The following is a 98,739-nucleotide window of genomic DNA, read 5'->3' as shown; positions in this document are numbered from 1 at the left end:
AAGTATTCGCGCTTTCGGGCACCCCTCACCGCTCTCACCTGCGCATTCAGCTCAGCGGCAACGCCAAAATGCCTACCAACTGCGGAAGTCCGGTCTTACCCTCCGGAATCGGCCCAAGTGCTAATCGGAGCGCACGGTAGGCGACCCCTCGGGACCTTCGTCCATCCCAATTGAGGGCCTTCGCCTCCCAGGATGACGCTGCATCGCACCACATACCAACCGCGGTGACAGCGGATGGTGGTGGCGATCCTGAAGACGGAGAAGGGCTTTAGTACCTACGCGTGCCCTCACCGCCGCAGCGTGCCGATCGCCTGATTCGAACCCTGAATCCTCCAAAGCGCCCATCCATCAATCTGTTCCGAATCCACATCCCCGTAGAACCCGAACAGCGCAACAGCGGCTTCATCCGGGTCGGCGAACTCGTGCCGCCCTCTGATTTCCGAGTCGAGAGTCACCTTCCATGTCCGCGTATCGAGCCCAGCCAGCGGCATGTGACCGCCCTCGCACTCGATGAAGATACGCACGGTGCTGCCGACCGACGCGTGACGGTTGCTATGGGACGACCCTTGGCCATCCTTCCTCGGGAGCGTGAAATGCCGGAGACCCGCGCGTTCATTCCTGATAACAGGGGACTTGGACCAGTTTGACGATGAGCGCTTCCCGCCCAAACCCTTCTCGAAGTCGATGGGCTCATCGCTTGTCATGGGTGCCAACTCAAGCGCGAGAATCGCTTCGTCGCCACGATGCGCAACCTCGTCGGGATCGCAATTCAACACGGCTGCAATGGCTGTCGCCTCGAGAGGTTCCTCGCCGTCCAAACCGAATCGATGCACCACGATCTGCGCGTCGAGCGGGTCTAGGTCGACCAATGCGACGAGGATCGTGTCAAGTTCGTCGGCTCGCCCGTACCTGGTCGCCGCCGCTACGGCGTCGCGAACGACGGCCGACTGTCGGTGCACCGATTCCGCCCGTTCGGCGACACGGCTCACCGCCTCAGACGTGAGGGTTCGGACTTCGTCGGACATGGGACCGGCATCGGCCGCGACGGGAAGCCAAACATCCAAGAGTTCAGCCACTTTCGTCGCTTCGATTCGTGGATAGTGCTGCGCGATGTCGGTCAACTGCTCGAGGAATGTGCCGTGCGCACCGCACTCCGGATCCTCGGAGCTGCCTTCGGCAAACATGACGATGAAGACCGCAGCCCGACCATCCGCCTTTGGACGGATGACTCGGCCCATGCGCTGAATCATTTGCCGCCGGGACTTACTGGCGGCCACGACGATGCCGAGATCGGCCTCCGGCACATCAATGCCCTCGTCGAGGACACGCGGCGCAGCAAGCGCGGAGACCGCGCCGCGCTTGAACGAGTTGAGCAAGTCGATCCGCTCGGTTCGGGTCAGGTCGCTCGTGTAGGGCGCAGCCGCAATGCCTTGGTCGCGCAGTACATCCGCAGCAGATGCGGCCGCAGACTTGGTCTCGGCGAAGACCAGAGTCCGCCCAGATCTGTTCAGCGCCTGCGCGATCGTCGCCAGCGCCGCATCCTTACCCTTGACTGTCGCGAGCAATTCGCGCCGCTCCGCGAAGGCCTTCAGATAGCGGCGTGCCGATCGAGCGGAAGAGTCACCGTAGTCATCGCCGGCGAGTAACTGCACATCCTGGAGGAACACGCCAAACGGCTCCCCCCGGCACCCATGCTGCTCGATGAGGGCGAATCGCTCGGCGCGCGCCATCTCGTCGAGATTCTCGTACCGCACACGTTCGTTGGGCAAGAACGGAACCGGGACCAAGGCGACGTTGACCGGCGCGAGGATGCCGTCTTCATAGCCACGTTGATAGGTGCAACCGACGATGGTGTTCTCGAAGAAGGGTTTGAGGACTCGCTCGATTCCGTCATCGGATCTCTCCAAGGTGGCGGTGAGACCGAGCCGAATCTCGAAGACGTCGGACAGCACCTTCGAGAAGCTGTCCGCGCCGTAGCGGTGCACTTCGTCGGCGATCAGCAGAGCGCCGTCGTGGGGTCGTTTCACGGTGGGCCCGATCGAGGACTGCACCGTCGAGATCAGAACATCGCACTCGCGGAACGTATCTCGGAAGCCGTCACCACGTCGACCCACACGGCCACCGATACCTGCGGTGCGCAAACGATCAAACCATTGCCGCAGAAGGTCTCTCGACGGCACCACGACGAGCACCTGTCGGCCCTCGCGCACCGCCTCCTTCGCAGCTGCGATGCCGACTTCGGTCTTCCCGGATCCGGTGACCGCCTCGACGACCGCACGGCGGCCTGTTCGGTGCCACTCGTCGAGCGCTTCGCGTTGCCACGCACGGAGTTCCGTCATGCGTCTGCCCCACCCGTCCGAATCCATTTAGCCATTTCGCCCGTCGTCGTACGACGCAACTGCCCGGCCGCCACAAGTTCGTTGAGATGCTCCCGCGCCTCGGGTTCATCAAGTTTGGAGATGTGCATCGCACGCTCAATGGTCATCGGCACCGTCGGCCACGAACCCGCGATCAGCAGGCGCTTGATGGTCTCGGTGCGTCCGTCCGGCTGGATGGGCTCCACGTCGGGTTCGACGGCAACGCTCGGCCGGTCATCAACGACATCCGGGATAACCACAACGGGATCGATCACACCCTCGGGCTCATCCGGCCGTTGTACGACGTCCCTCACCCGATCGACGGGCACATCAACGATCGGCGACCGCTCATCGACAACGGGCTCGACATCGACCTGGTCGATCACCACAACGGGACTCTCGCCGCCACCCGGCTTGATATCCAAACGGTCCAGCTCGACCCACAGCGACGCCATCGCTTCGATCGCATCGGTGTAGTACTCCGACTCCCGAACACGCCAGAAGGTCCAGCCGCAGCGTCGCAGCTCGACTTCGCGCTCCAGGTCGGCGCGCACTTGTTCCGGAGTCGAGTGGAAGGCGTCGCCGTCGCACTCGACCGCCAGTCGCGACGAGCTTCCCGTGACGACCAGATCGATACGTCTGTTGTTCACCGGGACTTGCGGATTCACGTGATATCCGCGTGCGACGATCTCGTTGAACACCCTTTGCTCGAAGAGGCTGTCAAAGCGGCTGTCCCGCACATCGTTGGATACATTCTCGGGCATCGGATCCGCGGTCACACTGCCCTGAGTCGTCGTGTGCTCGAGCAACGACTTGCGAAGGTCGCCAGTGCGCAGGAGATCGGTCGTCACCGAATGGAAGAGCCACATCTGGTCCTTCGCGCGCGACGCTCCGACGTTGAAACGCTGCTCGAACTCGGTGCGGGTCAGAGACTGGAAGTTCTGTTCTGGTGCAACGACCAACGATAGGAACACCACGTCCCGTTCGTCGCCCTGGAAATCGGGTGGCGTACCGATGCGGAATCGGCGTTCTTCCCACTCCTCCTCGGAGATCAGCCCACGCAACGCGTTGTGGATGGCCGTGACCTGAGACTGTCCTTGGAGGACAACGACACCCATGGTCTTCCCATCGTAGGCGGGATCGGCGAGGCACGCCTGCACCTGCTTCGCAAGAGCCTGTGCCTCGGCCCGGTTGGCGAGGGTAGCGTTCTTACCGATGACGGTCGCCCCGGGAACGTAGGTCGCCCGCAAGGGTGGCAGGCGATCGGAACCGAACTGTCGAACCGGTACCAACGGTGCATCACGGTAGAACTGGTTGCTCGACCAACTGATGATCTCGGGCATCGACCGGAAATGTTCGCGTAGTCGGACGACCTGGCCGAAACGTGACCGCAGGAGCGAGAACAGGCTCGAGCGCGGTGTGAATGTGTTGCGCACATGGCTTGGCAGGTCAGGGAGGTAGGCATCGAGTCGTGCGAATACGTCGTCGAGGCTGCCGAGCGCTACTTCGCTTGGGGTGCACTGCTTGTCGTCGCCGACGACGATGACGCGCGGCGCGAGCCACAGTAGGTAGAGGTTGGTGATGTCGACCTGGCTCGCTTCGTCGACGATGACGACGTCGAACGCCCCCTGCTGCGGCGGGATCGATGCCAGCACCTGTTGGGTGGGCATCACCCATGCGGGCACGGCGCTTTGCGCTTCTCGCATGGCTCCCCGCGCGGATTGCCGGAATCGTTCGGCGTGTTTGCCGGTGCCTTTGCCGACGCTCCTGATGTGGTCGCGGTAGGACTGCAGTGCGGTGACTTCGCTGGCGGTCATGCGTTGCAGGCAGCTCATCCAGGCCCGCTCGGCGGCCAGTCGTGCGGTGAGTGTCGCGATGTCGGTGGTGGCAGCGTCGAGCTCCTGATTCAACTTCTGTTCCCGACCGGGCATCCGCTGCTGGGTGATCCAGTCGCTTGCGCGGCGCCATTGCCAGGCATCGGCAAGCTGACTGACCCGCGAGTCCCACAGTGTGGCATCCGAGTTCGCGATGATCTCGTCGCGCAATGCCGGTCCGGCCGCGCCAACACGGTCCGCGAGCGCGGTGAACTCCTCGAGTTCCTTTTTCTGTTGCTGAGCGCGGGCGTACCGCTGGATGGCGTGATCGAAATCGGAGGCCAGCGCCCTCTGAATGCCGGCAATCAGTTCGTGCACTTCCGGCGCGGCGGCAGGCCCGAACGTGGTGTCGAGCGTCGAGACGATGGTGGTCAGCTCGTCCCGTGCTGCCCGTCGCTGCATCTCCAGCATGATTCCCGCTGCGGCGGTTGACACGCTTGACGCGTCCTCAAGGCTGGAGATCTGGATCGACCGGCGCGTGAGATCGGTGAGTGTCTGCTGCAAGGTGGCGCGCACGGCAAGCAGCGCCTCGACGTCGGCGATGTGGGTACAGGTGTGACGGAGAGCATTGACTTCCGCGGATCGGGTTGGCTCAGTGGGCAGTTCAACGCCGACATCGGCGAGGATCTGCCGAGCAGACTCGACCGCGTCGAGGGCTGCCAGGTGTGCGACGACCGTTTCCAGATCAGCGGCGTTGGCCACCGGTTCGCCGTCGACGACGAGCTGAAGCTCTAACCCGTCGAACGCCTTTTGCTCATCGGTTCGGCGGAAGCGTCCGCGTCGCCATTCGGCACCCGATTGCAAACGTGCAAGCCATGTTTCGATTGTCCGCAGGGAACCCCGTGACACTGTGGGTGCGTCGACGCGCGCGACTCCAACCTGCCGGTCGGCGGTGATCGCAGCGTCGCGGTAATGGTCGAGGTCGGCCACTCGTTCCCAGAGGTGATCAACCGACCCGGACAACACTCGGTCTGCCAGTTGTTGCAGCGGCTGCGGCAACGCGCGAACGCTGCTGACACGAACCTGCAGCTCCTCGCACAACTGTTGCACCCGCTGGGCGGTTGCCGCGTCGGCGGTGTCGGTCAGGGCAACGAGCTCGGCCGATCGCGGAGACCCGGCCGGTGCCGGGCGATTCACCGCGTCGAACAGTCCCAAGACGTGCGGGCGGGGCGGCAAGACTTGATCGAGAGCGGGCAGATGATGCTGGTTTCGGGTCTGATGTTCCGGAGTCTGGGCTCGCGCAAGCTGCAGTAGACCTGCGAATTTCGCTGCGGTAATGGGTGATTCGGCCGAATACAGTGGGCCCGGCAGCCAGGACAGGTTGTCTCGCCGGGACTGCAGGTCACGCACGATGGTCGCCAGCGTTCCCCGGTAACCGATCGCAATTTCGGGGTGCTGATAGGTCTCTGATTCACGCAGTGCCCGAATGGATTCGAGAATTTCGGCGCGACGTGCGCGCGCCTGGTCCCGCTTGTCGGCGAGATCGGCGATCTTCTGTCGCGCGATTTCGGGCACAAACGACGTTTTGCGTTCCGCGATCGTCGCCACGCTGCGATTGAGCTCTTGCGAGCCGCCGCCCGAGAGGTCGGTGATCGAGACGCACAGCTCTTGCATGTCCTCGGGCAGCTTGTCCCGGAGCACTTGCAGCGCTTGTGACTTCTCACTCGTGACGAGCACGCGTTGTCCCCGGGCGAGCAAAGCCGACACCAGATTGGCGATGGTATGCGTCTTGCCTGTGCCGGGCGGACCTTCGACGACGACCCCACTGTCGCCGCCGAGACGCTCGATGATCGTCGCTTGCTCGCTGTTGGCCGGCAACGGGAAGAGAGGGTCCTCCGCGAGCTCGCGGGGCGCGGTAGCGCCGGTCGACTCCAACCAGTGGACCCGCTCCTCGGCCTCGATGGACGTGACCAATTGAGCCAGACCGAGCGGGGTTTTCTCACCCACGTTGGCGGCCTGCGTGATCATCTGGTCGTAGTACTCGACCAATGCGAACGCTCCGCGTCGTCGGAGCACGAGTGCGGGTGACACGTCGAGGGCGACGTCGTTCAGTGCGGACGGCGGTTCCAGCGTCTCGTCGACGGTCACCTGCGCGTTCAGGGTGCGTGTCACCCAGTTCTTGAGGAAGACCGCGATGGACGGGTCGACCGGCGAATGGTGGTCCTTCAACTGCTTGGCCAGCACGACGCTGCCCGACTGATCGAACACGTCGACGCCGGTCAGGAGCTGAGTGTCTTCGAGTCGACATGCAGACAGCTCGACCAAGTTGACCAGCAGGTCGCCGGTCTCCTCGTCGCGCTCGATGGTCGCCTCCTGCGTGACCAGGTGAGTGTTCACGCGGTTTCCGCCGGTCAGCCGGGGAGGCAAGGACAGCAGGCCCGATGCGACGACGAGTTCCACCGATTCGGGACGTGCCTTGATCTCGCGCATCATGTCGCTGAGCGATTGATAGAGCTCAGCTCCAGGACGCCGCTGCCGGTCGGTTTCGGCCCATAGCGTCCACGCCGAGTGCCAGCGGGAGTAGCCGGTGCGAGCTCGGTCGATGGCCGCGTGATCGACGTCCTGCTCTGGCTCGGGCTCACGGAACTGTGGTCCCGTGGATTCGCTGCGGTCCAGGTCAGCGGAGCCGGCGACCCACGGCGCTATGTCCGCCGGGATCTCCGGCGGCTCGTCGAGCGCGATCCGCGGGGCCCGAAGCAGCGTCTCGCCGGCGCTCGCGGCCGTATCGATCTGGAAGGGCACTGCGGACGGGAACAGCCACTGCACCTGCTCATGCCTGTCGACGTCGAGGACGGGCTTTGTGCGTGCCTTGACGATCTCCCGAAGAAACTCCATCAACCTGCCGACACGGTCCTGCAGGACTGCGTCATTCTCGGGATTACCCACGTACCAACCCGTCACTCACGCCGCGCTGCCGCGGAATCCAACAAATCAGGCATACGGTAACCGCAACCTCCGACAGTCGCGCGGGCGACTACTCGCTAGCAACTGTGTAGTAGGTCACGTCTATGCGCGCACCATAGTTGAGATTCGCAATTACCGCTCGGGGTGCGAACCCTCTGATTGCGAGCACAGGGCGGGCGAACCAACTGCGCGCGGACGAACCTAATCGATTCCGGCGCGGGATGCCCTGGGTGCGCGGCGACAACGGGCACAAACCTGGTCGTACCCCTCTCCTATCCTGAATGTGTCAGGTGGTCCACCCGCTCGCGGTGACTCAGCCCGCGTCCGTAGGAACCACCATCCCGCACGCTCCCACCGTCGCCGTGACGGTGTTCGAACGCGCCAACAGAAGGGAGAAGTCATGTCCGACTTCGACTTTGATGCCTTCGTCGCCGAGGGGTGGCTCCGGTTGCGCGAGGACCCTGCGTCTGTCCGACCTGGAACTCGACGACCCCCTCTTCGTGATGCCAAGGCCGAACGCCGACGACGACAGCGAACCGTTCGCACTGCGCTTCGGCCCCGCGGCCGAGGGCATCCGCTGCACCGTCGCCTGCGACGCCCGCGACGGTGGGTGGGAACTCCGGCAACTCAGCTGGCGTCAGCTTCGCGAAGGCCGCTTCATCGCGGAAGATTAGCCCGAACGATTCGATCGACCAGGTCAGCGGCTTGCTGTGGGTCCTCGTGCTCCCACACTCGGATCACTGTCCATCCTGCATCCTCGAGTGCCCGATCCGTCTCATGATCACGCTTGCGGTTCGCCCGCACCTTCTCGGCCCAGTACTCCGGATTCGTTCTGCTAACCGTGTGGTGCTCGGGACACCCATGCCAGAAGCACCCATCGACGAACACCGCGACCTTCGAACGTGGGAAGACAAGATCGGCTCGCCGACGCAGGCCTTTGAGCGGCGCACGGTCGACGAAGTAGCGAAGACCACGCGCGTGGATCTCGGACCGAAGGCGCAGCTCCGGCTTGGTGTCCCGACCTCGATTGGCTGCCATCGACCTGCGCACGGCTTCGGACGAAGCCCACGACTCACCCACACGATTGAGACTACTCACGCAGCGAGGTCGATCGGGTTCCCGGCCGGTCAGCTTCCCAGTCCCCTCTGGCGCGAGCGAGCCGAGGTAGGTTTCTGGCATGGACAATGCGGAACTAGATGAGCTATACGACGACTTCGTGAGTCGCCTGGACAGCAAGACTCCCGCAGAGGTCATGCGCATCCTTCGCAGGTACGGGGCGAGTGAAGACAGACTCGCGCAGATCCAGGACAGATATGAAGCCGAAATGGCGAGCATCAAGGAGCGAAGCATCGCAAAGGAGGTCGTGAACTCCGGTCGTACGACCTGGTATACCGGTCCTCGCGAAGGGGACCTCTACTGGCCCACCATCAGGCGTCGCCTTGAAGAAAAGGGGTGGTCTGGCCCGTCGATCGCAGCATTAGACAGCTCATCGACCCAGATCATGAGCCGTCTCGACCACCCGAAGACACCGGAATTTCGATCCAGAGGGCTGGTCGTCGGTCATGTTCAGTCCGGTAAGACCACCAGTTTCACCGCTGTTATGGCGAAGGCCGCAGACCGCAACTACAAGTTCTTCATCGTCCTCGCCGGCATCCACAACAGTCTCCGCAGGCAGACGCAACTGCGGTTGGAACACGAGCTAGCATCCCAGCATCCCGAAGACTGGTTTACGCTCACCACCCCTGACGACGACTTCCTGAAGCCGGCAGCCAATGCAGTCACATACTTCGCTGGCCCGGACAGGCAGAAGATCCTGTGCGTCGTCAAAAAGAATGGGACCGTGCTTACCAAGCTCGAAAAGTGGCTCGACGATGCCTCCGAGCACCTCAAGACCTGCGCAACACTCATCATCGACGACGAAGCGGATCAGGCTTCAGTGGCTACTCCCAAGATCAATCCCCTGATCCTCCAAATCATGGACAAACTACCTCGATCGGTTTATCTCGCCTACACCGCGACTCCTTTCGCTAATCTGCTCATCAATCCCGCGAACACCAACGACTTGTACCCACGGGATTTCATCATCAGCCTCCCCAGTCCGAAGCCTCCATATTTCGGCACCGAAGTTCTGTTCGGGCGTGACCCTATCGACGCGGACGACTCCAAGCAGATCGACGACGGCTACGACATGATCCGCGAGATCCCGGAAGACGAGGTTCACAACGTACGGCCGCTATCCAAGGCGGACTACGAAGGGTTTCAACCATCTATTACCGGCCAGTTGAGAGAGTCCATCCTCTACTTCTGGCTTGCCACAGCAGCCCGAAGAATACGCGATATCGGAAATGAACACTCGACGATGCTTATACACACGAGTGTTCGGACCGAGATCCACAACAGCTTCAAACGGCCGATAGAGAGTTTCACCGATCGCATCGAGGAGCAGATCCGCTCGCAAGATCAGTCATTGATCAGTGAATTGGAGATGCTGTGGAACCGTGAGGCCTCCACTGTCCCGGCAAGGGAGTTCAATCGCACTACCATTCCGTTCACGAAGGTATTGGCTGCCCTACCCCAGGTGCTGGGAGACTGCCGAGTGATCCTGGACAACGCCTCGAGCACCGACCGACTTGACTACGAAGGCGCCCCTGTCACCGCAATAGCGGTGGGAGGTAACACACTCTCGCGAGGTCTGACGCTAGAGGGACTGATAGTCAGCTACTTCGTTCGAGCGGTGTCCGCCTACGACACCCTCCTCCAGATGGGCCGATGGTTCGGCTATCGAGAGGGCTACGAGGATCTTCCGCGCGTGTGGCTAACAGACGAGTTGCGTGACTGGTTCCGACATCTCGCAACCGTCGAAGCAGAGATCCGCCGCGATGTTGAGAACTACATGTCGGACGACCTTCATCCGCTAAACTTCGCGGTGCGGATCCGACAACACTCGGCACTCCGCGTCACCGCTGCGGCAAAAATGACCGACGCCGTATCTGCCACGACAGCATTCGGCGGACGTCGCATCCAGACCCATTTCTTCGAAATCGGCGCCGACAATGTCCGTACCAACCAGGCTGCGTTCACCGACCTGGTGCAAGAGATCATCAGATCCGACATCGAAATCGATCACGTGAAGCCAGCGGACCCATACATCTGGCGTGGTGTCGATTTCACGTTGGTGACGAAATTCCTCGGTCGCTATTCTTTCCATCCCGATGCGTACGAGTCCAACGACAACGTGCTACTGGGCTATATTCGCAAGCAGGTTGAAAAGGGCACTCTCAAAGAATGGAACGTCGTCCTGACCAATAACCGTGGTGCTCCGTCGGAGTACCGGGTTCCGAATTCTGATGTCGTAGTCGGTACCGCGGTCCGATCGCGTCTGAAAAAGAGTGATGTGGTCGATATCAAGACGTTGATGAGCCGCAAAGACGCAGCTCTGGACCTCGCTGATGCCGACACGCGAATAGTCGGATTGGACGAGAACGGCATCCGCGACTTGCGTAGTAGCAAGGCACCCGGTGTCGGGCTGCTGGTCCTCTATGTCATCGATAAGGACTCGACGCCCAGCGAGGCCAGAGCAGAGAAGTCGCGCGAACCTCTCGGTGCGCCAGACCATTTGATCGGTGTCGGCGTGGTGTTCCCGCCGGTGGACGGTCAGGACTCGACAGTCGAATACGTCAGTGCTGACCTCTCCGGAGTTGAGTTGGAAGAACTCGACCCTGATTCCGTAGAAGCCAGCGCCTAGATGCCCAAGAACATCGACATCACCTGGTCGCAGCTCGCGTCCGAACCGCCCTCTGCGGAAACCAGACTCCGCACCCGCGACCTCGACGTCGTGACGGTATCGGGACCAATCACCGCCGCTGTAGACATCGACGGTCATCGGCATCTGCTGATTCCGCTGGCGCACAACCAACGCCACCGAACTGGGATCGACGGCGCAAACCTCAGAGTCGGTGAGATCGCTCTCGAGGATTCTGATCGCTACCAGCGGTTCGCTGACATCCAGTGTGTCAACCGGCGTCTGGATGACCTCTTCTCGGAACTCTGTTCGGACGTACTGGACGCGATCGGTGACAGCACAGGCGCGCCACTCGCCGCCACCAACCAAGTTCTCGCAGATTGGCGAGCACTCTTCGCACCACCCGAAAAGCGTTTGTCGGACGCTGAAATCGCCGGGCTCTTCGGAGAGTTGCTAACACTGCGAGATCTTCTCAGGCACAGTCCATCTGCCTTTATCGCATGGCGGGGGCCCACCGGACACCGGCACGATTTTGCGGCAGGCCGTCGGGCGATCGAGGTTAAAACATCGCTGCTCAAGGATGATCGCTCTGTGCGAATCCATGGGCTCGGGCAGCTCGAACCCCCAGACAACGGCGAGCTCCACATGCGGTTCGTGAGGCTCGCCGGCGACCCTGGTGCGCAGTCGCTCGCCGAGCTGGTCGCGGATGTCTTGGCCGATTCGGACGACCGGCAATCCGTAATCGCCTTGCTCGCTCAGGCCGGATACTCGGTTGGCAATGACAGCGAGCATGCGGATCGCCGATTCGCGGTCGTCGAGGACCACTACTTCCATGTCGATCACCGATTTCCCCGTTTGGTATCCGACGACTTACATGAGGATGCACGCGGTTCCGTCCATGATGTGGACTACTCCATCGATCTACCTACCCCCGAACACGCAGCAGATGCCAACGTCGACACCATCCTCGCCGAACTCGTTGCGGAGGTCTTGAGTTGAGCATCGGTTGGCACTCCCAGAAGTTCCCACCAAGCGGCGCCTCGACCGGAGAAGGAATTCGAAATCAGCTCGGTCGACCGCCCATGAACCTACTCACGATTCTGGTTCGCGAGGCTGCGCAGAACAGTTGGGACGCGGGTCTACATCGTGGCCCGCTCGCATTCGATATCGATCTCACCACACTCCCCCCCGACATCGTGCCCCGCTGGCGTGACACGTTGAGCCCAGGCGCACCTGACAACAGAGCGGTTCCCTTGCGCGAGTCGCTCCGCGGGCGAGTCAACATCTTGACAGTGTCGGATCGAGGTACCGGCGGACTCGGCGGACCGACACGCGCCGACAACGCCATCGTCGAGGACAACGACTTCGTCGCCTTCATCCGCAATGTCGGAGAACCCCGCGACACGGCACTGGGTGGCGGCACATACGGCTTCGGCAAAGGGATCTTCTATCTATTGTCGCGCTGCGGAACCGTCCTCATCTACACACGCTGCCGCAACGGCAAATCCCTCGAGTCTCGTCTGATCGCCTGCACGCTGTGGGACAGCTACACAGTCGGCGAGGGTGAGAGCGGCGATCGCTTTACCGGCCGACATTGGTGGGGTGACACGTCGAGCGAAATCGTCGAGCCGATCCTCAACGAGGAGGCTGACCGTATAGCACGAAGATTGGGGCTCCCCAGCTTCCAAGGTAACGACACCGGGACCACGATCAGCATCGTCGATCCCATTCTCGACTTCGACTTCGCTGCGGACGATGAACAGGAGGAGGCTGCCGTCGACTGGATGCGCAAGGCGGTCATGTGGCATTTGTGGCCGAAGATCATTCCGACGAACGATGGCAAGGCAGCTCCTATGACTATCACGGTCTGTCGAAACGGCGCCCCCGTCGAGATACCGGACCCGGAAAAGACGACGCCGCTCAATCGATTCGTCCGTGCCTATCGCGAGCTCGCGAAACCCGAAGCAAAGGAGATCTCGGCGAAGCGGCCGCCGAAGTTCCTCGGAGTCGCCGCTTTCGCCCGCGAGTACACGCCGCCGTTCCCCGAAGACCGCGTCGCCGAAGAATGTGGGTTCTCCACGACATCGCATCACGTGTGCTTGATGCGCAGTCCGGAACTTGTGGTGAAGTACCTCGCCGGCCCCAAGCCCGGCGTCACCTTCATCTCGTACGCCGGCGTGTTCCGCGCCGACGACGGCGTGGATGATGCCTTCGCGAAGTCCGAACCACCCACGCATGACGATTGGGTGTCTTCCCAGCTCGAGATGCCGTCGCGCACGTATATCAACGTCGCGCTCCGCATTCTCAAAGAGTTGGCGAGAGAACAGACGCAGGTTGCTGGCGCCGAAGCAGGCAGCACAGCCGAAAACGTTCCGTTGGGCATGGCGAGCCGAAGATTCTCAGCGTTGATAACGGCGGGAGCATCCCTCACCCGTGGCGAAAGCCAAAACGGCACGGCTGGCAAGTCATCACAATCATCTGCGGGCGGACGAACACGCGGGGGCTCCCGGGGAAAGCACGACGCCACCCGAAAGCCTCGACTCACATACCTCGGTGATCCGTACTTCGAAGAAGTGCGAGACGACTGGTTGATTGCACAGGATTTCAGAGTCGATGCCAGCAGAGAGGTCGACGTCGTTCCAGAAGTGCATGTGATCGTGCCCGGCGCACGAGGGCGCGAACGTGAGGCTCCAGTCAACGCGAAACAGCCGGAGGTGATCGGCTGGTCACGTCAGGACGGAACAGAGTTCGCAGCGTTGCCGAATCTGCGGCACTCAGGCGATGGAGGTTCCTGGAGGATTCTGGTCAAGCCCGCCCCAGATACCGGTACCCAGATCGAGCTCGCCGCTCGAACCGTGGAGTCGTCGTGAGAACCCCCGTCTATCCCTACCGGCTGTCCCACACGGACGCAGTCGAACCTGCAGACTGGCGAGTCTTGATCAACGACCTGGAGTTCGAGGCTCCCGATCATATTCCCGGATGGGACTACAACACCGACCTGACGGTGCGGCGCTCGGTTCGAGTCGACACCGACCGAGTACGTTCGAGTGCTGGACTGCCTCCCGGCACCCCTATCTCGCTGGCTGTGGTTTGGGAATCGAGCGGGTCAAGGCAACAGATGCGCTGCGCGCACGAACTACTCCCCGCGTCCGGTCCGTTGTCACTCGAACTGACTGGATTCCTCCGCGGAGCAGATCTGGGTGGGGTAATCACCCTGAGCACATTCGTCCTGCTTGCGGAAGAGATCTCTGTCAGTAGTCCCTTTACAGCACATCTTTCAGGATCCGAACTGTGGCGAGACGGTTTCGATATACGCCTCGAGGATGAGCGCGATCTCTTTCCCATTGCCATCGTCGACTTCGCTATTGCGGGTTTTCCCGAACAGGCCGGTTGGTACCTCGAAATCAGCGGTGGTCCGGACGCTCCAGCCGCTGGGGCGTTGTTGCTGTGTGTCAACAAGGCGAACAAGGCTGCTGCACAGGCATTCACAAACCTCCTTAACCCCACGCCTGTCGACCTGGCGATCACGTCGTCGGCGTACTCCGACGTGACGCGAACGCTCATCGAGTACGCCCTGATCCTCGATGACTTCGATGACAGCACGGAATTCTCCGACGACAGTCTCGGGGCCGTTATGCAGGGAATTTTCCGGCGATTCTTCGAGGGCCGGACTGTCGAAGACGTCCGGCGCATGCACATGAGCGATCCGACGGGCTTCGCGAGTGAAGTCCAAGCAGTCACCGCGCTATATCAGGAGCTAAATTGAGCCGCCTTTATCCCCGCCTGCTCCATAAGGTCGCCGCGGCGCGCTTCGCAGAGTTCGCCTCCTTAGAGTTGCCCGAACTCACAAGGCGTGCAGGAACTTCAGACGAAGGTCAGATATTCACAGCGACAGGGGGAAGCCGGATCTCTGCTGGTGAACTCGGCATCCACCGTGAGCAGATCCTCGATATCGCGAGCAGTGTCGGATTTCCGGATTCGAGCGTGTCCCGCGCAGGTGGCGCCGAGTTCGACACGCGTGTAGCCCGCTATCTTCACGAGAACTGCAACATGGTTCCAGCAGAGGCTGCGTCAGCAGACGTGTGGTCCTTCTGGGCAGTGGTGCTGTTACCCGACGTCGCATATTGGCGGTTCCCCGAGCCTGGTCCCGACCGCATCATTCCCGGTGACCTGACCCGTCACACCTTTGGAAGGCTCTGGTGGCGAGCACAACTCATCCATGAGGCTGGCCAGGCGGACTCCTACGAGTACCTATCCCGCATCGGCGGTGAGTCGTTCGGCCAGATCTACGAGCGACGTACCTCCCTCGGTGCCAGCCCGACCGTGGTTCGGTCGATCATCCGGGTGTGGGATTCGCTCGGCGGCGCAGACCGCCACCGTGAGGAGTTCCGCGACTCACTCAAGCGCCTCCTGCGACTCGGCCTCTTCGTTCGTTTTCCAGCGCTTAGCACGGATCAGCTGGACGCCATGGTGCGCAACGCCGCTCAAGAATCGCTTGATGCGCGTTCAGCGGCCTATCGCGGCCCGACCACACGGTGACGCGGGAGACCCTTACCTGGAATCACGCAACGGACAGTCTGGATGTGTCTGTGCCTGGATTCAGGCTTTGGCTTGTCTTCGCGCGAAGTGCGGATTCCTGCATACGTTGCACCTCAACGTGATCAGGCATCCGCCACTGAGCAAGCTTGCGCTCGAACAGCTTCTCCGAGATCTCGAGGCCCAGTGCGGCCGCTAGAACGTGGGCACCCATTCGCGGCGGCACGGCATTCCCGATCTGTAGACCCTTATCTGCTGCTCGCCAAGGGAAGTCGATTGGAAACGTCTGCAGTCGCCCGGCTTCGCAAGGGGTGAATCGCCGCTCCGCACCGTCCTCGAATACCATGCGATTTCGGAATACCTTGCCCGTCACGGTAAATGCCGGGCGATCGTGACCCCGGCGACCGCGGTTTGCAGGATCGCCACCATTCCCATAGTTCGAAATCACGCTGAAGGGTTGTTCGATTCCCAGCGCACGACCCATTCCTTCCCAAGGGAGCCCCGACGTCCCCTTCTTGAACCGGGCTGGTTCTCCGGCTGCTGTTCGAACGTAACCCCGGTGCGTCGGCTTCGGCAGAAGGACATCTTGGCTGTCAAGCCCTCGCCGTGCAACCAGAATCGCCCGCCTCCGAGTTTGCGGGACTCCATACATCTCGGACCAGAGCACACCGACATCGACTCCGTATCCGTGCTCTTCGAGCACCCCCTGCACCGCACGCCAGACCGGCTCAACCGTTCTGACTTGCTCCAGCACGACTGCCTCGAACGGCTGGCCAGCCTGGTCAGCCCTTAGTACCCAGATCAATGGTTCGAGGACCAGTCGTGTTCGTGGGTCCTCGAACGCCGCGAGTTCTTCTTCCACGTCCTCGAGTTGACCCGTACCCAGCTTTCGCACCAGCGCCAGGACCGTATCCAGCGTGCGTCTCCCGTGGCCCTTTCCCGCAACCGTGAAGGTCTGACAAGGCGGTCCTGCGACCAAGACGTTGGCTGCAGGAAACATGGTCGGGCTCCAGTCACGTACATCCGCATGAATAGTGGCGAGACCGGCCGCTCGTCGTGTGGCCACCGCAGCGGGGTCGAACTCAACCCCGATCGACTGGACTCCGAGCCAGTGGGCTGCCACATCGAACCCCCCGGGACCTGCGAAGAGGTCCACTATTACCGGCTTCTCATTCAACTGCGGCAACAACTCGCCGACCCCTTCCCGCATACGACTGAGCGTAGCCGGCAGGAACGACACCACAAACGGGTACCTACAGCGTGTCCAACATCCGGTCTCAAATCAGCGCCGCCTGCACCACGAGTGTGAATCATCCTCGGTTTGATGCACGCCTCCTTTTCTGGGGAAGGTGCAGCATGCCGAGTAGGTACGATCTGGACTCGGGCAAGGTGGTCCGGCTTTAGTATCACTGTCGAGCAAGCGGTCTCGCGGATGCATTCGCGAAGGAGCTCAACTCCATTACGCGGGCGTCCTGATCAACTCTCGCGGCCTCCGCCCAGCGATCTCAACGCATCCTCCAGCGGCGAGAGCATCTGACCGACAGCACCGTCTGGACGAAGCAGGCCACGAGCCCGTTTCGTTACTGCTCGTTCGTCCGGACTGAGCATCCCGGCAAACCGCTCGTCCAGCAACCATGACGCGTCGGATGCCGCGAACGCCGCGACCGCGTCGAGGAAGATCTCCATACGACGGATCCGACTCCACTCACTGGCGCCTTCGCACACGAACCAGCCGAACTGGTTGGTCCACAGGTTCTTTCGTGCCGACGAGCCGGACACGTCTACGAATGTTCCCTGCAGCGACTCGCCGCCATTGAGGCGAAGGTACTCATCCACCTCCATGGCCAGGCGGATGACGTTGTCGTCGGCCAGCGAAGCACCCACGATGAGGAGATGCTTGGTCATCAGAGTGGCCTGCAGTAGCGACCCGGCAGGTCTCGAGCGCGCGTCGAACAAGACGAAGTCGCGGCGGGTGAGCACGATGCTCTCCGGTCTATCGAGGTCTCCGTGCAGTTTGAGCAGCCAGGGCCGACCGACCTCGACCGCCTGCCATGGAAGCACCGTCGGCGCTGGGCGCCCGGTGGCGGACACCGCACGTTCGAACAGCCCGTCGTAATTCGTGCTGATGGACTCGCGGCAACCCAATCCCGCGAGCAACCCGTGCGCGAGCGCAACCTTGGTCGGTGCCCCGATGACCTCGGCGACAACGTCATTGAGCACTTCCGGTTCCACGGCTTGCTTGAGGAGTTCGGCTTTGTCGAGGCCACTGAGATCGGCCCAGCTCTCGATACCGGTATCGCAGCGCTCGGCGATCTGCTCCAGCAGCCGATTCCAACTCGGCAGTCCCGCAGCCATACTCACGCCGGCGCCCAGAAACAACGCGAGATGACCGTGGCGTGCCAACTCGCCCAACCGCCGCGCCTCCGCCAATTCCCGTTCCGACAACGACCAGGTCGCCGGTGTGCCGTCGGCGACGACTCGGCGCCGATGCTGCGCAGCGCTGAACAGTGACCGATCCGGCGTCACCAGGACGATGTCGAGACCGTGATCGACTGCAAGACGCCGCAGTGCCTCCAAGAGCACGTCGAGGACAGCGCCACGATCGGCTCCCTGGCCTTCCCCACCGATGCCGAGAACCGGCAGGGCCACCCGAGGAAGCACCCGGGAGTCCGGTGCCGGCAGCTCAGCGCCAACGATTTCGGCGAAGACATCGTCGATGCGGCGGACGAGGTCGTCGCCGCTGACCATTCCCGTGTCGAAGACGTTGAGGAACCACACGTTGTCGCGGGTCTGGCTACGCCCGTATTCCTGCGGCCAGACTGAGGGCTTGGCGGCTGATCGTGGGCCGGTGACAGGCCGCCAATACCGCCGGACCCGGAAAGCCGAGTCTGTCGGGATGACAAATGCATCGACGTCGAAGTTCTCGATCAGCCCGTGGATGACGAAGAGGTGGCCCGGCTCGGTAGGCTCAACCTTCTTGGCACCGCCGGGCTTTGATTGCCGCGTTCGTTGCTGCTGCAGATCGAACAGCGCGAACTCGAGGACATCGGCGCCGCCCAACTCGTCCGCCCACTCGTCGGCGGCCGCCACGTACCGTCCATAGTCGTCGTGGCGCACGTACCTGGGCCTCAACGGCATGTCCGCGCTGACCACGTCGTGGAAGGCGACTCGGACGAGCTCGTCAAGGATCAGTGGCCGGGGTCGATGCGCTGTCGTGTATCCGGCAAAGTAGAGCAACTTTGTCCCGAACGACATGTTCAGTCCGCGGATTCGATGAGTCCGGAAGAGTGCCCGCCACCCGGCATTGGCACCTTCGGTCCGGGCTGCGTTCACGATCCCCACGATGTTTGCGGCTGCAGTCGGTTGACGAAGGATGGCTGCGGTTCGTGCCGGGCCGTATCCGACCCGCCCGTATCCCCACACCATCGACAGCAGGAACACCGCGACCGGGTCGATGTCCGCTCGGTCGTGGATGAACGCGCGTTTGATGCCGCCGTTCTCGACGACGTGGGCGCACAACTCGTCGAAGACGGCCTCGTGCCCGGCGAACAGCGCTTCCCACCGTTCGGGATCACACTCGATGACCTGGGCATCCACGTCGGCTTTGGAATACCGTCTGAGCGCTTCCGGGATCGGTGTCACAGGACCTCCTGGTGGGTTGGCATCCGCTGTCCCACGATTTCATATCTCGACCACTGGCAGCTGCCACCACCCGGCCAAAACGAAGCTCGACGGCCGAATGCGGAGAACAGAGATCTCCCGCGCAGCGGACCTACCCACAGCTACCGTGAAACCCGTGCCATCCCGATATCCACTGAACCAAGGCCAGATCATCACCAACGACGACGGTCGTCGCTACCGGATCGACGAGTATCTCGGGGGTGGCGGCTTCGGCACAGTGTTCACGGCACAGCAGTTGTCCAAGAACGGTCGGCGCGAGATTCGCACTGTGTGTGTGAAAGTCTGTTCCTCCGCTGCGGATTGGCACGGGGAAGCACATTTCGGCAATCTGCTCGCCGGCCATTCCGAGGTGGTCGAGATGCTGGACGCATTCGCAGTCGGCAGTACGCCGAAGAGCAAGATCCGGTACGTACTCGTGTCGGAATACCTGAGGGAAGGCACCGTTGCCGAATTGATCGACGATCCAGAATGGAGCGGATGGTCTCCTACTGTCGTCCATCGGGAACTCTCACGGCTTCTTCGGCTACTCGCCATCATGCATGCGGCAGGTATTACCCATCGGGACATCAAGCCGGACAACGTCTTTCTTCGAGATGGTCACCTTGTCCTCGGTGACTTCGGAATTTCCAAACAGACGCTCAACCCGCGACGATCCCCAATCGACGCTTACACACCGATGTATTCACCGACCGACATCGAGCAACGCCTGCACTGGGGCAGCTGGATCGACGTCTACCAGGTCGGACTCCTCGCGGGAGCGCTGCTCACCGGCACCGACTGGTACAACGCAGACATCGGGCACATCCGCTCGCTGGAGGCGCCGGAGGAGTTGAAATGCTGGATCTGGCACGCGACGGCACGTAAAGGACTGAAGTATGTCGATGGGACCCAGGCTCATTCGGCCCTGACCGGACTCGGCAAGATCGATATGCGGAGCACTCGCGGCCCGGCGACGCTGCACGGCCACCACGTGGTGGTCACCGGACGGTTCGATACCGGCACCCAGCAGGAAATGAGCCGACTCATCACCGAAGCAGGAGCGACCATTCAGGCAGCGGTCAACAATGACACCTCGGTGGTCGTTCGCGCCCCGCAGATAGCCAACACCGTCGGAAACTCCGAGGGCCGAAAACTTTACGCGGCACGGGAGCGCAAACGCCGCGGACAGCGGATCCACATCATCACCGAGAACCGGCTGCGAGCACTGTTGGAGGCGGACCTGCACGCCGTCGGCGGGTGAGGTTGGTCGGCCGCATACGACCCCCGTCCGGCTCGTCTACAGGCACTCGTCGCACACGCCTGTTGCAGGGAGCACCGTGAAGTGGACTGCGCAGACTCTTGGTAGTTCGTCGGCCCTGGATTGCCGGTTCTTCCGCTCGCGCGCAGCACTCGCCCGTGGCGTCAGCGTCGGCTCGCCACCACCTGGTGGGAGGTTGGCGCCGAAATAGCGGTAGCACTCGAGTCGCATCCTCGCCGCATGGTCATCGAGTTGATCGTCGTCCAGCGAGGAGGTTTCGCCACCGGCGATGGCGGAATGACGGTAGCCGTCCCCAACTGTTCCGTCTTCCTTCACGCAGAGCGCACCGAGCTGCAGAATCTGCTCCTGCTCGCAGTGCGTGATGACCCCCGCCAACACGCCACCGATCCAGTTTGGCAGGAGTGCATCGTGTTTGACGCCTGACTGCGTTTGGACAAAGTCGGCGAGCTGCTTATACGTGACAACTCCGTTGTACTTCTTCGCCGTGCTCGTCAGCAGATCCACTGCGCACGGCACCCACGCGTCGATGGCGTCGTTCATCGACACAGACTGCCCGTCAAGGGTGTAAGGCATCGGCCAACTCCTTTCAATCGCCAGACTTCTCAGACGACTTCCGGTTGAGGCTGCCGCTCCAACTCGGCGAACTTGCTCTTCATCGTCTCGTTGCGCCGGGTCAGTTTCGTGATGGTGAGAGCTGTCGCCTTGTCGTTGGCGAGGCGAAGGCTTCTCTCCGACCCGCGCAGTGCGGCCTTCACTTTCTCCAGCCTACTTATCGCGGCGTCGATCTCGCCGATGGCAGTCTCGAACTTACGCTTGGCGAGGTCAAAGTCCTTGCCGAACTTCGACTTGAACACCTCGAGTTCGGTCTCGAAGTTGGTGATGTCGATGTTCTGCTTCCTCACCTGCACGAGTTCGGTCTTGACCACGATGGTCTCCTGGGCCGCGTTACGCAGCAGGGCGATGATCGCAAGGAAGAACTGTGGGCGAACGACGAACATCTTCGGGTACTCGTATGACACGTCGGTGATACCCGTGTACAACTCGGAGTCCGCTTCGAGCATCGACACGAGCACCCCGTATTCACAGCCCTTCTCGCGACGATCCTTGTCGAGCTTGGCAAAGAAATCGAAGTTCTTCTGCTTGGTCGATGACACGTCGGCCTCGTTCTTCATCTCGAACATGATCGAGATGTACTCGACACCGTCGTCGCTGAAGTCTCGGAAGATGTAGTCGCCCTTTGTCCCTCCGGAAGCGTCGTTATCCTTGCCGAACTGAGCGTTCGGGAATGCAAGGGACCGAACCCCGTTGAACTCCGTCTCGCAGTGCTGTTCGAGGGTTTCGCCGAGAAGCTTGACCGACAGCTTCGCCTTCATGTCCTTGAGGCGATCGATGAGGTCATCCTTGAGCGCGATCTCCTTGGAGTAGGAATCCTTGAGTGCCGCCTCGGAGACCTTCTGTTCGGCCTCCTGCAGGGCGAGACTGTTCACAGCCTGGTCGAGTTTGTGTTGCACATCAGAGACTGCCTGTGCGAGGGCGAATTCTTGCGTCGTGTTGACTCTTTCGAGTTCGGCCGTCAGTCGCTGGATCTCCGCGTCCTGCTTCGCCACGGCCTGCTGGGCGTGCTGGGCGACCTTGGCCTCGGCGATCTCTATCTCGGTCTTCTTGGCCTTGTCTGCTTCGGCAAGGCGCGCGTGGAGTTCCTTCTCGAACTCCGCAGTTCGCACCTGCTGCAGGAGGCCGGCGTACTCTGCCTCGCTGACGGTGAATGCTGTCCCGCAGTGCGGGCACTCGATCTCGTTCATGACTGTTCTCCTTCTCGTATCGAGAACGTCCGACGAGGATTTCCGACTTCTGCCCAGCAGTGGTGAAGCAGTAGGAAACCGCTCGCTCTGTGCTGCAGTTGCCGGGTGGCCATTGCTTGGCGACGACGCCGCCTTACGTTCTCGCTCTCGATCGCTCGCGATGAGTTATCCGTAGCATTTGTCGTAGTTACGCATGGATTCATTACAGCAACCCATCGCACGTTCAACCTGGCCGCTTGCGGTTCACCAATGCAGCTGTCGCTGCAATTACATTGCACAACAGCTACTTTGGAATAGTACGAAGGCACGGATCGGTTCTTGACGCCATTTCGTGGGGACCTTCGTCCCAGCCAAATCGAGTACCTTCGTCGCGATCGTGGCCACCAATTCCCTCATGGCGGCTGTGGACGGCCCCGGAACTCTCGGCAGCGGGATTCTCTCGCCGGCTGCGGCGGCGCCCGCGGTCGCTCGGTGGAAGGTGCAACGCTCGACGACGCGGCCTCTCGCCTGGTGCTATCGCAGCTTCGCGCGAGCCTTGACCAGCCGCTCTGCAATCGATGGCGATGACTTCCCGGACGGACAGGCCCGCTGGAACCTATCGAGGATGCTGACTTCCGCTGCGATGCTTCCTGTCTGGCGGTAGATGATCGCAGCTTGTTCCGTATACCAAGGTGGCGGTGCGTATTCGTGGTACCGCGCATCGCGTTCGGCAGTATCGACGCATTCGAGAATCAGCTCGAGCGCCTCCTCATACCGCTTCGAGCGTTTGAGCGCTTTGATTGGTTCAACCCATTCGGTGAAATCCTTGCCTCTGACCAGGCGTCGCCGTTGGTCCTCGGCTTCCTCTCCGCCCGCAGCCAGTCGACTCTCCCTGAGCAGGGCCTGTTCCTTGGCGGTCTGACGGTCCCGTGCAGCCGACTCTGTTTCGTCTTCGTTGGCGATCGCAGATTCGTAGGGACCAAGTGTGATTCGAGCTTGTGCTCGTGCGTTGTCGGGCATATACACGCGGCACTGTATCGCGCAATCGAACCCGACGTACTCGTCGCGCCGAATGACATCTCGGACGATGTCTGAGTCCAGCGCGCCGACGAAACCCATAAGCTCTCCGTCGATATAGGTGGCGATGACGCCGCGTCCTCGCGGTGAGTGAGGGTTCTCGCGGACGACCGCCGTGGTGTGCATAGCTTGACCGTCGGGGACGTGAGCTCTCTGGAGGAGCGCGGCGATTGTGTCGGTGAAATCCCCTTCATACGCGAGCTCTGCTGGGTCAGGGAGCGTGACTTCTACCGTTGGCAGCGCATCTGCCAGTATTGCGTCGGCCTGGTGTTCCCGAACAGCAGGCTTTCGCGGAATGTCCTGTGCGGGCACCTCGTGCCCGGCCAGCTCTCGCGCTCTGCGTAACCGCGCTTGCAGACCTTTGGTGCCCGCGTGATCAGGGTCGGCCCGGAGGTAGCGTTCGATCACCGCAACCTCGGCGTCGTAGTCCTTGAGCGAGCGGTATACGATCGCGGCCTGTTCGGTGGGCCACGCGGTTGGCCGCGTGAACGTGACCGCTGCACCGCGTTCGGCGGCGCAGATGCATTCGTTGAGGAGTGCCTGCGCGCGGTCGAAGTCGCCGTCCGTGCGCGCCTGGGCGATGTCGGGCCGAAGGGTCTCGAAGTCGCGTCCGTTTACGAGTCTTGCCGCGTCGGCAGCAGCGATTTGGCGCAGCAGACTTTCATCGGTTAGCCGCTCGGTGCGATCGGGGCTGAACCTTCCTGGCCACTGTGGTTGGTCGACATAGCTCCACTCGGGCTCGTGTTCTTCGCTGGGTTCCAGCGTCACTCGCGCCGACCATTTACCATGTTCAAAGATCGCCCAGACGCGGGCTGCGACGATGACGTGCGTATGAGACTTGTTGGCGCGGATCACTTTCGGTTGCACTTCGGGTGCCATCTCAGCCGGCACGTGACCGACGACGAGACCGCCGATGTGGACTGCAACCGCATGCCTGTCGTAAGGATTCTTCGGTTCCGGGACGAGTTCGGCATCTCGCCAGATGAGTCCGCCCAGTGGCTTGGCCGCTGTTCGAAACAGTCGAGCAAATGACTCTTGATGGTAGCTTTCGCCGGCGATCTCGACATCGGTGACGAGCGGCGTCGACGAGGGTGTTCGTGATGTCGACGCCCGAACCGGGTGAGAGCCGACCGCTGGTGTCGGTGTCGGTGTCGTCGAAGCCTGCGGACGTTGAGCACGATTGATCTCCGCCACGTGCTGCAACCAGTCTCGGAGCTGTTCAAACTGGACCTGCGTCTTGCGGGTGAACACGACAGTCGTCGGGTCACCAGCAGCCGCTTTGGCCGGGGCAATGCCGGCGACAACAACCTGCAGGTAGCCGTTCACCAACAGAGTGGCCGGCTTGAAGTTCACTCCGATGACCGACGGGAGTGCAATTCGCGCCCCGGTACCGAACGCTGCGCCGACGGCCGCACCATTGACCTTCGTGATCGATGACGCGTCCACTTCAAATCGTGCGCCGTGACCGTTATAGCTTGTGCAACGATCCGAACTCTGTGCGATATTCACGATCAACTCACTTTCCAAGACCCGAGCACCAAGACCATGGTCGGCGCACACTCACCATGCGATCACCACCGCATTGTTGCCACCCACGTACCGCATCCCGACGGTCGATCCACCGCTGGAGAAGGTGATCGTGATCGAGTCACCGCTCATCGTGTAGTTCTGTCCGGTCACCGGGCTGTAGGCCGTGATGACCGACGAGCCAGTACTGCGGTACGCCGAGCCGACGTTGTCGGCGAACGCGCACGAGGTGACGCTGGTCGCCACACCCACTCGCCCCGACGGGCACACGGTGAACAGCTCCCCACCGCTGGAGACCGTGGTGTTGGGCTCACCCTGGTCGGCCGGGACCGGCGCTGCCGGCTGCTGCGCCGGTGCGGGAGCCGGGACTGTTTCGGTCTTGGTCTGCGCGGGCGTCTGGGTCTGTGTCACCGTCACCGGCGGTGTCGTCGTGGATGCCGCAGGCGTGGCCGGGCCCCGGGTGAGCAGCCATACGCCGCCGCCAACCACCAGTAGCACCAACAAGACAACGACCACCGACGCCAGGGCAATCAGGGCTGTGTTGCCTCCACGCGGCGGTTGCGGGGGCAGGGGTGGGGGCTGCTGAGCCGGGTAGCTCTGCCACTGGTTCGGGTCGATGGGTGCGGTCGGGTAGGTCATCGGTCGTTCTTCTCGTTGTGGTCCATCAAGTCGGTGCATCCGCTGATCGCCGTCGAGACACGATCCGCAAGAACTTCATCGTCGTAACCCAGTCATTTGTTAGCCTGATCCGCGGTTTCGAGTGCGCGATGGAGTGCCACCACTCAACTCTGGGTCGGCGCGAATCGTGCTGTCTACGTTCATATCTGGATCGAGCAGGTAAACCGAGGCGGGCACCGCGGCTGCCGCACAGGGACCTTCAGCACTCGAAATTGAGTACCTTTGACCCCATTGGCTGTCTCGCGGAAGCCCGGTCACGATGCGGGTATGCCGACGCCGCCGGCCGACTAGACCTAATCACCCACGTCGGCTTTGGAATTCCGGCTGTGCGCTTCTGGCATCGTTGTCGTAGGACCTCCTCGTGGTTGGCGCCCCGACCCTCGCCATCTGTTGCAACACAGGGATAGTCAAAGAAGCATCTTCCGAATGCCCTGCTCCCCAGGCGCAGTGCTCGCCACCTGGACCGGGATGCCCCGAACACAAGCCCGATCACCCGTCGCGGAGGGCTGCCGCCAGCGCCGGAACGTCAGTGGTCGCCGCAGTCCAGAGCAACTCTGGTTGGACTCGGTGATAGGCGTGCACCAGCACGTTTCGAAGGCCGATGAAACCAGACCAATCGACATCCGGCAGCGTTGCGCGGAATTCGTCGGTGAGCACACGACACGCCTCGCCAATGATCTCGACCAGCCGTTCGGTAACCAAACGCAGATCCTCGTCGCATTGCCAGTCCTCGAACGACATGCTGAGCCGACGAGCAAGCCCGTCGGGATATCGGCAACGCGCGCGTCGTCGCCTCGGGTCATAGGGGGACCGATTCGGCGAGAATGCGCCTATCGCGCGGCAGCAACCCGCCCTCGGCGACCACATCGACAGCCGTTCCCAACCGTTCGCGCAGTTCGTCGATGAGGTGCACCTGGTCGAGCAACGACCGGCCTTCCTCGAATGTGACCAACAAATCGATGTCCGACCCCTCGTGCTGCTCACCGCGTGCGACGGAACCGAAGACACGGACGTCGTGAGCCCCCCACCGAGCTGCCACACGCAACACCTCGTCACGTCGCGCACGCAGCGCGGCGAGGTCGAAAGGGCGCCGATCACGGCTGGTCGCGGTCACCACCACATTGTGGCCCATCCGGCGGCGAGTGGTCGCGGCGAGTGGTCGACTGGTGCCCGAAGTTCTGCCGTTGCGCCGGCCGAGTCGGCGATGCACGAAGGCCAGATCATCACCAGTGACGACGGTCGAAGACGTTGCGTCGCCACAGCTCGTCCCCCGCCACGAAACAGTCACGGCGTCCGCCTGTGTACAGATCTGCTGGAGACGCGCGCCAGCTAGACTCACCTCCGTGCCCGCCGGACCCGACCCGATGACCCTGGGTCAACGTCTGGTCACCGTCCTCGAGGATGGCCGTCGCACCGCAACTTACAAACTCGCGACGATGGTCGCGCTGCTCGACCTTGCCGTCGAGCATGTCCCCGACGACCCGACCGCCGCTGTCGACATCAATCTGGACGACCTCGCTCACCGCGTGATGGATCTGTACTGGCGGCAGTTGCGGCCGCTGCAGGACGTCGACGGCGACCACGTCCTGCGGCAAACCACCCAGCCCTCGGGCAAGATCTTCACCGCGGTCACCACGTTGCGCACCGCCACCATAACCTCTCGCTCCCGCGAGATCCCCATCGAATCGGCCGCGATCCACGCATCGGCGATCTACGCGTCAAGCCGAGTTACGGTGAAACGCAGCCTCGTTGAGATGCCACTGAAGCGGCTGCAACAGGTCGGCACCGGACCCTACGACTGCTTCCTCTACGACGACAGCTGGATGGGTCGGGATTCGTTGCGGGCCATCAACGATCACGGCAACCGTCTCACCCTGTTTCCCGGCATCTGCCACACCCTCGCCCAACTCGCCCCGCTGGTGAAACCGGCGTTTCAGCTGGCCTGGGTCGACGACGTCCGTCGGATGAACAAGCTGCTCCTCGACACCGGACCTGATCTGGCACATCATCTGTTCGGTGCCGACCGCATCTCGCTGGCGAAGCCGGCAGAGGTACTCGCCGAGCAGTTCGGTACCCAATGTTTCTACTGCTCAAGCCGTTTGCCACGCTCGCGGCACGTCGACCATGTCCTGCCCTGGTCGCGTGTCGGCATCGACGGCCTGAGCAACCTGGTCCTCTCGTGCGCCGAGTGCAACGGCAACAAGTCCGACCTGCTCCCCGACCCGCAACTCGTGCTGCGTGCGCTCGACCGCGGCCACACCGTCCTCGACGACCTCGCAGCTTCCATCAACTGGCCCAGCCAGTACCAGCGGGTCGCGTCGGTCGCCCACGGCATCTACTCGACGCAACCGGAGTCGACGCCGATGTGGTTGGGGCGGAAACAGATTCGACCGTTCGAACGAACCGACATCAGCTGGCCGACGGTGGCGTGGTGAGCTTGGACGCTGAGCGTCAGAGTCCTACGCGGATCCCGGGTCGTCCATCCCGGCGTGCACCAGAACATCGAGCCGGACGGATGCGCCGATCGGGACATCGTTGGGCTGAACGACGGTGAGCATGGCGTTGATCTCCGCCGGAGTTGTGGGCCGAGCCTGCGCGTGCCACGTCTGGAGTTGATCAATGGTGGACAGCAGGGTGTTGAAATCGAGATTGTAGGGTCGGTGCATCAACCGGCGAGCACGCGACGACTCGCCGTCGCGGGTCAGTCGGATGGCTGGAACACCATTGCTGAGTACCTCGAAATCGACCGCTGCCGAACCGAATTCGTAGTGCGAACCATCGCCGAGACCGACGCCATCACCGCGGAGCAGCAGCGGGCCACGTTCCCGGTGACTGACGACGGCGAGGACCGGCACGAGGCCCAGACCCAGGACCGCCGGGATCACCAATCGCCAGGCCTGCCAGTACCCCAGGGCGACGGCGGCGATCATCCCGACCGACATGATCCCGCCATCACCGCGATGATGATCACCGGATTCCGATAGGCCGGCTGACGGTACACCGCGACCCCGCGTTGCTGACGGATCACCTTCTTCGGCCGGCCTGGGCGAGGCGTGACGCTTATCCAATCCATTGCCGCACACCGGTGTTACGGCCATCGTCACTCAGCATCCACCCGACATGCTTGGGGGTCCGCAGCACCAGCGACCGGTCTTCGATCCGCAGCTCGGGCACGGTCCGTTCGATCACCGTCTCCACGTGATGGATGTCCTGCAACGACCGCAGCCACATCGCCATGACGATGGTGTAGGGCCCCAGGCTGCGGGCCAGCAGCCGAAGGTCTTGCAGCGTACTGAGTTTCGCGATGGCGTTGTCGACGCTGCGCGCCGTCGTGGAGATGAAGAACCAGGCGTAGGCGGGTCGCCCGGAATAGGCGCGCGCAACCTCCGTGCGCACCGTGACCCGGTTGGACGCGAGTAACTCATACAGTGCGGCGCGAGCACGGTCGACCGGCATCCCGGTGCGCTTGGCCACCTCGCCCGGTCCGGCACGTCCGTCGGCGATCAGCGCACCGAGCGTCGCCTGCTGTTCGTCCGCGGTGACGGCGGCCTTACGGACAATCGGACGTAGCCGCGCCACCTCACCCAGCTGAGCGGTCTCGTCCGACGACAGCGACCGCAACTCCCACCCACGGGCATCGCGGACGACGTCGCTGAGGATGTGGGTGCGCATGGACCGCACGTCGTGCAGGGCGGTCATCCCGGTGAACACATAGTCGGCCAACGCCTCCTCGTCGACCGCGTTCACCGTCGCGACGATGTCGCGGCCACCGGTCGTCAAGTCGATCGTCATCGTGTGCGGGTCGCGCGCCATGATCTGCGCGATCTCCAGCGAACGACCGGGCGGGCAGTCGATCTCGATGATCGCGATCCGCTGATCGGTCGGGTAGGCCGCCACCCACGCCAGCCCCGCGTCGTGCAGCTTCTTCCATCGTCGGGACACCGTCACCGGGTCCAGCCCGAGCACTCGTCCGAGATCCGTCCACGACGCCCGCGGAGCGATCTGCAGGGCGTGGATCAGCCGCAGATCGTCGTCGCCGAGAGTTCCCGGGGTTTCCTGCTTCCTGCTCATACGCTGCCATTCTCCCCTGATCTCGGAGCACCGTACCCGAATTTGACGCGAATGCTGCGTCCAGCGGGGTCGAACCGCCCGCGATCCGGACCATTGAGCTCACACCAACGCTGTTGCCCCCATCACCAGCTCGTACCCACCAGGAGTCCCTCCCCATGACTACTCTCAACCGCGTGACGCATCCCCGGAGCGCCACCCCACGACATCCGGTCACCCGGGCCGTCTGGACGGCAGCCGTTCTCGCGCTGGTCGTCAGTTCGATCGCGCAGGCCATCGGCCCCGCGAAGATCCACCTCGGCCCCGCCGAGCTCGCCATCTTCCCGATGGTGTGGGCGCTGATCGCCGCCGGCCTCATCTCCGCGCAGAAGATCCGCCCGATCGGCCCCGCGGTCCAGCACGCGGCCGACGGCATCATGGCGGTCGGCGTCATCTTCCTCTGCGCCCGCCTCGCCTTCACGGTCGGCCCGAACGTCAGGGTGCTGTTCGACGCCGGACCGGCGCTGCTGCTGCAGGAGTTCGGCCATCTGCTGGGCACGGTGGTGCTCGCCCTGCCGATCGCGGTACTGCTGCGCATGGGCCGGGCGACCGTGGGCGCGACGTTCTCCGTCGACCGTGAACCCTCCCTGGGCATCGTCTCGGAGCGCTACGGCGCCGAGTCCGACGAATACCGTGGCGTGCTCTCGATGTACGTCTTCGGCACCCTGTTCGGGGCGATCGTCGTCACCTTCCTCGCCTCGCTGCTCACCTCGTTCAGGTTCTTCGATCCGCTGGCGCTGGCCATGGGTTCCGGCGTCGGCTCCGGATCGATGATGGCCGCCGCGGCCGGGGTGATCGCCGACGCCCATCCCGAACAGTCCTCACAGATCCTCGCGATGGCGAGCACCTCGAACCTCATAACCGGCATGCTCGGCACCTACGTGGGCGTGTGGATCGCCCTGCCGCTCGCAGACTTCCTGTACCGCAAGATGACCCGCACCCCGAAGCCGGCCCGTGCCGTCGACGCCGCGACCACCACTGAACTCGACGCCACCACTCCCGCTGCCGACGAAGTCGTCGCCGACACCCACCCGTCGGTCCCGCTCGGCATCGGCACCGCCATCTTCGTCGTGGTGTCCACCGTCGTCGCCGCCATCGCCGCCAAGGGTTTCTCCTGGCACCTGATCGCCGGCATGGCCATCGTCACCGCCGTCGCCTTCGGCGGGTTCGCCGGCAACCGGTTGGTGCGCAAGGTCCCAACCGTCATCTGGGCCACCGCCATCGGCACCGCGTTGTCGCTGCCCTGGTCGCCGGTCGCCGACGTCCTCGGCAAGCAGGTCGCCAGCATCGACTTCCTCTCCATGTGCGCGGTGGTCCTGACCTTCGCCGGACTCGGCCTGGGCAAGAGCCTCCCGCAACTGCGCATGGTCGGCTGGCGCATCGTGCCGGTCGGACTGGTCGCCCTCGTCGGCTCGTTCGTACTGTCCACCGTGATCGCCGAGTTCACCCTCGGCATGTGGTCCTGACACCGACAACCGCCCTCCTACCGTTTGAGACAAGGACATCACCATGACCGACATCCTCGACATCCCCGCCACCACCTCGGCCACCGAGCTCCGTGACACCGTCGCCAAAGTGATTGCTGCACAATCTGATCAGCTGCTCAACGTCAGCCACGACATCCACGCCCACCCCGAGCTCGCCTTCGAGGAGACCCGGGCCGCCGAACTGCTGGCCCGGGTCCTCGAGACGGAAGGGTTCTCGGTCACGCGCGGCGCCTACGGCATCGCCACCTCGGTGGAGGCGGTCTACGGGTCCGGCGACTTCCGGGTCGTGCTGTGCGCCGAGTACGACGCGCTGCCCGAGATCGGCCACGCCTGCGGTCACAACGCGATCGCCGCGATCTCCCTCGGTTCGGCACTCGCGCTGCGGGAGGTCGCCGACGAGCTGAACCTGCAGGTGGTTCTGCTGGGCACACCGGCCGAAGAGCACGGCGGCGGGAAGTGCAAACTGCTGCGCAACGGGGCCTTCGAAGACGCCACCATGGCGTCGATGGTGCACGGCGGCTCGGGCGAGCTCGAGATGAGCGCCGCCCAGGTCCGGATGCAGTGCGTCGACCGCTTCGACATCACCTTCACCGGCCGCGAGGCGCACGCCGCGGCCGCACCCCACGAGGGCATCAATGCCGGCTCGGCCGCCACCCTCGCGCAGGTCGCCGTCGGCATGTTGCGACAACACCTGCGCGACGGTGTGCGCCTGTCGGTCATCACCACCGACGCCGGCACGGTCACCAACATCGTGCCCGGCCGCGCCCAGCTGTCGGTGGAGGTCCGCTCCGCCGAACTCGACGACATGCTGTCGGTCAAGCGTCGCGTGCTGTCATGCATGGAAGGTGCGGCCATCGCCACCGGTTGTCAATGGTCGTCGCGTCGTGCCGAACCGCGCTACCTGGGCGTGACGCCCGACGGCGCCCTCGCGTCCCTGTGGGACGCCAACCTGGGTGCGGTCGGCCGGGAGATCGATCCCGCACTCGCCGGCACCAGCGGTTCCACCGACATGGGCAATGTGTCGCAACTGATCCCGAGCCTGCACCCGATGATCACCTTCCAGGGCAGCACGGCTCCGGCACACACCGTCGAGTTCGCCCGCGATGCGGCGAGTCCCGCCGCCGACGACGCGATCCTCGACGCCGCGACCGTGCAGGCGTGGACCGTCGTCGATGCGGCCGCCGACCCCGAGATCCGGGCATCGCTGCTGCGTCGCGTGGCCGAGCGGCCGGCCGGTGCCACGATGATCGACCAGGATCTCGACTGATGACCGCGCCGGTTCTGCCCTTCACCACCGCCGGGACATCCTCCCGGCGGTGGCCGGCGCCGACGACCAGTCTGTTCGAGCTGTTCTCCATCGGACTGGGGCCGTCGAGTTCGCACACCGTCGGTCCGATGCGCGCGGCGGCCATGTTCGTCGACGAGGCGCAGGCAGTGCTGGCCGAGCCGGGGCCGGTCGAGTTGTCGGTCGATCTGTACGGCTCGCTGGCGGCCACCGGCCGCGGCCATGGCACCTTCGATGCGGTGCTACTCGGCCTCGAGGGCAACGACCCGGCGACCATCGACCCCGACTACGCCCGGGCGCGGTCCGCCGAGATCGCGGCCGGCGATCCGCTGCGACTCCGTACGGGTCACGAAATCTACTTCCGTGCAAGCGATATCGCGTTGCATCCGCGTGTGGTGCTGGATCGGCACACGAACGGGATGCGGCTGATGCTGACCGTCGGCGCCTCGACCCACGAGGCCACCTACTACTCGGTGGGTGGCGGGTTTGTGGAACGTGAAGGTGCGCAGACCGATTCGCGTCCGGCGGCACCCGTGTTCGCCGATGCCGACGACCTGCTCGCCCTGTGCGCGCGGGAACACGTGACGATCGCCGAGGTGGTGTGGGGTACCGAATGCGCGATGCGGCCGGCCGCCGAGGTTCGGTCCGGCCTGTTGATGATCTGGGAGGCAATGGAATCGTCGATCCGCAACGGCCTCAACGCCGACGAAGATCTGTTGCCGGGTGGTCTCGGCGTATGGCGCCGGGCACCCGGCCTGTATCGTCAGCTGCTCGCCGACCACACCCCCGACGCGATGGACTCGCTGTCGGTGGCGGCGATTGCCATCAACGAAGAGAACGCCGCCGGCAACCGCGTGGTCACCGCCCCGACCAACGGCGCGGCCGGCATCGTTCCCGCGGTGCTGTATCACCTGCTGCACACCATGTTCGGGCACGACGACCCCGGCCGCCGTGAGCAGGCGATCATCACCTACCTGTGCACCGCGGCAGCGGTCGCCATCCTGGTCAAGCAGGGTGCCTCGATCTCCGGCGCCGAGATGGGCTGCCAGGGCGAGGTGGGTTCCGCATGCGCCATGGCCGCCGCGGGCGCCGCCGCGATCATGGGTGGCACCCCGGCACAGGTGGAGAACGCCGCCGAGATCGGCATCGAGCACAACCTCGGCCTGACGTGCGACCCGATCGGGGGTTTGGTGCAGATCCCGTGCATCGAACGCAACGCGATCGCCTCGGTAAAGGCCGTGAGCGCCGCCCGCATGGCGCTGCGGGGCAACGGTGTTCACCGGGTGTCGCTTGATCAGGCGATCGCCACCATGCGCCAGACCGGACTGGACATGTCGTCGAAGTACAAGGAAACCAGCCTCGGCGGATTGGCGGTGAACGTGCCGGAGTGCTGAATGGGATCGCCGACGTTCGATGTAGCCCGACAGAAACAGTTGAGCCGAACGTCCAGATGTGCTGGGCCGAACGTCACCTCAGGCAGCGAGTCGTTCAAGTCGGGATTCACGATAGTACATAATTGCGGTGAGCCTTGATGAGATAGCAGCGGAAGCAGAGTACGAGCATGACCACCGACACGGTGATGAATCCCGACCACACCATCACCTGCAAGGGTCAGAACTGCACCGCAGTGCTCGACCCCGTCGCGCGGACGGTCACACTCACCCACCATGGATTGCTGGCGGGAAAGGCCAAGCGCAAGGCATCGCCGTGGATCATCCCGCTCGACACCATCACCGACGTGGAGTTCAAGGAGCCAAAAGGCCTCAGCGCCGGCTGGATTCGCTTCGTGCTGGCCGATCGGGCCGGCTACACGCAACGGCCCACCGACGATCTCAGCGGGTTCTTCGCCGGAACCGACGACGTGGTGCCGTTCGTGGAGGCGGTCAACGCCGCGCGCGCAACCACGCCGGCCGCGAGCGCAGCAACCACCAAATCGCGACTGCGTCGCTGGGCCGGTAAGGCCTCCGGAAGTCGCACACAAACCACCATGGATGTGCAGGCGCGTCCCGAGCCCGGATGGAGTCTCGATCCCGCAGGATCGGGCCGGTTGCGGTGGTGGGATGGTCAGCGGTGGACCGACAACTACCATTCGCCCGGCACCCCCGCGACACCTGTACGCACCCATGGCGGCAGCGCCAAGTGGAAGGTCGGCGGCGGGATCGCAGCGGCGATTCTCTTGGTCGCCGTCATCGCCGCCGCGGCTGGGACCGAGGACGACACGTCGACGAAAACTGCTGCACCGCAATCGACATCGACCACCTCCACCACGAGCGAACCGACACCGACCACATTCGCCGCGACCACTCCGCTCGACACCGCAGCCGCCACCGCCGCAATGACCAAGCTCGACACCCTGGCCGTCAAGGGCCGGGCCCCCAAAACCGGCTACGACCGTGACCAGTTCGGCCAGGCCTGGTCCGACGACGTCACCGTCGCCAGCGGCCACAACGGGTGCGACACCCGCAACGATCTCCTGAAGTCCCTCGACGACATCGTCATCGAACCGGGAACGCAGGACTGTGTCGTGCTGTCGGGGATGCTGAATGACCCGTACACCGCCCGGGTCATTGCGTTCACCCGTGGTTCCTCGACGTCGTCGGCGGTGCAGATCGATCACGTCGTCGCCCTCGAGGACGCATGGCAGAAGGGCGCCCAGCAGTTGAGCGCCGACGAGCGCCGGGACTTCGCGAACGATCCGCGCAACCTGCAGCCCACCGACGGGCCGACGAACAGCCAGAAGGGCGCCGGCGACGCCGCCACCTGGCTGCCACCCAACAAGGCCTATCGATGCACCTACGTGTCCCGGCAGATCGATGTCAAGGCGGAGTACCGCCTGTGGGTCACCGCGGCCGAGAAGTCGGCCATGCAGCGGGTGCTCTCTGCCTGCGGCGCAACGGTTCCCACCACCGAAACAACCTTCGAGGCGACGACCGAAACCAGCGTCGACACCGAACCGGGCAATGAGGTTCCGGCGGTCCCCACCGAACCGACCACCCCGGCCTACGTGGCGCCCGCCCCGACCACACCCGACAGCAGCGTCTACTACAAGAACTGCGCGGCCGCCCGAGCCGCCGGCGCCGCACCGGTCTACCGCGGACAGCCCGGTCACGGCTCACACCTCGACCGGGACGGCGACGGCGTCGGATGTGAGAGCTGACGACTGGTTGTCGGTGCCCGACGCTACAGTCGCGGCCAACAGACAGTCGCCCTACCGAAAGACCACGATGCCCACGAACTCCGTCCCGATGACCGACCACCTGGTCGCCATGTCGGCGGCCGGTGCGCGCAACGGCCTGCGCCCCGCCACCGACGACGCGGAGCTACGGTCGCTGCTGAGCACCTGCACACCAGAACTCGCCCGGGATGCGTTCCTGCGTTTCACCGCATCGAACCGATCGGTCCCCGCCGAGCCGGCTCCGGCCCGGGCGCCGGGCCTGTGGGGATGGTGCAAGCGACACAAGATCCTCGCGGTCATCTGCGCCTTCTTCGGCTGGGTGTTCGCGACCGCCATCACCGCCGGCAACGCCGGTTTCGGACTCCTGCTGTTCGCCGCCATCTGCGGAGCCATCTTCTGGTACCAGGGGCGCCGCGGCCGGACGCCGACGAAGCGTCCGAGCACCGTCCCCGCCACCAACCCGTGGCCGTTCGGCGCCGAGCGAACCTCGAGCCACGGTGAACTCGCCGGTGAATCCACCCTGCTGCGACCCGAAGCCGAACTCGTGGGCATCGCCGTCCTGATCGTCGAAACGATCAAGGCATCTCCGGTCGTCCGCAGTACCGTGATCAACACCGGTGATCTGCTCGCACAAGTCGACCAGTCCCTATCCACCATCAGCCACCAGTGCTACCGCGTGTGGTGGGTGCGCTCGACCATCGAGTACCCGGAGTCTGACTCCGACGTCGGCCGCGCGCTGGCCGCCGCGATCGACCAGCGACTGGTGCGGGTGCAGGAGAACTGGCGGGAGCTTCTCGACCACGTCGCACAGCTCGCCGAGCTCGCCGCGAACTTCGACTCGTACGCCAAGGTCCTGCGCGACTACGAACGCCACCAGCGGCTGATGGCCGACAGCACCGTCGGCGGCCCGTCGGCGGCCGATCCGCGATGGGACCACCTCGAGGGAATGCAGGCGAACCTGTCGGCGCAGATCGGATTCATCAACGACACCGCGCGTCGGGTGAGTAGCGCAGACCTCGGGTAACACCTGCGACCAGAACCTCACCCCATCGTCGCAGCCGTCGAGAATGCCCGGCACGACCATGCCCCGCGGGTCCTCATCGCGCTTGCTCGGAACCGTCCATGAGCGAGGACAAGCACGGTCCGCAGACGATATGGGAGTGATCGGCGCAGGCGCGTCGAGACCACCGCTGGCTACCCATCAGTCAACCGAGTGTTGTTGTGCTGCCGCTTCGACCACGGCATTGAGCGTGCCGATGAGCCGCATGTCCTCGACGGTGCGGGCGCGGGTGTCGAGCAGTTCGTCGGTGCACACGAGGTAGGCGAGGCAGCGGGCGCGGCTGATGGCGACGTTGAGCCTGTTGCGGGAGAACAGGAAGTCCACCCCGCGGGTAAGGTCCTCGCCGCTGGAGGTGGCCATGCTGAAGAACACCGCGGCGGCCTCGCGGCCCTGGAACTTGTCGACCGTGCCGACCGGCACGTCGGCGAGGGCCGGATCCTGTGCGAGCCGTGCGCGGATGGTGTTGACCTGATCGTTGAACGGGGCGACGACCATGAAATCGGTTGCCTGCAAGGGCCTTGTGTCGCCATTGTGGTTGGTCCAGTCGGTACCGATCAGCGTCGACAGTTCGACGGCGATCAACTCGGCTTCCTCCACCGACGAGGTGCGGTTGCCCTCGTGCTCGGCGCGCAGCCATCGCAGACCGGTTCCGGCGACGGTCGACTGACGCGCACAATCCACGTAGCTGATCAGCCGACCGTCGTAGATCTGCTCGGAAATGAATCCCGCCAGCGCGGGGTGCATGCGTCGGGTCTGCTGCAGGAAGACACCGCGGTCCGGCTGCAGGGTGACGTCGTCGCCGACGATGTGCTCGAGCACGCTGCACCCGGCGATACCGGGATGGTTGGCCTGGGCGACCTGCGGTAGCTGCAACGGATCGCCGAGCAACACGAGGCTGTGCGCGGCGGTGGATGCGGCCAGCGCATCGGCCAAGGCCAGCTGGCCGGCCTCGTCGACGAGCAGGACATCGACTTGGGCGTCGCGCATCACCGGGTTGGAGAACAGCCAGGTGGTACCGGCGACAACGTTGAACTCGTCGCGGGCGCACTTCGGATTGCCCCCATACGTCACCTCAGGCAGCTGCCGCACCGAGCTGGCCCCGGAATTACACACGGCATGCAGCAGATCGAGCTCACCGCTCTCCCGGAACGCCTCGACCACCCCCTCGAGCACGTTGCCGATCGCTTGGTGACTGACCGCGGTGATGCCGACCCGTTTGCCCGCGCGCACCAGTGCCCGGACCAGCCGGGCGGCGCGGTAGGTCTTGCCGGTTCCGGGCGGGCCCTGTACCGCCACACAGCTGTGGTCGAGTTGGGTGACCCAGGCGGTCATGTCGTCCAGGTCGTCGGCGAACACACCGTCGGCGGGGCCGGCCCCGGTGAATCTCGGCAGGTCACGACGCAGCAGTGCCAGGGTGACGGGGCTAGGGGTCCCGTCGAAAACGTTCTGCGCGAACGCTTCCAGTGCGTTGAACTTCACCTGCGTCGGCACCCAGTCGTGCAGGACCACCACTCGCGGGTCGAATCCCGCTTCCTGCCGCTCCTCACCCCAGACGAGGTCGATGACACCGGCCTCTCTATCGAGGTTGTCGATACTCGCGTACGCGCGACCGTCGTCTGGCGTTGCCAACATGACGGTTCCACCGCTCGCGGGGAATCGATCGAGATCCTGATCTGGGAAGGTGAACCGCATCGCCGGCGTGATCGCGTTACCGCGCTTGCCGATTCGTTCGATCATGCCCGCCGGTGTGAGGTCGGTGATCACCTCGGGATCATCGAACAGATCAACAGGATCGACGGCCAGCTTGACCTTCTTCGGCCCGACGTAGGCGAACCATTCGTCGCGCCAATAGCACAGCAGATCGCCGAGATCGTGTTCGAGCGTGCCGGCATCGAACCCATGTAGCCGCTCAACGGTCTCGTTGAGTTCCGGCAGTTCTGGGTCCGGTTCGAGGCGGGCTGCACGCCAGGGCATTTCGGGTGGGCGGTGATCGACCAGCCAGTCGCGCAGCGCGCGGGTCGCGCGGACGTCGTCCTCGTTGTAGGCGGCGATGGCGTCGAGGTCCGCCGGGTTCGGGCCGGCCATGTAGTGCTCGTACTGCACCACCGCACCCGCGCCCTTGTCGATCTCATGGCTGCGTTCAAAGTCGGTCAACCGTTCCAGGTGCTTCAAACCGTACGACTCAGTGCCCACCTGGATACTGTTGCGGGCCACCATAAAAAGATCGATGAACGCACCGGTGTCGATCAGCTCTGCCAGCGCCACCTCACGCACACCGTGGGTCTCTGCCAGCCGCTCCAGGGACGAGCGTTCGGTGTGGTTGTAGTGGTAGACGTGCATGCCCGGTCGTTCGGCGCGACGAGCGGTGAGATAGTCGATGAGCGCGGCCACCGCGTCGGCCTCCTCGTCGAGGTCGTGCGCCCACCATGCGCGGTAACGCCAGTCACGGGCGTCGTCCTGTTCGAGCAGCCCGAACAGGAAGAACAGTCCGGCGTCGGCCCGCCAGAACGGGTGGCCCTCGTAGTCGAGGAACACATCCCCGCCGTCCGGTTCGGGAAGCTTCTCCAGGCCGTGTCCCCACGGCTCCTCGCCCGCGATGATCAACTCGAACGGTGGCGGGTTGTCGGGTTGTTCCCGCGCCTGCACCTGAAGCACCGCCTGATCGTGCAAACGCGTGAGTCGCTCGGGAGACAGCCCGTCGACGTCGTTCACGACGGTGGAGAGCCCGGTCAGCGTCGCGATGTCCGCGTCAGTCAGGGTCTCGATGTCCGTCGTGCGGATACCGGCGACATAGATCAGCGAGTCTGCGTCACGCCACTCCTGCTCGCACGCGGTGCCGAATTCGCAGAACGCGCAGTGCGCGCACGGCTGCGACACCGTGTCGGCACCGGGCCCGTCGGCGAGCGCATCCGCAAGCCGGGCCTGTAGGCGTCGCCAGTACGGCTGAAAGTCGTTGACACGTAAGGTCTCCGTCCGGCCCGAACCCAGCCAGATGTGCATCTGCTTCGGCCGGACGCCGGTCATCGCCTCGATCGCGTCGGCGTAGAAGCACAGCTGCAGCACATGCCCCGGCTTGGCCTCGGCGCGAGCCAGCTTGGCGTCCACCGGCTCCCAGGACACCTCGCCGGTGTCGGGATCGTGTGCGCGCACCACGAAGTCGGCGACACCGCGAATACCGTTGTGCATGAAGGGCATCTGATAGATGACGTCCCAATCACCGGTGAAGGGGTTGCCGACACCGCTCACCCACGAGGAGAACGTCTGACCCTTTTCCATCTCCGGCACGTGCAGGGTGCGTAGGCCCTGATTGCCATACTCCGCCAGGCACTCCTGTTCATGAGCCAAGCCCTTGTCCAGCAACAGTTTGGCAAATGACCCGAAGGGCTTCTGCGGTTCCGCGAGCAGACCGTCCTCGACCCGGTTTCGCAACGTCAGGTAGTGCGGACAATCCAGCCACGCCGTCACTTTCGACGGCGTCAGTAGCCGCGGTGTCACCAGGCGCGGTGTTGTGAGGTGCTCGGACTTGGAGGACATGGGCTCATCATGCCGGGTCGGTCTGACACCCTTGCGCCGTATTCGAACACCGCCCCATGAGTCGCGCACCGCAGGTGAACTCGGACCCGCGTCCGGTCGCCATGTCGGCGGCCGGTGCGCGCAACGGCCTGCGCCCCGCCACCGACGACGCGGAGCAACGATCGCAGCTGAGCACGGTCACACCGGACGGGCAAGGGGTGCGTTCCTGCGTTTTTCGTCATCCAATCGACCTGCGCCCAAACCACCTTCGGCGCCGTCGCCGGGCCCGGGGGCTGGTGCATGCGGCACAAGATCCTGGCACCGCTGTGTGCGTTCTCCGCCTGTTGGCAGCGACGGCAAGGTGGGCTCACGCGTGTCGTTGAGGTGCGCGAGATGACCAAGCATATGAGGGCCGCCGAGCGCAGGCAGAACTTGTCAGACCCCCGTTGTAGTGTTCTGCCCATCGGGATCGACGAATAACGAAGCAGGTCACCACGGGTGACCACCAGAGACAACGATGCGGGCTGACGGTCCCACCTTGCCCAATGGTCTCTGGAAGGTGCGCTCGTGTCGGAGGATCGGCAGTCGTTTGCGGCGTGGTGGCAGGTGCCCTCGCCGTGGCCCGACCTGCCACCCCGGTTCACGGTGGTCGACGCCGAGGACATGGCATCCGACGACACCGAGATCAACGACCTGCTGCGCACGTTCTTGTGGACCGAGCGCGGCCGCTCGTTTGTCGAGTGGCAGGACTATCAGGCTGCTGCCGAACTGCATCGTCGTCTGGTGGAGGCTAACGCGGGTCCGCATGATCTGTTGCTGGTGGACGGGTTCGCCGGCTGCGCGGCGCGGATCGCGCAATCGAAGGCGATCTCCCAGCGGGAGGCCGAAGGATTCCTGCGCCGGGCGGTCGCCTTGCGGGACCGGTTGCCGCAGGTGGCCGAGCGGCTGCGACTGGGCAAGATCACCGCGGCGGGGGTGCGCACCATCATCGCCCGCACCGACCTGATCGACGACCTCGGGTGTGCCGAGCAGGTCGACGCCGATATCGTCGCCGAACTCGACTGCTATCGGGGGTGGTGGTCGATCGAGCGGTTGCGGCACATGGTGGATCGGATCGTGCACCGCCACCATCCGGATGCGGTGCGTGAGCGCCGTCGGCGGGCCCATGCGGCGCGACGGTTCTGGATCAAGTCCACTGGCGATGGCATGGCGATGGCGGCGATGACGATGACCGCGGAGAACGCGGCCGTTGCGAACGCCGCCGTCGACGCTCTGGCGTCGTTGGTGTGCAAGCACGACCCCCGCGATCTCGATCAGCGTCGCGCCGATGCCGGATACGCGCGGCTGTCCGGGGAACCATTCGAGTGTCTGTGCGGGCGGGACGACTGCACCGCGCAGATTCCCGCTCCGGGCACCGTGGTGGTGGCCGACTCGAAGGTGCTCGTGCACGTGGTGTGCGACGAGTCGACCCTCACCGGTACCACCGACAACCCCGGTTTCGTGGCCGGTACCGGTGTCGTGTCGGCCGAGCATGTCCGTGACCTCGCACGGCGCCCGGATGCGGTGATCAAACATCTGGTGCCCAAGGGCACTCCGCAAGATCCGGACGGAACGTTCACCCTGCCGGCGCACCTGCCGTCGAATCCGTACAGGCCGTCGACGGCGTTGGATGCGTTCGTCCGGATTCGGGATGGGCTGAGCGTGATTCCCGGGAGCGGGGTGTCGGCGTTCGACTCTGATCTCGATCATGTCGCGGAATACGATCATGCTGATCCGTTGGCGGGTGGGCAGACGGTGCCGGAGAACATGAATGCCAAGGATCGGTTCGGGCATTTGCTCAAGACGTTCGGTGACTGGGTAGATGACCAGTGGGTCGACGAGTTCGGTTGCCTGGCTTCGGAATTCACCACTCCGGAGGGTTTGATCATACCTGGTCCGCCGGAGGCGATGGAGAAATTGTTCCCGGGGTTGCGGCGAATCCGGTTCCGGGCGCCACCTAGTGAAGACGATCCGGCGGCCACCACCCCACCAGCGCCCACACCGGACCCTCCCACCCGCTCGCAGAGCCGGGTGGCGTCCAAACATGCCCGCAGACGCCAAGAGCGGGAACGCAACCGCAAACGACGAGAGGAGGCGCCAGCCCCGAGGCGTCGTTGAGGAAGGCGGCGGCCTCGCTGACGGCGAACCTGAGGTCGGCGGCGCGGATCTCGAGCAGATGCCCGCGTGCCCGGCTCGACACCACGAGGTGGACCTGCGCAGGCAGACGGTCCACGGAAAGGCGCATGGATTCATGGATTTCGACCGAAGTGAGGACGCCGCAGTCGTCGAGCACCAGCACGATGTCGTCGGAGAGCGCGCGAGGTCGTTGACCAGCGCCGCGACCACGCCGTCCACCGCGGCCGGACCCGACCGCAGAGCGGCGACGGCCCCGGCGCCGACCTTGGGCGCGACAGCGCGTAGCGCGGCGGCAATGTTGGACCAGAACAGCCGGGTCGTTGTCGGACTGGTCGAGCGACACCCATGCGGTGTGGCCGGAGTCTGTTGTGGCACTGAGCTATTCGGTCAGGATCCTCGTCTTGCCGAATCCCGCCGGCGCGGACACGAGCACGAGCGGCGGCAGGTCAGCAGGAGCGAGGCGCTCGACGAGGCGGGTGCGCTCGACGACACCCCGGCGTTGTCGAGGGGCGTGCAGCTTGGTCTCGACGAAGAGAACGTCGTTGGCTTCCATTGGGGGAGGTTCGTGTGGTCAGGGGTGGTCGGCGCGTGCGTGTCGGCAGGCGCGGTCGGCGTCGGGCCGGTGGGGACGGTGCGGTGTCGACGGGGGCACGGTCTCAGCGCAGCACCCGAATGTCGGGTCGGCAAGCAGTACGGTCAGTCGGATCTCGACGACAACCTCCCCGGCCGTGTGGCCGGCGCAACTCGGAATCTTGCTTCTCGCCGGCATCTACAACGTAGGCATCCGGGAGGGGGCTCGTGGCGCGTCATTTGGTGAGCGGTTCGCTCGCATCGAAGTCGTCGACGTCACGTTCGGCGCCCTGCGGAACGAACCGGCCGCTCCGTGCGATCGCGCCGAAAGAGATCATCAACGCGATGGCACCGGCGCGCGAGGGCAGAAGCCTCCGTGAGGACGCACTCCATGCGGCAGACGCGTGCCTCTGTTCGGTCGGCGCTGGCTCACGCGGAGAGTCCCGATCGGCTGGCGCGTACTGCGCTCGGCCACGGCCTGTCGACTGCTGCAGATTGTCGGATGCTCGGCGGCGCATGACGCCCGTCGACGACCACCCCAAGTCCGGCACCGAAAGCATCCCGGAGGCAACAGGTGCGGGTACGGGCGCCGTCGCCGGTGCCTGGGCGGGCGCCGAGTACGGCGCGATGGCCGGTACAGTCGGCGGCCCGGTGGGAGTGGCTGTCGGCGCGGTCGTCGGTGGAGCCGCCGGCGCACTGATCGGCGGTAGCCTCGGCAAGGAGATAGGGAGCTGGTTCGATTGAGTGGTCTCACCATCTACGACAGGGTCGCGCTGATGGCCGTCTCGCAGGCCCGCGTGATCGACGGACGGACGGTCGCCGGGAAGGTGCACATCGATCTGGATGCGTCGTGGCAGGAGCAACTAACTGACCCGGAGGCGGGACTCCTGAAGACATTCATCGCGGCGGATTCCATGCCCGGGTGTTTCCGCGACAACGTGGTAGTCATCCTGACCCGGTTCATTGTCGATGCGACTGTCGACGTCAACGATCTGCTCGACGACGCCTTCGCCGAAGCGCGGGCGCTGCCCGAGTGGATGGAGCAGCGAGCCGACCGATCACCGATCAGCGACCGGACCGAAGGATCGACGATCCAGTCAGGAAGCTTTCACGATCCCGACGCAGGATGGCTTTTCACCGTCACGTCCTACGTGCTCTACCAACGAGCGAACGTCGTATACCTGCTGCAGTGCACGGGCACGACAGCCTCGACCACCGCGACCGACTGGTCCACGGTCATCAAGGCGGTCCAGTCCTGCCGACTCGACGACTGAGGAGGACAGATCAATGGTGATGCGTACCAACAGAGTTGACGATCTCGAAGCCGCGATGGCCAGCCCGATCGTGTTCGAACCCGACCCCGACGACCGTCTCTGGTATCGAGGCAATGCCGGTGCCGACACCCTCTACCTGCGCATGGGCAATTTTCCGGACGAGCCTCTGTACTCGCTCTATCTCGGCCACGGCCGGTGGATGGACTTCACCAGTCCACCCGACACGTGGACCGTCAACACCCCCTCGGAGGGGTGGCCGGAGTCGGCTCGAGAACGTCTCCCCAAAGGGCAGTTCCATGTCTGAAGCAGCGCTGACCTGTCGGTACCTCACGCCTGATCAAGAATCCGAGTTGATCGCGCGATGGAGTCAGCCGCACCGTCGCTACCACACGCTCGCCCACCTCAACCACATTCTCGGCTCGCTCGATGAACTGCGCACCGCAGGAACTGATTTCGAGGATGAGCCGGTGGTCCTTGCCGCATGGTTCCATGACGCGATCTACGAAATCCCGGGGACCGACAATGAAGCGCGATCCGCGAAACTCGCCGCGTCGGTGCTGACGGACCGCGACTGCGCACACGAAGTGGCCCGCCTCGTCACGGTCACCGCAACCCACGTCGTGCATCCCGGCGACGACAACGCTGCCGCTCTGTGCGATGCCGACCTCGCAATACTCGGCTCGGATACCGCCGCCTATGACACGTACCAACGCCAAGTACGCGAAGAATACTGCGCGATTCCCGAAGAAGCCTATCGGCTTGGACGCGTCGAGGTTCTGGAAGCGCTCCTCCGACAAGAGCGGCTCTTCCACACACGGGTTGGCTACGATCGTTGGGAAAGCAAGGCCCGCAACAATATCCGGGCCGAGATCGCAGCACTGCGCGTTGCCTTCGGCAGTCAGTTGTCCAAGGGCTCGAGTACCGGCCACTAGCCTGGCGTTGGGTCCGATCGTACTCGCCACGTTGGTGGTGGTCGTGGACGCGCAAGCACTGTAGAGCGCCGGCGTCGTGGGCAGCGGACTGGCGTGCAACGGAATTGTCAGACCCCTGCTCTACCGTGTCGACCATCATGAACCACCGAAAAAGGAACTCAGTGCGCACGTCATTCTTCGCGGCGATCGTCACCGACGTCCTGACCACATGACCACACCACAGATCGGAGCACCATGACCGTCGCCACCGACTCGCACAGCGTCGAGTTCTCGTTTCCGGACGTCCATGCCGACGCCACGCTGTCCGTCACCTTTCATCGGACGCTGCGGGTGCCCGACGACTCCACCACGTATGGGCTTCCGCCCAGCCTCGGAGCGATCGAGATCGTGTCCACCGATGACGTCAATCCCCGAGCGCTTCCCGACGCGGACGCCCTCCTCCCGCTCTGGCAGTCGGAGGCGACGTGGATCGATTTCACTGCGCCCCACGACTACCCGTTCCTCGTGAAGATCGGCGTGGGCGGCATCAACGCCGTCACCGGCGACCCTTACACCCCGGCGCCCGACTTCGACGCCGAAGACTACATGGAGGTCCCGACACAGCCGTGGCTGGACGGTTTCCGGGTGGACGCGACCACCGTACGCCAGTTCGTTGCGATGCCTCTCGGCGACGGCTACACCGCCGCCGAACAACTGACGGGCACCGACGACGGACTCATCCGCTTCTCTGTGGCCCCGCTCAAGGCCGACATCTGGGCCGGGCGACCGGTCCCGCCTCCGATGTCGTTCATGCTGTGCGCCGACGTGCCGACCGGTATGGGTCTCGGCGCGGGTGGCACCATCGAACAGTCGATCGCCACACCCATCGAGCCACACGAGAATTGGGACCTTGATGCCCGCGCAGAAATGTCTCTCCGGATCGTCAATTCGACTGTGTGGCAATCACTCACCGACACACCACCCCACCGTTCGCCGCTGACTATCGATGAGTACCGTGCCCACGGGTTCCCCTGGTTTCGGTGGTACGACGACTCCCTGGCTCGGCAGGGCCAAAGCCCGCTGAACGAGGTGAAGTCGGTCCATCAACTCGGGGCAGAAAAGGGCACGCAACCGCTGCCGGACAACACCAGCTTCACCCCGCCGGAGCCGCATATCGTGGGTGGGGTCTGAGAACCAGGACGGTAGTCGGCCTCGTTCACTCGAGGTCACCGTCAGGCGTCGGCGAGTCCGCCTCCCCTGCAACGTCTTCGATCACCGCCAACGCTTCCTCAATGAGGGCACTTAACGAAACACGCCACGCGGGTAAATCCCGGGAAAGTGTCAGCCAGGTGAGGTCACGGTTGATCTCGTCGTACTGATGAATCAGGAAATTACGGTTGGCAACCGCAAGCGCCCACTCGACGCCCTCAGGCGCGAGGACGCCGAGTTTGGCGAGTCGGTTGGCAGCCTCGCCAAGTTTCATCATCAGCGAATCACCGGCCTCATGCAGCAAATCGTCTCCCATGTAGGCGAGCATGCCGCGGTCGTTGATCTCCTCGACCCGTTCGAGCCAACCGCAAATATGCAGTAACTCCTTTGCCGCGTTTCGTTCCATCAGAGAAGCACTGCCTCACGTCGAATGTCGTCGTCGAGGCCGGGTTTCAGGCCGCCGTACTCGACGAGATCGATCTCGCGGCCGAGGACCTCCTCGAGCAGTGTCTTGAAGCCGACGAATTCGAACGACGATGTCGAATCGGGTGCTTCGACAACCAGATCAATATCTGAGTCGGATCGGGCTTGGCGTCGCGCCACCGATCCGAAGACCGCCATCCGATTGTATCCATACTCTGCCGCAAGAGCTTTCAACACAGGCGCCGCGGCTTCAACCAGAACCTCCGGGTGGATGGCGTCGATGTCGGGACCAAACTTGAGTTGCTGACTCACGGCCGGCTGGGTGATCTTGAGGAGGTCGGCGATCTGGCGTTGGGACATCCCGGTCGCTACCAACGCCCGTAGGGCAAGAGCACGTCGCAGGCGCGCAACATCCTCGTCGCGTCGCGCCTTGCGATACTCACCAACCACAGTCATAAGACAACCTTATCAGCGCTCGTCGCTGTCGGTTTGGTCGCTGGTTGACCAGCCCACGCACTAACGTGTCGACTCGAACTGCCACACCGTCAGATGGAAGGCCACGGGGTCCCAGCCGACTCGAGTTGCCAGCCGGTTCATGAGCTCAGCGGCGAACTGGGTGCTCACCGACTCGACGCCGAGTGCCCTTGCGACGTAACCGGCGACAAGTGGGTCGGTCTTGGCGCCCCCGATGCCGGCGAGCGCCAGCAGGTAGGTCCACGTGACACCGGACTCCTGGCCCGGCGCCGAACACCATATCCGCCGAAGCTCCCGTGCCCGGCCCTTGGCGATCGCTTCGCTGAGATCCTCAACAGTGGCAACGCCGCGGGTCACGAACTTCAGTGATACCTGCTGTACCGCAGCAGCTTTGCGGGGACCATCGGCCGAGTTGAGCGACTGATCGTTCATCGCCTCCGCCCACTTCTGCACGCTGCCGAGTTGTTTGAAGCTTCGCAGGAGCTCGTGCAACCCGTCGGTGACTGAGTCGGCGGCGTCGGCCTGGCGGAAGTTCACGTAATGGTTGACGATGTCTGTGGTCGCTGTGGGGTCCATGCCGGTTGCGTAGCTGGCGTCGATGACGCACAGCGCCAAGGACTTTCGATAGCCGGTGGGCACGAACCAGAGGTCGGGGTCGCCGAGGTCGACGCGGGCGGCCGCCTCCAGAGCCGCGAGCTCGTCGTTGCGTGGCCCAGCGGGATCGGGGGTTGGTCCCTCCCCCCGTCCCGGGTTGTCCTGCGGGCTCGGCTGCGCCATGACAATCAGCTCCTTCGATGGCTCCACGATAGGCAATCCGAAGGGGTTTGTCGTATCCGCGGGCCTCGGCCACCCCGAGCGCTGCGCTGCGGCCTCATAGACGATGCTGTGCCCATACGTGAAGGTAACCGACCGCCATACCCTCACTTATGGCCTAAACGAGGGTGTGGTCCCTCCATGCCCTCGCTTCCTCCCGACGACGGACGCAACCGACACCAGCGGCCAGCGTCGTCCAGCGAGGCCGCCGAGTGGACCCCGACCACTCCGCCCGACTTGCCGAGTCGGGCTCAACGCGAGCGGTACCGGGGCCCTACCGAGCTGCCCTTGTCCCGCACATCGCCGCCGAAACCCCACACCTCACGCCCGAGACCTCGACTCTTGTCGCCGAGGCGAGCTCGGTGATCACCCGTTTTGATGCCGAACTCGGCAATGAGCAGGCACCGTTCTCCGCAGTACTACTTCTCCGTTCCGAGTCGGCGTCGTCATCGCAGATCGAGAATCTGTCGTCGCGATCCAGGAACAGACCAGCCCAGAGATCGCCGGGCGCTGGCGAGGATCAGGTGTGGATCGGCGGCACAAGCATCGGCCCCCACGACGCGGACTTCGTTGCGCCGACGGCTGCGCGCGTCCCCGGCCTCATGGACGATCTCATTGCCTTCGCGCACCGCGGCGACATCCCACCACTCACCCTCGTCGCCATTGCGCACGCCCAGTTCGAGACGATTCACCCATTTCCCGACGGCAACGGCCGGACCGGCCGCGCTCTCGTCCAGTCGATGCTCCGCGCGAACCGACTCACGCGGAACGTCACCGTGCCGGTGTCGGCCGGACTGCTGACCGACACGCGGGACTACTTTGCGGCGTTGGATGCCTACCGCGCCGGCGATCCCTCGGTGATTGTCGAAAAGCTCTGTCGCGCGGCACTTTCTGCCGTGGACAACGGCACCCGACTGGTGTCGGACCTCCGGCACATCCGCGCGCAATGGGACGACCGACTTCGGGTCCGACGGGGCTCGGGCGCACAGAAACTGATGGACACTCTGCTCCGACAACCCGTCGTCGACCGAAAGACCACAGCCACCGAGTTGGGTATCTCCCCCGACAACGCCGGCAGAGCAATCCAACCCCTGGTCGATGCCGGCATTCTCCGTGAACTCACCGGGTTCACTCGAAACCGGATGTGGCATGCGGTGGAGGTGACCGACGCGCTCGACGAGTTTGCGGCGCGAGCGGTGCGGCGTGGTAGGTAGGGACGGGTTACGGTCGCCCGTTCGTGGCCCGGGTTACGAGCGGTTTCGATGCGCTCGCCTCCTCCGTCGGAGTGCTTACTCAACCGGCGAAGACCCAGGCGGGTAGGGCAGGGGTGCGATCAGGACGCCTTGGCACCGCGCCTTGGGATGACGTGCATGATCGCCACGATGATCGCGCCGATCACCAGGCCCACGAGAGCCGAGACCACGGTCCCCGCCGTCCAGCCGAGCACACCACCGAAGCCATGCGCGAGTTCGTGGAACCAGTGCTCGATGTCGTGCAGACGGTCGGCGGGCCAGTGGAATCCGGCCTCGCCGACATTGACGATGAGGATGTGGCCGCCGACCCACAGCATCGCGGCGATGCCCACCACGGTGAGTATCGACATGACCTTCGGCATCGCCTTGACCAGGCCGCGTCCGACTCGTTGACTCAACTTCGATTGGCGCTGCGCCAGCGACAGCCCGACGTCGTCCATCTTGACGATCAGCGCGACCACCCCATAGACGAGGACCGTGATGAGGATGGCCACGACGATGAGCACAATCAGCCGCGTGAGAAACGGCTCGGACTCGACCGACGACAGGGAGATCACCATGATCTCCGCCGACAGGATGAGGTCGGTGCGGATGGCACCGTTGACCATCGACTTCTCGAACTCCGGCCCCTTCTCCGCGGCCGGCACCTCGTCGGTGTCGTCGTGCCCGCCCCCGTGCCCACCGCCGAAGGCCTCGTAGACCTTCTCCGCACCCTCGTAGCACAGGAACAGGCCACCGGCGATCAGCAGATACGGCAGTGCCTGTGGCAGGAACTGACTGAGGATCATCGCCACCGGCAGGATGATCAGCAGCTTGTTCCGGATCGACCCGATGGCGATCTTGCGAACGATCGGCAGTTCGCGGTCGGGCGTGAAGCCGTGGACATACCGCGGCGTCACAGCGGTGTCGTCGACCACCACACCGGCTGCCTTGACGCTGGCCTTACCGGCCGCGGCGCCGATGTCGTCGATCGACGCCGCGGCCACCTTGGTCAGGGCAGCGACGTCGTCGAGCAGTGCGACAAGCCCACCAGCCACAACAACCTCCTGAAACGGACATACGAATCATCGACCAGTATGCCCCGCGGGTCGGCGCGGGGTGAAGCCACGGCCGTCGAGTCGTTTGGCCGCGCAATCGGGGCTTCCACACACGATTCTTCCCTTCCACACACGGTATTTCGTGTGCGAAAGGGCAGGATCGTGTGCAGATGTGCGGACCGACGGCTCAGGTCGGAGACGGATTCGGTCGGTGCCCGCGTGCCCCAGCCGCCACGACGACACCGCCGATCCCCGCCGCCACGGCGAACACCAACCACAACGCAATCTGTATCAGCAGGGCTCCGACCAACGCGCCCAACAGGATCGCGACGATCGCTGCGATCCGCCGGTTCAGGATGGTCGCGCGGCTCGGCTTGGCGAACATGTCGACGGCCCAGACGGTGATCGTCGACGTCACGACCACGGTGGTCACATCGGCGACGCCCACCTTGCGTGCCACGGCCGCTTGCATGCCCATCGCGCAGGCGGTGATGGCGGCAGCTACCACCCCCGCTGCCGAGTCGGCAGCCGTGAAGCCGATCAGGATTGCGGTAATCGCAACGAGCAAGACCGAGAACGCCGCAACCGCGGTGAGTCGTGTGCTCCAGCCGGACGGGCTCGACCTCATCGACAGGCCGGCGACACCGGCCCCAAAGATGAAGGTGCCCAACGCAAGTGCGGGGCCAAGTACGGGCAGACCGTCTGCTCCGGCGGCACCCATGCCGAGGATGACGACGTTGCCGGTCATGTTTCCGACGAATACCTTGTCGAGGCCGAGGTAACCGCCGGCATCGACAAGCCCGGTGACAAAGGTCAGCGCGACCATCAGGGCGAGGTGCCGGGAGGGGGGGTCCATGCGAGCCAATGATTCCATGGCGCTGGGGCGGCGGGTTGTCAGTGTCATGGGGCTGTGGTGTCCCTTCGAGACGCTCGCTCGTTCCTCGCGAGCTCGTCGGGGAGCGGTGTCGGTGCGATGGCTTCGGCGATGAGGGCGATCTCGACCGGAGCCCCACCGGGGAGGGCAAAGACGCCGACGGCACTGCGGGCCGGCAGGGCGTCGACGCCGAGCTCGACCGCCAGCACGTCGGAGGCACCATCGGCGACCGCCGACAGCTCGGTGAACTGACCATCGCACGCGATGTAGACGGTCATCTCCGCGCACAGCGGCCGCTCCCCGACCTTCACCAATGACCGCACCGCGACAAGTGCATTCCGGACGGCGATGGCGGCCGCGTCGCGTGCCTGGATCAGGTCGACGTCGACGCCGACACGCCCGGTGATCACCAGATGGCCATCACGCCGTGGGGTCATGCCTGCGGTACGGATGGTGCTGCCGACGCGGGTTGCCGGGACATAGCGGCCCTGCGGCACCGGAACCTCCATCGCGACAGCCTCATTCGAGACCAAGTGCCACTCCTTCTTGTCGGGGATCGCTGCCGCCGAGCAGGAATCCCTGGGGATCAACCGAGATGATCTGTGCGCTTCCGGGTTCTCCCAGTGGGTCGATGTCGCGGACCGTGTGGCCGCGACGACGCAGTTCGTCGCGGGTCTCGGAGGCGACGGTGGTCTCGATCCGCATCTCGTGGTCCTTGCCGATCGTGTTGGCATCCGACCCGGGGAACACGGTGAACCTGGGCGCCGACACTGCCTCTTGGGGATCGAGCCCGTGGTCGAGCAGGTGCGAGAGCACCTGCATGTTCCACTGCACCTGACCGTCACCACCGGGAGTGTTGCCCACCGCCATCAGTTGCCCGTCGTTGTCGGTGGCGACCCAGGCGTTCAAGGTGTGCAACGGCTTTCGTCGTGGTTTCACCTCGTTCGGATGGCCGTCGACAAGATAGGAGCCGCGGCCCAAGCGATTGTTCAGGACGATGCCGGTGCCGGGCACGCTGAACTTCGCACCGAAGGTGAACGCCAACGAATGGATGAAGCTGACCGACCGGCCTTCGTCGTCGACGACGACCAGCGAGGTGGTGTCGCCGCCGGCAACGGCGAACTCACGGGCTCCGACGCTCCGGTCGGCAAGTCGACGGCGCCCGTCGACAATCGCTTCGGGCCGGAGGACCCGCATTGCACCGTCGCTGTCGGAGCCGCCGAACTCGAATCGATCCTCGAACGAGATCCGGGCTGCGATCGCCATTCGTTCGATCGCGTCGGCACTCATCCACCGCGTCAATCCCAGCTCGGGCCCACAGAGTTCGGCTTGCTGCAGGACCATCCATCCGGCGGATGGGAGTGGGGTCTGGTGAATCACCGCGCCGCCGTAGGACGTACTCAGCGCCGCCTGTGGCGCAACCGATCCCGTTGCTTCCCACTCGTCGCCGCTGAACGGTGCGCCACCGGCGGTAAGGGCGGCGACGCACCGCTCGGCGATCTCGCCGCTGTAGAACGACGCCGGGTCGTTGGCCAGTCGCCGAATCGTCGCGGCAAGGTCGGGTTGTGCGCATCGTGATCCGACAAGCGGTACGCGACCGCCGTCGGTAAGAACGGCGCGCAGATTGTCGTCCGCCCGGATCGCATCGAGGGCTTCGCGCACATCGTCGCGGGTTTTCGCCGAGCGCGGCAGGCCCCGATCCGCCATCCGCGCAGCCGGCTCCCACAGATCGGCCAGACTCCGTGTTGCACCGCGAGAGTGCAAGGCGGCCAACGCAGCCGGTACTCCCGGCACCGCGACGGCCAGCGGCCCATCCAACGGAATCGCGCTGAACCCTCGGTCGCGGTAGAACTCCGGCGTGCCACCGTCCGGTCCGTACCCGCTACCGTTCACCGTCCAGACCGAGCCATCGGGTTCGGACACCACGGCGAACGCGTCACCGCCGATACCGCACTGACCGGGCAGCGTCATCCAGGTGACCGCGGCCGCGGCCAACGCCGCATCGACCGCGTTGCCACCGGAGGCCAGGACTCGCAATGCCTCGGCACTGGCCAGCGGGTGGCTGGTCGCGACCATGCCGCGGGTCGCCATGGTGGGTGGACGGTGCACGGCGCCGGTCATGAGGTGGCCCGGAGCTTCCGACGGCGGGGGCCCTCCGGTGGCTCTGCCGGGTCGATCCCGACGAAGATCTCGCCCTCGCGCTCTTCGCACGGGTAGGTCTTGATCGGCTCGGTGGCCGGCGGGCAGATCGGCTCACCGGTCTCGAGGTCGAATGCACTTCCGTGACAGGAGCATCCGATGCCATCCTGGACGAGCTTGCCCGAGGAGAGCAGGCAGTCCAGGTGGGAGCAGTAGTTGGATGTCGCGTACGCCTTGCCGTCGAGTCGCGAAATCGCGAACTCGTAGTCCTCGGCATAGAAGCGTCGGACGATGCCTTCGGGCACCTGTCCCGATCGGGCAACCCGCTTGAATTCCATGGCTTTTCCTCTGGTCGATCGGTCCGTCAGCCGGTCGGCGTCAGGTAGATGGTCTTCTCGGACTGGTAGAACTGCATCATCGAGTCGCCGGCCTGTTCCTTGAAGGTCTGGGTGCTCGATGCCTTGTATCCGCCGAACGGCGCGTTCATCGCCATGCCGGTGGTGGGCTGATTGATCTTCACCAACCCGGTTTGCGACTTGTGCGCGAAATCCATGGCGCGCTGCAGATCTCGCGTGAGGATCGCCGCGCTCATGCCGAATCGGGTGGCGTTGGCCAGCTCGAGCGCATGCGTATGATCGCGGGCGCGTTGCACCGCCAGCACCGGGCCGAAGATCTCCTCGCGGACGATCCGCATGTCCGGGGTGGCGTCGGTGAAGACGACGGGCCGGGCGAAGTAGCCGGGCCGATCGTCGATGTCCGGCGCCGCGGTGCGCAGTGTCGCACCGTCGTCGATTCCGGCCGCCACGTACTCGCGGTACTTGCTCAACTGGGCCGCGCTGGCGAGTGGCCCCATGGCGACGTCGGACTCCAAACCCGAACCGACCAACAGCTTCTCGGCTCGCGCGACGACGGCTTCCACGAGCGCATCGTGGATGTCGTCGACGACGATCAGGCGGCTGGTGCCGGTGCACGCCTGCCCCGACAGCCCGAAGGCACCCTTCACGACGGTCGCCGCGGCCGTCTCGATGTCCGCGTCGGCGAGAACCACGGTCGGGTTCTTGCCGCCCATCTCCAACTGCACGCGCCGTTGTGGTCCCACCTGGCGGTGGATGGCGTGGCCGACGTCGGTGGAGCCGGTGAACGTCACCGCATCCACTCGGTCGTCGGCCGCGACCGCGGCACCCGCGGCTCCGCTGCCCTGCACCAAAGCGATGGCGCCACTGGGTAATCCGCCCGCGAGCAGCGCCTCGACGAGGCGCTGGCCCATCAGCGGGGTGATCTCGGACGGCTTGTACAGCACCGCGTTTCCGGCGGCCAGGGCCGGCCCGATCTTGCGGGAGGGAATGTTGAGGGGGAAGTTCCACGGGGTGATCGCCCCGACGATGCCCACCGGTTCACGCACCGTGTAGACAAGAGTGTCACCGGCGGCCGGATAGGTACTGCCACCCGCGCGTACCGCTTCGGCGGCGTAGAACCTCAGGTTCATCGGCGTGCGGCCGACCTCCATCGTCGCCTCGGCGCGGGTCTTGCCCTCCTCGAGCACCATCTCCTCGATGAGTTGCGGTGCACGGGATTCGAGATCGGCGGCCGCGGCCTCGAGGATCCGGGCCCGACGTTCGGGCGGGGTCGCCGCCCATTCCGGCGCGCCCTTCACCAGTGCGTCGACGGCGCCGCGGACGTCGTCGGCGGACGAGTCCGGGAAGGTGCCGATGACCTCACTCGGGTCGGCGGGGTTGACGCTGTCGAAGGCGGCGCCGGATGCCGCGGGAACCCATTGTCCGTCAACGAAGTTGGCGCCGCTGATGATTCGCTGGGTCATGCCGGCACTCCTTCCTCGCCGAGCTCCCAGAGGTCCAGATCTTCGTCGGCCAGCATGACGGGGTCGAAGGGACGGCCGAGCATTTCGCGTGCGGCCATGATGTCCTCGCCGCGGTCGATGGCGAAGGCGGCGGTCAGGTGCCCGTCGCGTAGGTAGAAGGCGGAGAACTCGCGGTCGTCCACGCTGCCACGGACGACCAGATCGTCTGCGCCCTGGTGGTTTCCGGTGAACTGTATGTTGTGCTCGTATTGATCCGACCAGAACCAGTGGGCGCTGTCGTCGGGCTTAGCCTCGCCGAGGATGGCGCGTGCGACGACGGCGCCCTGGCGGTTGGCGTTGTCGACGTGCTCGACCCGCACATGTCGTCCGGCCATCTGCGAGTAGCGGGCGGCGACGTCGCCGACGGCGTAGACGCCGGGCTGCGAGGTCCTGCCGAGTTCGTCGACGACGATGCCGTTCGCCACGCTCAGTCCGACAGCGGTCGCCAGTTCGGTGTTGGGTTCGATACCGATGCCGACCACCACATCGTCGACATCGAGGACGGCGCCGTCGGAGAGCGTCAGGAGCATTCCCGACGGCGTCTCGTCGGCGGCGGTGACGCTCACTCCGCAGCGCAGGTCCACGCCATTGGTGCGGTGCAGGTCGGCGCAGAGGTCGGCGATCCGAGTCCCCAGGCGGGGCTCCAGGATCTGCCGGCCGTATTCGATGACGGTGACGTCGAGTCCGAATCCTCGTGCAGTGGCTGCGATTTCCAATCCGATGAATCCACCGCCGATGACGGCGAGCCGGGTTCCGGCACGCAACCGGTCCCGTAGGCGCGTGGCGTCGTCGAGGGTCCGCAGATAGTGGACGCGTGGCGACGATCCGATCGCGAACCCCGAGAGTTCGCGGGGGCGTCCACCGGTGGCGAGGACGACGGCGTCGGCGACGACCAACTCCCCGCATGCGAGGCTCAGCGATCGGGCGCGGGGGTCGATGCTCTCGACGCGGGAGCCGGTGCGGATGGTGATGTCGTTGTCGGCGATCACCTTTGGGGTCAGGAGCGCCAGCGACGCATCGTCGGCGGTGCCGGCGAGGAATTCCTTCGACAGCGGTGGGCGCTGATAGGGGGCGTGTGCCTCGTCGCCGAAGAGCGTGAGGGCGCCGTCGAATCCGCGCCGGCGCAGCGTGCGGGCGGTGACGGTGGCGGCGTGGCCGGTGCCGACGATCGCAATACCGTTGGTGCTCATGGGGTTGTCCTCTGCTGAGGGTCACGTGGCGCGAGGTCCACATAGATGGTGTCGTCGGTGACCCGGACCGGATAGGTGGGCTGGCAGACGTCCTGATCGGGCTCGTAGCCGGTCTCCAGGTCGAACTGCCACTGGTGGCCGGGGCAGATGACGCGGCCGTGAAGCAACGTGCCCTTGGCCAACGAGCGGTCTTGGTGTACACACAGGTCGGCGAACGCGTACACCCGGTCGCCGGCGGAGAACAGCGCGATGGCCGTCTCGTCCACCTCGACGCGGAGTTTCCGTCGGCGTTTGAGTTCCCGCATCGTCGCGGCTTCCACCCAGTGGCCGGTTGTTGTTGTGGCAGTTGGCGAATCGGCAGCCATGTGGCCTCCTCCTCCAGGTATTGCGGCGCGGGGCCCGCTCCCTTGAGCCGGGCCCCGCACCGCAGTTCCGTGCTGTCAGACGGCGGACATCTGCAGATCAGGTGCGACGTAGGTGTCGTAGAGACCCTTGGTGTAGGAGAAGCGCATCTCCGCGCCCCACCGCACCAGCTGCAGGCAGCGCTGCTGCAGCTGCGGGGTGTCGGCGCAGTCGAGCACGATCTGGTAGCCGCGCTCGCCGTGGACGACGTCGGAGGTGATGTGCAGGTCGAAGAACTCGATCTCGTCCTCGGTGAAGCCGTACACCTCACGCAGCGGGATGATCTGCTTCTTGTAGATGCTCGGCACCTGTGACTCCAGGCCGACCACCAGTGCGGCGGTGGCGACCACGAAGTGCTCCCGCTGCGACACCGCGTAGCACCACGACTGCAGACCACGGGTGATGGCGTTCATGTTGTTCGGATCCTCGATCCGCTCCTTGGTGGTCCCGCACGCCTCGCCGAACTTGATGAGCAGGTCGGTGTGGCGGATGTCGGCCAGCTCCTCCTCATACATGTTCTGCAGGGTGAAGTCCTTGGCGTCGGTGTAGTGATCGGGGGTGTTGGAGTAGATGTTGGCCAGGTAGTCGGCGAAGGGGCCGACATAGTGGTAGTGGTTCTCCGCCCAGCGGGCGAAGTGATCCTTGGTGAGGGTGCCGTCGGCCCACGCCTTGCTGAACGATGCGTTCTTGGCTTCCCGGCCCTTGATGGCGTCCTCGAGCGCGGCCCGGAACTCGTCGCGTCCCATGAGAGTGGTCATGGTGATGTCCTTTCGAAGATGATTCGGCGGTTGATGGTTGGGCTGAGATCTTGACTGCCTCGCAACGCTGCGAGGTCGGCTCGAAAAGTCCTCACCCAGATGACTTTTCGATAGTGGCGAGATTAGGAGCGGGGTGCCGCGGAGGCCATGGTCACTATGTCCGCCGAACAGGCCGCGATCTGGTGAGAGTGCACGATCAGCTGACGCCGACGGACACGAGTGCCTCGAACTCGGCCAGCATTGCGGCGCCGACCGCCTTGTCCTGCTCCCCATTGCCGCCGCTGATACCGATGCCACCGACAACCTGGCCGTCGTGCACCAGCGGGAATCCTCCGACGAAGACGGCGAACTTGCCCGGCAGCATGTGGGAGATACCGAACGCCTCGTTGCCCGGGAGCGCCGGCCCGTTGGGGGGCTCGTTGAACAGGTGGGTGGCGCGCTCGTGTCCGGCGGCGGTGTAGGCCTTGGCCATCGAGATCTCGACGCCGGTGATACGGGCACCCGGAAGTCGGTGCAGGGCAATGACGTTTCCGCCGTCGTCGCAGACGCACAGGGTCTGCTTGACGCCGATCTCGGCGGCTTTGGCGGCGCCGGCCGCGAGGATCGGGAGTGCGTCGTCGAGTGTGATCCGCAGAATCCGATGCATTTCTGTCAACCTTCGATCGCTGGTGGGGACTGGGGCTGTCGCCGTCGAGTGCGGCGTGGTGATCATGAAACCCGATCAGTCGCGATCGCGAACCTGTCAAGTTGACCTGAGAATCCCAGATGGGTTCACTATTGTGCACATAGTGATGGACTGATTGTCTTGATATCCAACAAGGACGCGCAGATATCACCATCCCGCACGGATCCCAGACACCCGGTGAAAGCAGGTCTCGATGGAACCGCACCCCAGACTGACCCTCGGTGGACTCCTCGACGAAGCACTGATGGAGGGCGCCCGCGTCATCTCGTCGCACGCCGATCCGCAGGCGCCGGTGACCTGGGCGCTGCCGTTCGCCGAGGTGATGACTCGCTACGACGACCTGGCGGCCACGGTCGTCTATGCCCGTCCGGAATCCTTGGCGGCCAAGCCGTCGAGCATGAGTTCCCTTGCCGCACGCGGTGCTTCGGCGATCATCGTGGACGGTCCACTGCCGGCCGCGGTGACCGTCGAGCAGATACCGGGCGATCTCGTGGTGATCGAGATGGGCTTTCCGATCGGTTTCTCGGCGCTGAACCGTCTCCTCGCCGAACGCACCCTCACCCAAGAGGTCCACGTGATGCGGTACGCGACGCACGTGCATCAGTCGCTGGCGGGGTTGTTGCATCGCGGTGCCGGTATGCCGATGCTGCTGCGGGAGGTGTCGGCGTTGTCGCATTCGCCGGCACTGGTGTTCGACGCGCGGTGCGATCCGGTGGCGTACAACGCCCTGGAGAAGGAGCACCTCGACCTGGTGGTGCCCGCGCTGCGGGAGCGCCTCACCGACCGCGCGGACATCCGCGACCATCACGACGCCGCGACCGTGTCGGTGTCGACGTCGGGCGGGGACTGGACCTGCACGGTTGCACCGATCCGACTGGGCAAGTACTTCGAGGGATGGGTCGTCATCCTGCATCGGGGAGAGCGGCCCGGCGAGCACGAGTTGGCGCAGCACGAGGTGGTGGCCAGTCAGGCCACCGCGATCATCGGGTCGGAGATGCTGCGCCAGCGCAGTGTCGAGGAGGCCGAAGAGCGGGCCCGCGGCGACTTCGTGCAAGCGCTCGTCCATGGTGGTTTCGGCACCGAGTACGAAATGCGCACTCGCGCCGAGTACCACGACATCGACCTCGACGCCACGTTCGCGGTCTTCACCACCCGCACCTCCGTTTCCCGCGTGGACGCAGGCGAACCGCAGTCCGACCGGACGCTGCTGCGGTTGGCCCGGTATGCCGCAAGCCTGATGCCGCACAAGGATGTTCGGTCCTACATCGCCGTGCTGGGAGACATCGTCGTGGTCGTCCGCACGGTCCGTGGTTCCACACCCGCCGAGATCGACGAGGAGGTGCGTCAGTATGCGGTGGCGATGGCCGACGACCTCACCGCACGCGGCAACGCACTGTCGGCTGTGGCCTATGGGGCTGCCGCCGTCGGTGCGGCCCAGATCCGGGAGAGCTACCGCGAGGCCCGGGTGGCTCTCGACATCGCCGATCGCATGCACATCACCGGTGCCGTCGCCTACCAGGAGTTGCGGTCGTTCGGTGTGCTCGAGCAGATCGCCGACACCGAACGCAGTCGGCAGTTCACCGCCGACGTGCTCGGCCCGATCCGGCTCGGTACCGAACTGCACACCGTGCTGCTCGCGTATCTGGAACACGGCGGGAACGTCAACGCGGCCGCACGGGCGCTGAACATGCACCGAAACACCATGCTGTCCAAGCTCGATCGGTTGTCACGGGCCTGCGGCTGCGATATCCGGGTGCCGGAGAACCAGTTCACCGTGTGGCTGGCCCTGCGACTGGAATTGCTCGACAGCCTGGGATCGTCGCTGGCCCGGGAGATGAGCTACCGCTGACCGGCGAGCGCCGGTTCGGGTGGTTCGACGGCCTCCGGGTTGGTGCCCGCGAACGACGCCGACAGTCCGATCACGACCATGATGGCGGTGAGCCCGAACAGCGCCGGGTAGTCCCAGTGTTGTAGTGCCACCGACACCCAGGCGGCACCGAGGGCCGAGCCGCCGAATCGGAGCAGGTTGAACAATCCGAGTCCGGTCCCCTGCGCCCCCGCGGTCGATCGGGTGGAACCGGCGGCCGCCGGAGTCTGCACCATCGCGACCCCGACACCGGTGACGACCAGCACGACGGCGAGCCACCCGATGGGCAGTGCCGCCGCGGTGACCACCACCAGCAACGTCTGCGCGATGCCGAGCGTGATCAAGCCGGACCGCAGCATCGGTCGAGCGCCGAGTCGGTCGGTGATGCGTCCGACGAGTGGTGCAAGCACGGCCATCGTCGCGGGCAGCGAGAAGAGCAGGATGCCGGCCACGGTGGTGCTGGCGCCGTGGGTCACCGCGTACAGCGGTATCGCGAGGAGCGTGGCACCCAGCGCGAACATCTGCGCGAAGGCGGCACAGGCACTGCGCGCGAATCGCGGTTCGACGACGGCACGCACGTCGATGAATGGAACCGGCACCCGCCGGCAATGCCATGCCGAGAATGCGAGGAGGAGGACCGCACCGCCGAGTAGGCCCGCGGTGGTCCATGCGGGTGTCGACTCAGCACCGACGAGGGTCACGCCGAGGATCAGCGATGCCGCGCCGAGGGTCAACGTCGCGGCGCCGACGATGTCGAGGCGCATCGTCTTGCCGGGGTACCGCGGCACGCTGCGCAGGGTCAGGAAGAGTCCGAAGATCGCGATGGGCGCCAACGGTACGAACACCCAGCGCCAACCGGCGGCGTCGGCGAGCAGGCCGCCCACGGACGGTCCGACGGCTTGTCCGATGCCGTTCACGCTGGCCCACGCCCCGACCGCCTGGGCCCGCCGGTGGGGCCCGAACAGCCAGGCGATCAATCCCATCACGGCCGGGGCGAACACCGCGGCGGCCAGGCCGGCGATGGCACGCCAGACGATCAGCACCTCGAGGGTGGGTGCGGTCGCGGCACCGAGTGAGCAGATCGCGGTCAGCACGAGCGCAGCGCAGTAGATCCGTCGCCGCCCAAACCGGTCGCCGACGTATCCGGCGAGCGGCATCGCTGCGGCGAAGGTGAGGAGGAATCCCACGACGACGAAGATGCCGCTGCCGAGCGGGGCGTCGTAGTCGGCAAGGATGTCCGAGAGCGGCACGTTGACGACGCCGTTGCTGACGGTCCCGACGAAGGTGCCGGTCAGGAGCGCGGCCAGTGCCAGTGGAGTGCCGGAGTCGTCACCCGGGGCCTGCCCCTGGGCGGCTCTGCGTGACGTCATCTGATCCTCTACTCGCGCGCGTGGGAGGGCCGGAACCCGACCGGCCCCCTGTTTGTGGTCACGATGTTTCCACGTCGAAGGGTGCAGACGAATTCCTCGCAGGCCGCATAGTGCCCATGGATTGAGGCTCGCCATGTACATAGTGCCCATGGACAGAAGGAGCTCTTTTTGGGCCGTGAGCAGCGCCGAAACAGCTGGTTCCCGCGCGAGTTACATCGTGGTCACAGACTCCGGCGAGACTGCCGAAAACGTTCACTGTGCACACGAATCCCGGAATGTATGTGTGCACCGTTTTGATTGACCGGGTCGAGAAGCGGGGGGAGTGTGTTCACCACCACAGCCCCTTTCGTACACTCTCCCGTTAAGGATTCACCACTGTGCAGCCCATTGATCTCACCGCGGCCCACTGGGTCTATTTGGCCGGCGTCATCCTCATCATCGCAACGATGGTCATGCGTAAGAACATCGTCGTTCCTGCCGTCATCGCCACATTCCTCACCGCGTTCGCTTTCTCCGACAGCATCGTCACGGCGATCGCCTCGATCTTCAACGCGAGCCTCGTGGCCGCGACGGAACTGTTCAACATCTTCTTGATCATCGCGCTGGTCACCGCAATGCTCGGCGGCCTGCGGCAGATGGGCGCCGACCGACTGATGATCGCCCCCTTCCGGAAGGTGATGCGCAGTCCGATCAGCAGCTTCATCGTGCTCGCGGTGGTGACGTATGTGATCTCGCTGTTCTTCTGGCCAACTCCGGCGGTGCCGCTCGTCGGTGCTGTGCTCATCCCCGTGGCGATTCGCGCGGGTCTGTCGCCGATGTCGGTCGGCATGGTCATCGCCATCACCGGACAGGGCATGGCGCTCTCGTCGGACTACGTGATGAAGGTGGCCCCGGGGATCTCGGCGAAATCCGCAGGCATCGACGCGGACGCCGTCGCCGACAAGTCGTTGATCCTGTCGCTCATCGTGGGCGCGGTGGCGATCGTCATCACCTGGGTCATGCAGCGCCGCACCTGGCGTGCTCCGTCGGCCGAGCTGCTCACCGAATGGGAAAACGAGGCCGACCGTCACGCCGATTCCGAGACCTCGGCGGACACCGTGGTCAAGGACGCGCGGGAGAGCACCGAATTGGACGTCGCGGCGGTATCGACGACGGGGCGGTCGTCGACCGGAACCGTGGCACGTTCGGCCGGCGGATCGGGCGATACGGCGGTGGTCACCGGTGGTTCGACGGGTACCGCGGTCATCGACCCGGCTCCCCCGTCAACCGGAGAAGCCGGAGGCGACCCCGAACGGACTCGCAAGGCGATGGTGTTCGCGTGCCTGGTACCGCTGGTGTATCTCGTCTTCATCGTCTACCTCGCGCTGGGCAAGATCGGCGTCGTCAGCGAACTCAAGGGTGGCGACGCGGCAGCCATGGTCGGCGGTATCGCGGCACTGCTGCTGTTCGCGGTCTGTGCCGCCGACGCGCCCGGCAAGTTCCTCGAGACCACGGCCGAGCATCTGGTCGACGGCCTGGTGTTCGCGTTCAAGGCCATGGGCATCGTGCTCCCGATCGCCGGCTTCTTCCTCATCGGGAGCGCCGACTACGCCGGCAAGATCCTCGGCTTGCCCGAGGACGCCACGGCGCCGGGATTCCTGTACGACCTGGTGACCGCCGGCGAATCCCATCTCCCGCAGGTTCCGATCGTCACCGCATTCGGTGTGTTGCTCGTGGGACTCATCGCCGGTCTGGAAGGCTCGGGTTTCAGCGGCCTCCCGCTGACGGGTGCGCTCGCCGGGGCACTGGGGCAGTCGTCGGGCATCGACACCGCGACGCTCGCGGCGATCGGTCAGATGGGCAACATCTGGTCGGGCGGCGGAACTCTGGTGGCCTGGTCGTCACTCGTCGCGGTCGCCGGATTCGCTCGGGTGCCGGTGCTCAGTCTTGCGCGCAAGTGCTTCCTCCCGGTGATGAGTGGTTTGGTCATCGCGACGGTGATAGCGACGTACCTGTTGTAGCCACACAGCTTGCTGACAGTGGCCCAATGCATCCCGGGTGCATTGGGCCACTGTCTGTTCCGGGGCGTGGTCGACCTCGCGACCTGCCGTTGCTCAAGTTTGGTGTTACCTTGCTCAGTCCCGAGCCGACTCGAACTGCCACACGGCGTCGTCGAGCCCGAGCAGGTCCCACCCGGCTCGGCGTGCCAACCTGATCATCAACTCGATCGCATACTCGGGGCTCACGGACTCCTTGCCGATCGACCTGGCCACGTAGCGGGTGACCACCGGGTCGGAGGTGACGCCGGGAATGCCGGCCAGTGTTAGAGCGTAACTCCATGTGGCACCGGACCATTGACCTGGTTCCCCGCACCACGCATGCCGCAGTTCGAGCCCCCGATCATGCGCGATGGCGTCGCGCAGGTCGTCGGTGGTCGACACGCCGAGTGCGGTGAAATCGCGCGCGACCTGGTGCACCGCGCATGCCTTGGTGGCCGCGTCGGCACCATCGGCTGCGGTTCGTTCTTCACTGAAGTGCTCGGCCCAGTTCTGCTCGCCGCCAATCTGATTGAAAGTACGCAGCAGTTCCGTGAGGCCGTCGGTGTAGGCGTCGACGCCCTCTGCCCGTCGGTGATCGATGTAGCGCTCGACGACGTCCACTGCCGACGTGTTCTGATCTCCATCGGAGTAGACCGCGTCGATGACGCACAGTGCCAAGGAATCTCGGTAACCGTCGGGGGCGAACCACAGATCGGGATCTCCGAGATCGGACCAGACGGTGTCTTCCAGAACCCTCAGATGTGCCTCGCACCGGGATGCGCGGGTGGCTGCGACTGGACTCAACTGTGTCATCACGCTCAACTCCTTCGATTCTCACGATATGCAATCCGTCGATGTTTGTCGCCATCCTGGACGAACCCAACACTGTGGTCCGGTGCGGTCGAATCGCTTCACCAGCGCCCGGCCGAGAGCCGTCATGAGCTTCAATTCATCAGTGGCACTTCGTAGTTAGTTGCCCGACAAGATCGCAGCGGTCACAAGCGGACCGAGGTCAAAGGACCTTGGTCCCACGAGATTGAGGGACTTCGGCCACGGTAGTCAGCGACCGAGGTGCCGGGAGTAGTATGCGGCTGCGCCCTGAATGGTCACTGCGACCATCCGCGCGGGGGCATGATGATCAATGTCATGCCTGCACCCATCGACCCACTGACGCTCGGTCAGAAGCTTGTCGCCGTCTTGGAGGGTGGTCGCCGCACCGCCACCAACAAGCTGGCGGTGTTGATGGCGCTGCTCGACCTCGCCGTCGAGTCGGTGCCCGTCGATCCCGAGGCCGAAGTCGCATGCCTGCAGACTCGTCCGACGCTGGGCCCACCGACATGCCGTACCAAGTCCCACCCGCCCCGCCCCTACGGAAAGAGCTGCGCCACTACGGTTTCGGTGATCCACTCGGTCCACCGCTCACTCGTCCACCCGTACTCCTGGACGAGCAGGATATAGGTATCCTCACTGACCACCGCGAACAAGATGCCCAGGGCATCATGGGGAGTCAGCCTCGTCGAGTAGCCGGGCCGGGTGACGAGCGCGTCGCGGAACCTGCCGAAGCCGTTGGTGCGTAGCCGTTTATTCTCTTCGAGCAGCGCGGCGACCTCGGGATCGGCGCCGGCCATGCGCATCACGTTGAAGACGGGTGCCGCCCGGCCGATGATCTCGGCGGCGCTGGCGCAGAACAGTCGCAGCGCCGCCGGTCCGTCGGCTTCATCGAGGACCGCCTGCACCCAGTCCTGCTCCAGGATGCCGTCGGGCGAATCCGTGCCGGCAAGCGCGGTGTTGAACACCGCCTTGAGGATCGCGCCCTTGCTGCCGAACGACAGGTACAGCGTCTGCACCGCCACGCCGGCCTCCTTGGCGATGCCCGACATGGTGGTGGTCAGGTACCCGTCGGCGACGAACAGCGACGTCGCCGCGATGATGATGCGTTCGCGTGTCGCTCGCGCCTGTTCGGCTTTCGCGGAACGACGCGCCAAACGCTGCTCGGCTGCCATCGGTTCCTCCCTTGACAACGGTGTAATGCCATTCTAGTGTTCCCGTTACTGGAATAACATTACACCATCACGTTCCAGTGTTCTTCGGTCAGTTAAGGAGACCCCATGTCCGATGCACCCGCCTTTCTCGGCTATCACCATCTCGGAATCACCGTGCGTGACATCGATGTGAGCGAAGCGTGGTACGCGCAGACGCTCGGCCTGGTGCGCGCCTTCGTCGAAAAGCACGACAACGACACGGGTTACGCGGTCGTGATGACTCGACCGGGCACCACGTTCTTCCTCGGTCTCGACCACCATCACGAGGCCGACCGGCAGTTGTTCGACGCGCGCCGCACGGGTCTGGATCACGTCGCGCTGGCGATCGCGTCGCCCGACGAGGTGCGCGCCTGGGTCGCCCATCTCGACCACCTCGGCGTCGCACACGACCCGATCCACGAGACGGACGACCCGATGCCGCTGGTGATGGTCCAGCTCCGCGATCCCGACGGCATTCCGATCGAACTCATCTGGACCGGGGCATGAGATGGACACGATCACCCCGCGGCGCGGTCCCCGACCCGCCACCACCTGCGACATCCCGCACAGCCAGATCGACCAGCAGCCCGACACCCGCCAATTGATGGATCGCGTCCTCGACGAGGCGCTCACCTGGGACGGGGTGAGCGAAGCCGAGTCGGGAATCTCCGTCGAAGGCGCCCGCGCGCTGATCCTCACCCCTGAGTTCGCCATCGGCCCGACCGAGGCCTTCTTCGTCGGCACCGAGTTCGCCCACGGACATGCCCACGGCGACTACAGCTTTCACGTCACCCTCCCGACCTCACTGGCGACCGCCGCACAGGAAGCCGGATGGGCCGAACCCCACATCCTGGTCGCCACCGGCCAGGTACCAGCCACCTTCGTCATGCTCTACGCACCTCGCGACGACGACGAGGCACGGCTTCTCGCCGCCCTCGTTCGGCGCTCCTACGAGTTCGCGACGAACGCTCCGGCCGGGCGCCGGCCACTCACCCTCACCTCGGACACGCTCGGAGCATCCTCGTGACCACATCCGTCACCACCCACAAGACGATGAACACCGTTGTGCACGCGGCATTTCGGCGAGATCTGGCGCGCTTCGACGACGCCCTGTCGCAGCCTGATGCGTCCTCCCCGGACCGCGCCCGCCACCTCACACGCGCCTGGGACTACCTCACCGACGAGCTGCACAAACATCACTCCTACGAGGAGGACGTCTTCTGGCCCACGCTCCAAACGCTCGGCGCCGACCTGTCCCTGGTGCAGGACCTCGACGGAGAACACGTCGCCATGCGGGCCGCGCTGCGCGACGCGAGCACTCGCATGGACGAATTCGCCAGTGCCCCAACATCAGAGTCCGCCGAGCGGGCGCGCGTCGCGATCGGACACCTCGCCGACGTCCTCCTCGAGCATCTGGCCCATGAGGAACACGACCTCGAGCCGATCTCGGCGCACTACAACGACACCCCGGAGATGCGGAGGGCGGTCAAGACCGTGATCAAGAAACACCGCGGACACCTCGGCCAACTCGTGGCCTGGCTGCAGGACGGTGCCTCGGAGAACGAGCGTCGCGGTTTGCGACAAGAGATACCGGCACCCGTGGTGTTCGTGCTCAACGCGACCGGGGGACGGCGGTATCGGCGGGAGATCGGGTCGGTGTGGGCGGGGTGAGGCCGCGCCGGAGGAGATCCGGCCGGTGATGAGGCAGTCCGTGTGACAGAGTCATCTACGACCGGACGAGCGACGATTGTCAGTCGCGCTCATTCTCGATGACGAACGGGATCATGCCGATGAGCACCGCACCAGAGACCACGACCCGTCGACGACTCCCCATCTGGGGCTACCTGCTGCTGGTCGTCGGCTACCTGGCCGCCATCCAGATCATCCCGCAACTGACCAAACCCAACGACACCGAGTACGCCACGTTCGAGACCGTGTCCGAAGTGACCCGCGGGCTGTGGGTCACGACCGGCGCCGGCGTCGTCATCGTCTTGGTCGTCATCGGAATCCTGCGGTGGTGGCGTCCGGCATTCGTCGAAGAGAAGCGGCTGCCCCGCTGGGTGTGGGTGTTCCCGATCCTTCTGCTCGTGACGGCCATCGCGGGCACCGCCTATTCGCGGTTGGCCGACAAGAGCGCCGCATTCACCATCGTGCTGCTGATCGGAGCGTTGGCGGTCGGGGTCAGTGAGGAAGGCCTGTTCCGCGGGATCGGCATCGTCACGTTTCGGGACGCCGGCTACAGCGAAGGCATGGTGGCCTTGTGGACGTCGGTGGTCTTCGGCCTGGCGCACGCCACCAACCTGTTCACCGAGGGCCTCGGCGCAATCCCGCAGGTGCTCGCCACCGCCGTCGCCGGCTACTTCTTCTACCTGACCCGGCGCGTGTCCGGGTCGCTGATCGTCGCCATGGTCATCCACGGACTGTGGGACTTCGGACTGATCACCTGCAACATCGGCGACTCCATCAGCCTGGGCGCCGCGCTGTTCGTCTTCACCGACATCATCCTCGCGATCGTCGCGATCGTCACGATCCGCAAGGTGTTTCCGCGGCGGAAAGCGTCGGGGACCGAACCGGTCGAGGCCTGACGAGGTCGTCTTTGCCAATCACACACCGCTGACACCAGCCACAGCTGTCGCGACTGTAGACGTGCACAGTGCACGCGACGGGCTGCTCGACCCGTGCTCCATGTCGGTGCGGCTCCGCGCGGCCGCTGCGAAGGACCGCTGCTCACGTCTCGGCGCGCCGGGGCTGCGTCAAACGCGGACCGATTCGAACTGCCAGATCCTGTCATCGAATGCCACCAGGTCCCACTCGGCTCGGATCGCCAGTCTGAGCAGTAGCCTGGTTGCGTACTCGGGACTCACCGGGCAGCCCAGCGCCTTCGCGACGTGGCGAGTGATTGTCGGGTCGGCCTTGATACCGGGGATGCCGGCAAGCTTGAGGGCGAAGTTCCAAGTGACGCCCGACCATTGCGCCGGCACAGCGCACCACTCACGCTTGAGCTCCGGCCCCCGGCCGTGGAGGATGGCGAGGCGGAGGTCGTCGGTGGTCGACACGTTGCGGGCGACGAACTCCTGCGCAACCCGATGCACGGCCTGAGCCCTGATCGCAGGACCGGCGCCATTGGCAGTCATTCGCCTGATCCCGATTGTGTCGGCCCAATTCTCCTCACCGCCAAGCTGTTCGAAGGTCAGAAGCAACTCCTGCAGGCCATCGGCGTAGACATCGGCACCGGCTTGTCGTCGGTAATCGACGTATCGATCGACGACACTGGCCGACGATTCGAAATGTGCACCCATCGAGTAGATCGCGTCAATCACGCACAACGCCAACGACTCTCGGTAGCCGTCGGGCGCGGGCCACATCGCGGGATCTCCGAGATCCACCCGTATGGCGGCTTCCAGGACGGCGAGATCAGCGTCGCGCTGCGACACGTTGGTTGTCATTACCGAATTCGGCTGTACCATAAGTCATTCACTCCTTCGCTTAGCAATGATAAACAACCGTCGGAATCTGCGGTATGGTCACTTAGAGGTTTATTATCGTGATCTTGGGAAGGGTTTTTCGGCCGCGACGTCGCGTGACTCAGACTGGTCAGTGAATCGGCCTGTCGTTCTTTACTTTTGCGCGTTCACACCGGGTCCCGGTGTTGTCGCTGGGGGACGTTCGTCCCACCGAATTGAGGGCCTTCGGCGGGCCGTTCCGGCGCCGGTTTCTTATGGCCCGGAAGGGACCATCGGGAGCTGGTTCTTGCCACGACGATATGGCCACCCGGCTTTGCCTGTGATGGGGCCCTTCGGAGTTGGCGAAAGTGACCCGGTTCTCGTGTAGCTTCGGCTCGGTGAGCTCCCCGTCGCACCTGCACAACCTCTTCGCCCTCGACGGCCGCGCCGCACTCGTCACCGGCGGCAGTTCCGGCATCGGACGGGCCATCGCCATGGCACTCTCAGGGGCCGGCGCACACGTCATCATCGCGGCGCGTACCCGGAGCGCCATCGACGACACCGTCGCGGCCATCCGCGACGCCGGCGGATCGGCGACCGGTGTCGTCGCCGATCTGGCCTCGCGATCCGGCGTGCACGGCCTGGCCGACGCCGTCGGCGATGCGGACATCGTCGTCAACTCCGCGGGCGTCAACCTGCGGCCGCCGATGCCTGATCTCGACGAACCCACCTGGGACACAACCATGTCCGTCAATCTCGAGGCGCCGTTCCTCCTCGGGCAGCGGCTCGCCCCGGGTATGGCCGAGCGCGGGTACGGGCGGCTGATCCACGTCAGTTCCCAACAGGCGCATCGGGCATTCGCGTCCAGCGGTGCGTACGGGGTTTCCAAGGCGGGTCTGGAGGGACTGGCCCGGTCGCAGGCCGAGGCGTGGTCGCCGCACGGTGTGACCGCGAATGTCCTTGTGCCGGGCTTTGTTCAGACGCCGTTGAATCGGACGCTGAGTTCCGATCCGTCGGCCGTCGAGGCACTGGCGGCACGGACGTTGATCGGCCGCAACGGGCTCGTCGACGACTTCGCCGGCATTGCGGTGTTCCTCGCCGGTCCGTCGTCGGCGTATGTGACCGGTCAGGCGATCGCCGTGGACGGCGGGTTCTCCCTGCACTGACCCAGGGTCCGCACCGCCCGGTTCACAGTTCGGTGTCGAGCCGCGCCATCCGTGCTCCGACCGATCGATTCAGTTGGGCGACTTCGGCATCGGTCTTGTCGGCAAGTTCGGCGGACATCGCGTTGTTCTGCTTGTCCATCACGCGGGACGACAGCACCGGCTTGAGCCAGCGCAACAGGCCGACCCACTCCGGGACGTTGACGCGCCGTTGTCGGGTCGCCAGGGCACGGACGAAGGCGGCGGCACACTTCTCGACGGTCACCTCCCCGCGGAACGGTCCGGGTGCGGCGTTGATCATCTGCTGGAAGGTCGGGAGGTCGGCCTTGGCCTCACGCACCATCGGTGTGTCGATCCACAGCATGTGCGCCGATCCGACGTCGACCCCGCGGAAGCCCACCTCCCCGCGCAGCACGTTGGCGAATTGTTCGACACCCGCCTTGCTCGCCGCATACGGCGCCATCCCACCGAGCGCGGCATAGGCTGCCGCCGACGACACGATCAGGATGTAGCCCTGTCGGTCGATGACCGACGGCAGAGCCACATGAACCGTGTTGAACACGCCGATCAGGTTCACCTCGATCACCCGCCGGAACGCGTCCGGATCGACGGTGAGAACCGTGCCGTAACTGTGGATTCCAGCGTTGGCCAGCACCAGGTCGATGCCGCCGAACCGCGAAATACCCTCGGCCACTGCACCCTTCAGTGCGTCGACATCGGTCACGCTGACGACCCGGACAAGCGCCTGGTCGTCGCCGATCTGCCCGGCCACCTCGGTGAGTCCGTCGCCGTCGATGTCGAGGAGGATCAGGCGGACGCCGTGCCCGGCGAGGGCGAGCGCGGTCTCGCGGCCGATGCCGCTCGCCGCGCCGGTGACCAGTGCAACCTTCCCCTGCAGCGAGGAGAGGTCGACGCCACGTCGGCCGAGTAGGGCAAGCAGCATGGGGGTCTCCTTCTCGACAGCGGTGGGTTTGCCCACAGTGTGCGCCGTCGGTCAGGTCGAGTCGGGGGGATTCGCAGAATCGCGAGCCTCCGCGTCCAGTGGGTGCGTCAAGACAGAGGATGACCCCGCCGCGGAGGGAGTCGCGACGGGGTCATCGGGTTTGGCGTCGGCCTGGGGGTTTTGCGTCGGCCCGGGGTTCAGATCGCCCGGAGTTCAGATGGCCTGGTGTTCAGATCACTGCCAGGTCCAGATCCACCGGCGGGACCGCTGATCGAACTTGCGGACGCGACGCTTGCGGCGCTGCGGGGCGGCGGGGGTGTTCGGCTTGGGGTTGTTGGTGGGGGTCGGCATCGTCTGACCTTTCTGTTGGTCCGGCACGGGGCCGGTTTGCTCTGACACGAACTACTTTGCGGGGCAAGCCTTGTGGGGCTATCGAATGTCGCTGGGAAGTCGCTGGGAGCGGTTGTCATGGCCCCGACGTCGACCCTCACCGGTCCGACTACCAGTGGCGGTGACTGAGATCAGCCCCGTAGGAGCCCTCCGAGGGGCATATATCCCCTCGGAGCCTTCTGACGGGGCCGATCTTGGCCGCCTATCCTGATGCCGTGGCCACTCCCTCACATCGCGCGATCGTTGTCGCACTGCTGGCGGCGCTCATCGGGTTGACGACGTGGCTGGCGCCGTCCGCGAGCGCCGCACCGGGAACGCAGGGCCTTTCGCCGGTCCTCGCCACCGCCTACGACCGCGCGTCGCGATCTGCCCGGGCCGCCGGCGTCGCGATGTGGATCACCTCGGGCAAGCGGTCCGTCGCCGAGCAGCGGCAACTGTGGCGGCAGGCCCTCGCCACGTACGGGAGCCCCGGGGTCGCGCGTCGATGGGTGCTGCCGCCGAACGAATCGACGCACGTCAGTGGGCACGCCATCGATGTCGGCCCACGATCCGGCGCGCTGTGGTTGGAGCGCAATGGTTTTCGGTGGGGTCTGTGCCGCACGTTTGCCAACGAGTGGTGGCATTTCGAGGTCGTCACGGTTCCCGGCACGCCGTGCCCGCCGATGTGGCCGAACGCTGCGGTCCGGGTGGATCAGCACGGGCGGGTCGGGATCTGACCGCAGCCGACGTGAACTGACCGGACACGTGTGACCCCGCCGCGGAGGGAGTCGCGACGGGGTCACCGGGGAGGGGCATCAGCCCAGGGGTTCGGTCAGGGGATCAGATCACTGCCAGGTCCAGATCCAGCGACGCGACCGCTGGTCGAACTTGCGGACGCGACGCTTGCGGCGCTGTGGGGCGGCGGGGGTGTTCGGCTTGGGGTTGTTGGTGGGGGTCGGCATCGTCTGCCCTTTCTGTTCGTCCGGCACGGGGCCGGTTTGCTCTGACACCAACTACTTTGCAGGGCAAACCTTGTGGGGCGATCGGGTGAGACTGGGAGGTGGCTGGGAGCCGAAGTCGCGGGGTCGGGTTGAGGTCGCGGGGTCGGCGCGCGACGCCTGGTTGAGATGCCAAGCCGGCTTCGGGTCGCGCAACATCGTCGCGGCTCGCCGGCGGTTGCCGACGACGCACACCAGCGCCGACCCGCGATCAGCAGATCCTGGGCAACTGCTCCCCGAGCTCACGCTCGATCACGCGGGTCGTGCCGAACGCTGTCCGGCCGACCACCATGCCCGGATGGTCGTCGACGACCCGTCCGATCACCGTCGCACCGGCACCCTCCGGTCGCCGGCGCATCGCTGCGACCACCGCCTCGGCGTCGTCGGCGGCGACGATGGCGATCATCTTGCCCTCGTTGGCCACCTGCAGCGGGTCGAGGCCGAGGAATCCGCAGGCCGACGCGACGGCTTCCGGTACGGGGATGCGGTGTTCGTCGAGGTCGATGCCGACACCACCACCGCGGGCGAGTTCGGTCACGGCCGCGACCACACCACCGCGCGTGGGGTCACGCAAGGCACGGACGTCGCCAGCGGCGAGCGCATTCCGCACGAGGAAACACAAAGCCGCACTGTCGCTTTCCACGGTCGACCCGAAGTCGATGCCCTCGCGGACCGACAGGATCGCCACCCCGTGCTCCCCGACCGGCCCCGACACGATGACGGCGTCGCCGGGCCGGATGCGTTCCGGGCCGACGTCGACGCCGTCGGGGATGATGCCGATGCCGGCGGTGTTGATGAACATCTGGTCGGCCGATCCGCGGTCGACGACCTTGGTGTCGCCGGTCTCGATGCGCACCCCGGCCCGCTCGGCGGCCGTGCCCATAAGCTGCGCGACGCGACCGAGCACCGACACCTCGAGGCCCTCCTCGAGGATGAAGCCGGCGCTCAACGCCAGTGGCATCGCTCCACTGCACGCGAGGTCGTTGACGGTTCCGTTCACGGCGAGGTCGCCGATGCACCCGCCGGGAAAGAAGAGTGGTTGCACCACATAGGAATCCGTCGTGAAGGCGACGCGACCCCGTGGCACGGCGAGTTGCACCGAGTCGCGGGCCGGACCGGTGCGTCCACCGAACGCGGGGACGAAGAGGTTCTCGATGAGTTCCTCCGACAGCACCCCACCGCCGCCGTGCCCGAGGACGATACGTTCGGTGTCCCGCAACGGCAGTGGGCAGGACCAGGATTCGGGGTCCATGACGGTCGGCTGCTCAGGCATGGGAGGCTCCCACGGCGAGTCGTCGGAAGTGGTAGTACGCGGCGCACGCCCCTTCGCTCGACACCATGGTGGCGCCCAGCGGCGTGCGCGGTGTGCAGGTGGTGCCGAAGGCCGGGCATTCGTTGGGCTTCAGCAGACCTTGCAGCACCTCCCCGGCGTGGCAGTCGGCCGACTCCTGCACCTCGAGTTCGCCGACGCCGAAACGGATCTCGGCGTCGAACTGCGCATAGGCTCGCGACAGTTTCCACCCGGACTGCGGGATCATGCCGATTCCACGCCACTGCCGGTCGGTGACGGTGAACACCTCCGAGAGTGTTTGTTGTGCAACGGTGTTGCCAGCGCTGGACACCGCCCGCGGGTAGGCGTTACGCAGTTCGGGGGTGCCGGCCTCGAGGAGTTCGACGGCCTCCCGGACACCTTCGAGAAGGTCGAGGGGTTCGAAGCCGGTCACCACGATCGGGACCCGATACTTCTCGACGAGCGGCTGATACTCGCTCGTCCCCATCACCGTGCACACGTGGCCGGCGGCCAGAAACCCTTGGACCCGGTTGGTGGGTGAGGACAGGATCGCCTCCATCGCCGGTGGCACCAGTACGTGGGAGACGAGCACGGAGAAGTTCACCAGCCCGAGCCGCTGTGCGTGCAGTACCGCCATGGCGTTGGCGGGTGCGGTGGTCTCGAAGCCGACGCCGAAGAACACCACCTCGCGGTCGGGGTTGTCGGCGGCGATGCGGACGGCGTCGAGCGGCGAATAGACCACGCGCACATCCCCTCCGCGGGCCCGCACCGAGAACAGGTCCTCGTGGCTGCCGGGGACGCGCAGCATGTCGCCGAAGGAGCAGAAGATGACCTCGCCGCGGGCGGCGATGGCCAACCCACGGTCGATCACCTCCAGCGGTGTCACGCAGACGGGACAGCCGGGCCCGTGGATGAATTCGACGACGCCGTCGAGGAGTTGGTCGATGCCGTTCCGGATGATCGAATGTGTTTGTCCACCACATACTTCCATCAGGGTCCATTGCCGGGTGGCGGCGGCGCGGATCTGCTTGACGAGGGCACGCGCGGCGACGGGGTCGCGGAATTCGTCGAGGTACTTCATGCCGTCCTCCCGTTCTCGAACGGCTCGGCGCCGAGTTCCTCGTCGAGGATGCCGAGGTCGGAGAACATCTTCAGCGTTTCGTTGGCCGATTCCTCATCGAGGCGGGTGATCGCGAAACCAGCATGGACGATGGTGTATTCGCCCACCTCCATGTCCGGTAGGTAGGCGAGGCACACGGTCTTGGTGGTGCCGGAGAAGTCGACGGTGGACATGCGGGTGCCCGCCTCCTCCCAGATCCGGATCACCTTGCCGGGAATCCCGAGACACATCAGCTTCTCCTCTCGGTCGGGGCGGCGATGGTGGCTGCAGCCACACACGCCTGCCCGAGCGCCAGACCACCGTCGTTCGGCGGTACCACTCGATGGGTCAACACCCGTACCCCCGACGGGTTCAGTCGGTCGACGATGCCTTGTCGCACTGCCGAATTGGCGAACACTCCGCCGCTGAGCCCGATCACCTCCGCGCCGGCGATCGCCGCGGATCGCAGTGCCACACGGGCTGATTCGTCAACCAGCCACTGCTGGAAGCTGGCGGCGAGGTCGGCCTGTGGACGTCCGCCGCGGATTCCCTCGACCAGGTGCCGGATGATGGGCCGGTAGTCGATGAGGTCGTCCGAGGCAGCGGGCGGCGCGATGGCTTCGGCGCGGCCACCGCGGGCGCGGGCCTCGAGTTCGATCGCCGCCTGCCCTTCGTAGGTGACGTGCGCGCAGATGCCGAGGAGTGCGGCCACGCCGTCGAACAGTCGGCCGACGCTGGTGGTGGCCGGGCAGCCGAGTCCCTTGTCGCGTTGTTGGGCGATGATGCGGCGGCCGAGGTCGCCGACGGCGACTGCTGGTGGAAGTCGATCAATGTCCTGAATGCCGCTGCGCCACAGAAGATCCAGTGCGATTCGGGAGGGTTCGCGGATGGCGGTGTCGGCGCCGGGCAGGGCGAACTCGGCGAGGTGCGCGACGCGGGTGAAGGTGCCGGGGTCGCTGCCGATGGCGAGGAACTCGCCGCCCCAGATGACACCGTCGGTGCCGTAGCCGGTGCCGTCGAACGCGAGAACGACGGCGGGCGTGCCGAGCAGATGGTGTTCGGCGAGCAGAGAGACGGCGTGGGCGTGGTGGTGTTGGACCTCGATCACCGGGCGGCGTTCCGCGGAACGTCGGGCCCATGCGGTGGTGGCGTAGCGGGGATGCATGTCGCAGGCGATGACACCGGGCGCGACGGCGGTCATGGTCTGCAGGTGGTTCAGGGCGTCAGTGAACGATTCCTGCGTCCGCGGGTCGGACATGTCGCCGAGGTGGGCGGACATGTGGGCGTGTCCGTCGTCGGCGAGGAGGCAGAAGGTGGTCTTGAGGTCGCCGCCGGTGGCGACGACGGGCGTCGGTGAGGGCAGGCCGGTCACCGGGAGCGGTGCGGCGCCACGGGAACGGCGCAGAGGGACGACACCGTCGGCGGCGGCCTGGAGTACCGAGTCCTCGCAGGGGACATGGACCGGTCGGTCGTGGGTGAGGACCGCGTCGGCGATGCCGGCGAGGCGTTCTCCGATGTCGCTGTCGCGGAACAGGATCGGCGAGCCGCTGGCATTGGCGGAGGTCATGACCAGCGGGATCGGGCCGAGGTGGTCGAACAGCAGGTGGTGGATCGGGGTGTAGGCGATCATCACGCCGAGGTCCGCGAGGCGCGGCGCCACCTCTTCGACGACGGGCGTTGCCGGGCGGCGGGGTGCGATCACCACGGGTGCGGCGGGTGAGCACAGCGCCGCGCGGCCGTCGTCGGTCAACTCGATGAGTTCTGCCGCGGCGCCGTCGTCGGCGACCATCACGGCAAAGGGTTTGTCCGGTCGTCCTTTTCGCGCACGGAGGGTGGCGATGGGATCGGTGAGGTCGGCGCGGCAGGCGAAGTGGAAGCCGCCGATGCCCTTGATGGCAACGATTCGACCGTCTCGGAGGGCGTCGGCTGCGGCTTCGATGGGGTTGTCGGTGGTCGACGATTGTCCTGTGACCGTGCGGAATTCGAGACGGGGACCGCAGTGTGGGCAGGCAATGGTTTCGGCGTGGAAGCGTCGGTCGGTGGGATCCTCGTACTCATGGTGGCACTTGTCGCACATCGGAAAGCCGGACATGGTGGTGTTGACGCGGTCGTATGGGAGGTCGGAGATGACGGTGTAGCGGGGTCCGCAGTCGGTGCAGGTGATGAAGGGGTGCCCGTGGCGGCGGTTGGTGGAGTCGCGGAGTTCGTCGAGGCACTGGGCGCAGGTGGCGACGTCGGCGGGGATCAAGGTGCGGGCGGTGCCGCCGGCGCGGCTGGGTGTGATGACGAAGGCTGCGTCGTTGCGGATATTGAGTGCGCGGGAGGTGAGGTTGTCGATGCGCGACAAGGGCGTGGGACCGGTGCGGAGTTCGTCGAGGGCGGCGGCGACGGCCTCTTCGGGACCTTCGAATTCGCAACGGACGACCCCGGATTCGTTGGTCACGGTGCCGGTCAGGTGGTGTCGGGCGGCCATGCGTGCGACGGCGGGGCGGAAGCCGACCCCCTGGACGATGCCGGTGATGTCGACCTGGATGCGGACTGTCGCCTGCGGAGCGAGCCGGCGAGCGTCTCGAAGGGTCATGGGAGGACCCCTGTGGCGACGGCGTCCCGCTCCCACACGATCACCCGGTTGTTGCCCGAGTCGGCGACGGCCATCCGGTTGCCGTGACGGTGGATTCCGTAGGGCCAGCACAGGGTGTCGCGGCCGACTTGGTCCCAGCGGTTCTCGCCGTTGGCGGCGAAGGTGGGCTGCGCCAGCACGCCCACCGCATCACCCGCCGTCGACTCCAAGCGGTCGCAGTGCTCCCACAGCAGGATGCGGTTGTTCGCCGTGTCGGCGACGGCCACCTCGGTTCCGGACACCGTGACGCCGTACGGAAATCGGAGCCCTGCGGCGGTTTGCGGCGCATAGGGAAACTCGGTGGCGGTGGCGAAATCCGGCTGTCCCACAAGCAGGTCCGCGTCGCCGTCCTCCGACGGCGCCGTCGACCAGCCCAGCACGCGGTGATTCCCGGCGTCGGCGACCAACAGCGCACCCCCGAGATCGGCGATGGCGTGCGGCCAGCGGAACGACCGGGCGTTGGCGGGGCCGCCGCGATTCTCTTCTCGGACGGCCGGGTCTGGTTGTCCCAGAATCACATCCGCAGCGTGATCCGGACGCGACGGCAGGCCGTCGAGCCAGCCGAGAACCCTCCGGTTGCCGGTGTCGGCGACCCAGAATCCACTGTCGACGAACCCGACACCGAACGGCCAGTAGAAGCTGCAGGCGTCGGCATTCCCGCCGCGGTTGGGTTCGACCGATGTCAGGTCCGGTTGTCCCAGAACCAGATCGGCGGGACACGAGGCATGCGGGATCTCGGTCCAGACCAGGATCCGGTGGTTCCACGCATCGCAGACGATGAGCATACCGTCGTGAACGAGCACTCCGGTCGGCAGGTGCAGCCCGGTCCGCGAGCCCTTGCCACCGTCGTTGGCGCTGTCCTCTGCCCAGTCCGACTGGCCGAGAAGCACATCGGCCGGTCGATGGTCGTCGTCGGGGATGCCGTGCCAGAGCAGGACTCGATGGTTGCCGGTGTCGGCGACGACGAGCAGGTCGTCGCCGATCCACACCCCGCGCGGCGCGTACAGCGTGTCGGCGGCCGGTGTGGCCGACGGTAGCGCCAGGCCGCCGGGTGCGGGTGCACCGAGCCAGGTGCCGGCCCGCCAGCTTCGGCAATCTGCCGGGGCGACATCGGATGTCGGGGTTCCGGGTCGTTGCGCGCGCACCGAGATGGTGCGGGTCACCCCTGCAGTCGCACCCATATCCGGTTCCCGTCGACGCGTAGTGGCCGGGGTTCGAGTGCAGCGCCGGGCAGGCTCATGCAGTTGCCGTCGGTGGCGTCGTAGCAGAGCGCGTGCCATGGACAGGTCAGTGTGCCCTCGGTGGCGTCGATGAGGGCGTCGTCGAGCGGCAGCCCCTCGTGGGCACACATGTTGAGGTAGCTGGTGTATCGGCCGGCGACGTTGACCACGATGATGTCCTCGCTGACGCCGGCGCTGTCGGACAGTGTGCGGGCGATCAGTGTGCCGTCCGGGATCTCGTCCGTTGCGGCGGCGTCGACCCAGCCGGTGTCGGCTCCGCGAATGGTGATGTCGCCCAGCGGGATGAAGGTCTGCGTGGTCGTCGGTTCGTCGGGGACGAGTTCGACGGCATCGATGGCGGGGACAGCGGCGACGATGGCCTCCGTGACGGTGTCGTGCAACGTCTGCGCCGACATCGAGCATCCGTCGCAGGCGCCGGAGAGCCTGACGTAGGCGACGCGCTCGTCGACGCGGACCACCTCGATCCGCCCGCCGTGCGAATCGATCAACGGTGCGACGGTGGCGGCGGCCTGCCGGGCGGCGGTGAGTGGATCGGGGCGGATGATGCCGTGCACCATCATTGCCAGCCGGACAACGGGGTCGTCGACCATGTCGAAGAGCAGTTCGCGTCCGCGGTCGTCATCGCGGAGTTCACGCACGATGGTGGTGAGGGCGGCCTTGTTCAACGCGTCCAACGCATCTCGCAGCTGTTCGGCGGTGGCTCGGTGTTCGGGGGGCAGATCCGCGACCGCGGCCGACGCGGTGTCGACGGCCTGCGCGAGCTCTTCCATCGTGGGGACGGCGTCGGTCGGCGTGGGGCGTTCCTGCTGGGTCGTCATCAGCCGTACCTCTGGGCGCGTTCCATGGCCTCGGTCACCTTGCTGCGCAACAGGTCTGCGAACGCCATACGTGCGGCGCGGGCCAGGACATCGGCGACCGTTCCCGACATGGCGAGCTCGATGGGCCGGCGGCTCAGCGCCTCGAGGACGAAGCAGGACCCGGCCGGGTCGTCGAGGCAGTTCTCCGCGAACACCGAGTCGACGAACTGGGACAACCAGATTCCGTCGCCGTCCGGGTCGGCGGCAAGCCGGCTCAGGGCTTCGTCTGTGCCGGCACAGCGTTGCACGATCCGTTCGACGAAGGACTCGGCCGCGGTGGCGAGGAGGACGTCGAATTGCATGCGGGCGTAGTTGTCCATGGGTCAGCTCGTGGTTGGGGTGGCCGGCGGGTTGGTGGCGTTGCGCTGCTGCGTCCGGGCGATCTCGTCGAGGACACCCCGGACGGCGCGGACCATGTCGTCGGCGCCTGCGGTCTCGAACAGGAAGCGCGCCTCATGCAGGGTGGCGGTGGCGTCGGTGAACATGCCCAGGTGCGCCAACACGTTTCCCTGATTGGCCAGCACCCGACCGTAGCCGAGGGGGTCGCGGTCGGGGTCGCGGGTCGCGAGGACCTCGCCGTACAGGTTGACCGCCTCGACGAGGTTGTCCTGCTGGTGCGCGCTGGGCGCGTACACCAGGGCGTTGGCCAGGTTGACGCTGGTGGCCGCCCACTCGTCGGGGTGATCGTCGCGGGTGTAGACCTTCAGCGCCTTGCGCAGGGACTGCGCGGCGACCGCGACCCGCAGTTGATCCGATGCGCTGGCCATCGGCATGGTGAGGTAGGCGGCGGCGAGGTCGGTGTGGGCGGCCGCCCATGTCAGCGGTGCCTCACCGGATTCGATGGTCTGCAAACAACTCTGGAACTGTGCGGCCGCTTCACCCAATGGCGTGCCGGTGGTGGCGGCCTGTTCGTGCAGCAGTTGCCCGAGCGCCAGGTGCAGTTCGGCGCGGGCCACCCGCAGGTCGCTGTCGGCCAGCAGCGCGAGCGCGCGCCGCAGATCGGCGATGGCTTCGTCGTGTCCGGACTCTCGATGACGCCCGGCGTCCGCGCGTGCCCCGAGCATCAGTGCTTGCAGCGCGGGTGCGGGTGCGGCGGCCGCCACCGCGTCGTCGAGCATCGCCATCGCGGCACCGACATCGGTGTTCAAGAGGTCCGCGGCCCGAGCCGCCGCCACCAGTGCGCGAACCTCGGCCGGCGCCTCCGGGTCCGGCGCGGGGACGGCGGCCCGTCCCAGGTGTGCCAGCACGAGTTGGGCGAGGGATTGCCATCGGGAAGCGATGCGCGTCAGCAGCCGATCGAGATCGACGCGTTCGGGTGCCACGGCGGCCAGGTTGAGCCAGTCCACCGGGTGATCGGTCATCTCGGCCCGGGCGGCCAGCAGGTCGGCGGCCTCGGTGAGCTTGTCGTCGTAGGCGGCCGCGATGCCGGCCAGCTCCGGCGGCCACACCGACGGTCGTCGTCCGGCGGCGAGTTCCCGACGCAGCGCGGCGTATTCATCGCCTTCGATGACCAGCAGCCCGGCCGGATAGCTGAACACTCCGAGCGGCTGGACGTCACAGAGCATCTCGGGTGGCACGAATTCTGCTGCAGTATCGATTGATTCCGTGCGCACCAGATGGGGGGCGACTGCGTCGTCGCCGGTCAGGATCTGGACTCGGACCATCAGGCGTTCCCCACCTTCGCTCGCACGGTCTTGCCGTTGTCGTCCCACCGTAGTGGGAATCGGCCGACGGCAAGAGGCCTTTCGGCGTCGTCGAACACCTGCCGGATGATCGTGGCGCGGTCGCCGGCCGGGGTGCGCTGCTTGAGGAGCAGTCCGCCGGCCGCGGTCGACCGCAGCGGGTACAGCACGAGATCCTCGCCGTCGCAGCGGGCGGCCAACGAGTCCGACGGAAAATACCGGGCCGCGACGTCGGCATCGATGTGCAGGCTGCCGCCGGCGGTGATCTCGATGACCGGGGTATCGATCGGCGGCGCAACCGGATAGGCGTCGGTGATCATCGTGACCACCGTTTCCGCCGCGGCCTGCACCGCGGGCGTCAGCGTATCCGCGGGTGCCAGGTTCTCGGCCTCCACGAGGTACACCGTGATGTCGGTCGGACACAGGTCGCCGAGCATCCAGCGCGCGAATCCCAATGCGTGGTCCCAGCGGAAGGAGTGGGTGTGCACGCCGGGGTCGGGTCCGATGTCGTCGAGTTGGTCACCGGGAAGCCGGAAGATGGTGCCCGGCGCCGATCCGGTGCTCGCGGCGTCGACGATGATCACCCGTTCTGCGCCCCGCAGCGCGAAGGCCACGTCCATGCCGGCGGTGCCGCCGTCGACCAGCCGCACCCCGTCGGTCAACCCGTGCCGATCCCACAACCAGCGGATCACCAACGGCCCCACCGCGTCGTCGCCGCGCAGCAGATTGCCGCAGCCGACCACCACCAGATCCACCGGATCTGGTGGGTGGGGGTCGGCGGCGAGCAGATCGCTGGGCCGTGTGGCGCGCTGGTCGTGTGGGGCGCTGATGTCGGTCGTGGCCGTGCCTCTCGTCGTCGGAATCGGTGGTCTCAGAGCATCGAGTTGACGACGAACTTGGACATCTCCTTGCCGGTCTTCGCATCATAGGCGTGGACGGTACACACCAGACAGGAGTCGAATGACCGTGCGACATGGCCGAGTTCGACCGGATCGTTGATGTCGTGGATCGGGGTGCCGACCAGCGCCTGCTCGATCGGGCCGAGCACGCCGTCCTTGTCGCGCGGTCCGATGTTCCACGCGGTGGGTGTGACGACCTGGTAGTTGGCGATCTTGCCCTTATCCAGCACGATCCAGTCCGACAGCGCTCCGCGGGCGGCCTCGGTGGACCCGAACCCCTTGCCCGACTCCGGTTCTACCGGCTTGCTGTAGAAGCTCTCCTGGAGATCGAGGTCGTCGAGCCACTGCCGCGCCCAGCTGAAGTACTTGGGCGCCTCGTGCATCCGGGCCATCTGACGCACGAACACACTCGGACCGAGCGTGTCGATCATGTCCTTGAACAGCGGGTCGTAATCCTGGTGGGCGTCGGCGTCGGGTGCCGAGGCGGCGATCCGTCGGGCAAGCGGCCCGGCCTCCAACGGGATTCCGCTCCCGGTGCCGTGGATGTCGTACCGTGGCGACTTGGCAAAGGAGTACTTGCCCTTGTCTTTTCCACGTTCGGGGTCGATCGGATCGGTCTCTCCCTCCCACGGGTGCAGCGCGCGGGACCCGTTGTAGAACGAGTGGGTGACGTCTTCGGCGACCTTCATGTGGTCGAAGGCGTGGTATTGGCCGTCCACGTAGACGCCGGATCGGTTGATGAGGGCGGCATTTCGGCCGTCGACAGTGGGACGCTCGTACATGGACGGCTGGAAGTAGGTGCCGGTGGAGAAGTAGTTGCCCACGCCCGCACCGTAGGTGTGCAGCCCGATGTCGAGGCAGTAGCGGATGAAGAAGCCGCAGTCGGAGTCGTGTTGTGACTCGTTCTCGTCGACCCACTCCAGCACGTCGGCCCACGACTTGTTCGCCAGCCAGCGTTCGACACTGCAGCCGAGCCAATGCTTTTCGAGCCAGTTGTCCTTCCAGTGCTCCAGGATCGCGATGGAGCGGGTGACGTCGGCCAGGGTCGGCGCGCACATCACCCCGCCCGGCACCATGAACGACGAGTGCGGCCACTGACCGCCGAAGATGGCGTACACCTCGACGGGTTTGCCCGAGAGCACCACGCCCGGTTGATAACTCGTTCCGGTGTAGACGGTGAAGCGGCGACACGCCTCCTCGTAGAGCGGGGAACTCGAGTACTTCGGGTGGGTCAGGTCGACGGCGAACAGTGCGTAGAAGTAGCGCGGGATGGACTGCAGGGTCTCGCAGGCCTGCGCGATGTTGCGGATCAAGGTGGCGTTGCGGGGCATCGTCGTCTGCCACGCGGTGTCGAGTGCGTACGACGCCTTGTACAGGTGGGAACCGCCGCAGATTCCGCAGATTCGGGGGGTGACGATGAGGCCGGCCTGAGGGTCCTTGCCCCGCAGGATCATCTCGAACCCGCGGAACATCGCCGCCTGCGTCCACGCCGACGTGACCACGCCGTCGTCGATGTGCACCCGGACGTCGAGATCGCCCTCGACGCGGCCGAGGGGACTGACGAAGAGGTCGATGGAGACCTGCTGGTCATTGGAAATTGTTGTCATGATGCCCTTCTCGGCGGTTCGGTCTGCGGCGGGGACCGGCGGTCACCGGCCGGTCGCAGATCACACGACGAACATGTCCTCTTTGCTCCACCTGGGCGCCGCCACCCGCGCGGCGGCGGCCTGTGCCATGTAGGTGAGGTGGTCGGTGCCCTCGGGCACCTCCTTCGGGATGGTGCCGCTGACCTTCTGGGTCTTGAAAACGGTGCCCGGGGCCAGGTCGAAGAACGGGAACTCCGGCTCGGTGCAGCCGGTGCACGGCATGCCGGCGCGGGTCTTCGACGACTGCCGGTTCCACAGGATGCGGTTGCACGGCGAGTGCGTCATCGGACCTCGGCAGCCGAATTCGTAGAAGAGACAACCGGTTCGGGTGCCCTCGCCGAACGACATGGTGGACTGCTTGTAGTCGAAGAACTGGACTCGGGTGCAGCCGGTCTGGGTGAACGACTTGAAGAAGGTCTGCGGCCGGTGCAGTTCGTCGAGCTCGATGTCGCCGGCGCGGCCGGTGGCCAACGCGACGAGGATCTGGGTGATCCAGTCCGGATGCGCCGGACAGCCGGGGATGTTGATGATCGGCAGGCCCGACTTGGAGGTCCAGTCGGCGCCGAGGAAGCCGCCCTTGCTGCGCTTGTGGAATTGCAGGCCGGTGGAGTCGCTGGGATTCGGTTCGGTGGCGGGGATTCCGCCCCAGCAGGCGCAGTCGCCGATGGCGACCACCACCGACGCCGCGTTCGCGAGTTCGACCACCCAGTCCTTCATCGGGCGTTCGGCGAACATGTCGTAGCGGCCGCTGCCGTCCGGGCCCTCGATGACGGTCCCCTCGTAGACGAAGACGTCGAGTTGCCGTTCGCCGGAGGCGCAGTCGCGGAAGATCTTCTGCGCCTGGTCGCCGAGTTCGAGACCGAGCGACGGGTGCCACAGCACCTCGAGTCCGAAGTCGACGATGAGGTCGACGACGCTCGGTTCCTCGGCGTTGAGGAACGACATGGTGTTGCCCGAGCACGCACCACCTTGGAACCACAGGACCGATGCCATCAGCGTGCTCCTCTTCCGGTGGGCGAATCACCGCTTGCACCAAGTTCTTTCGCAAACGTAAGCAAGTAACCGAGGCCGGCCCGGACGTCCTTGTCGCGCAGTTCGCCGATGATGCGACGCATGCTGGTCGGGGTCCGGCCGCGCCGATGGGCCTCGTCGGCGGCCGTGAGGGCCCCGCCGAGCCGACCGATCGCGCCGACGGTGTCCGGGGAGACGACGCCGGATTCGGTGAGGCTGTCCAGGGCGGGTCCGGCCTGTTTGGCGAGCGCGCCCAGCGACCGCATGGTCCGGCTCACGTCGGCCAGGTCGACCCCGGCGAACGGGCTGTCGTCGGCCTCGGCGGTGGCCCGCACCTCGGCGAGTGCGTCGACGAGCGTGTCGGACAGGTCGTCGCCGCGGCGCATCATCCCGTCGACCCCCTCGACGAGCACGGCGAGCAGGTCGGCGTGGTCGAGAAGCGACAGCAGTGCGTCGGAGACCTCGGGATCGGCCAGCCGGTCGGCGAGCGCCTTACGACGCCGGCCGGCGGCATCCGACCCGTCCTCGGACAGCATGGAAACCACAGTGCTCATGGATCCTCCAGAAAGGTTCCCGCGCGCCGCGGGCTGTGCGGCGTCCGGACCCAAGCTTCTCGCACCGTAGTACCGCTGATCGGCGGCCCACAATCGCTAATCCGCAGGTGTTATCCAAAACCCGCAATTGCCTTGTCCAGAGGACGAAGCGTCGCACAATGGGGTGACACCGCGTGGCGCTTGAAGGAGGTGCGATGGCGGTTCTGCACAATCCGCGTCGCGTCAACGCGCGTCGCACCGCCAACCCCGTGCAACGCCGTGTCCGGCCGCGCGGCGTCCCGCCGGCGCTCGAGCATCGGGCCATCCTCGACACCGACGACCTCGCCGTCGCGCAGAAGCAGCTGCCGACGATCCTCGCCGTCGATCGGCTCGATCTGGTGTCGGCCGGCGAACGCGCGTTCCACGCCGTGGTGCACGGGGTACGGAGCCGGGACATCTCGCTGCTGTATCTCGATCTCGCGGGTGCCGACTTCGAGATCGCCCGCCACGGCGACCAGTACGGCGTGTACATGCAGATGAGCGGGTCGTCGGACTGGATGGTCAACGGGGTCCCGGTCACGAGTTCGGCGACGCATGCGGTGGTCGCCAACCCGGGCGATCAACTGCGGTGCGCGCCCGGCATCGACTCGACGTTGCTCGTCCTGTCGTTCGGCGCGGCCCGGACCAACGCCTATCTGTCGCGGCTGCGTGGTCGCGAGACGCACGAGAACATCCGGTTCGACGCCGATTTCGACCTCACGGCCGAGGCCGCCTCGCGGTGGCACAGCGCCATCCAGTTGCTGACCACCGAACTCTTCTACCCGGGGTCACTGCTGCATCAGGGGGTCGGATTCGGTCCGGTCGAGGACCTGCTGATGTCGACGCTGATCTACGTACAGGGTTCCACCTACCGCGACGATCTGGTCGCCCGTCCGCATCCGGTGGCCCGCCGGACGGTGCGGGCGGCGATCGACTACATCGACGGGCACCTGGCCGAACCGATCTGCATCGCCGACGTCGTCCGCGCGGCCGGCGTGAGCGAACGGTCGCTGCAGCAGGGGTTCCGCGAGGAACTGCACACCACGCCGTCGGCCTACATCCGCAACTCGCGGCTCGACCGGGTGCACGACGTCCTCGCCGACTCCCTGCCCACCGACGGCGTCACGGTGTCCGATGTCGCGGGGAGTTGGGGCTTCAGCCATCTCGGGAACTTCGCCGCCGCCTACCGCGCGCGGTTCGGCGAACCCCCGTCGCAGACGCTGAGGAGGTGACCGGCGTGCACGAACTCTCCTTGTGTCATGCGATCGCCGGGGTGGTGACCTCGCACGCCGACCGCCGCGACGTCCGCACCATCCATCTGCGGATCGGGGCGCTGCGGCAGGTGGTTCCCGACACCCTCACGTTCTGTTGGGGCATCGTCGCCGAGCAGGAGGGCTTCGACGGTGCGGAACTCGCCATCGACTGGATACCGGCGTCGGTGCGCTGTGCCGCCTGCGGCGCCGACTCCGAGATCACCTCGCGGTTCTCCATCTGCTGCCCGCACTGCCGGAGCCCGGAGGTCACTGTGCTGACCGGCGAGGAGTTCCTCATCACCTCCCTCGACGTGCGCAGGCCCGCCGCGCACCCCACCACACCCGAAAGAGGCTGACCCATGGGGCGTTTCCACCGCCACGACGACGAGCACACGCATGACGACGGCACCACCCACGCGCATGCCGGCGGAGAGCACAGCCACGAACACACGCCCGACCTGTCGGGTCTGGTCGCGAGCGCACGGGCTGACGACGAGGTCGCCGGGAGCGAGTTCGGCGACCTGAGCTCCTACGACACCGGCTCGGAACGGGTGGACGTACTCGAAGCCATCTTCACCGAGAACGACGTGCGCGCCGACATCAACCGTGGCCTGTTCGAGCAGAACGGCACGCGCGTACTCAATCTGATGAGTTCACCCGGTTCGGGGAAGACGTCGATCATCGCCGCCACCCTCGACATGCTCGACGGCGAGATTCCCATCGGCATCATCGAGGGCGACATCGCGACCGACCTCGACGCCGCGCGACTCGACGGCAAGGGTGCGCAGATCTCGTTGCTGAACACCAACAACGGATTCGGCGGGGAATGTCACCTCGACGCGCCGATGGTGAACCGGGCATTGCAGGGGCTCGATCTCGCCCTGCTGGATCTGGTGCTGATCGAGAATGTCGGAAACCTGGTCTGCCCAGCCGAATTCAACGTCGGCGAGCACGCGAAGGCGATGGTGTACTCGGTGACCGAGGGTGAGGACAAGCCGTTCAAGTACCCGGTCATGTTCCGCTCGGTGGATCTGGTGTTGCTCAACAAGATCGACCTCGTGCCGTATCTCGACATGGATCTCGAGGCGTATCGCTCTGCCGTTGCCGAGGTGAACCCCGGTGCGCGGGTGATCGCGGTGAGCGCGAAAACCGGTGAGGGGATGGCGGAATGGGTGGGGTGGTTGCGGGAGTTCGTGGGGGTGGCATCACACGGATAGCCCTCGACCGACTGCCCGGTCACACTGGCGATGAGATCGAAATCCTTGTCGACGTGGAGAATTGATCGTCCAGCCAGCTCGGCTGTGGCGGCGATGATCAGATCTGGAATCGACGCCGCTCGATGGTGTCCGGCCTCAGCCAGGCGCACGTCGCCCATTGTTTCCCCACCTCCTGACTGATATCCGACGATATCGCCGTTCGGAACGCGTGTCATTCCCCGACGTCACGCAGTTCGCCCGCATCGAGCCCTGCCGTAAATGTCCGATTCGTAAACCCACCCCCAATCGGTGTTGCTGCGCGGACCCATCACATATGATCCGGGCGAAACCACGATTCAAGGAGTGACTCGATGCTGAGCACCATGCAAGACACCCCGCTGTCGATCGCGCAGATTCTGCGTCACGGCAGCTCCGTCCACGGCACCGAAGAGGTCGTGACCTGGACCGATGCCGGCCCGCGTCGTCGGAGTTACGCCGAGGTGGGACGACGGTGTGCGCAGCTCGCCCACGCGCTGCGCGGAATCGGCGTCACCGGGGACGAGCGGGTCGCCACGTTCATGTGGAACAACGCCGAACACCTGGAGACCTACCTGGCGGTGCCGTCGATGGGTGCGGTGCTGCACACCCTCAACATCCGGTTGTTCCCGGAGCAGGTGATCTTCGTGGCCAACCACGCCGAGGATCACGTGGTGATCGTCGACCCGAGCCTGCTCCCGCTGCTGAACCCGCAGCTGCCGCAGATGAAGACCCTCCAGCACATCATCGTCACCGGCGAGTCGACCGACGGGGTCGAGGCCCCCGAGGGTGTGCAGGTGCACGCGTACGAGTCCTTGATCGCCGATCAGCCGGTCGAGTTCGACTGGCCCGAGGTCGACGAACGCTCCGCGGCCGCGATGTGCTACACCTCGGGCACCACCGGCGACCCGAAAGGTGTTGCCTACTCCCATCGTTCGGTCTACCTGCACTCGATGCAGGTCTGTATGACCGACGGCCCCGCCCTCAAGCAGGGCGACCGCGCGCTGGCCGTGGTGCCGCAGTTCCACGCCATGTCGTGGGGGCTGCCGTATGCGGCGTTCATGATCGGCGCGTCGCTGATCATGCCCGACCGCTTCCTGCATCCCGAGCCGCTGGCCCAGATCATCGCGTCGGAGAAGCCGACGTTCGCCGCCGCGGTCCCGACCATCTGGCTGGGTCTGCACCAGTACCTCGAGCAGCATCCGCAGGATGTCTCCTGCATGCACGACGTCCTCATCGGCGGTTCGGCGGTGCCGCCGTCGCTGATGCACGTCTTCGAGGAGGACCACGGCATCCAGGTGCTGCACGCCTGGGGCATGACCGAGACCTCTCCGCTCGGCTCGGTCGCCCGCCCGCCCGCCGGCACCGAGGGCAAGGAACGGTGGCACTACCGCTACACGCAGGGACGTTTCCCCGCGTCGGTGCAGGCGCGGCTCGTCGACGATCTGGGTGAAGTCGTGCCGAACGACGGCAAGAGCATCGGCGAACTCGAGGTCCGCGGACCGTGGATCACCGGCTCCTACTACGGCGTCGACGCCCCGGAGAAGTTCCAGGACGGCTGGTTGCGGACCGGCGACGTCGGCACCATCACGCCCGACGGCTACCTCACGCTGACCGACCGCACCAAGGACATCATCAAGTCGGGTGGCGAGTGGATCTCCTCGGTCGACCTGGAGAACGCGGTCATGGCGCACCCGGATGTCATCGAGGCCGCCGTCATCGGCGTGCCGGACCCGAAGTGGGATGAGCGGCCGCTGGTGGCCGTGGTGTTGCGCGAAGGGTCCGACGCCACACCGGATTCGTTGCGAGACTTCTTGTCCGACAAGGTCGCCAAGTGGCAGCTGCCGGAGAACTGGACGGTCATCAACGAGGTCCCGAAGACCAGCGTCGGCAAGTTCGACAAGAAGCGTCTGCGGTCGCAGTACCACGACGGTGGGCTGTCGGTCACCCATCTGTAAGGGTCTCGACGTACACGGATGACACCTATGACGGGGTCGGCGTACATATTACCGCGCCGGCCTTCGTCCAGGTGTCATCCGTGTATGACTCCCCCTCACGTATCCGATTCAGGCTCCCTTCAGCTTCAGAATTCGACACTGTGAGGATCGACAGCACTCGATCGAGGGAGTCCTCATGCGTTGGTCCCGTGGTTCCCGTGTCCTGACGGTGGTCGCGTTCGCGTCGGTGGCCGCGGGGATGGTGACTCCGTCGGCGTCGCCGGCGACGGTGATCGCGCCGCGCCCGGTGGCCAGCTCTCCCGCGGCCCCCCGCCCCGCGCCGCCGCCCGGCGCCCTCGTCACCGCATTCGTGGCCAACCAGTTCACGTACTGCTCGTTGATCTGCCCCCACATGCTCGACTTCGTCGTCCAGGTGCCGATCGCGCTCGTCCAATCGCCCGGCGTCTATGTGGCGGCCCGGACTCAAGGCCAATCACCGGACCGCGCAACGGGTATCGCCGCCCGCTCGGTGACGAAGCCGGCGAACTCGGCGATGACCGGAATCATCGGCAACGACGTGAACCTGGTGCTCCCCCGCGCCCAGAATGCCCTCGAGGTCGGGGTCGTCGGCCTGCTCGACGTCGCCGACACGGCTCGTGCGGGTCGTGGACCTGTGGCGGTCCAGCAGTCCTTCGACACCACCCGCGCCGACGTCCTCGACGCGCTGCACGCACCGATCGTGCCGAACCCCCCGGACATCGCGGTCCCCCGCACCCCCGCGCAAGCCGCCGCGCTCGACGTGATCGACCGCGGATCGGCCGTCTTGTTCCAGGCACCGGAGATGTTGATGGCGGGTGCGACCGAGTCGGCGGATGTGGCTGCGCAGAAGCTGGCGGCCACCGGCGACATGAACGCCGCGGGAGCCGCCGGTTTGGCCCGGTTTACCGGATTCCTCAATCAGGCGGGCCAAGTGGTCGAGCGGGCAAACTCGAGACACCATGTGCCGGTACCGCTCTCGCGCGGTTCGGCGGGCGCGACCGTCACCCGCTGACTTCCCGGAGGGCTGAGGCCCTCCGCGAATGCTCGCCAACCAAGCACTTGCTTTGCTAGCGTCCGAGTGGTGCCGTTCCTGAAACAGACCACCCCGACCGTCGACTTCGCGACCTGGAGCCAGGGCACCCGAGCCGAGAAGATCAAACCCATGGCCCGGCACTGGGCGGAAGTCGGCTTCGGCACGCCGGTCGCACTGCACCTGTTCTACGTGCTGAAGATCCTCGCGTACATCGTCGTGGGCTGGGCGATCGTCGTCTCCACGCCGGGCATCGACGGCTTCTTCGACGTCACCGCCTGGTACAACGAGCCGATCGTGTTCGAGAAGGTCGTGCTGTACACGATGCTGATCGAGGTGGTCGGCCTCGGGTGCGGGTTCGGTCCGCTGAACAATCGGTTCTATCCGCCGTTCGGGTCGATCCTGTACTGGCTGCGGCCCAACACGATTCGGCAGCCACCCTGGCCAGGCCGCGTCCCTCTCACCAAGGGCGACAACCGGACTCCCGTCGACGTGGTGTTGTACGCAGCGTTCCTGGTGATGATCCTCGTCGCGTTGTTCTCGCCGGGGACCGGTGCGATTCCGTCGCTGGACACCACCGTCGGCGCCAAGCTGATCTTCCTGTGCATCTGGTTGGGCGCCGCCACCTCGAAGCTGAACAAGCACTTCCCGTTCGTCATCGCGACGATGATGTCGAACAATCCGATCTTCCGGACCCCGGCCGTCAAGCGAAAGTTCTTCGAGGACTTTCCCGAAGACCTGCGTCCGGGGTGGCGGGCGCGATGGATCGCGCACTTCTCCACTGCCGTGGAGGGTTTGGTGCCGATCGTGCTGTTCTTCTCGCATGGTGGCTGGGTCACCGCGATCGCCGCGACGATCATGCTGATCTTCCACTTCGGCATCCTCTCGTCGATCCCGATGGGAGTTCCGTTGGAGTGGAACGTCTTCATGATGTTCGGTGTGCTGGCGATCTTCGTCGGGCATGCCCAGATCGGTCTCGGCGATCTCCAATCTCCCTGGCCGCTACTGCTGTTCGCCGCATCGGCGGCGACCGTCATCGTGGGAAACCTCAACCCGCGCAAGGTGTCGTTCTTGCCCGGCATGCGCTACTACGCCGGAAACTGGGATACGACACTGTGGTGTCTGAAGCCGTCGGCGTCGGCGAAGATCGAGCGCGACATCGTCGCGATCGCCGCCATGCCGGCCTCGCAGATCGAGCGGTACTACAGCTCACCCGAGGCGGCGCAGATCATGCTCTACATGGGATATGCGTTCCGCGCGTTCAACTCTCACGGACGGGCCTTGTTCACCCTCGTGCATCGGGCGCTGGCGGATGCCGATGAGTCTCAGTACATGCTGACCGACGGCGAACGCATCTGCTCCACCGCGATGGGCTGGAACTTCGGCGACGGGCATCTGTCCAACGAGCAACTGATCGCCGCATTGCAGAAGCGATGTCGGTTCGAGCCGGGCGAGGTGCGCGTCGTACTGCTCGACGGTCAGCCGATCCATCGGCAGACCCAGCAGTACCGGCTCGTCGACCCGGCGACCGGTGAGTTCGAGCGTGGGTTCGTGCGGGTGGCCGACCTGGTGACGCGGCAGCCGTGGGATGACCAGGTGCCGGTGACGGTGACGTGGCGGGCCACCCACGTGGCGAGCGAGCAGCGCGACACCGGGAGCGACCGGCCGTGAAGACCGACTTCAAGAAGACCCTCGACTCCTACCGGGCCAAGCACAACGAGTTCCGCATCGTCGACGTGCCGCCGCTGCAGTACCTGATGATCGACGGGCACGGTGATCCGAACACCTCCGCCGAGTACGCCGACGCGATCACCACGCTGTATCCCGTTGCGTACAAACTCAAGTTCGCCAGCAAACGCGATCTCGACCGGGACTACACCGTCATGCCGCTAGAGGCTCTGTGGTGGGCCGATGACATGTCCACGTTCACCACCAAACGGGACAAATCCCAGTGGGATTGGACCGCGATGATCATGACACCGGACTGGATCACCCCGGAGATGGTCGCCGCAGCGGTGACAGCAGTGGCCGCCAAGAACCGGCCCGCCGCCCTCGACAAGGTCCGACTGGCCACCCTCGCCGAAGGGCGCTGCGTCCAGACCCTGCACATCGGGTCCTACGATGACGAGACGCCGATCCTCGAACGGATGCACACCGAGTTCATCCCGCAGCAGGGACTCCGGATGACCGGCAAACATCACGAGATCTATCTGAGCGACGCACGGCGCGTCGAGCCGGCGAAGTTGAAGACGATACTGCGACAGCCTGTTTCGGGCATCTGACCGTTACGGCACCAACCCGGCCATCAAGTCGGTGACCTCGGCACCGGGCTCGACGCCGAGCTCCTCGGCCAGCAGGTCGCGGTAATGCTGATAGCGGCGGACCGCCTCGTAGCTGTTGCCCTCGTCCAGGTGCGCCCGGATGAGCGCGATGACCGCCGACTGCCGCAGCGGTTCGGCGCACACCGCCGCCAAACCGGCGCGCGTCGCGAGACCGTACTGGCGCAGGTGTGTCGCGGTCCGGCACGCTTGCTCGAGTCCCTGGATGCGCGCGAGATGGAAGGCGTCCTGTTCATCGGTCAGCCAGTCCTCGTACCACCCGGGCAGCAGGTCGCGGCTCAGGAGGTCGACCTGTCGGACGTCGAGTGGGGTACCGGACAGTGCGGTGTCGGCAATCTCCCGCGCTTCGGCAAGGTCGACAACGGCAGTCAGCCGGACCTCCCACGACGTCGAGAGGATCGAGTCGTTCGGGGTCTGCCAGATGGCTCGCCGCAGGTTGGCCCGGGCATGCGATTCGGTCATCGCCGGCCACAACTGCATCGACATCAGCGCCCGCTGCACCACCGGTCCGTGGACGCCGAGGTAGGCGAGCACCCGACGCGCTGCGGTACTCAGATGTGTTTCCGGCATAACCGACAATCGGCCGAGCACATTCACCCGGTGCTGGACGCACGACGACACCGTCATCGCGTCCCCCTTCGCCCCCCGATGGGCTGGCTTCGGTTCTCCACGTGGACGTAGTCGAGTATCCCGCAGCCGTGATCACGGAGCAATGAGATGGTCGGGCAAACGGCCGACCGACGACGGTGACGGCACGCGGACGCGACGCCAGACCGACGCTGCGCCGCACGCGCCGGCGACGACCCGCGACGCACCCCGGGCACCCAACCGCGACAGCGCGCGGTACGCGCGGGAGTCGGCTGCTGCGGAGAATCGTCGGTGGTGAGTTGTCCCGCACGAACGGAGAAGCGAGATGCCCGACGATCAGGCGTCGATCCTGTTGGCGCAGCCCGAGACCCCGTTCGCCGAACGGGAGCCCCTCACCGAGCAGGCCGGCCCGGCAATGGTCGGTCTGCTGCCCTGGACCGAGGGGCCGTCCCCTTTCTCCGACGGCGCATCCGTCGGCCTCGGCCGTGAGGACGAACTCACCGAACAGTTCCTCGAAACCTTCGACGAGCTGCGCGACGAGTCCTTCGACGAGGCGCTGGCCGAGCTGGTCGCCGAGACATCCGAGGCGTCATCGGTCGATCTGCGCGGTCCCCAGTCCGAGACGTTCGGCGATCAACGCGAACGGCTCGCCGAGGCACACCTCGGGCCGATCCAGGCCGAAGCCGAACGCTGTGTGGAGCGGTTCGCCGACCATCTGGCCGCCGTCGACCCCGCCACCGCGACCGAGGCCCAACTCGACGAGGCGTTGGCGAGCTTCGATCCGGGGCCCGCGTCGGTCTCCCCCGCGGGCGAGCAGTTCCTCGGTGGACTGATCAACAAGGTCAAGTCGGTCGCCAGGAGTGCGGCACGCGTGGCGAAGAACGTCATCGGCAAGATCCCGTTCCTCGGCGGGATCCTCAACAAACTCAAGGCGCTCATCAAGCCATTGCTCAAGCGCGTACTCGGCGCGGCGATCGGTCGGCTTCCCGCCGCGCTGCAGCAACCGGCGCGCGACCTCGCGAAGAAGATCGGGATCGGAGAGGCGGAGTCGGAATCGTTCGACGAACTCGAGGACGAGGCGGCCGAAGAGGCCCTGGCCGAGGATTTCGCATCATCACCGGTGCACGTGCTCGACCCCGAAAGCCTCGCCGAATCCTTCGACGCGGCCTTGGCCGAATCGATCCTGGTGCCCGAAACCCTGGAACAGAACGAGTCTTTCGGCACCGACGAGAGTCTCGACGAGCACGCCGACACCCAACTCGAACAACTCGCCACCGCCCGCGGTCAGTTCATCAACCGCATCCAATCCGCTCCCGACGGTGCCGATCTCGGCCCGGCCATGGAACAGTTCATCCCGGCGATCCTGCCCGCGCTGCGACTGGGACTGCGACTCGTCGGGCGGTCGAAGGTGGTCAACTTCCTTGCCGGGTTTCTCGCCAAGGCGATCGGGCAGTGGGTGGGTCCGTCGCTGTCCCAACCACTTTCCCGTGCGGTCGTCGACGTCGGCCTACGGATGATCGGCCTGGAGGGCGACGGCTCCGGTGAACTCGAAGCCGAGGCGGTGCCGGGCATTCTCGCGACGACCGTGGAGGACACCGTCCGCCGCCTCGCCGAGCAGCCCGACCACGTGCTGGAGGACAAGGCCCTCATGCAGGTTGCCGTGTCGGAGGCGTTCGAACAGGCTGTGGCAGCGAACTTCCCGGCGAGCCTGATCCGGCCCGATCTCCGGATGGCGCCGTCGATCGGCGGGACATTCGTCCTCCGGCACCCTCGTTCGCCACACGCCTACAAGAAGTTCTCGCGCACACCGGAAATCGACCTCAGCACAGCCCAGGCCGGCGAGATCCGGACCTTCGGCGGGACCACGCTCGACGCCGCGCTGCGGGCGCACGGGATCGCGCTGCCCGGACGGTTTCGGGTGGAGATCTTCGAGGCGTGCGCCGGCACCACCCTGCCGACGATGGCCCGCATGGAGCGTCTCCTCGGGCCGAGCGGAACGCATGGCGCGTCGAGCCGGCTGCATCCGCTCACCCGCGCGGCAGCCACGGCGCTGTTGCGTGAACCGCGACTCGGCGTCGACGTTCCGGCCCGATTCCTGCAGTCGCGGCATCGGATCGCGGTAGGACAACGGTTCTTCTGCCTGCGACCGCTCGGTCAGACCCCGACGACACCGCCGGTGCCGACCCGTGACAACCCGGCCTGCACATCGACGCATCCGAGTGACCGCCGCATGCGGATCGACCTGATCCGCGGGCAGGCACGCATCGCGCTGTACTTCTCCGAGCCGGACGCGCAGAAGGTGGCGGCGGCCCTGAGCGCCGACCCGGCCAGCCCCGCCCTGCTCAAGGCGTTGCTCGATGCCCTGCGCGCCTCGTCGCGGTCCGTCGGCCGCAGCGACGGAGCAGTGCAGATCCCCGCAGCACCTGCTCCTGGTCAGTCGTCCTCCGGCCCAGCACATTCCGAGGCGGAGTCGATGTGGGAGGACGAGAGGGGCCGTGGGCCACAGCCTCGTCGTCGGCATCATCGACATCACCACCGTCTGTCGCCGGCGCAACGCTCCCGACTGCGTCGTCGGATCCGGAGCGCCGTCGCCACCGCCTTGTCGGCGTGGACGAGGTCCAACGGCCACGAGTTCGTCCGGGCGGCCCAGGATGCGCGGTGCGGCGTCACCGTGCTGATCGGAGTGACCGGCCTGAACGCGCACGGGGGCGGCACCTCGGCGGCCATCCGTGTGGTACCGGGACGGAAACGACCGTGACCGGCGCCCTCGTCGACGACCTCGACCGCCAGCTCCAACATTGGCTGGGCGCGGCCCGCGGCTGCCTCGACGCGGAATCCTTTGCCACACGGCAGGCCTGGGAGTCGGTCGAACGAGCGGTGGGTGTGCCGGTGCGCACCGAGCTGGCGAAGACGGTCGCCGAGCTGATGCGTCTGGGCCGGTCGGCCGAAGGCGTCATCCGTTCTGCCCGAACACAACCCGATCAGACGGCGGCCGCGCAGGCTGCGGTGGACGGATTTCGGCGACGGTATCTTCAGGTCGAGACCACCCTGGACTTCTTCGGGCAGGCCATCAACTCGCGGACCAGTGCCAAACTCCGCAACACCATGGCCACCCTCGATCGGCTTGCGGAGCAGAGTATCGCGGCTGCGCTGGGCAGTCGTGGCATCGCCGTTCCGCCGGTCCTGACGTACATCGGTGAAGGGTTGGGAGCCAGCATCATCCGGGCCGGGATTCGTCTGTGGGATCCCGGCACGGTGAACCCGGTCGCAGCCATCAAGATAGTGCGGCACAACCTATTTCGTCCGACCTCACTGTTTCACGAGACGGGCCATCAGGTCGCGCATCTGACCGGGTGGAACGACTCACTGCGCGGCGCGCTGGGACACGAACTCGCCGACGACCCCGCGCTGCGCGCGATGTGGCAGCCGTGGAGCAGCGAGATCGCTGCCGACGTCTACGCATTCGTGCTCACCGGCTATGCGTCGGTGGCGGCCCTGCACGACGTCGTCGCCGATCCGCGCACCATCATGCGGTGGCCCCTCGGTGATCCGCATCCCGTCGGCTGGCTACGAGTACTGCTCGGTGTCGCACTGTGCCGCACCGTGTTCGGCGACGGCCCCTGGGACGGACTGGCATCGGCGCTGCTGTCGGCCAACCCGTCGAGTCGGGCCGACGAATCCACCGCGCCGCTGCTCCGGCGGTCCGCGGATCGGATGGCACGCATCGCCGCCACCTGCCTGAACAGCCCGGTACCCGGACTCGGCGGCCGACCGGTGACCACCACCATTGATCCACAACGTGTTTCACCGCATGCGCTCGGTGAACTCGAGCGGGCGGCCGGACCCGCGCTGTGGACGTCGCCGCATTGGCGGCAGACCGAGGGCATCCGGATCGTGGCGCTCGCCGGTCTCCGGGAAGCCGAGCAGCCCAGCCGCGGCGGCCATTGGGTCGACCGTGCCGAACGTTGGTTCAGTGATCTGCCGGCAGCGGCGTGAACCACCCGAGATCAGGAGGACATCCTCGTGAGCAATGAACGACCGACCGTGAGCAGTCTCGACGCGCGGATGAGCGGGGTCGAGGATCAGCTGACCACGCTGACCGAGGGTCTCACCGTCATCGAGCTTTCGCTGCAGGAACTCAACGCCGGGAGTCAGGCGCAGGCCGATCGTCTGTGGAGTGCGCTCGGCTCCCTCGGCGGACTGGACGGGGTGGCCACCGGGCTGGCGGAGGTCGCCGAGTATCTGGCGCCGATCCGCCAGTTCGCGCCGCCGACAACGGCGGTGGAGCTCGACGACGGTGTCGCCGAGGCGCTCGGGGTGATCCGAGACGCGCTCGGCGGCGACCGTCGCACACTCAACTTCAACAAGCTCGTCACCGACTGGGACGGGCCGGTCGGGTTCATCGGCGAAGTCCCGCCCCCCAGCCTGTACGAACAGGAGACCTCGCGATGATCCCTCAACTCGTACAACAGATCGCCACCTCGGTACCCGGCCAGACCCCGGCTACCGCCCAGGCCATGCTGTTGACCGCCGACCCGCTTGATCTGGTGTTGCGGATGGAGCAGGTCTGGAATCAGGCCAACGTGTGGTCTCAGCCGACACCGCCCGCCGGTCCGGCTCGTTCCGGTCTCATCTCGCTCGGCGCATTCAACGCGGTGCCGATGCCGTCTCAGCCGGCGTGGGATCACCTGATCTACGCGTATGCCATCGAGAACACCCGTGCGGCACAGATTCTGGCGCGTGTCGTCCGCGCATTCCGGACCGGGGAGGGGCTCGGAGTGCCGTCGGTGGCGACCCAGCGATGGCTCGACGTGACCGAAGCGCTGCTGTTCAGCGCGAGCAATCCGTTCCCGGCATGGCTGTCCACGAGTGCGCTGCGCCCCGACGCGGAAGCCGTGCGCCGCAACGCCTACTTCCGGATGTTCGGCATGGATCTCGCGCACGGCACCGACACGAATGCGCCGTACCCCTACGACAAGGCCGAGGCGTCGAACCGTGGGTTCGTGCAGCTCTTCGAGGAGCTGCTGTTCGAACTGTGGCGGGCCATCGAGAACATCCGGAACCTGGTCGCCGGTAACACCACCGACGACGATCGGATCTATCGGCTCGCCGAGGAGATCCGAT

87 protein-coding genes and 3 pseudogenes (1 of these 90 running past the window's edge) are annotated in these 98,739 nt (G+C 65.5%); 42 read left to right on the top strand and 48 right to left on the bottom strand.

Translation table 11 applies throughout. From position 1 onward, the window contains the following. Positions 1–287 precede the first annotated feature (287 nt). A complete protein-coding gene (locus tag ACWDTI_RS05100) occupies positions 288–2,339 on the bottom strand; it encodes a DEAD/DEAH box helicase (protein WP_449736937.1) in 2,052 nt (683 codons plus the stop codon). Then, positions 2,336–6,220 carry an AAA domain-containing protein gene (locus tag ACWDTI_RS05095; RefSeq protein ID WP_449736936.1) on the bottom strand — a complete coding sequence of 1,295 codons (3,885 nt, stop codon included), beginning with the start codon at positions 6,218–6,220 and terminating at the stop codon, positions 2,336–2,338. The genes ACWDTI_RS05100 and ACWDTI_RS05095 overlap by 4 nt, the downstream gene beginning before the upstream one ends. Before the next feature lie 561 nt (positions 6,221–6,781). Between ACWDTI_RS05095 and ACWDTI_RS05090 the strand changes: the two genes are divergently transcribed. Both ACWDTI_RS05090 and ACWDTI_RS05085 read left to right on the top strand, forming a co-directional pair. Continuing rightward, positions 6,782–7,177, top strand: a complete 396-nt coding sequence (locus ACWDTI_RS05090; RefSeq protein WP_449736935.1) for a hypothetical protein — start codon at positions 6,782–6,784, stop codon at positions 7,175–7,177. Between the two features lie 461 nt (positions 7,178–7,638). Beyond that, a complete protein-coding gene (locus ACWDTI_RS05085; protein WP_449736934.1) occupies positions 7,639–7,809 on the top strand; it encodes a hypothetical protein in 171 nt (56 codons plus the stop codon). On the opposite strand, the gene ACWDTI_RS05080 is transcribed toward ACWDTI_RS05085, so the two are convergent. After that, complete coding sequence (locus ACWDTI_RS05080) at positions 7,793–8,215, bottom strand: very short patch repair endonuclease (protein ID WP_449736968.1); 423 nt, start codon at positions 8,213–8,215, stop codon at positions 7,793–7,795. The two genes, ACWDTI_RS05085 and ACWDTI_RS05080, sit on opposite strands and share 17 nt — an antisense overlap. 97 nt (positions 8,216–8,312) lie before the next feature. Between ACWDTI_RS05080 and ACWDTI_RS05075 the strand changes: the two genes are divergently transcribed. From ACWDTI_RS05075 to ACWDTI_RS05055, 5 genes are all read left to right on the top strand, one after another. Next, entirely contained in the window at positions 8,313–10,880 is a 2,568-nt protein-coding gene (locus ACWDTI_RS05075; protein WP_449736933.1) for a Z1 domain-containing protein, read from the top strand. Further along, positions 10,881–11,876 (top strand): PD-(D/E)XK motif protein, encoded by a 996-nt coding sequence (locus ACWDTI_RS05070; RefSeq protein WP_449736932.1) that lies wholly within the window; start codon positions 10,881–10,883, stop codon positions 11,874–11,876. A gap of 83 nt (positions 11,877–11,959) precedes the next feature. Then, positions 11,960–13,747, top strand: coding sequence for a hypothetical protein (locus ACWDTI_RS05065; RefSeq protein ID WP_449736931.1), 1,788 nt, complete (start codon positions 11,960–11,962; stop codon positions 13,745–13,747). Between the two features lie 65 nt (positions 13,748–13,812). Further along, on the top strand, positions 13,813–14,643 hold the full coding sequence (locus ACWDTI_RS05060; RefSeq protein WP_449736930.1) for a hypothetical protein: 831 nt from the start codon (positions 13,813–13,815) through the stop codon (positions 14,641–14,643). Next, a complete protein-coding gene (locus ACWDTI_RS05055) occupies positions 14,640–15,416 on the top strand; it encodes a DUF6339 family protein (RefSeq protein ID WP_449736929.1) in 777 nt (258 codons plus the stop codon). The genes ACWDTI_RS05060 and ACWDTI_RS05055 overlap by 4 nt, the downstream gene beginning before the upstream one ends. A 22-nt stretch (positions 15,417–15,438) precedes the next feature. Here the strand turns inward: ACWDTI_RS05055 and ACWDTI_RS05050 are convergent, their stop codons facing one another. Together ACWDTI_RS05050 and ACWDTI_RS05045 are read right to left on the bottom strand one after the other, a co-directional pair. Further along, the gene (locus ACWDTI_RS05050) at positions 15,439–16,623 is read right to left on the bottom strand and encodes a DNA cytosine methyltransferase (RefSeq protein ID WP_449736928.1); all 1,185 of its coding nucleotides are present in this window, start codon (positions 16,621–16,623) and stop codon (positions 15,439–15,441) included. Between the two features lie 266 nt (positions 16,624–16,889). After that, positions 16,890–19,010, bottom strand: a complete 2,121-nt coding sequence (locus ACWDTI_RS05045; protein ID WP_449736927.1) for an 8-oxoguanine DNA glycosylase OGG fold protein — start codon at positions 19,008–19,010, stop codon at positions 16,890–16,892. On the opposite strand from ACWDTI_RS05045, the gene ACWDTI_RS05040 reads away from it, so the two are divergent. After that, positions 18,994–20,334, top strand: coding sequence for a protein kinase domain-containing protein (locus tag ACWDTI_RS05040; protein ID WP_449736926.1), 1,341 nt, complete (start codon positions 18,994–18,996; stop codon positions 20,332–20,334). The two genes, ACWDTI_RS05045 and ACWDTI_RS05040, sit on opposite strands and share 17 nt — an antisense overlap. 36 nt (positions 20,335–20,370) lie before the next feature. Here ACWDTI_RS05040 and ACWDTI_RS05035 read toward each other — a convergent pair whose 3' ends face one another. From ACWDTI_RS05035 to ACWDTI_RS05010, 6 genes are all read right to left on the bottom strand, one after another. Then, positions 20,371–20,892 carry a hypothetical protein gene (locus tag ACWDTI_RS05035; protein ID WP_449736925.1) on the bottom strand — a complete coding sequence of 174 codons (522 nt, stop codon included), beginning with the start codon at positions 20,890–20,892 and terminating at the stop codon, positions 20,371–20,373. A gap of 62 nt (positions 20,893–20,954) precedes the next feature. Further along, positions 20,955–22,154, bottom strand: coding sequence for a DUF2130 domain-containing protein (locus ACWDTI_RS05030; protein ID WP_449736924.1), 1,200 nt, complete (start codon positions 22,152–22,154; stop codon positions 20,955–20,957). A gap of 513 nt (positions 22,155–22,667) precedes the next feature. Next, positions 22,668–24,719: a hypothetical protein gene (locus ACWDTI_RS05025; RefSeq protein WP_449736923.1), complete on the bottom strand. Its 2,052-nt coding sequence runs from the start codon at positions 24,717–24,719 to the stop codon at positions 22,668–22,670. A gap of 51 nt (positions 24,720–24,770) precedes the next feature. Further along, the gene (locus tag ACWDTI_RS05020; RefSeq protein WP_449736922.1) at positions 24,771–25,376 is read right to left on the bottom strand and encodes a hypothetical protein; all 606 of its coding nucleotides are present in this window, start codon (positions 25,374–25,376) and stop codon (positions 24,771–24,773) included. Between the two features lie 528 nt (positions 25,377–25,904). Next, positions 25,905–26,156 (bottom strand): HepT-like ribonuclease domain-containing protein, encoded by a 252-nt coding sequence (locus ACWDTI_RS05015; RefSeq protein WP_449736921.1) that lies wholly within the window; start codon positions 26,154–26,156, stop codon positions 25,905–25,907. 58 nt (positions 26,157–26,214) lie between these two features. Further along, positions 26,215–26,529, bottom strand: a complete 315-nt coding sequence (locus ACWDTI_RS05010) for a nucleotidyltransferase family protein (protein WP_449736920.1) — start codon at positions 26,527–26,529, stop codon at positions 26,215–26,217. 250 nt (positions 26,530–26,779) lie between these two features. Between ACWDTI_RS05010 and ACWDTI_RS05005 the strand changes: the two genes are divergently transcribed. Beyond that, complete coding sequence (locus tag ACWDTI_RS05005; RefSeq protein WP_449736967.1) at positions 26,780–27,850, top strand: HNH endonuclease; 1,071 nt, start codon at positions 26,780–26,782, stop codon at positions 27,848–27,850. 24 nt (positions 27,851–27,874) lie between these two features. Here ACWDTI_RS05005 and ACWDTI_RS05000 read toward each other — a convergent pair whose 3' ends face one another. Together ACWDTI_RS05000 and ACWDTI_RS04995 are read right to left on the bottom strand one after the other, a co-directional pair. Continuing rightward, positions 27,875–28,357, bottom strand: coding sequence for a hypothetical protein (locus tag ACWDTI_RS05000; RefSeq protein ID WP_449736919.1), 483 nt, complete (start codon positions 28,355–28,357; stop codon positions 27,875–27,877). A 118-nt stretch (positions 28,358–28,475) separates the two neighbouring features. Beyond that, on the bottom strand, positions 28,476–29,486 hold the full coding sequence (locus ACWDTI_RS04995; RefSeq protein ID WP_449736918.1) for an AsnC family transcriptional regulator: 1,011 nt from the start codon (positions 29,484–29,486) through the stop codon (positions 28,476–28,478). A 173-nt stretch (positions 29,487–29,659) separates the two neighbouring features. Here ACWDTI_RS04995 and ACWDTI_RS04990 point away from each other — a divergent pair, with 173 nt between their 5' ends. The 6 genes and pseudogenes from ACWDTI_RS04990 (at position 29,660) to ACWDTI_RS04965 (ending at position 36,493) form a co-directional block, all read left to right on the top strand. After that, positions 29,660–30,988, top strand: coding sequence for a DUF3100 domain-containing protein (locus ACWDTI_RS04990; protein WP_449736917.1), 1,329 nt, complete (start codon positions 29,660–29,662; stop codon positions 30,986–30,988). A 43-nt stretch (positions 30,989–31,031) separates the two neighbouring features. Next, entirely contained in the window at positions 31,032–32,276 is a 1,245-nt protein-coding gene (locus ACWDTI_RS04985; RefSeq protein WP_449736916.1) for an amidohydrolase, read from the top strand. Continuing rightward, positions 32,276–33,688 (top strand): L-serine ammonia-lyase, encoded by a 1,413-nt coding sequence (locus ACWDTI_RS04980; protein ID WP_449736915.1) that lies wholly within the window; start codon positions 32,276–32,278, stop codon positions 33,686–33,688. The genes ACWDTI_RS04985 and ACWDTI_RS04980 overlap by 1 nt, the downstream gene beginning before the upstream one ends. Before the next feature lie 167 nt (positions 33,689–33,855). Continuing rightward, positions 33,856–34,092 (top strand): annotated as a pseudogene (locus tag ACWDTI_RS04975) (DUF4429 domain-containing protein); the annotation flags it as partial. Positions 34,093–34,281: 189 nt separating this feature from the next. Continuing rightward, on the top strand, positions 34,282–35,451 hold the full coding sequence (locus ACWDTI_RS04970; RefSeq protein ID WP_449736966.1) for a GmrSD restriction endonuclease domain-containing protein: 1,170 nt from the start codon (positions 34,282–34,284) through the stop codon (positions 35,449–35,451). A gap of 67 nt (positions 35,452–35,518) precedes the next feature. Next, on the top strand, positions 35,519–36,493 hold the full coding sequence (locus ACWDTI_RS04965; protein WP_449736914.1) for a hypothetical protein: 975 nt from the start codon (positions 35,519–35,521) through the stop codon (positions 36,491–36,493). A gap of 177 nt (positions 36,494–36,670) precedes the next feature. Here ACWDTI_RS04965 and ACWDTI_RS04960 read toward each other — a convergent pair whose 3' ends face one another. Next, positions 36,671–40,063, bottom strand: coding sequence for a TM0106 family RecB-like putative nuclease (locus tag ACWDTI_RS04960; RefSeq protein ID WP_449736913.1), 3,393 nt, complete (start codon positions 40,061–40,063; stop codon positions 36,671–36,673). Positions 40,064–40,609: 546 nt separating this feature from the next. On the opposite strand from ACWDTI_RS04960, the gene ACWDTI_RS04955 reads away from it, so the two are divergent. After that, positions 40,610–42,199 (top strand): DUF222 domain-containing protein, encoded by a 1,590-nt coding sequence (locus ACWDTI_RS04955; RefSeq protein WP_449736912.1) that lies wholly within the window; start codon positions 40,610–40,612, stop codon positions 42,197–42,199. A 397-nt stretch (positions 42,200–42,596) separates the two neighbouring features. On the opposite strand, the gene ACWDTI_RS04950 is transcribed toward ACWDTI_RS04955, so the two are convergent. Continuing rightward, positions 42,597–42,770, bottom strand: coding sequence for a hypothetical protein (locus ACWDTI_RS04950; RefSeq protein ID WP_449736911.1), 174 nt, complete (start codon positions 42,768–42,770; stop codon positions 42,597–42,599). A gap of 533 nt (positions 42,771–43,303) precedes the next feature. On the opposite strand from ACWDTI_RS04950, the gene ACWDTI_RS04945 reads away from it, so the two are divergent. The 5 genes from ACWDTI_RS04945 (at position 43,304) to ACWDTI_RS04925 (ending at position 46,163) form a co-directional block, all read left to right on the top strand. Then, positions 43,304–43,531: a hypothetical protein gene (locus ACWDTI_RS04945; protein WP_449736910.1), complete on the top strand. Its 228-nt coding sequence runs from the start codon at positions 43,304–43,306 to the stop codon at positions 43,529–43,531. Further along, the gene (locus ACWDTI_RS04940) at positions 43,528–44,061 is read left to right on the top strand and encodes an LpqN/LpqT family lipoprotein (RefSeq protein WP_449736909.1); all 534 of its coding nucleotides are present in this window, start codon (positions 43,528–43,530) and stop codon (positions 44,059–44,061) included. Before ACWDTI_RS04945 ends, ACWDTI_RS04940 begins: the two co-directional genes overlap by 4 nt. 19 nt (positions 44,062–44,080) lie before the next feature. Further along, the gene (locus ACWDTI_RS04935) at positions 44,081–44,365 is read left to right on the top strand and encodes a hypothetical protein (protein WP_449736908.1); all 285 of its coding nucleotides are present in this window, start codon (positions 44,081–44,083) and stop codon (positions 44,363–44,365) included. After that, the gene (locus ACWDTI_RS04930) at positions 44,358–44,993 is read left to right on the top strand and encodes an HD domain-containing protein (RefSeq protein WP_449736907.1); all 636 of its coding nucleotides are present in this window, start codon (positions 44,358–44,360) and stop codon (positions 44,991–44,993) included. The genes ACWDTI_RS04935 and ACWDTI_RS04930 overlap by 8 nt, the downstream gene beginning before the upstream one ends. A gap of 234 nt (positions 44,994–45,227) precedes the next feature. After that, positions 45,228–46,163, top strand: coding sequence for a hypothetical protein (locus tag ACWDTI_RS04925; RefSeq protein WP_449736906.1), 936 nt, complete (start codon positions 45,228–45,230; stop codon positions 46,161–46,163). Positions 46,164–46,188: 25 nt separating this feature from the next. Here the strand turns inward: ACWDTI_RS04925 and ACWDTI_RS04920 are convergent, their stop codons facing one another. Genes ACWDTI_RS04920 through ACWDTI_RS04910 form a run of 3 tightly spaced genes read right to left on the bottom strand, consistent with a single transcriptional unit; the run spans position 46,189 to position 47,855 of the window. Further along, positions 46,189–46,587 carry a HepT-like ribonuclease domain-containing protein gene (locus ACWDTI_RS04920; RefSeq protein ID WP_449736905.1) on the bottom strand — a complete coding sequence of 133 codons (399 nt, stop codon included), beginning with the start codon at positions 46,585–46,587 and terminating at the stop codon, positions 46,189–46,191. Next, the gene (locus ACWDTI_RS04915; RefSeq protein ID WP_449736904.1) at positions 46,587–47,060 is read right to left on the bottom strand and encodes a nucleotidyltransferase domain-containing protein; all 474 of its coding nucleotides are present in this window, start codon (positions 47,058–47,060) and stop codon (positions 46,587–46,589) included. The genes ACWDTI_RS04920 and ACWDTI_RS04915 overlap by 1 nt, the downstream gene beginning before the upstream one ends. Before the next feature lie 60 nt (positions 47,061–47,120). Next, complete coding sequence (locus tag ACWDTI_RS04910) at positions 47,121–47,855, bottom strand: heme peroxidase (RefSeq protein ID WP_449736903.1); 735 nt, start codon at positions 47,853–47,855, stop codon at positions 47,121–47,123. A gap of 638 nt (positions 47,856–48,493) precedes the next feature. Between ACWDTI_RS04910 and ACWDTI_RS04905 the strand changes: the two genes are divergently transcribed. Then, positions 48,494–49,105, top strand: a complete 612-nt coding sequence (locus ACWDTI_RS04905) for a Fic family protein (protein WP_449736902.1) — start codon at positions 48,494–48,496, stop codon at positions 49,103–49,105. Between the two features lie 119 nt (positions 49,106–49,224). Here ACWDTI_RS04905 and ACWDTI_RS04900 read toward each other — a convergent pair whose 3' ends face one another. The 10 genes from ACWDTI_RS04900 to ACWDTI_RS04855 all read right to left on the bottom strand — a co-directional run bounded on the left by ACWDTI_RS04900 (position 49,225) and on the right by ACWDTI_RS04855 (position 58,048). Further along, entirely contained in the window at positions 49,225–50,181 is a 957-nt protein-coding gene (locus tag ACWDTI_RS04900; protein WP_449736901.1) for a DUF808 domain-containing protein, read from the bottom strand. Between the two features lie 187 nt (positions 50,182–50,368). Beyond that, positions 50,369–51,037, bottom strand: coding sequence for a YoaK family protein (locus ACWDTI_RS04895; RefSeq protein WP_449736900.1), 669 nt, complete (start codon positions 51,035–51,037; stop codon positions 50,369–50,371). A 44-nt stretch (positions 51,038–51,081) separates the two neighbouring features. Next, a complete protein-coding gene (locus tag ACWDTI_RS04890; RefSeq protein WP_449736899.1) occupies positions 51,082–51,588 on the bottom strand; it encodes a RidA family protein in 507 nt (168 codons plus the stop codon). Then, a complete protein-coding gene (locus ACWDTI_RS04885; RefSeq protein ID WP_449736898.1) occupies positions 51,575–53,176 on the bottom strand; it encodes a gamma-glutamyltransferase family protein in 1,602 nt (533 codons plus the stop codon). Before ACWDTI_RS04885 ends, ACWDTI_RS04890 begins: the two co-directional genes overlap by 14 nt. Then, complete coding sequence (locus tag ACWDTI_RS04880; RefSeq protein ID WP_449736897.1) at positions 53,173–53,532, bottom strand: Rieske (2Fe-2S) protein; 360 nt, start codon at positions 53,530–53,532, stop codon at positions 53,173–53,175. Before ACWDTI_RS04880 ends, ACWDTI_RS04885 begins: the two co-directional genes overlap by 4 nt. A gap of 26 nt (positions 53,533–53,558) precedes the next feature. Continuing rightward, positions 53,559–55,001: an aldehyde dehydrogenase family protein gene (locus tag ACWDTI_RS04875; protein WP_449736965.1), complete on the bottom strand. Its 1,443-nt coding sequence runs from the start codon at positions 54,999–55,001 to the stop codon at positions 53,559–53,561. 8 nt (positions 55,002–55,009) lie between these two features. Continuing rightward, positions 55,010–56,242 carry an NAD(P)/FAD-dependent oxidoreductase gene (locus ACWDTI_RS04870; protein ID WP_449736896.1) on the bottom strand — a complete coding sequence of 411 codons (1,233 nt, stop codon included), beginning with the start codon at positions 56,240–56,242 and terminating at the stop codon, positions 55,010–55,012. Continuing rightward, positions 56,239–56,607, bottom strand: coding sequence for a Rieske (2Fe-2S) protein (locus ACWDTI_RS04865; protein ID WP_449736895.1), 369 nt, complete (start codon positions 56,605–56,607; stop codon positions 56,239–56,241). The genes ACWDTI_RS04870 and ACWDTI_RS04865 overlap by 4 nt, the downstream gene beginning before the upstream one ends. 75 nt (positions 56,608–56,682) lie before the next feature. Next, positions 56,683–57,402 (bottom strand): TenA family transcriptional regulator, encoded by a 720-nt coding sequence (locus tag ACWDTI_RS04860; RefSeq protein ID WP_449736894.1) that lies wholly within the window; start codon positions 57,400–57,402, stop codon positions 56,683–56,685. 196 nt (positions 57,403–57,598) lie between these two features. Beyond that, positions 57,599–58,048 carry a GlcG/HbpS family heme-binding protein gene (locus ACWDTI_RS04855; protein ID WP_449736893.1) on the bottom strand — a complete coding sequence of 150 codons (450 nt, stop codon included), beginning with the start codon at positions 58,046–58,048 and terminating at the stop codon, positions 57,599–57,601. Positions 58,049–58,280: 232 nt separating this feature from the next. On the opposite strand from ACWDTI_RS04855, the gene ACWDTI_RS04850 reads away from it, so the two are divergent. Then, a complete protein-coding gene (locus ACWDTI_RS04850) occupies positions 58,281–59,936 on the top strand; it encodes a PucR family transcriptional regulator (RefSeq protein ID WP_449736892.1) in 1,656 nt (551 codons plus the stop codon). Here the strand turns inward: ACWDTI_RS04850 and ACWDTI_RS04845 are convergent. Next, positions 59,927–61,324, bottom strand: coding sequence for an MFS transporter (locus ACWDTI_RS04845; protein ID WP_449736891.1), 1,398 nt, complete (start codon positions 61,322–61,324; stop codon positions 59,927–59,929). The genes ACWDTI_RS04850 and ACWDTI_RS04845 overlap by 10 nt on opposite strands. A 377-nt stretch (positions 61,325–61,701) precedes the next feature. On the opposite strand from ACWDTI_RS04845, the gene ACWDTI_RS04840 reads away from it, so the two are divergent. After that, positions 61,702–63,324, top strand: a complete 1,623-nt coding sequence (locus ACWDTI_RS04840; protein ID WP_449736890.1) for a hypothetical protein — start codon at positions 61,702–61,704, stop codon at positions 63,322–63,324. A 114-nt stretch (positions 63,325–63,438) separates the two neighbouring features. Here ACWDTI_RS04840 and ACWDTI_RS04835 read toward each other — a convergent pair whose 3' ends face one another. Next, positions 63,439–64,158, bottom strand: a complete 720-nt coding sequence (locus ACWDTI_RS04835; protein ID WP_449736889.1) for a heme peroxidase — start codon at positions 64,156–64,158, stop codon at positions 63,439–63,441. A gap of 330 nt (positions 64,159–64,488) precedes the next feature. Here ACWDTI_RS04835 and ACWDTI_RS04830 point away from each other — a divergent pair. Further along, a pseudogene (locus ACWDTI_RS04830) lies at positions 64,489–64,644 on the top strand (HNH endonuclease); the annotation flags it as partial. A gap of 65 nt (positions 64,645–64,709) precedes the next feature. On the opposite strand, the gene ACWDTI_RS04825 reads toward ACWDTI_RS04830, so the two are convergent. Continuing rightward, positions 64,710–65,345, bottom strand: coding sequence for a TetR/AcrR family transcriptional regulator (locus tag ACWDTI_RS04825; RefSeq protein WP_449736888.1), 636 nt, complete (start codon positions 65,343–65,345; stop codon positions 64,710–64,712). A gap of 105 nt (positions 65,346–65,450) precedes the next feature. Here ACWDTI_RS04825 and ACWDTI_RS04820 point away from each other — a divergent pair, with 105 nt between their 5' ends. The 4 genes from ACWDTI_RS04820 to ACWDTI_RS04805 all read left to right on the top strand — a co-directional run bounded on the left by ACWDTI_RS04820 (position 65,451) and on the right by ACWDTI_RS04805 (position 67,948). Continuing rightward, a complete protein-coding gene (locus ACWDTI_RS04820; RefSeq protein WP_449736887.1) occupies positions 65,451–65,870 on the top strand; it encodes a VOC family protein in 420 nt (139 codons plus the stop codon). Position 65,871: 1 nt separating this feature from the next. Then, positions 65,872–66,390, top strand: coding sequence for a luciferase domain-containing protein (locus tag ACWDTI_RS04815; protein ID WP_449736886.1), 519 nt, complete (start codon positions 65,872–65,874; stop codon positions 66,388–66,390). Further along, a complete protein-coding gene (locus ACWDTI_RS04810) occupies positions 66,387–67,034 on the top strand; it encodes a hemerythrin domain-containing protein (protein ID WP_449736885.1) in 648 nt (215 codons plus the stop codon). Before ACWDTI_RS04815 ends, ACWDTI_RS04810 begins: the two co-directional genes overlap by 4 nt. Positions 67,035–67,153: 119 nt before the next feature. Next, positions 67,154–67,948, top strand: a complete 795-nt coding sequence (locus ACWDTI_RS04805) for a CPBP family intramembrane glutamic endopeptidase (RefSeq protein WP_449736884.1) — start codon at positions 67,154–67,156, stop codon at positions 67,946–67,948. Positions 67,949–68,116: 168 nt separating this feature from the next. Here the strand turns inward: ACWDTI_RS04805 and ACWDTI_RS04800 are convergent, their stop codons facing one another. Beyond that, a complete protein-coding gene (locus tag ACWDTI_RS04800) occupies positions 68,117–68,809 on the bottom strand; it encodes a heme peroxidase (protein ID WP_449736883.1) in 693 nt (230 codons plus the stop codon). Between the two features lie 395 nt (positions 68,810–69,204). Between ACWDTI_RS04800 and ACWDTI_RS04795 the strand changes: the two genes are divergently transcribed. Then, the gene (locus ACWDTI_RS04795) at positions 69,205–69,972 is read left to right on the top strand and encodes an SDR family NAD(P)-dependent oxidoreductase (RefSeq protein WP_449736882.1); all 768 of its coding nucleotides are present in this window, start codon (positions 69,205–69,207) and stop codon (positions 69,970–69,972) included. A 22-nt stretch (positions 69,973–69,994) separates the two neighbouring features. Here the strand turns inward: ACWDTI_RS04795 and ACWDTI_RS04790 are convergent, their stop codons facing one another. Beyond that, entirely contained in the window at positions 69,995–70,912 is a 918-nt protein-coding gene (locus ACWDTI_RS04790; protein WP_449736881.1) for an SDR family oxidoreductase, read from the bottom strand. Positions 70,913–71,553: 641 nt separating this feature from the next. On the opposite strand from ACWDTI_RS04790, the gene ACWDTI_RS04785 reads away from it, so the two are divergent. After that, the gene (locus tag ACWDTI_RS04785; protein WP_449736964.1) at positions 71,554–72,018 is read left to right on the top strand and encodes a M15 family metallopeptidase; all 465 of its coding nucleotides are present in this window, start codon (positions 71,554–71,556) and stop codon (positions 72,016–72,018) included. A 108-nt stretch (positions 72,019–72,126) separates the two neighbouring features. On the opposite strand, the gene ACWDTI_RS04780 is transcribed toward ACWDTI_RS04785, so the two are convergent. The 13 genes from ACWDTI_RS04780 to ACWDTI_RS04720 form a co-directional block, all read right to left on the bottom strand. After that, a complete protein-coding gene (locus ACWDTI_RS04780; protein WP_449736880.1) occupies positions 72,127–72,270 on the bottom strand; it encodes a hypothetical protein in 144 nt (47 codons plus the stop codon). A 220-nt stretch (positions 72,271–72,490) separates the two neighbouring features. Next, positions 72,491–73,552 (bottom strand): hydrogenase expression/formation protein HypE, encoded by a 1,062-nt coding sequence (gene hypE / locus ACWDTI_RS04775; RefSeq protein ID WP_449736879.1) that lies wholly within the window; start codon positions 73,550–73,552, stop codon positions 72,491–72,493. Next, a complete protein-coding gene (gene hypD, locus ACWDTI_RS04770; RefSeq protein WP_449736878.1) occupies positions 73,545–74,651 on the bottom strand; it encodes a hydrogenase formation protein HypD in 1,107 nt (368 codons plus the stop codon). Before hypD ends, hypE begins: the two co-directional genes overlap by 8 nt. Beyond that, positions 74,648–74,920: a HypC/HybG/HupF family hydrogenase formation chaperone gene (locus ACWDTI_RS04765; protein ID WP_449736877.1), complete on the bottom strand. Its 273-nt coding sequence runs from the start codon at positions 74,918–74,920 to the stop codon at positions 74,648–74,650. The genes hypD and ACWDTI_RS04765 overlap by 4 nt, the downstream gene beginning before the upstream one ends. Next, a complete protein-coding gene (gene hypF / locus ACWDTI_RS04760; protein WP_449736876.1) occupies positions 74,920–77,250 on the bottom strand; it encodes a carbamoyltransferase HypF in 2,331 nt (776 codons plus the stop codon). The genes ACWDTI_RS04765 and hypF overlap by 1 nt, the downstream gene beginning before the upstream one ends. Further along, positions 77,247–78,470, bottom strand: coding sequence for a hypothetical protein (locus ACWDTI_RS04755; RefSeq protein WP_449736875.1), 1,224 nt, complete (start codon positions 78,468–78,470; stop codon positions 77,247–77,249). Before ACWDTI_RS04755 ends, hypF begins: the two co-directional genes overlap by 4 nt. Further along, entirely contained in the window at positions 78,449–79,348 is a 900-nt protein-coding gene (locus ACWDTI_RS04750) for a NifU family protein (protein WP_449736874.1), read from the bottom strand. The genes ACWDTI_RS04755 and ACWDTI_RS04750 overlap by 22 nt, the downstream gene beginning before the upstream one ends. Beyond that, entirely contained in the window at positions 79,348–79,707 is a 360-nt protein-coding gene (locus tag ACWDTI_RS04745) for a hypothetical protein (RefSeq protein ID WP_449736873.1), read from the bottom strand. Before ACWDTI_RS04745 ends, ACWDTI_RS04750 begins: the two co-directional genes overlap by 1 nt. A gap of 3 nt (positions 79,708–79,710) precedes the next feature. Beyond that, positions 79,711–81,051, bottom strand: coding sequence for a hypothetical protein (locus tag ACWDTI_RS04740; RefSeq protein WP_449736872.1), 1,341 nt, complete (start codon positions 81,049–81,051; stop codon positions 79,711–79,713). Next, on the bottom strand, positions 81,051–81,824 hold the full coding sequence (locus ACWDTI_RS04735; protein ID WP_449736871.1) for a hydrogenase maturation protease: 774 nt from the start codon (positions 81,822–81,824) through the stop codon (positions 81,051–81,053). Before ACWDTI_RS04735 ends, ACWDTI_RS04740 begins: the two co-directional genes overlap by 1 nt. Before the next feature lie 116 nt (positions 81,825–81,940). After that, a complete protein-coding gene (locus ACWDTI_RS04730; protein WP_449736870.1) occupies positions 81,941–83,575 on the bottom strand; it encodes a nickel-dependent hydrogenase large subunit in 1,635 nt (544 codons plus the stop codon). A 60-nt stretch (positions 83,576–83,635) separates the two neighbouring features. After that, the gene (locus ACWDTI_RS04725) at positions 83,636–84,607 is read right to left on the bottom strand and encodes an NADH-quinone oxidoreductase subunit B family protein (protein WP_449736869.1); all 972 of its coding nucleotides are present in this window, start codon (positions 84,605–84,607) and stop codon (positions 83,636–83,638) included. Beyond that, the gene (locus ACWDTI_RS04720; RefSeq protein ID WP_449736868.1) at positions 84,607–85,179 is read right to left on the bottom strand and encodes a DUF1641 domain-containing protein; all 573 of its coding nucleotides are present in this window, start codon (positions 85,177–85,179) and stop codon (positions 84,607–84,609) included. The genes ACWDTI_RS04725 and ACWDTI_RS04720 overlap by 1 nt, the downstream gene beginning before the upstream one ends. A gap of 194 nt (positions 85,180–85,373) precedes the next feature. Between ACWDTI_RS04720 and ACWDTI_RS04715 the strand changes: the two genes are divergently transcribed. From ACWDTI_RS04715 to hypB, 3 genes are read left to right on the top strand one after another with little or no spacing between them, the layout of a single operon-like run. After that, positions 85,374–86,429, top strand: coding sequence for an AraC family transcriptional regulator (locus ACWDTI_RS04715; protein ID WP_449736867.1), 1,056 nt, complete (start codon positions 85,374–85,376; stop codon positions 86,427–86,429). Between the two features lie 5 nt (positions 86,430–86,434). Then, positions 86,435–86,806, top strand: coding sequence for a hydrogenase maturation nickel metallochaperone HypA (locus tag ACWDTI_RS04710; RefSeq protein WP_449736963.1), 372 nt, complete (start codon positions 86,435–86,437; stop codon positions 86,804–86,806). A gap of 3 nt (positions 86,807–86,809) precedes the next feature. Beyond that, positions 86,810–87,667, top strand: a complete 858-nt coding sequence (gene hypB, locus ACWDTI_RS04705) for a hydrogenase nickel incorporation protein HypB (protein ID WP_449736866.1) — start codon at positions 86,810–86,812, stop codon at positions 87,665–87,667. A 2-nt stretch (positions 87,668–87,669) separates the two neighbouring features. On the opposite strand, the pseudogene ACWDTI_RS04700 reads toward hypB, so the two are convergent. After that, positions 87,670–87,810, bottom strand: a pseudogene (locus ACWDTI_RS04700) (VapC toxin family PIN domain ribonuclease); the annotation flags it as partial. Between the two features lie 207 nt (positions 87,811–88,017). On the opposite strand from ACWDTI_RS04700, the gene ACWDTI_RS04695 reads away from it, so the two are divergent. From ACWDTI_RS04695 to ACWDTI_RS04680, 4 genes are all read left to right on the top strand, one after another. Next, on the top strand, positions 88,018–89,640 hold the full coding sequence (locus ACWDTI_RS04695; protein WP_449736865.1) for a long-chain fatty acid--CoA ligase: 1,623 nt from the start codon (positions 88,018–88,020) through the stop codon (positions 89,638–89,640). A 175-nt stretch (positions 89,641–89,815) separates the two neighbouring features. Next, complete coding sequence (locus tag ACWDTI_RS04690) at positions 89,816–90,670, top strand: hypothetical protein (protein ID WP_449736864.1); 855 nt, start codon at positions 89,816–89,818, stop codon at positions 90,668–90,670. 69 nt (positions 90,671–90,739) lie between these two features. Then, complete coding sequence (locus ACWDTI_RS04685) at positions 90,740–92,359, top strand: DUF3556 domain-containing protein (protein WP_449736863.1); 1,620 nt, start codon at positions 90,740–90,742, stop codon at positions 92,357–92,359. Beyond that, positions 92,356–92,970: a GyrI-like domain-containing protein gene (locus ACWDTI_RS04680; RefSeq protein ID WP_449736862.1), complete on the top strand. Its 615-nt coding sequence runs from the start codon at positions 92,356–92,358 to the stop codon at positions 92,968–92,970. The genes ACWDTI_RS04685 and ACWDTI_RS04680 overlap by 4 nt, the downstream gene beginning before the upstream one ends. Positions 92,971–92,973: 3 nt before the next feature. Here ACWDTI_RS04680 and ACWDTI_RS04675 read toward each other — a convergent pair whose 3' ends face one another. Further along, positions 92,974–93,654: an AfsR/SARP family transcriptional regulator gene (locus ACWDTI_RS04675; RefSeq protein WP_449736861.1), complete on the bottom strand. Its 681-nt coding sequence runs from the start codon at positions 93,652–93,654 to the stop codon at positions 92,974–92,976. 286 nt (positions 93,655–93,940) lie between these two features. Here ACWDTI_RS04675 and ACWDTI_RS04670 point away from each other — a divergent pair, with 286 nt between their 5' ends. The 4 genes in view from ACWDTI_RS04670 to ACWDTI_RS04655 are tightly spaced (at most 27 nt apart) and all read left to right on the top strand, a layout consistent with a single transcriptional unit that may run on beyond the window. After that, positions 93,941–96,373, top strand: coding sequence for a hypothetical protein (locus ACWDTI_RS04670; RefSeq protein WP_449736860.1), 2,433 nt, complete (start codon positions 93,941–93,943; stop codon positions 96,371–96,373). Continuing rightward, entirely contained in the window at positions 96,370–97,611 is a 1,242-nt protein-coding gene (locus ACWDTI_RS04665) for a hypothetical protein (protein ID WP_449736859.1), read from the top strand. The genes ACWDTI_RS04670 and ACWDTI_RS04665 overlap by 4 nt, the downstream gene beginning before the upstream one ends. Positions 97,612–97,638: 27 nt before the next feature. Next, positions 97,639–98,067 carry a hypothetical protein gene (locus ACWDTI_RS04660; RefSeq protein ID WP_449736858.1) on the top strand — a complete coding sequence of 143 codons (429 nt, stop codon included), beginning with the start codon at positions 97,639–97,641 and terminating at the stop codon, positions 98,065–98,067. Continuing rightward, a protein-coding gene (locus ACWDTI_RS04655; RefSeq protein WP_449736857.1) for a hypothetical protein crosses the window boundary here: on the top strand, positions 98,064–98,739 show its 5' portion. Its footprint extends 464 nt past the window's final position; only the first 676 of its 1,140 coding nucleotides appear in the window; its start codon is at positions 98,064–98,066; the stop codon falls past the right edge of the window. Before ACWDTI_RS04660 ends, ACWDTI_RS04655 begins: the two co-directional genes overlap by 4 nt.

This window comes from Gordonia sp. NPDC003424 (genome assembly GCF_053588655.1).
This window is presented reverse-complemented; position numbering and strand designations above follow the sequence as displayed.

What these genes read in the sequence shown, in the direction of transcription:
- ACWDTI_RS04960 (WP_449736913.1), bottom strand. Translation starts at nt 40,063, where the DNA reads ATGTCCTCCAAGTCCGAGCACCTCACAACACCGCGCCTGGTGACACCG.
- ACWDTI_RS04725 (WP_449736869.1), bottom strand. Translation starts at nt 84,607, where the DNA reads ATGGCATCGGTCCTGTGGTTCCAAGGTGGTGCGTGCTCGGGCAACACC.
- ACWDTI_RS05070 (WP_449736932.1), top strand. Translation starts at nt 10,881, where the DNA reads ATGCCCAAGAACATCGACATCACCTGGTCGCAGCTCGCGTCCGAACCG.
- ACWDTI_RS04970 (WP_449736966.1), top strand. Translation starts at nt 34,282, where the DNA reads ATGGATGTGCAGGCGCGTCCCGAGCCCGGATGGAGTCTCGATCCCGCA.
- ACWDTI_RS04870 (WP_449736896.1), bottom strand. Translation starts at nt 56,242, where the DNA reads ATGAGCACCAACGGTATTGCGATCGTCGGCACCGGCCACGCCGCCACC.
- ACWDTI_RS04750 (WP_449736874.1), bottom strand. Translation starts at nt 79,348, where the DNA reads ATGACGACCCAGCAGGAACGCCCCACGCCGACCGACGCCGTCCCCACG.
- ACWDTI_RS04920 (WP_449736905.1), bottom strand. Translation starts at nt 46,587, where the DNA reads ATGGAACGAAACGCGGCAAAGGAGTTACTGCATATTTGCGGTTGGCTC.
- ACWDTI_RS04715 (WP_449736867.1), top strand. Translation starts at nt 85,374, where the DNA reads ATGGCGGTTCTGCACAATCCGCGTCGCGTCAACGCGCGTCGCACCGCC.
- ACWDTI_RS04865 (WP_449736895.1), bottom strand. Translation starts at nt 56,607, where the DNA reads ATGGCTGCCGATTCGCCAACTGCCACAACAACAACCGGCCACTGGGTG.
- ACWDTI_RS04905 (WP_449736902.1), top strand. Translation starts at nt 48,494, where the DNA reads ATGGACGATCTCATTGCCTTCGCGCACCGCGGCGACATCCCACCACTC.
- ACWDTI_RS04885 (WP_449736898.1), bottom strand. Translation starts at nt 53,176, where the DNA reads ATGACCGGCGCCGTGCACCGTCCACCCACCATGGCGACCCGCGGCATG.
- ACWDTI_RS04790 (WP_449736881.1), bottom strand. Translation starts at nt 70,912, where the DNA reads ATGCTGCTTGCCCTACTCGGCCGACGTGGCGTCGACCTCTCCTCGCTG.
- hypD (WP_449736878.1), bottom strand. Translation starts at nt 74,651, where the DNA reads ATGAAGTACCTCGACGAATTCCGCGACCCCGTCGCCGCGCGTGCCCTC.
- ACWDTI_RS04825 (WP_449736888.1), bottom strand. Translation starts at nt 65,345, where the DNA reads ATGGCAGCCGAGCAGCGTTTGGCGCGTCGTTCCGCGAAAGCCGAACAG.
- ACWDTI_RS05040 (WP_449736926.1), top strand. Translation starts at nt 18,994, where the DNA reads ATGACCTGGGCATCCACGTCGGCTTTGGAATACCGTCTGAGCGCTTCC.
- ACWDTI_RS05030 (WP_449736924.1), bottom strand. Translation starts at nt 22,154, where the DNA reads ATGAACGAGATCGAGTGCCCGCACTGCGGGACAGCATTCACCGTCAGC.
- ACWDTI_RS04925 (WP_449736906.1), top strand. Translation starts at nt 45,228, where the DNA reads ATGACCGTCGCCACCGACTCGCACAGCGTCGAGTTCTCGTTTCCGGAC.
- ACWDTI_RS04805 (WP_449736884.1), top strand. Translation starts at nt 67,154, where the DNA reads ATGAGCACCGCACCAGAGACCACGACCCGTCGACGACTCCCCATCTGG.
- ACWDTI_RS04930 (WP_449736907.1), top strand. Translation starts at nt 44,358, where the DNA reads ATGTCTGAAGCAGCGCTGACCTGTCGGTACCTCACGCCTGATCAAGAA.
- ACWDTI_RS04945 (WP_449736910.1), top strand. Translation starts at nt 43,304, where the DNA reads ATGACGCCCGTCGACGACCACCCCAAGTCCGGCACCGAAAGCATCCCG.
- ACWDTI_RS05035 (WP_449736925.1), bottom strand. Translation starts at nt 20,892, where the DNA reads ATGAACGACGCCATCGACGCGTGGGTGCCGTGCGCAGTGGATCTGCTG.
- ACWDTI_RS04800 (WP_449736883.1), bottom strand. Translation starts at nt 68,809, where the DNA reads ATGACAACCAACGTGTCGCAGCGCGACGCTGATCTCGCCGTCCTGGAA.
- hypB (WP_449736866.1), top strand. Translation starts at nt 86,810, where the DNA reads ATGGGGCGTTTCCACCGCCACGACGACGAGCACACGCATGACGACGGC.
- ACWDTI_RS05015 (WP_449736921.1), bottom strand. Translation starts at nt 26,156, where the DNA reads ATGTCGTTCGAGGACTGGCAATGCGACGAGGATCTGCGTTTGGTTACC.
- ACWDTI_RS04855 (WP_449736893.1), bottom strand. Translation starts at nt 58,048, where the DNA reads ATGCATCGGATTCTGCGGATCACACTCGACGACGCACTCCCGATCCTC.
- ACWDTI_RS04745 (WP_449736873.1), bottom strand. Translation starts at nt 79,707, where the DNA reads ATGGACAACTACGCCCGCATGCAATTCGACGTCCTCCTCGCCACCGCG.
- ACWDTI_RS04740 (WP_449736872.1), bottom strand. Translation starts at nt 81,051, where the DNA reads ATGGTCCGAGTCCAGATCCTGACCGGCGACGACGCAGTCGCCCCCCAT.
- ACWDTI_RS04935 (WP_449736908.1), top strand. Translation starts at nt 44,081, where the DNA reads ATGCGTACCAACAGAGTTGACGATCTCGAAGCCGCGATGGCCAGCCCG.
- ACWDTI_RS04860 (WP_449736894.1), bottom strand. Translation starts at nt 57,402, where the DNA reads ATGACCACTCTCATGGGACGCGACGAGTTCCGGGCCGCGCTCGAGGAC.
- ACWDTI_RS04880 (WP_449736897.1), bottom strand. Translation starts at nt 53,532, where the DNA reads ATGGAATTCAAGCGGGTTGCCCGATCGGGACAGGTGCCCGAAGGCATC.
- ACWDTI_RS05085 (WP_449736934.1), top strand. Translation starts at nt 7,639, where the DNA reads ATGCCAAGGCCGAACGCCGACGACGACAGCGAACCGTTCGCACTGCGC.
- ACWDTI_RS04980 (WP_449736915.1), top strand. Translation starts at nt 32,276, where the DNA reads ATGACCGCGCCGGTTCTGCCCTTCACCACCGCCGGGACATCCTCCCGG.
- ACWDTI_RS05075 (WP_449736933.1), top strand. Translation starts at nt 8,313, where the DNA reads ATGGACAATGCGGAACTAGATGAGCTATACGACGACTTCGTGAGTCGC.
- ACWDTI_RS04765 (WP_449736877.1), bottom strand. Translation starts at nt 74,920, where the DNA reads ATGTGTCTCGGGATTCCCGGCAAGGTGATCCGGATCTGGGAGGAGGCG.
- ACWDTI_RS04985 (WP_449736916.1), top strand. Translation starts at nt 31,032, where the DNA reads ATGACCGACATCCTCGACATCCCCGCCACCACCTCGGCCACCGAGCTC.
- ACWDTI_RS04850 (WP_449736892.1), top strand. Translation starts at nt 58,281, where the DNA reads ATGGAACCGCACCCCAGACTGACCCTCGGTGGACTCCTCGACGAAGCA.
- ACWDTI_RS04670 (WP_449736860.1), top strand. Translation starts at nt 93,941, where the DNA reads ATGCCCGACGATCAGGCGTCGATCCTGTTGGCGCAGCCCGAGACCCCG.
- ACWDTI_RS04910 (WP_449736903.1), bottom strand. Translation starts at nt 47,855, where the DNA reads ATGGCGCAGCCGAGCCCGCAGGACAACCCGGGACGGGGGGAGGGACCA.
- ACWDTI_RS04950 (WP_449736911.1), bottom strand. Translation starts at nt 42,770, where the DNA reads ATGGAAGCCAACGACGTTCTCTTCGTCGAGACCAAGCTGCACGCCCCT.
- ACWDTI_RS05100 (WP_449736937.1), bottom strand. Translation starts at nt 2,339, where the DNA reads ATGACGGAACTCCGTGCGTGGCAACGCGAAGCGCTCGACGAGTGGCAC.
- ACWDTI_RS05050 (WP_449736928.1), bottom strand. Translation starts at nt 16,623, where the DNA reads ATGCGGGAAGGGGTCGGCGAGTTGTTGCCGCAGTTGAATGAGAAGCCG.
- ACWDTI_RS04690 (WP_449736864.1), top strand. Translation starts at nt 89,816, where the DNA reads ATGCGTTGGTCCCGTGGTTCCCGTGTCCTGACGGTGGTCGCGTTCGCG.
- hypE (WP_449736879.1), bottom strand. Translation starts at nt 73,552, where the DNA reads ATGCCTGAGCAGCCGACCGTCATGGACCCCGAATCCTGGTCCTGCCCA.
- ACWDTI_RS04845 (WP_449736891.1), bottom strand. Translation starts at nt 61,324, where the DNA reads ATGACGTCACGCAGAGCCGCCCAGGGGCAGGCCCCGGGTGACGACTCC.
- ACWDTI_RS05005 (WP_449736967.1), top strand. Translation starts at nt 26,780, where the DNA reads ATGACCCTGGGTCAACGTCTGGTCACCGTCCTCGAGGATGGCCGTCGC.
- ACWDTI_RS04965 (WP_449736914.1), top strand. Translation starts at nt 35,519, where the DNA reads ATGCCCACGAACTCCGTCCCGATGACCGACCACCTGGTCGCCATGTCG.
- ACWDTI_RS04695 (WP_449736865.1), top strand. Translation starts at nt 88,018, where the DNA reads ATGCTGAGCACCATGCAAGACACCCCGCTGTCGATCGCGCAGATTCTG.
- ACWDTI_RS04820 (WP_449736887.1), top strand. Translation starts at nt 65,451, where the DNA reads ATGTCCGATGCACCCGCCTTTCTCGGCTATCACCATCTCGGAATCACC.
- ACWDTI_RS04730 (WP_449736870.1), bottom strand. Translation starts at nt 83,575, where the DNA reads ATGACAACAATTTCCAATGACCAGCAGGTCTCCATCGACCTCTTCGTC.
- ACWDTI_RS05000 (WP_449736919.1), bottom strand. Translation starts at nt 28,357, where the DNA reads ATGTCGGTCGGGATGATCGCCGCCGTCGCCCTGGGGTACTGGCAGGCC.
- ACWDTI_RS05065 (WP_449736931.1), top strand. Translation starts at nt 11,960, where the DNA reads ATGAACCTACTCACGATTCTGGTTCGCGAGGCTGCGCAGAACAGTTGG.
- ACWDTI_RS04815 (WP_449736886.1), top strand. Translation starts at nt 65,872, where the DNA reads ATGGACACGATCACCCCGCGGCGCGGTCCCCGACCCGCCACCACCTGC.
- ACWDTI_RS04995 (WP_449736918.1), bottom strand. Translation starts at nt 29,486, where the DNA reads ATGAGCAGGAAGCAGGAAACCCCGGGAACTCTCGGCGACGACGATCTG.
- ACWDTI_RS04755 (WP_449736875.1), bottom strand. Translation starts at nt 78,470, where the DNA reads ATGGGTGCGACTGCAGGGGTGACCCGCACCATCTCGGTGCGCGCGCAA.
- ACWDTI_RS04720 (WP_449736868.1), bottom strand. Translation starts at nt 85,179, where the DNA reads ATGAGCACTGTGGTTTCCATGCTGTCCGAGGACGGGTCGGATGCCGCC.
- ACWDTI_RS04915 (WP_449736904.1), bottom strand. Translation starts at nt 47,060, where the DNA reads ATGACTGTGGTTGGTGAGTATCGCAAGGCGCGACGCGACGAGGATGTT.
- ACWDTI_RS04675 (WP_449736861.1), bottom strand. Translation starts at nt 93,654, where the DNA reads ATGACGGTGTCGTCGTGCGTCCAGCACCGGGTGAATGTGCTCGGCCGA.
- ACWDTI_RS05020 (WP_449736922.1), bottom strand. Translation starts at nt 25,376, where the DNA reads ATGACCTACCCGACCGCACCCATCGACCCGAACCAGTGGCAGAGCTAC.
- hypF (WP_449736876.1), bottom strand. Translation starts at nt 77,250, where the DNA reads ATGACCCTTCGAGACGCTCGCCGGCTCGCTCCGCAGGCGACAGTCCGC.
- ACWDTI_RS04895 (WP_449736900.1), bottom strand. Translation starts at nt 51,037, where the DNA reads ATGGACCCCCCCTCCCGGCACCTCGCCCTGATGGTCGCGCTGACCTTT.